79 protein-coding genes and 1 tRNA gene are annotated in these 90,117 nt (G+C 35.6%); 33 read left to right on the plus strand and 47 right to left on the minus strand.

What is annotated here, in order from left to right; all coding sequences use genetic code 11:
• Positions 1-23: 23 nt before the first annotated feature.
• The gene (gene recJ, locus C8N37_RS07610) at positions 24-1,724 is read right to left on the minus strand and encodes a single-stranded-DNA-specific exonuclease RecJ (protein ID WP_108158323.1); all 1,701 of its coding nucleotides are present in this window, start codon (positions 1,722-1,724) and stop codon (positions 24-26) included.
• A 113-nt stretch (positions 1,725-1,837) separates the two neighbouring features.
• Here recJ and C8N37_RS07615 point away from each other — a divergent pair, with 113 nt between their 5' ends.
• From C8N37_RS07615 to C8N37_RS07625, 3 genes are all read left to right on the plus strand, one after another.
• Positions 1,838-2,617 (plus strand): MBL fold metallo-hydrolase, encoded by a 780-nt coding sequence (locus C8N37_RS07615; protein WP_108158324.1) that lies wholly within the window; start codon positions 1,838-1,840, stop codon positions 2,615-2,617.
• A 204-nt stretch (positions 2,618-2,821) separates the two neighbouring features.
• Positions 2,822-3,301 (plus strand): cation:proton antiporter regulatory subunit, encoded by a 480-nt coding sequence (locus C8N37_RS07620; protein WP_108158325.1) that lies wholly within the window; start codon positions 2,822-2,824, stop codon positions 3,299-3,301.
• A 25-nt stretch (positions 3,302-3,326) separates the two neighbouring features.
• Entirely contained in the window at positions 3,327-4,568 is a 1,242-nt protein-coding gene (locus C8N37_RS07625; protein ID WP_108158326.1) for a cation:proton antiporter, read from the plus strand.
• A 31-nt stretch (positions 4,569-4,599) separates the two neighbouring features.
• Here the strand turns inward: C8N37_RS07625 and C8N37_RS07630 are convergent, their stop codons facing one another.
• Together C8N37_RS07630 and C8N37_RS07635 are read right to left on the minus strand one after the other, a co-directional pair.
• Positions 4,600-4,929, minus strand: a complete 330-nt coding sequence (locus C8N37_RS07630) for a metal-sulfur cluster assembly factor (protein ID WP_108158327.1) — start codon at positions 4,927-4,929, stop codon at positions 4,600-4,602.
• A complete protein-coding gene (locus C8N37_RS07635; protein ID WP_108158328.1) occupies positions 4,926-6,101 on the minus strand; it encodes a glycosyltransferase family 4 protein in 1,176 nt (391 codons plus the stop codon). The genes C8N37_RS07630 and C8N37_RS07635 overlap by 4 nt, the downstream gene beginning before the upstream one ends.
• A 270-nt stretch (positions 6,102-6,371) precedes the next feature.
• Between C8N37_RS07635 and C8N37_RS07640 the strand changes: the two genes are divergently transcribed.
• Both C8N37_RS07640 and C8N37_RS07645 read left to right on the plus strand, forming a co-directional pair.
• Positions 6,372-7,340 carry a polyprenyl synthetase family protein gene (locus C8N37_RS07640; protein WP_108158329.1) on the plus strand — a complete coding sequence of 323 codons (969 nt, stop codon included), beginning with the start codon at positions 6,372-6,374 and terminating at the stop codon, positions 7,338-7,340.
• 91 nt (positions 7,341-7,431) lie between these two features.
• Positions 7,432-8,208, plus strand: a complete 777-nt coding sequence (locus C8N37_RS07645) for an amidohydrolase (RefSeq protein WP_108158330.1) — start codon at positions 7,432-7,434, stop codon at positions 8,206-8,208.
• Positions 8,209-8,214: 6 nt separating this feature from the next.
• Here C8N37_RS07645 and C8N37_RS07650 read toward each other — a convergent pair whose 3' ends face one another.
• Positions 8,215-8,598, minus strand: a complete 384-nt coding sequence (locus tag C8N37_RS07650) for a hypothetical protein (RefSeq protein WP_108158331.1) — start codon at positions 8,596-8,598, stop codon at positions 8,215-8,217.
• Between the two features lie 172 nt (positions 8,599-8,770).
• Between C8N37_RS07650 and C8N37_RS07655 the strand changes: the two genes are divergently transcribed.
• Positions 8,771-9,217, plus strand: a complete 447-nt coding sequence (locus C8N37_RS07655; protein ID WP_108158332.1) for a MarR family winged helix-turn-helix transcriptional regulator — start codon at positions 8,771-8,773, stop codon at positions 9,215-9,217.
• A 48-nt stretch (positions 9,218-9,265) separates the two neighbouring features.
• Here C8N37_RS07655 and C8N37_RS07660 read toward each other — a convergent pair whose 3' ends face one another.
• From C8N37_RS07660 to C8N37_RS07675, 4 genes are all read right to left on the minus strand, one after another.
• Entirely contained in the window at positions 9,266-10,816 is a 1,551-nt protein-coding gene (locus C8N37_RS07660; RefSeq protein WP_108158333.1) for an FMN-binding glutamate synthase family protein, read from the minus strand.
• A 215-nt stretch (positions 10,817-11,031) separates the two neighbouring features.
• The gene (locus tag C8N37_RS07665; RefSeq protein ID WP_108158334.1) at positions 11,032-11,796 is read right to left on the minus strand and encodes a Rossmann-like and DUF2520 domain-containing protein; all 765 of its coding nucleotides are present in this window, start codon (positions 11,794-11,796) and stop codon (positions 11,032-11,034) included.
• The gene (locus C8N37_RS07670) at positions 11,796-14,261 is read right to left on the minus strand and encodes a heme lyase CcmF/NrfE family subunit (RefSeq protein WP_108158335.1); all 2,466 of its coding nucleotides are present in this window, start codon (positions 14,259-14,261) and stop codon (positions 11,796-11,798) included. Before C8N37_RS07670 ends, C8N37_RS07665 begins: the two co-directional genes overlap by 1 nt.
• Positions 14,262-14,281: 20 nt before the next feature.
• On the minus strand, positions 14,282-14,692 hold the full coding sequence (locus tag C8N37_RS07675; RefSeq protein ID WP_045753311.1) for a cytochrome c maturation protein CcmE domain-containing protein: 411 nt from the start codon (positions 14,690-14,692) through the stop codon (positions 14,282-14,284).
• 323 nt (positions 14,693-15,015) lie between these two features.
• Between C8N37_RS07675 and C8N37_RS07680 the strand changes: the two genes are divergently transcribed.
• Positions 15,016-15,939, plus strand: coding sequence for a lipid A deacylase LpxR family protein (locus C8N37_RS07680; protein ID WP_108158336.1), 924 nt, complete (start codon positions 15,016-15,018; stop codon positions 15,937-15,939).
• Here the strand turns inward: C8N37_RS07680 and C8N37_RS07685 are convergent.
• Positions 15,928-17,178 carry a dicarboxylate/amino acid:cation symporter gene (locus tag C8N37_RS07685; RefSeq protein ID WP_108158337.1) on the minus strand — a complete coding sequence of 417 codons (1,251 nt, stop codon included), beginning with the start codon at positions 17,176-17,178 and terminating at the stop codon, positions 15,928-15,930. The two genes, C8N37_RS07680 and C8N37_RS07685, sit on opposite strands and share 12 nt — an antisense overlap.
• Positions 17,179-17,448: 270 nt before the next feature.
• On the opposite strand from C8N37_RS07685, the gene C8N37_RS07690 reads away from it, so the two are divergent.
• Positions 17,449-18,600, plus strand: a complete 1,152-nt coding sequence (locus C8N37_RS07690; protein WP_108158338.1) for a metallophosphoesterase — start codon at positions 17,449-17,451, stop codon at positions 18,598-18,600.
• 60 nt (positions 18,601-18,660) lie between these two features.
• On the opposite strand, the gene C8N37_RS07695 is transcribed toward C8N37_RS07690, so the two are convergent.
• Positions 18,661-19,878 (minus strand): FG-GAP repeat domain-containing protein, encoded by a 1,218-nt coding sequence (locus C8N37_RS07695; protein WP_108158339.1) that lies wholly within the window; start codon positions 19,876-19,878, stop codon positions 18,661-18,663.
• A 302-nt stretch (positions 19,879-20,180) separates the two neighbouring features.
• Here C8N37_RS07695 and mnmD point away from each other — a divergent pair, with 302 nt between their 5' ends.
• The 8 genes from mnmD (at position 20,181) to C8N37_RS07730 (ending at position 27,537) form a co-directional block, all read left to right on the plus strand.
• Entirely contained in the window at positions 20,181-20,846 is a 666-nt protein-coding gene (gene mnmD / locus C8N37_RS07700) for a tRNA (5-methylaminomethyl-2-thiouridine)(34)-methyltransferase MnmD (RefSeq protein WP_108158443.1), read from the plus strand.
• 196 nt (positions 20,847-21,042) lie between these two features.
• Positions 21,043-21,279, plus strand: coding sequence for a hypothetical protein (locus C8N37_RS22650; protein ID WP_146171033.1), 237 nt, complete (start codon positions 21,043-21,045; stop codon positions 21,277-21,279).
• Positions 21,280-21,766: 487 nt separating this feature from the next.
• Positions 21,767-23,092: a hypothetical protein gene (locus C8N37_RS07705; RefSeq protein ID WP_108158340.1), complete on the plus strand. Its 1,326-nt coding sequence runs from the start codon at positions 21,767-21,769 to the stop codon at positions 23,090-23,092.
• A gap of 7 nt (positions 23,093-23,099) precedes the next feature.
• Positions 23,100-23,510 (plus strand): Dabb family protein, encoded by a 411-nt coding sequence (locus C8N37_RS07710; protein ID WP_108158341.1) that lies wholly within the window; start codon positions 23,100-23,102, stop codon positions 23,508-23,510.
• Positions 23,511-23,541: 31 nt separating this feature from the next.
• Complete coding sequence (locus C8N37_RS07715; protein WP_244914361.1) at positions 23,542-24,030, plus strand: cupin domain-containing protein; 489 nt, start codon at positions 23,542-23,544, stop codon at positions 24,028-24,030.
• A gap of 145 nt (positions 24,031-24,175) precedes the next feature.
• Positions 24,176-24,862 carry a response regulator transcription factor gene (locus tag C8N37_RS07720; RefSeq protein ID WP_108158342.1) on the plus strand — a complete coding sequence of 229 codons (687 nt, stop codon included), beginning with the start codon at positions 24,176-24,178 and terminating at the stop codon, positions 24,860-24,862.
• Positions 24,859-26,232 (plus strand): sensor histidine kinase, encoded by a 1,374-nt coding sequence (locus C8N37_RS07725; RefSeq protein WP_108158343.1) that lies wholly within the window; start codon positions 24,859-24,861, stop codon positions 26,230-26,232. Before C8N37_RS07720 ends, C8N37_RS07725 begins: the two co-directional genes overlap by 4 nt.
• A 249-nt stretch (positions 26,233-26,481) precedes the next feature.
• Positions 26,482-27,537: a sugar phosphate isomerase/epimerase family protein gene (locus C8N37_RS07730; protein ID WP_108158344.1), complete on the plus strand. Its 1,056-nt coding sequence runs from the start codon at positions 26,482-26,484 to the stop codon at positions 27,535-27,537.
• A 114-nt stretch (positions 27,538-27,651) separates the two neighbouring features.
• Here the strand turns inward: C8N37_RS07730 and C8N37_RS07735 are convergent, their stop codons facing one another.
• The 7 genes from C8N37_RS07735 to C8N37_RS07775 all read right to left on the minus strand — a co-directional run bounded on the left by C8N37_RS07735 (position 27,652) and on the right by C8N37_RS07775 (position 34,283).
• Positions 27,652-28,149 carry an FKBP-type peptidyl-prolyl cis-trans isomerase gene (locus C8N37_RS07735; protein ID WP_021190473.1) on the minus strand — a complete coding sequence of 166 codons (498 nt, stop codon included), beginning with the start codon at positions 28,147-28,149 and terminating at the stop codon, positions 27,652-27,654.
• Positions 28,150-28,179: 30 nt separating this feature from the next.
• Entirely contained in the window at positions 28,180-30,183 is a 2,004-nt protein-coding gene (locus C8N37_RS07740; RefSeq protein WP_108158345.1) for a thioredoxin domain-containing protein, read from the minus strand.
• Between the two features lie 22 nt (positions 30,184-30,205).
• The gene (locus C8N37_RS07745) at positions 30,206-30,691 is read right to left on the minus strand and encodes a SixA phosphatase family protein (protein ID WP_108158346.1); all 486 of its coding nucleotides are present in this window, start codon (positions 30,689-30,691) and stop codon (positions 30,206-30,208) included.
• A 473-nt stretch (positions 30,692-31,164) separates the two neighbouring features.
• Positions 31,165-31,653 (minus strand): hypothetical protein, encoded by a 489-nt coding sequence (locus tag C8N37_RS07750; RefSeq protein ID WP_108158347.1) that lies wholly within the window; start codon positions 31,651-31,653, stop codon positions 31,165-31,167.
• Between the two features lie 806 nt (positions 31,654-32,459).
• Positions 32,460-33,077, minus strand: coding sequence for an IS4 family transposase (locus C8N37_RS07765; protein ID WP_108158350.1), 618 nt, complete (start codon positions 33,075-33,077; stop codon positions 32,460-32,462).
• Positions 33,020-33,379, minus strand: coding sequence for a DUF4372 domain-containing protein (locus C8N37_RS07770; RefSeq protein WP_108158351.1), 360 nt, complete (start codon positions 33,377-33,379; stop codon positions 33,020-33,022). The genes C8N37_RS07765 and C8N37_RS07770 overlap by 58 nt, the downstream gene beginning before the upstream one ends.
• A 130-nt stretch (positions 33,380-33,509) precedes the next feature.
• Entirely contained in the window at positions 33,510-34,283 is a 774-nt protein-coding gene (locus C8N37_RS07775) for a glycosyltransferase family 2 protein (RefSeq protein ID WP_170114496.1), read from the minus strand.
• 108 nt (positions 34,284-34,391) lie between these two features.
• On the opposite strand from C8N37_RS07775, the gene C8N37_RS07780 reads away from it, so the two are divergent.
• Entirely contained in the window at positions 34,392-35,246 is an 855-nt protein-coding gene (locus tag C8N37_RS07780) for a glycosyltransferase family 2 protein (RefSeq protein WP_108158353.1), read from the plus strand.
• Between the two features lie 53 nt (positions 35,247-35,299).
• Here C8N37_RS07780 and C8N37_RS07785 read toward each other — a convergent pair whose 3' ends face one another.
• From C8N37_RS07785 to C8N37_RS07875, 19 genes are all read right to left on the minus strand, one after another.
• Positions 35,300-36,421, minus strand: a complete 1,122-nt coding sequence (locus tag C8N37_RS07785; protein ID WP_108158354.1) for a glycosyltransferase WbsX family protein — start codon at positions 36,419-36,421, stop codon at positions 35,300-35,302.
• Positions 36,422-36,453: 32 nt separating this feature from the next.
• Positions 36,454-38,508 carry a glycosyltransferase gene (locus C8N37_RS07790; RefSeq protein ID WP_108158355.1) on the minus strand — a complete coding sequence of 685 codons (2,055 nt, stop codon included), beginning with the start codon at positions 38,506-38,508 and terminating at the stop codon, positions 36,454-36,456.
• A gap of 136 nt (positions 38,509-38,644) precedes the next feature.
• Complete coding sequence (locus C8N37_RS07795; RefSeq protein WP_108158356.1) at positions 38,645-39,637, minus strand: glycosyltransferase family protein; 993 nt, start codon at positions 39,635-39,637, stop codon at positions 38,645-38,647.
• Entirely contained in the window at positions 39,634-40,389 is a 756-nt protein-coding gene (locus C8N37_RS07800; RefSeq protein WP_211322213.1) for a glycosyltransferase family 2 protein, read from the minus strand. The genes C8N37_RS07795 and C8N37_RS07800 overlap by 4 nt, the downstream gene beginning before the upstream one ends.
• A 517-nt stretch (positions 40,390-40,906) precedes the next feature.
• Positions 40,907-42,037, minus strand: coding sequence for a glycosyltransferase family 4 protein (locus C8N37_RS07805; RefSeq protein ID WP_108158358.1), 1,131 nt, complete (start codon positions 42,035-42,037; stop codon positions 40,907-40,909).
• Between the two features lie 44 nt (positions 42,038-42,081).
• Positions 42,082-43,107, minus strand: a complete 1,026-nt coding sequence (locus tag C8N37_RS07810) for a glycosyltransferase family 9 protein (protein ID WP_244914362.1) — start codon at positions 43,105-43,107, stop codon at positions 42,082-42,084.
• The gene (locus C8N37_RS07815) at positions 43,107-43,712 is read right to left on the minus strand and encodes a DUF4254 domain-containing protein (RefSeq protein WP_108158360.1); all 606 of its coding nucleotides are present in this window, start codon (positions 43,710-43,712) and stop codon (positions 43,107-43,109) included. The genes C8N37_RS07810 and C8N37_RS07815 overlap by 1 nt, the downstream gene beginning before the upstream one ends.
• A gap of 167 nt (positions 43,713-43,879) precedes the next feature.
• Positions 43,880-45,370 carry an NADH-quinone oxidoreductase subunit N gene (locus C8N37_RS07820; protein WP_108158361.1) on the minus strand — a complete coding sequence of 497 codons (1,491 nt, stop codon included), beginning with the start codon at positions 45,368-45,370 and terminating at the stop codon, positions 43,880-43,882.
• 4 nt (positions 45,371-45,374) lie between these two features.
• The gene (locus C8N37_RS07825) at positions 45,375-46,976 is read right to left on the minus strand and encodes a complex I subunit 4 family protein (protein WP_108158362.1); all 1,602 of its coding nucleotides are present in this window, start codon (positions 46,974-46,976) and stop codon (positions 45,375-45,377) included.
• A 3-nt stretch (positions 46,977-46,979) separates the two neighbouring features.
• Positions 46,980-49,022, minus strand: a complete 2,043-nt coding sequence (locus C8N37_RS07830) for an NADH-quinone oxidoreductase subunit 5 family protein (protein ID WP_108158363.1) — start codon at positions 49,020-49,022, stop codon at positions 46,980-46,982.
• Positions 49,023-49,024: 2 nt separating this feature from the next.
• A complete protein-coding gene (gene nuoK, locus C8N37_RS07835; RefSeq protein ID WP_108158364.1) occupies positions 49,025-49,330 on the minus strand; it encodes an NADH-quinone oxidoreductase subunit NuoK in 306 nt (101 codons plus the stop codon).
• The gene (locus C8N37_RS07840) at positions 49,327-49,875 is read right to left on the minus strand and encodes an NADH-quinone oxidoreductase subunit J family protein (protein WP_108158365.1); all 549 of its coding nucleotides are present in this window, start codon (positions 49,873-49,875) and stop codon (positions 49,327-49,329) included. The genes nuoK and C8N37_RS07840 overlap by 4 nt, the downstream gene beginning before the upstream one ends.
• A complete protein-coding gene (locus C8N37_RS07845; protein ID WP_108158366.1) occupies positions 49,875-50,438 on the minus strand; it encodes a NuoI/complex I 23 kDa subunit family protein in 564 nt (187 codons plus the stop codon). Before C8N37_RS07845 ends, C8N37_RS07840 begins: the two co-directional genes overlap by 1 nt.
• 15 nt (positions 50,439-50,453) lie before the next feature.
• Positions 50,454-51,527, minus strand: a complete 1,074-nt coding sequence (locus C8N37_RS07850) for a complex I subunit 1/NuoH family protein (RefSeq protein WP_108158367.1) — start codon at positions 51,525-51,527, stop codon at positions 50,454-50,456.
• Between the two features lie 169 nt (positions 51,528-51,696).
• A complete protein-coding gene (locus C8N37_RS07855) occupies positions 51,697-52,983 on the minus strand; it encodes a citrate synthase (protein WP_108158368.1) in 1,287 nt (428 codons plus the stop codon).
• A 318-nt stretch (positions 52,984-53,301) separates the two neighbouring features.
• The gene (locus C8N37_RS07860; RefSeq protein ID WP_108158369.1) at positions 53,302-54,213 is read right to left on the minus strand and encodes a molybdate ABC transporter substrate-binding protein; all 912 of its coding nucleotides are present in this window, start codon (positions 54,211-54,213) and stop codon (positions 53,302-53,304) included.
• A 13-nt stretch (positions 54,214-54,226) separates the two neighbouring features.
• Complete coding sequence (locus tag C8N37_RS07865) at positions 54,227-54,694, minus strand: DsrE family protein (RefSeq protein ID WP_108158370.1); 468 nt, start codon at positions 54,692-54,694, stop codon at positions 54,227-54,229.
• A 3-nt stretch (positions 54,695-54,697) separates the two neighbouring features.
• Positions 54,698-55,678 (minus strand): c-type cytochrome, encoded by a 981-nt coding sequence (locus C8N37_RS07870; RefSeq protein WP_108158371.1) that lies wholly within the window; start codon positions 55,676-55,678, stop codon positions 54,698-54,700.
• An 80-nt stretch (positions 55,679-55,758) separates the two neighbouring features.
• A complete protein-coding gene (locus C8N37_RS07875; RefSeq protein WP_108158372.1) occupies positions 55,759-56,664 on the minus strand; it encodes a LysR substrate-binding domain-containing protein in 906 nt (301 codons plus the stop codon).
• 391 nt (positions 56,665-57,055) lie between these two features.
• Between C8N37_RS07875 and C8N37_RS07880 the strand changes: the two genes are divergently transcribed.
• Positions 57,056-57,421, plus strand: coding sequence for a BlaI/MecI/CopY family transcriptional regulator (locus tag C8N37_RS07880; protein WP_108158373.1), 366 nt, complete (start codon positions 57,056-57,058; stop codon positions 57,419-57,421).
• 2 nt (positions 57,422-57,423) lie between these two features.
• A complete protein-coding gene (locus C8N37_RS07885) occupies positions 57,424-59,169 on the plus strand; it encodes a M56 family metallopeptidase (protein ID WP_108158374.1) in 1,746 nt (581 codons plus the stop codon).
• Positions 59,170-59,252: 83 nt separating this feature from the next.
• Here the strand turns inward: C8N37_RS07885 and C8N37_RS07890 are convergent, their stop codons facing one another.
• The 9 genes from C8N37_RS07890 to C8N37_RS07935 all read right to left on the minus strand — a co-directional run bounded on the left by C8N37_RS07890 (position 59,253) and on the right by C8N37_RS07935 (position 68,223).
• Complete coding sequence (locus tag C8N37_RS07890) at positions 59,253-61,289, minus strand: beta-N-acetylhexosaminidase (protein ID WP_108158375.1); 2,037 nt, start codon at positions 61,287-61,289, stop codon at positions 59,253-59,255.
• Positions 61,290-61,442: 153 nt separating this feature from the next.
• On the minus strand, positions 61,443-62,006 hold the full coding sequence (pth, locus tag C8N37_RS07895; protein ID WP_045753797.1) for an aminoacyl-tRNA hydrolase: 564 nt from the start codon (positions 62,004-62,006) through the stop codon (positions 61,443-61,445).
• A 96-nt stretch (positions 62,007-62,102) separates the two neighbouring features.
• On the minus strand, positions 62,103-62,849 hold the full coding sequence (pstB, locus tag C8N37_RS07900) for a phosphate ABC transporter ATP-binding protein PstB (RefSeq protein ID WP_108158376.1): 747 nt from the start codon (positions 62,847-62,849) through the stop codon (positions 62,103-62,105).
• Positions 62,839-63,696: a phosphate ABC transporter permease PstA gene (gene pstA, locus C8N37_RS07905; RefSeq protein ID WP_108158445.1), complete on the minus strand. Its 858-nt coding sequence runs from the start codon at positions 63,694-63,696 to the stop codon at positions 62,839-62,841. Before pstA ends, pstB begins: the two co-directional genes overlap by 11 nt.
• The gene (gene pstC, locus C8N37_RS07910; protein WP_108158377.1) at positions 63,686-64,576 is read right to left on the minus strand and encodes a phosphate ABC transporter permease subunit PstC; all 891 of its coding nucleotides are present in this window, start codon (positions 64,574-64,576) and stop codon (positions 63,686-63,688) included. Before pstC ends, pstA begins: the two co-directional genes overlap by 11 nt.
• Positions 64,577-64,584: 8 nt before the next feature.
• A complete protein-coding gene (locus C8N37_RS07915) occupies positions 64,585-65,439 on the minus strand; it encodes a substrate-binding domain-containing protein (protein ID WP_108158378.1) in 855 nt (284 codons plus the stop codon).
• 178 nt (positions 65,440-65,617) lie between these two features.
• Complete coding sequence (locus C8N37_RS07920; protein ID WP_108158379.1) at positions 65,618-66,214, minus strand: 50S ribosomal protein L25/general stress protein Ctc; 597 nt, start codon at positions 66,212-66,214, stop codon at positions 65,618-65,620.
• A 141-nt stretch (positions 66,215-66,355) separates the two neighbouring features.
• Positions 66,356-67,312, minus strand: a complete 957-nt coding sequence (locus tag C8N37_RS07925) for a ribose-phosphate pyrophosphokinase (RefSeq protein ID WP_045753802.1) — start codon at positions 67,310-67,312, stop codon at positions 66,356-66,358.
• An 840-nt stretch (positions 67,313-68,152) separates the two neighbouring features.
• Positions 68,153-68,223, minus strand: a tRNA-Gln gene (locus C8N37_RS07935).
• Between the two features lie 290 nt (positions 68,224-68,513).
• Here C8N37_RS07935 and C8N37_RS07940 point away from each other — a divergent pair.
• From C8N37_RS07940 to C8N37_RS08000, 13 genes are all read left to right on the plus strand, one after another.
• Complete coding sequence (locus C8N37_RS07940; RefSeq protein WP_108158380.1) at positions 68,514-71,525, plus strand: glycosyltransferase family 117 protein; 3,012 nt, start codon at positions 68,514-68,516, stop codon at positions 71,523-71,525.
• A 285-nt stretch (positions 71,526-71,810) separates the two neighbouring features.
• Complete coding sequence (locus C8N37_RS07945) at positions 71,811-73,547, plus strand: GMC oxidoreductase (protein ID WP_108158381.1); 1,737 nt, start codon at positions 71,811-71,813, stop codon at positions 73,545-73,547.
• A 5-nt stretch (positions 73,548-73,552) separates the two neighbouring features.
• Positions 73,553-74,185 (plus strand): gluconate 2-dehydrogenase subunit 3 family protein, encoded by a 633-nt coding sequence (locus tag C8N37_RS07950; RefSeq protein WP_108158382.1) that lies wholly within the window; start codon positions 73,553-73,555, stop codon positions 74,183-74,185.
• A gap of 144 nt (positions 74,186-74,329) precedes the next feature.
• Positions 74,330-75,727, plus strand: coding sequence for an APC family permease (locus tag C8N37_RS07955; protein WP_108158383.1), 1,398 nt, complete (start codon positions 74,330-74,332; stop codon positions 75,725-75,727).
• 222 nt (positions 75,728-75,949) lie between these two features.
• Positions 75,950-76,498, plus strand: a complete 549-nt coding sequence (pyrR, locus tag C8N37_RS07960; protein WP_045754571.1) for a bifunctional pyr operon transcriptional regulator/uracil phosphoribosyltransferase PyrR — start codon at positions 75,950-75,952, stop codon at positions 76,496-76,498.
• A 28-nt stretch (positions 76,499-76,526) separates the two neighbouring features.
• Complete coding sequence (locus C8N37_RS07965) at positions 76,527-77,465, plus strand: aspartate carbamoyltransferase catalytic subunit (protein ID WP_108158384.1); 939 nt, start codon at positions 76,527-76,529, stop codon at positions 77,463-77,465.
• Between the two features lie 234 nt (positions 77,466-77,699).
• The gene (locus C8N37_RS07970) at positions 77,700-80,735 is read left to right on the plus strand and encodes a tetratricopeptide repeat protein (protein WP_108158385.1); all 3,036 of its coding nucleotides are present in this window, start codon (positions 77,700-77,702) and stop codon (positions 80,733-80,735) included.
• A 6-nt stretch (positions 80,736-80,741) separates the two neighbouring features.
• On the plus strand, positions 80,742-82,484 hold the full coding sequence (locus C8N37_RS07975) for a porin family protein (protein ID WP_108158386.1): 1,743 nt from the start codon (positions 80,742-80,744) through the stop codon (positions 82,482-82,484).
• A gap of 43 nt (positions 82,485-82,527) precedes the next feature.
• On the plus strand, positions 82,528-83,709 hold the full coding sequence (locus C8N37_RS07980) for an HU domain-containing protein (protein WP_108158387.1): 1,182 nt from the start codon (positions 82,528-82,530) through the stop codon (positions 83,707-83,709).
• A gap of 34 nt (positions 83,710-83,743) precedes the next feature.
• The gene (locus tag C8N37_RS07985; RefSeq protein WP_108158388.1) at positions 83,744-84,445 is read left to right on the plus strand and encodes a MotA/TolQ/ExbB proton channel family protein; all 702 of its coding nucleotides are present in this window, start codon (positions 83,744-83,746) and stop codon (positions 84,443-84,445) included.
• Between the two features lie 43 nt (positions 84,446-84,488).
• Positions 84,489-84,896: an ExbD/TolR family protein gene (locus C8N37_RS07990; protein ID WP_108158389.1), complete on the plus strand. Its 408-nt coding sequence runs from the start codon at positions 84,489-84,491 to the stop codon at positions 84,894-84,896.
• Positions 84,897-84,957: 61 nt separating this feature from the next.
• On the plus strand, positions 84,958-85,785 hold the full coding sequence (locus tag C8N37_RS07995; RefSeq protein ID WP_108158390.1) for an energy transducer TonB: 828 nt from the start codon (positions 84,958-84,960) through the stop codon (positions 85,783-85,785).
• A gap of 12 nt (positions 85,786-85,797) precedes the next feature.
• A complete protein-coding gene (locus tag C8N37_RS08000; protein WP_108158391.1) occupies positions 85,798-87,096 on the plus strand; it encodes a bifunctional folylpolyglutamate synthase/dihydrofolate synthase in 1,299 nt (432 codons plus the stop codon).
• Positions 87,097-87,285: 189 nt separating this feature from the next.
• Here C8N37_RS08000 and C8N37_RS08005 read toward each other — a convergent pair whose 3' ends face one another.
• Positions 87,286-88,305, minus strand: a complete 1,020-nt coding sequence (locus tag C8N37_RS08005) for an asparaginase (protein WP_108158392.1) — start codon at positions 88,303-88,305, stop codon at positions 87,286-87,288.
• 8 nt (positions 88,306-88,313) lie between these two features.
• Positions 88,314-89,081, minus strand: coding sequence for a TatD family hydrolase (locus C8N37_RS08010; RefSeq protein WP_108158393.1), 768 nt, complete (start codon positions 89,079-89,081; stop codon positions 88,314-88,316).
• Positions 89,082-89,545: 464 nt separating this feature from the next.
• Between C8N37_RS08010 and C8N37_RS08015 the strand changes: the two genes are divergently transcribed.
• Positions 89,546-90,117, plus strand: a 572-nt coding sequence (locus C8N37_RS08015; RefSeq protein WP_244914363.1) for a cysteine peptidase family C39 domain-containing protein, incomplete at its 3' end; no start/stop codon positions are given.

Genomic DNA, 90,117 nt, shown 5'->3' on the forward strand with positions numbered 1-90,117 from the left:
AATCTGATTATTAAAAATATATTTTAATATCGAATTCCTTTTAAATTTAATTGCAAATTCTTTTTACCCCGCCATACATTTTCTTCTATGCTGTAACACATATCAAATGGTTTGCCACTATTGATGGTCTCAATATGTTCAGAAAGTCCAAAACCAATACAATCAAAAGAAGGTGAATGCTCTTGTTTAACAGTCATTTTTAAATGATTAGAACCCACAAGATAGGCCGATCCAATCAGAGTGACTTTTTGACTTAAAAAAATGGGACTTTCATTTTGTGGTCCGAAAGGTTCGAATTGGCTTAATATACGGTGAAATTTGGCATCGATATCCTGAAGATGAAGTTTTGTATCTATCAAGATTTCTTGTGTTAACATTTCAGGTTTGATAAGTCGAGTCACCACTTGCTCAAAACGATCTTGAAATAATTTAATATTTTCGATTTGCATGGTCAGTCCAGCGGCATATTTATGGCCGCCAAATTGATCCAATAAGTCACTACATTCACTCAGGGCCTCATACAAGTCAAAGCCGATCACCGATCGACATGAACCCGCAATATGCCCATTAGTCTCTGTTAGAATAATGGTCGGTCTATAATACTTTTCTGTAAGTCTGGATGCAACAATGCCAATTACACCTTTATGCCAATCCGATTTGTACAGGACAGTTGATTTTCGGGTCTTAAGCGAGTCATTATCATCTATAATGGACAATGCTTCTTCAGTAATTCTAAGATCAAAATCCTTACGGACATTATTTTGATCATCAATATTGATATTAAAATCCTTTGCTTCTTGCAATGATTTTGAGATCAATAATTTCACAGCGTCTTTTGCATGATCAATTCTTCCTGAAGCATTGATTCTAGGGCCAATTTGGAAGACAATATCATTAACGGTAAATGTCTTCGTTTTATTGGTAGAAAGGTCAACAAGTGCCTGTAGTCCACAGCACGGATTCGTATTGAGTTTGATCAATCCAAAATGAGTCAGAATGCGATTTTCACCCGTGATCGGTACAATATCGGAAGCGATACTTACCGCTACTAAATCCAGATATTGATAACAGATATCCAAGGACATATCATTTTTCATAATGAACGCTTGGATCAGTTTAAAACCGATTCCACAGCCTGATAATTCCTTGTAAGGATAGTTGCAGTCTTCTCTTTTGGGATCCAGTACCGCAAATGCAGGAGGCAATTCATCACCAGGTAGATGATGATCCCCTATAATGAAATCAATGTTTTTTGAATTAGCATATTCGACCTTATCATTTGCTTTTATACCACAATCCAATGCAATTATCAGCGTAAAACCATTTTCGGCAGCGTAATCAATACCTTGTGTGGAGATACCATATCCTTCCGCATAACGGTCGGGAATATAGAATTCGATACGCGAATGAAATTCCCTGAAAAAACTGTAAACTACAGCTACAGCTGTGGTACCGTCCACATCATAATCGCCATAAATTAAAATCTTTTCATTTTGGCCAATTGCAGTAGTAATTCGGGCAATAGCTTTTTCCATATCTTGCATTAAGAATGGGTTGTGGAGTTGGTCTAAAGAAGGTCGAAAAAATTGTTTAGAAGCATCAAAAGTCTCAATATTTCTAGTAACTAATAATTCTGCTAATACTGGATTAATACCAAGTTCATTGCTTAATTGATTAACTTTTTTGACTTCACTTTTAGATTTTAGTACCCACCTTTTTTGCATATCTTTGCATCGTAATTATGTGTAAATATACGTTTTGTCTATTGACTAACCTAATAATACAATAGGCTAATCATGGTGAGGTATATAACACGCAAGTTTCCAATAAATTAAAGATGGCACTAGCACATTCCTTATTCGAAGGCTCATTTTCAGTCGATGCTTCGAAAAAATTTATTCCTTTTGATCCGACTATTCATCGTGCCATAGATCGTCCTTCCTCGATGTTTATCCATGTCCATCCTTTTCTGATTGAAACTAGTGACGGACTTGTTTTATGTGATACCGGATTGGGACTAACAGATCTTGACGGTGAACTCTTACTTCATAAAAACATTAAAAAGCTTGGATATGAAACGAAGGATGTGAAATATGTGCTGATGTCACATTTGCATAAAGATCATGCTGGTGGAATGGTGAGTTTTGAAGAAGGAGCAGGCCGTATCGCATTTCCAGACGCAGAATATATGGTACAGCGTGGTGAATGGGAAGATGCCTATTCGGGGATAAATAAATCTTATCGGACTGAGATTTTTGATGTGGTGCAGCGAAGTGGTAATTTGCACTTGATAGAAGGTGATGGTATCATTAATAAAGAAATACGATATAATTTGAGTGGAGGGCATACGCAGTACCATCAAACATTTCATATTGAGACCGGCGAGAAGAATTATTTTTTTGGAGGTGATGTTTTACCGAAACCGGAAGAGATTTTTCAAAATTATAGTGCAAAATATGATTTTGATGGACGTCGGTCAAGGGAGTTAAGGAAAGATTATTGGAATGAAGGTGCTCCAAATGATTGGATCTATCTATTTTATCATTCCAAAACGATAGCCATAGGTATACCTGAATTACAAAATGATGGTCGCTATACCATTATAAATATAAAATAATACAAAAACATGTATTAAAAATTCAAAACGGAATTTTTGTTTATTCAACCTTATTATCGTTTGATTTGGCCGATTATTGGTCGCAAAACACATGATAAGATGCTGATATGATTGAATTTTTAGCTAAGTTTGTATAAAGCTGTTAGATCATATCTTTTTTCTTCAGCTAATAAAAAATAAGTTTTATAATAAAGCAAAAAAAATATGTCTGTTGTAAGAGAGTCGGATCTTATTGGTATTGGGAAGAAATATCAAATTGAAACTGAAGCTGGAGACAATATGGTCGTGGTTATACATGACGATGGTCGAAGAGAATTATATCGTTATGATGAAGAAGAAAGTGAGTCTCGATGTGTGATGACCTTAAGCGACGAGGAATCTAGACAGGTCGCAGGTATTATTGGTGGGTTGTCTTATAAACCAAAAGCTTTAGAAACCATTGAAGTCGCATTAGATGACTTGAGAATAGAATGGTATAAAGTGGAAGGTAAATTTGAGGGTGCTAATAAAACAATTGGCCAACTAGAAGTTCGTCAACGTACAGGAGCATCCATTATTGCTGGTATATTAGGTGAAAATACCGTTATTAATCCAGGTCCTGATTATGTAATTAGTCCAGGTACGACCTTGGTTATCGCAGGGAAAAAGAATAATATTAAGCTATTAAAGGAAATATTATTGTAACATACTCAAAACAAAATTTATTTATATGCCATCACACACACTTATTTTAGAAATCGGAATTGCCGTTGGTCTTGTTGCTTCTGTAGGCTTAATAGCCAACAAGCTAAAGTTTTCTGTTATTCCATTTTTTATTTTGATAGGTATGGTGTTGGGGCAGCATGCTCCTCAGATTGGTACTATCGATCTTACTTTTACGGAAAGCAAGCCCTTCATTGATTTTATGGGACGCTTAGGCGTTCTCTTTCTTTTATTTTATTTGGGACTTGAGTTTTCTGTCGGACGTTTAATTAAATCTGGAAAATCAATCGTCACAGGAGGTACCGTTTATGTACTGCTCAATTTTATCTCGGGTTTACTGATCGGCTGGATGATGGATCTTCCCTTCAAAGAGATGATGGTCTTGTGTGGAATTATGACAAGTTCTTCAACAGCTATTGTTGCCAAGGTATTAACCGATTTGAAGCGAACTGCTAATCCTGAAACAGAAGTAATTATGGGGATGATTATGTTTGATGATTTGTTTATCGCCATGCATATCTCATTCCTTTCAGGATTGATTCTAACAGGGAGTAGCTCCTTTTGGACTGTCGCCGGAACATCATTGTTGGCATTAGGATTTATCTTGACATTTCTTATATTAGGAAGGAAGCTGGTTCCTGCTATCGACAAATTATTGCAGGTTAAGTCTTCCGAACTATTTGTCCTTGTTATCTTTGCATTGCTATTTATTACAGCTGGTTTTTCCGAAACCATTCATGTTGCAGAAGCAATCGGTGCTTTGATGGCTGGATTAGTCTTAGCGGACTCTCAGTATATCAAGAAGATTGAAGCCATGGTTTTGCCTTATAAAGATTTCTTCGGGGCGATGTTTTTCTTTAGCTTTGGGTTATCAATAGATATGCTGTCTCTTGGAGGTGCTGTTTTATGGGCTTCTATAGCAGCTGCAGTTACGATCTGCGGCAATCTTGCATCAGGTTATTTTGCGGCCAAATTTTCAGGAATGAAAAATAAAACTTCGTTTGATATTGGATTTACATTATCTGCAAGGGGAGAGTTTTCGATCATTATGGCTAATATTGGAAAGGCGGGTGGTTTATTGCCTGTTATACAGTCATTTGTTGTTGTTTACGTATTGATATTATCCATCGTATCGCCATTATTGACAAAAGAATCTCGGAATATCTGGACAAAACTATTTGGCAAAGATGAAATTAAGCCGAAGACAGTTAAAAGATTAAGTGATTTGGAATCTGGTCAAACACCATAAAAAAAGCGAATCCATTGGATTCGCTTTTTTCTTATAAGAAGCCCAGTTCTAATTTTGCTTCTTCACTCATCATATCTTTTGTCCAAGGTGGATCGAATGTCAATTCTACAAGAGCTTCAGTTACTCCTGGTACAGCAGCAACTTTATGCTGTACTTCGTCCATTATTTGACCAGCAACTGGACAGCCAGGCGCGGTTAAAGTCATCACTATCTTTGCAATACCATTTTCTTTCGTTATGATTTCATAAACCAAACCTAGGTCAACAATATTTGCTGGCTTCAACTCGGGATCATATACTGTTTCTAACGCTTCTTGAATAGCAGGTGCAATATTTAGCTTATCTAAAATTATAATACTCATTTTGACGATCGTTTAGTGTTAGCTTGAATTGCCTCATTGTAAATATGAAGTAATTTCTTTTTATTCTCTTCTGGCGTAAAATTACTAAAATAGAATGCTTTTGTTGTTTGTCTAATGTTAAATTTTTCTTGTGGACTATAATTTTTCCATTGCTGCAAAGTTATCAACATATTATCCACATCTTGTGGATTAAATAATAAACCCGTCTTATTGGGGATTATCAATTCACTCAATGCTCCGATATCACTACCTATAACTGGAGTTCCAACTGAGAATGCCTCGAGTATAGTCATAGGCATACCTTCAAACCACAAAGATGGAACGATTAATGCTTCCGCTTTTTCAACTAAGGGGATGATTTCATCACGTGATTTAAAACCTAAATAATTGATATTGGAATTATTTTGAGCTGCATCTATTACTTTTTGTTTCAACGTGCCGTCTCCTATGATCAGTATTCTGATATCAGTTTTTGAAAAGACTTCCAATAAGTTTAAAATTCCCTTTTCCTCAGTCAGTCTACCCATGTATATAAAATAATCTTCTGCAGGTGATATCAAACCTTCAATAGGAAAAGTGAAATTGGGTTTAATAACAAATTTCTGTGCATCAACAGGTAATGTAGAGTGTATAAATATATTTTTTGCAAAACCTGATAAAGTAATATAGCGATCTACCATATTCCATGTTCCGATTTTTCTATGAAACCAATAGTTTACTGCTAAAATAAATGTTTTGATGGCTGAGTTGTCCATGACTTTATTTTTGATAGCTGTCCATGGAAAATTTTCCTTTAAACTCGAAAGGAAGAGTTTGTTGTCATGATAAAGAATAGCAGAGGGGCAAAGTATTCGGAAATTGTGTAAGGTCATCACCAGTGGGAAACCCAATTTATAAATTGTTCTTATAATAAGGGGACCACTTGCATAATGTGTGTTGTGGATATGCACTAATTCAGGATTGAATTTTTTTATCGTTCTTTTTACCTGATATGAAGCAGCAATATTCCAAAAAGAAAACAGTGTTTGTAAAGCACCTTTCCATCCCTTTTTATTTTGAAAAGTAAGTGATAATACCTCGTTATCGACAGCGAGCAGTTCTTGCTCTTGTTGAAAAACGGTGTCTTCACCACCAGGGCCTTGATAGAAAGTATGGATGATTAAAATGCGCATGGATCCTTGCTTTTTTACAAACTTAGATAAATTTGTTTTATGTGCAATTTTAATTGTATCGTAAATAGCATAAATTTATGGGATCGCACTTTATTTTTTGTTCTCCTCATTTCAATGCTTTATTGATCTCTCCTTTGTCCTCAAGGCTGCTTTCATAGTGAAATTTGTATTAATTTGCTTGAATTAAATTCTTTTCAACCCACTGAAATCAAAACTTTGTTTTTATAATTCTTATCTTCGCTTATCATTAGGAGACGATGACCAGATAATATGCAGCATTTACAAAAATTAATCTTTGACTCGATTGAAAACAGTCAATTTCCGAATCAGCCCGCTAATCTTTACGATCCAATTCGTTATTTTTTGAGTTTAGGTGGCAAACGTATTAGGCCTACATTAACCTTATTGGCAGCTGATATGTTTGATATTGGAGAAATTACAGATGCTTTACCTGCGGCAAAATCGATCGAATACTTCCATAATTTTTCACTTGTACATGATGATGTAATGGATCAAGCGCCACTACGCAGGGGAAAACAGACTGTTCATGAAAAATGGAATTTAAGTGTAGCCATACTTTCAGGTGATGGGCTATTAGTCAAAGCATATGATGAATTGGCAAATTGTAATCCTGGTTATATTGCCGATCTATTAAAAACCTTCAATCGTGTCGCTATGCAAGTGTGCGAAGGACAACAAATGGATATGGATTATGAACATGCTGATTCCATCAGTATGGAGGATTATATTGAAATGATCCGATTAAAAACTTCCGTATTATTAGGTGGCGCATTGCAAATGGGAGCAATTTTAGCTGATGCAAGTCTTCATGATCAAAAATTGATCTATGAATTTGGTGAATATATCGGTATTGCTTTTCAACTTCAAGATGATGTTTTAGATGCCTACGGAAATCCTGAAACATTTGGCAAACAAGTAGGTGGTGATATTTTGATCAATAAAAAAACTTATCTGTTGGTCAAGTTGATGGAAATCTTAAAAGAAGAAGATAGAAACTCCTTACAAAACTTATTAGATTCTACTTTATCAGGTAATCCCAACAAATTGAAGGATATGTTAATATTATATCAAAAATATAACATAAAATCACTTGCAGATCAATTGAAAGAATCTTATACACAACTGGCATTTGAAAGATTATCGGCGATTGATATACCAAATGACAAGAAGAAAGCGTTAATTACATTATCAAATCAACTCCTTATTAGAGAACAATAGAAAGCGCTATTATTTGTCTATTTTATCTTTATTTGGTAAAATAATTCTTAATTTGTAGACTTAGTTCATCATAATTTACGAAACAATTAAAATGGAACCGTTAAAAGTAACAATCTTTCAAGCTTATATTTTTTGGGAAAATATAGAAAAAAACTTGAGTAATCTTGCGCTTAAACTTTCAAATTTGAGAGAAAAAACGGATCTCATTATATTACCGGAGATGTTCAACACTGGATTTACCAACAATGTAGAGAAGTGCGCTGAAACATCAGATGGTAAAACGATGCAGTGGTTATTCCATATGTCTCAAACTTTAAACTGTGTGATTGCAGGTTCTTTGATCATTGTGGAGAACGGGAAATATTTCAATCGTTTTGTATGGATGTCTCCTGATGGCACTTATGTAAAATACGATAAACGTCATTTATTTGCAATGGCAAGAGAGGATCAATATTTTACAGCAGGCCGCGAACGTATCGTTGTTAATATCAAAGGATGGAATATTTGCCCTATGATTTGTTATGATATCCGTTTCCCAGTTTGGTCTCGAAATGTTGGAGGGGCATATGATTTATTGGTATATACTGCCAATTGGCCGGATAAACGTTCTGCTCATTGGCGTACATTGATCCCAGCACGTGCGATTGAAAATCAGGCCTTTGTTATTGGTGTGAATCGTGTAGGACATGATGGTAATGATATCTATTACTCTGGAGGCTCCATGTGTATCTCTCCATTGGGAGATGTGGTATATTATAAACCTGAAGATGAGGATTTGTATACATTTACTATTCAACCTCGTGATCTTCAAGAAGCAAGAAAATCATTCCCATTCTTGCAAGATGCAGATAGCTTCACGATAGATTAATACCTGTTATTTGTATGGTCTATCCAATATTACAGACATAATAACTGCTTTTCTAAGATCAAAATCTTCTCCGATTGTATGCTCTTTTTGTGGAGAGTTGGACAGTTTAACTTTCTTGCTCAACGCTGAACGATGCTCTTCTCTTTCTTTTTTAAATCGTTGAATTTCATTCGTTTCCTTTATTTTTTCGGAATAAAATGGTGGAGGTGTAGGTACAGATGTTTTCTGTGGAGTGGATTTATAGGTAGCGGGTTGCTGCTTGACTGGCACAGGATTAGGGCTAGTTACCTTCCTTCTTTTTAGGGCAGCCTCTTGCTCTTTCATGTAGTTTTGATATGATTTAAAACCAAAGATTGCCAATGCAATTAATAAGGGGATTAACTTTTCCATAGCATGAAGATAATAAAAAAAAACAATTAAATTTTTGTTATACCGTGTAAAACTTTATATTTATAAATATAAACCTATTTGATCAACGCGTTCCAGTTCATTATTTTTTTTGAAATAAATGACCGTTGGTTAAAAAGTACGATATAGTATAACCTAAAAGACTTTAATTATTATGCATAATGAAGATTTAATTGGAAAGATAGAATTCTATGATTTTCTAACTGGAAAAGCAACTACTGCCATATCACGTAGAATGCAGCGTAATTTAAAAGATGTGGGAATCAATATTACGGCTGAGCAATGGAGTATTCTGTACAATTTATGGCAAGAGGAAGGACTTACACAACAAGAGTTGGCCACACGAACTTTTCGAGATAAACCGAGCATCACTAGGCTCATTAATAATTTAGAAAAATTAAATTTAGTTATTCGTGTCAATGATAAAGAAGATCGTAGATCCAATCTGATTTATTTGACAAAGTCAGCACGCAAACTAAAAGATGTTGGCATGCAGCAAGCCAATAAGACTATTGCTGAGGCGCTTGAAGGCGTATGTGCGGAAACCATTAATATTGCACAAGTTACTTTACAGCAAGTGATCTGTAATTTGAGGAAATAAAATAACAGCGGCCTTATTTATCAATAAGGCCGCTGTTTGTTATCTTGTTTAAAACATTTTTGCTTCAAAATCAGTATGACTTTCAATCAATCGTCCTTCTCGACCAAAATAAATATCTTGAAAACTTAAGGTATTGACTGCGTCGACTTTTCTGAAAAATTTATCAGCACTGACATCAGATAAAGTTTTGAAACCACATGCTTCCATAATTTCTACGGTCGCCCGTAATGTGTTACGATGAAACTGTGCAACACGTACATATTTATCGTTGACATCTAATCCTTTGTATAAATGCGGCTGTTGAGTTGCAACACCAACAGGGCAAGTATCTTCATTACATTTTAAAGCTTGAATACAACCTAAGGCAAACATCATACCTCTAGCACTATAACAAGCATCAGCTCCCAGTGCAATTACTTTTAATAAATCAAAACCAGTAACGATTCTACTTGATACTAAAAGTTTAATATGTCTCTTTAAACCAAATGCTATTAGGGTTTTTGTTACAAATGCTAATGCATCATATAAAGGCATACCCAGATTATCTGTAAACTCAAGTGGTGCAGCTCCAGTTCCACCTTCAGAACCATCAATAGCTATAAAGTCAGGAAATATCTGTGTGGTTTGCATGGCACGACATATTTCAATGAACTCTTGTTTATCACCGATACACATTTTGAATCCTACAGGTTTGAAATCACTTAATTCCTTCATTTTATAAATGAATTCCATCATTTCAATAGGGTTTGAAAATGCACTATGTGCTGGTGGCGACATCACATCTGTTCCAGGAATGACGTGACGAATCGCAGCAACCTCGGGAGTGTTTTTAGCTGCGGGTAGAATACCGCCATGACCAGGTTTTGCTCCTTGGGAAATTTTTAACTCGATCATTTTGATATTAGGTCGAGCTGTTTTTTCTCTAAAAAGTTCAGGATCAAATTTACCATCATGAGTTCTACAGCCAAAATAACCAGTACCCACTTGCCAGATTAAGTCACCACCACTATTATGATATTCACTAATACCACCTTCACCAGTATTATGTGCGAAATTTTGTAACTGAGCACCTTTATTTAAAGCTGTAATGGCTGTTTTACTCAATGCACCATAACTCATTGCAGATATATTAAAGACGCTTAAGTTATAGGGGTGTTTACATGATTCATTTCCCACTACAGTGCGTAAATCATGGTTTTCAATATGACAAGGAAAGACGGAGTGTGCAGCCCATTCATTTCCTACAGTCTGTGGATCAGTTTGCATACCAAAAGCAACGGTCTCTCTTTGATTTTTTGCGCGTTGGTAGACAATAGAACGTTGACGTCTGTTAAAGGGACGACCATCGGTGTCAGATTCCCAAAAATATTGACGTAATTCTGGACGAATAGACTCAAAGAAATATCGGAAATATCCTACTAAAGGATAATTACGTAAAATGGCATGTTTATGTTGAAAACTATGATATATAGCGACAAATAAAAGAGGCATTGGAATGACTAATAACCAAAACCATTGTGGTGTAAAAATAAGACCAAAGGAGATTATAATCAAATTGATTACAGTCATGGTGCCAAGAATTAATTTTCTAACGGTCATAATTTAAATAATATTTAGACTCTACTTGAATAAAATTTGATCATTGACCCATCAAATGCGATGGACTGACCTGATACATTTTTTTATGTTATTATACTTTCAAATATTGAACCAATGTTCGATTTTGACAAAGCAAAAGTACTAAGTTACTTGTTGTAAACGAAAATTATTGGCAGGTATGAAGAAGATTTAAAATCTTGGTAAAGAAATGATATTTAGCTTTTTCTTTTCACAATCTCTTGTGATAATAGTTGATAGATTTGTTTCCAATCATCCTGTTCTCTGATAAAATTTAAATGCTTTTTTATCGTTATTTTGTCATTTCTAACAGCAGGTCCGGTTTGAACCTCTTTTGGAATCCTAGTTTGAACTTTTTTCGCTGTTTCTAGAATAATTGGTCGTACTAAATCAAAGGGCAAATCATGCTTTTGCAAAAGTTCATAGCTGATTTGAAAAAGTGCATTCGTAAAATTATTGGCAAATACCGATGCCACATGTATGGCTAATCTTTGACTGCTACTACATGCAAAAGATAGAGGCGCTATGGTATGGATGAGTGTTAATAGAGTTGCCTGTACTTTCGGGGTATTTCCCTCGATACAGAATGGAATTTGGCTGAAGTCAGAATCTTCATTTTTAGAAATGGATTGAGGTGGATAAATAACTCCGTAATGTTTAAACTTATTTAATACGTCCATCTCAGTTGCTCCAGAGCAGTGTACAACAATTCCGGATAGATCTGTTGGAAAATCCATGATCAAGGAACTGATCGCTTGATCTGATACCGCTATCACATATAAATCAGCATGTCTTTGCATTTCAGAAATCTCGGTGATGCTGTCTGCATGTACAGCAAAGGCCAATGCTTGTGCATTGGCCTTTTTTTGACTGAATATTTGTTTTATTTTGTGACCTTGATGATGAAAGTTTTGTGCAAAATGAGTAGCAACATTTCCACTTCCTAAGATGACAATATCCATTAGCTTTGTTTTTTTTCTAATCGTTTTGCATCACTATTTCTTCTAAATATAGACATGAAAAATCCAATTGACATCACGATTGTTCCACACCAGAAGAAATTAATATACGGAAATTTAATGGCTTTGAAAACGATCCATTTTTTCTCTGGTAATGGTTTTTGGTACACCATAATTTCCAGCTTATCTTTTTTAGGTAGGATATTTGAAAAACGGAAGCGTAATCCTTGTTCGTTCACATCCTTATTAAAATCGTACGAAGTACCGTCTTTAATTAAAAATATAGGTTCTACGTGATACTCTTTGTTATCAGAAGCTACCACTTTAATTTTCAGCCCGACGATCACATCTTTCTCTCCTTTCGGAATATTTTCTAAGTGTGCATTTCGATTAACGCCTTCAATGACGAAAAATCCATTTCTATACCGGAGCGTATCGCCTACATTAGCTTCATAAGTTGCAGGTTCTTCATAATCTTCAAAACCTGTTTTTTGATCCGCAGGAATATTTGCATTTTTTGCCTGCTGATCCGATGCTGCAGCTGTTATCAGGGTATAAATATCATGAGTAAAGTAATGTTTGGTTGCTGGAGTACCAATCAATCCACCCATTTTTTCATTATTCTGAGCAAATGGCATCAGCACAAACGAACTTTGGACTTTTCCACTTTCTTCATCAATTTTTTCGTATTTTATTTTATAGAATACATTGGGTTGAGCCACACTATCACCGATATAAGTAATACGGTAATCACCCATCTGAACAGGTTCTCCCTCCGTTAAAAATAAGTTGTCTCCAGGTTTTTCCACTTTATCAAATCCTGACACAGCAATATAACCTGTGTTATTGATGGAGATCACTTCATTTGTCGAGGCAGCTACCATAGCTCCAATTAATAGCAGTCCAAAACCAATATGCGCCACAGATGAACCGGCTAATTTCCATTTCCCTTTTACAGCGTCGGCTAATACACGGATATTAGCAAGAATACAAAATAAAGAAGAGAAAGTAATTAATATGAAAATGAGGTTTGTATACGTTTTAGTAATGTAAGAAACGATAGCAGTCAATAGAACCGCAACGATTAATGATGCAATAGTAGATGCGAAAAATTTTCTAGGATCTGTTTTTTTATACTTTAAAAACTGAGTAATTGAAGTTAAAATCATAATAACAACAGCAAAACCTGATTGCCATTTATTATAATGTTGGATAGGATCTAAAGGAGGGGCAACTTTGGTTCCAAAAATTGCATTGAAGACTGGGATTGATGTGGAAGAAATCATTTGAACACAAGCTACAGTCAGTACCAAAGCACCGATGAATAACCAAAATTCTCTGGAATAGATATCTTCCTCCTTTTGTGTAGTTGGCATATGTTTTTTTCGCACAACAAGGGCAATGACCATAATCGCAAAGAATGTGGCATTAAATGCGATCAATTGTCCGTTTAATCCTAAATCTGTAAAAGAGTGAACAGATGTTTCTCCCAAAATACCACTTCTCGTTAGATATGATGCATAGATAACCAATACAAAACTCACCAATGCTAAAAATGTCGCAGTGAAATAAGAATGACCTGAGTTTTTGTATGCGATCATGACATGGACAGCAGCAATTAATGTAAACCAAGGAATAATAGAAGCATTTTCTACAGGATCCCAAGCCCAAAATCCGCCAAAGTTAAGTGCTTCATAAGCCCAAAAAGAACCCATAATAATACCAACTCCCAAAATCATAACGGCAAAAAGCGCCCATGGTAAAGCCGGTGTGATCCATTCTTTATAACGTTTGGTCCAAAGTGCTCCAGCTGCGTATGCAAAAGGAACAACCATAGACGCGAATCCTAAGAATAGCGTAGGGGGGTGGATTACCATCCAATAATTCTGTAATAATGGATTTAAGCCTCTTCCATCGGGTATGAGAGAAAGGTAATCCGCTTGACTGAAAATTGGGCCTTCAATCGCCTCTCTTAATAAGATAAAGGGCGAACTACCGAAGTGAAATCCAAAAATTTGAACACCAACTATCATCGAACCTAAGAATACTTGACACAGCATAATAAAGGTCATCACTGGACCTTCCCAATCCTTTGCTTTAAACAGCAAAACTGATCCTAATACACTTTGCCAAAACATCCAGAGTAAAAAACTACCTTCTTGACCTTCCCAGAAACTGGAAATGATATAATGCGTCGGTAGCGCTTTCGAACTATGTGCCCAAGCATAATGATATTCAAATAAATGATTGTATATGATATAAAATAGTGTCGACCCAATCGCAAGAATTGAAACGGCATTTATCCAAAAGGAAACCCGAGCGATTTTTAACCAAGATTTGTCCTCTTTATTAGTTGTAGCAAAATAATAACTGATGAAAGAAAGAAGCGCTGTTCCAAATGAGAGAATGATAAAAAATTGACCTATTTTTCCAGGCAATAGATTCTCGCCTACGTAGTTTACGTCCATTTATGTGGTGATTATGAATATTATTTATTAAAAGCTACTGCGTTCGTTTCGATAACTTCAACCTGATCTTGGTTGTATTTTGAAGGGCATTTCATTAGAATTTTTGATGCGTGAAAGACATCGCCATCCATTTTTCCTGTTAGCACAATCTGTTCAGAACGTTCGATATCTTGTGGCTTTGAACCATTGAATACCACAACACATTCGGTACTATCGTTGTCATACATGTAAAAAGAAAAGTGATTAGCATTTGTTTTTGGATCATAATGCAACGCTTTTTCTTTATTGAGTACACCTACGACGTAGAGCTCTGTCTTTTTCTCTTTCGCTTCAGTGAAAGTTGAATAAGTACTTGAATCTGTATAAATGACAAGAATCATAGCAATAGCAACAGCAATGATGGCGATTAGAACAATGGAACTTTTTTTCATTAGAGTAATTTTTTTAAAGCTCATGATTACTCATGAACAGTTATTCATTTTTATTCAGGAGCTGATTTAAGCTCATGAAGGTTTCATTTTAAAAAATTTAACAACTTATCGACTACAAAATTACGAATAGATTGGCGAAGTAACTAAATTTGCAACTTGGATAGTTTATTTATAACCTTTCTAAATAATTTCGCGCTATAGAAAACATATCTTTAAATGATTCTGCACGAGATACCTAGAATCTTATTAAATATTTTTAATTTAGTTTACATCTTAATTTTTACAATCAGTTGAATAACATAAAAATAATTATTCTGTCTTTCATGTATGTATGTTTAGCAATATGTAATGTCAAGCATTCATGGTCACAAACAAAAAATATACGGCATGAAATTGTTATTCAAAATGACAATGATGTTTATTTGTTGACATCTCAAGATCGGTATTATACAAATGGAATTAATATCAACTATCGATTGGGGCTAAAATCTGATACTTCGCGAATTAAAAATCGTATACTGGATGTTGAATTTGGACAAAAAATGTACAATGGAATTAATTTGAGTGCGGGGAGGTCCTTACAATGGGATCGACCTTTTGCAGGATATTTATATTTGTCTGGAGAATTGAATCAGTATTATAATGATGAACAAATATTAAGTTTAAAAGTAGAATTAGGACAAGTGGGGCCACTTGCAAAGGGGAGGGAAGTACAGAAAGTAATTCATCAAGTATTTAACATGTATGAAGTATCCGGATGGAATCAGGAAGTGTCAAATGCCTTTGGAGTTGATCTTGGAGTTAAATATCAAAAACTAATTTACAGATCGATTAATCATAGTTTTGAAATCTCTGGTATGAGCTCTGGTACTTTAGGGATGAACCATATCAATGCGCATGTGGGGTTACCTATCCGCTGGGGAAGGTTACGTTCATTCAGCCATTCGGTATTTACGAAGGGGCATGTGCAAAGTAGGAGTAACGATCGTGAACTATTTTTATACTATGTACCTGCTGTTCATTTTGTTGGTTACAATGCCACTATTCAAGGTGGATTGGGGCATCACGACATCAACAAAGAACAATATCAGATTGAAAAGATCATCTATAGTCATAAAATTGGTTTTATGCTCGCAAATGGCAGATCATCTTTAGGACTATCCTATACATTCCAATCACGCGAGGCAAAAGAGATGCTCTATAAAACACATCAATATGGTACTATATTTTATGGATTACGATTCTAAGGAATCTACAGCTGCCACCTGAAATTTGTTGCCCGTAAATTTCGTGACAAGCATGCTCGCTACCGTATCTCCGGTTGCATTTAAGATGGTGGCTAATGGATCAACCAATGTTCCGATAATCATAACCGCAGGAACAGCTTCAATAGGTAGGCCAAGGACAGAAATCATGAGCATTTCCCCAATATATCCGCCATTAGGAATTCCTCCAGCCACAACGCTTACAAGTACAGTAATGCCTAGCGCTGTAATAAGGGTAGTAGGATCAAAGAAATCTTTCCCTATTAATAGAAAAGCAACGTATATTTTAAAAATTGATGATATACTCGAACCTTGCTTATGCAGGGTTGTTCCTAATGGAATGACAACATTGGCTATCGCGTCAGGAATTCCTATTTTTTTTGCGGCAATTAAGTTGGCAGGCATAGTGGCCAAGCTGCTGCATGAACCTAGCGCAGTCAATGTGGGTACAATATTGTTTTTCCAGAATGAGGTGAGACCGTATTTACCATTAGAGATAAAGGCAAATATGCTAAAACCCAAAATGAAATAGATCGTTCCAAAAAGGTAATAAAGACCTAAAGGTTTGGCATAAAAGCCAAATAGTTGTGGACCGAGACTACTCACTTGATAGGCAAAATAAGCACCCAAACCTAAAGGCGAAATTTTCATGATTAAAATCAGTAGATTTTTCATTACTTCGTTTCCACCATTTAAGAAGGCGAGAAAAGGTTGTGCTGCCATACTGGATTTTCGGGTTGCAATACCTACCAAAAAGGAAAAAATAACGAGTGCGAGCATATTTTCCCTAGACAGTAATTTTCCAAATTCTGAAACGGTAATAAAGCGAACCATTTTATCACTCCAAGTATCATCAGGATTGTTCTCAAGCAGATGAGCACCATCGGCTACATGCGGAGCTTCCAAAGGGAAAAAATAAAGTACCGCAATAGTTGCACAAGCAGAAATTAGAACCCCCATTAAAAATACCATACTCATCGTGCCGATTATCTTTCCTAACTGGTTTGTACCTTCAATATTGGCTACAGAGGAAGAAATAGCGAAAAATACCAAAGGGATAACAGCAACAAATAATAAATTAAGAAAAATATCACCTATAGGTTTGATATAAACCACCACTTGGGGTAGATATATCCCTAAAATACTACCAATAAGTATACCTACGATCAGTAGGATAATGTTTCCATAATTTTGGAGAAATAAATTGATTGAATATGTCATTGCGAAGACTAATTTAGTTTTTTTTCTAATATGTTTTATTAAAAATGTTGTAATAGAGATTTGTAATTAATATTTTCGACCAAAGGCATAATAAATATTTAGATTTCATGATTATTTAAAGAAATTTGTATTAAAGTATAAGCATTTCTTTTTTAGATATACTAAGCAGTGTATGTTTACAGATCGTAACAGAATACAAGAAGAAATAGTAATATTGGAATGTTTCCTTTTTTCAATTATTATTCATAACAACTGATATTAACAAGCAGAATGAGCTATATTAGAATTAAAAAATATCTTAAAATCAAATATGAAGGTCTTTTGAGCACCCGTATACTTTGTCCTTTAGCAGGTCTGTTTTTTTTCATTTCTACTGGGTATGCACAAGGTCAGACTGGATTAGGAAAATACGATGGTCCTTATTTCTTTTATGAGGATGGGGATACAACGCTAGTACGTGTGGAGAATGGGGAAATCCAGATCCAAACACCATCCGAAGCCTCTTTCTCGGTAACGACTGAGGATAGTCATCATCGTTTTAATGTATCCATGCATCCGATTGAGACTCCAGATTGGCATTATTCCAGTAGCGATACCCTATTAGTACTATCTGATCCCCACGGAGACTTTGAATCTTTTTTTTCGATTTTAAAAGCTCAGAAAGTCATCGGAAATAACTATGAATGGGTTTATGGCAAAAATAATCTAGTCATTATAGGAGACGTCTTTGATCGCGGTAAAGATGTGTTACCCATTTTTTGGTTGATCTATAAGTTAGAATATGAAGCAGACCAAGCAGGTGGTAAAGTTCACTTTTTACTGGGAAATCATGAAGAAATGATCTTGCGAGGTAATTACAAATATGCACAAGATAAATATAAAATACTGGCAGATTCACTCGGAAAAGATTATCGTGAGTTTTGGGCGATAAACACAGAGTTAGGAAGATGGTTGCAAAGTAAAAATACAATGGAAAAGATAGGCGATCATCTTTTTGTACATGCAGGACTAAGTCGTACGATGCTTGATCCAGCATGGACTATCCCAGCAGTGAATGACTCGGTGCGCAATGTTCTGTTTAGAACTAAAGAAGAACGTCAAAAATCGGTCGCTGGAACTTTTCTTTTTGGTAGCGAGGGACCTTTGTGGTATCGTGGTATGGTGCGCCAAGAAGAAAAATATCATCCTTTGAGTGAAGAAGAATTCAGTCAGATCCTTCAAAATTACAACGCAACAAAAATATATGTGGGCCATACGATTTTTCCTGATATCACCGCTTTTTATAAAGGAAGAGTTATCGCTGTTAATGTCAATAATGAAAGCAACAGAACAAAGGGTACGGGGCGTGGTATACTCATTAATGGAGATAAAACATTTGTGATTTATGATGATATCAAGAAAAATAAAGTATTGCAGCAATAAAAATTAAATATGCTAAATTATAATTTTGGGCTGGGGTCATATTCCAGCCCTTTTTTGATTTTAGTTTTGTTTTTTACCCAATAATAAGCGTACTTGAGACCCCCAGCCACCAATCACGATATCATCGACACCGTCAGCATTCACGTCACCAACTGCAATACCCCAACTTCTCCCTCGAGTGATTTCAGGTATAACATCATCTGTCACAAATGAAAAATGCCCAGATCCGTTATTTCGTAGTGCTTGGACTTGCATTTCCTCAAAAGGAGGTATCTTAATGGCGCTTAAGATAATGTCGAGATGCCCATCTTGATCAAAATCGACTGTTGTAGCGGCATAGGTCGAAAATTCCTGTTCGGGCATTCTTGATTCTGTTTCATCAACGAAGAGACGATTACCTTGGTTTATAAATAATCGTGCCCGTGGATCTTTTTCTTTGGCTCCGCCATTGCTTGTCAGATTTGCGAAAAGTAAATCGGGTTTTCCATCACCATTGGCATCAAAAACTATAACTTCTCTTGTATGCAAGGGGATATTTAAAGGAAGACCCATAGCATGTTCGATGAAATTACCTTGACCATCATTAAATAATAAACGATTTGGCGTTTCTTCATTGCCAATAATCAGGTCGACATGACCATCATCATCCAAATCTGCCAATTTTATTGACTGTGTTTGATCGGCAACCTGTGGTAGTGAGACGGTAGAATGATCGAGGAAATAACCTGGTCTTTTAGGATCATTTAACCATAAAAAATTTTGTGGTGATTGACCAGAATTGCCAATAACAATATCCATTAATCCATCTCCGTTGACATCTGCGACATCTAAACCATTTGCCTCACTTTTCCCCAATAAACGATCAGAAACGTCAGTAAATGTACCATCACCATTTCCTAAATAATATTCATGATGTTGATCATCTTCAGCAACGAAAATAAGATCTAATAGACCGTCTTGATTAAAATCAGCAGCTCTTACATGTTCGGTATCATGAGATTTAGGAACAAAAGTATCTTTTTTCCAAGAGAAAATCCCTTTTCCATCATTGAGGTATAATCGATTAGGTTGTGATTCTAATGCTAAAACGAGATCTAAATCTCCGTCACCATCTACATCTATTAGAATCACATCTAGAGCATGTGCTTTTGCATCTTGTGGGAGATGCGTTATTGTAACGTCGTCAAAATATTTAGTTTGTGCTAAACTACAAGAAGAAGTGCCTATAATTAGACAAAGACCCATATAGCGAAGAGATCGTTTTAAAAAACCATTCATACTTTTATATTTTTGTAATCTGTTAATATACAAATAATTATCGGGATGATGGGTTGTTGTATATGATTATTTAGCTATGTTAAACTTTTCTTATACTTGCTGTTTGGCTTTTTCTACTATAATAAATTGTTACTTAATTAAGTTCCATGTGGATTGTACTGATGTTTTTTTTTCTAGCCTGTAGGGATGCTAACACTAATCATTTTTGGTCTTTTATACTTATGATCGTTGAAGATTATAATAATGATTGCATACATACCGATTAAGATCTATTTATTTTACTTTTGTTCCATATGCAAGAAATGGAATTTGTAACAACAGGAGACGGTTCAAAGACATTGTTCAATGAACAAATAGGGGAGTGTTATCACTCCAAACATGGTGCAGTTCAGGAAAGTAAACATGTTTTTATTCATACAGGGCTTGATTATTATATACAACAGCATCAGCTACATAAAGTTGCAATTTTAGAAGTCGGGTTTGGAACAGGTTTAAATTTCACACAAACGCTAGCTTACATTGCTGATAAACAGGTTGAGATAGATTATGTTGGAATAGAGGGATTTCCATTACCCCTAGATGTGATTCAAGAAATTGGTTATGATGCTTTTGTGTCAGAGGAAGATTGGAAAAATTATATCTCGCATTACAAGGACGCATTAACTGGAACCATGCAGGTCAACAAACAAGCGCAGTTACATATCAATCATACTTTATTGATGAATTTTAACTCCAATAAGATTTTTGATATCGTATACTTTGATGCATTTGCTGCGGTTCATCAACCCGAAATGTGGACAGATGAAGCATTAGCGCATGTTGCTAAATTTATAAAACCAGGAGGTGTATTTGTTACCTATGCGATCACTGGAAATCTTAAAAGAAGTATGAAGGCTTTAGGATTTACGATTGAAAAAGCTCCAGGTGCACCTGGGAAAAGAGAAATGCTGCGGGCAACAAAAATTTAATAGAGAACTAGCGTATGTTGGTTGTTTCTGATCAAAATTAGGCTATCGTATTTTCTATCCAATACCAATAAATTATATGGAGGTCATCATCTTATGATGATGACGTTTTTTATAAGAAGAGTAGGGAATTAGAAGTGATTAAAATAGTTCGCGTGCTAATTTATGTATTCAAAATGCTGCAAGAACTTAAAAAAGTATGCAAAAGTTGGATCACTTCTTGGCTGGGAGCGATCCCTTCTTGAGAAGAAGGGATTACATCTTCTTAAGAAGTAAGGCAATCTTTACAAGAAGTAACTCGTTCTTGAAAAGATTGTCCTCATTATTTGGCTTTATCGTCGATTCTTTAAAGGAAGGACCTCTATGTTTAAAAGAACTGACCCCTTCTTTTACACATAGAGGTACTTCTTCTCTATATGCAATCCCTTCTTATTAATAAGCAGTCCCTTGTTTTTAAGTTATAATCGCTTGTTTTTAAGTTCTGATCGTTTGTTTTTGCTTATGATCGCTTTTTTTAGAATAATTGACCAAAACTTCTAAAGTTGATCCATGTTTTCTTCATAATCAGATTATCATTAAAGAAATATAGAGCGGTTTTGGTCGTATGCATGATTATTTTTAGAAAGAAGGTGTCACTTCTTTTAAAGATGTGATCCAATCTTTAAAAGAAGGAACTACTTATTTGAAAGAAGGTGTCACAGAAAGCGAGTATTTAGAAAGGAATGTCTCGTATTGTCGTTTAAAGGCATATTTTCTTTTAATAACCCACTTAAAAATTAAATATTCATAAATTTATAATATAATTGTTTCGCTAACTTTTTCAAATCATTACAGCTGTATTTCTAATAGTTTTCTAATGATTTGCCTCTATATTCCAACCTAAATTTGTCTTAACAAACGAATCATATTAAAGACAAATTATCATGAATAAAAAGCCGCTGTTTGCGTCATTATTATTGACCATTGGTCTTACTGGAATCCATATAAGTAAGGCACAAACAAATGATTTTGGAAATCCCAAACTCACCCATTATTTAAATAAGGAGCATACTCGTTATGTGAGCTTCAGTGGGTATGCAGAACTGTGGGCGCGTTACACTCAATTAAATCCAGGAAGCCTTGTTAATAATGAACCAGTAGGAAGTGTATCCGATTTATCACTGCGCCGTATTCGTGCGAAGATGACGTATAAACCAACTGAAAACTTGTATTTCGTACTGCAAATGGGGCCTACAAATGTGAATGTGAACAGTAAAAATAATACCTATATGGATCTACTTGATGCATATGCAGAGTATAGCTTTAGCCCTAAGCTTGCAGTAGGTGCTGGACGTTCTACTTGGAGAGGACTATCTCGTTTCACAACAGGACCTCAGGCAACTTTACTCTATGATCTTCCCCTATATGCGACATCAAACACAGGTATTACAGATATGACGGTGCGGGAGATGAGTGCCTATATTAAAGGTCAGCTGGGACGTCTTGATTACCGACTGGTAGTTGCTGATCCTTATACGGCAACAAATGCAGATCCGGAATTAAATGTCGCTAAATTTAGTAAAAATGAAGCCCGTAAAGATGTTTCAGGTTACTTTAGATATGCATTTTTTGACAAGGAGAATAATGAAACGCCATTTAATGCGGGTACCTATCTAGGGAAGAAAAGAGTATTAAGTGTAGGTGGGGGATTTGAATATATGCACGATGCATTATGGCATTTAGATGCTGATAAAGCAGTACAAAACGATGATATGAAAAGCGTAGCACTAGATATTTTCTATGACGCACCCCTCAATAAGGGTAAAGGAACTTCTATCAGTGCGTACGCTATGGCCATGCATAATGACTATGGACCTAATTATGTCCGATTTTCGGGAACAAATAATCCAGCTACGGGAGTAGTGGCTGCCAGTGCAAGTTTAAATGGGGCTGGAAATGCTTTACCTACCGCAGGAACGGGTAATACATTTTATGCTCAAATAGGAGGTACATTGCCCTATTTTAGCCGCAATAATCATAACCTGCAACTGCAGCCCGCAGTATCCATACAACTTGCCAACTACAATGCTTTAAAAGATAATAGTGCGATATACGATGCTGGAATATCGATGTTATTTCATGGAAATAGTAGCCGCTTGACCTTCGATGCTCAAAATAGACCAATTTATAGCATGAATGCAGCAAAAGAAAGTTTGGTGACAGATCATAAATGGGCCTTTATCCTTAAATATAGAATAGATTTTAATTAATAATAACATGAAAAGGAAAAATTTCATACAAACATTAGGAACTGTAGGAGTCTTGGGCGTAACAAGTTCTACCCTACTAGCAGCAAATCATAAAAAAGTAAAGCCTGTGTTTTTTCATTATCTACTTTTTTGGCTCAAACCTGAGCTTTCAGTAATGCAAGTTGAAGAATTTAAACAATTTTTTGAAGGGCTCAAAAAATTACCCTATGTCAAAAATGTACGTTATGGTAAACCTGCCGCTTCAAGTCCACGTACTGTTTTAGATAATAGTTTTACATACAATGTCTCGATGGAATTCGATAGCCTCGAGGAGCTAGAAGCTTATGGGAAATTGCCACAACATCTTGCTTTGGTAGCGCAGTATAAACCTTACTTTGATCGTATGATGGTGCACGACAGTGTATATGAAAATTTGTAAAAATAATAATAGATCTTAAAATTAATAAAAAATGAAAATCATCTCAAAAGCAATCATGCTTGTCAGTTTAGCATTTATTGGTCAATCACTAAAAGCTCAAGAAAATCATGGAAACATTACATCGGTAAAAGTAGAAGAAAGTGAAGGTAAAATGCCCGCGATTCGATTGATCAATAATCCTGATGGAACTTGTTCTTTTGAAAAAGGATATATTCCAACATTGAAACATGCGAGCACAACTACTTTTTGGTCTAGCAACAAAACAGAGGATTGGGAAAAAAATGCGCATCCTGCTCCAAGACGTCAATATGTAGTGACATTAAAAGGCAAAATCCGGTTTAAGGTCAGTGATGGTTCCACATTTTTGATTAAACCGGGGGTGATCTTACTCGCTGAAGATTTGAAAGGAAAAGGCCACAGTTGGCAAATGGTTCATACGAAAAGCTGGGAACGTTTATATATACCGCTACAAGAAGGGGCCGATGATTTATTTGTCGCCAGTTATGACTCGAAAAAATAGAGATGCCAATAGGAGAAATACTATTTTTTCAATAGTATAATGATCAAAGTAAAGGTAGGTTTTGCTGTGCATGCTGTATATAACAGTATGCACAGCAATTTCTTGTTGATTTTATTTTATTTAAAAAGTATCTACATTTGTTTATATGAGGGTATTGGTCGTAGAAGACAATGAACGTGTAAGTTCGGTATTACAAAAAGGATTAAAGAGCCAAGACTATCAAGTTAGTGTTGCCCCTGATGCTGAATCTGCTTTAAAGCAGGTGAAGTTACTTGATTATGATATGCTCATTATCGATATTATGCTTCCTCGCATGAGCGGCATCGAATTGAGCAAGCGCATGAAATCGATCTATCCTAAAATACCGATTATTATGCTCACAGCTCTTGGTCAAATCGATGAAAAGATCGCAGGTTTTGATGCCGGGGCAGACGACTATATGGTAAAACCCTTTGATCTTCGCGAATTATATGTCCGCATTGCAGCTGTTCTAAAAAGAAATAAAGAGTTTGGCGGTTGGGAAAATAATGAAACTTTAGATTATGATTCGCTATCGGTCAATTTGAGAAGTAAAAGTGTGACACGCAATCATATGGACATTAAATTGACCCCAAAAGAATTTGATCTACTTGTATTCTTTATGCGCCATCATGAAACGTTATTGAGCCGTGATGAGATCGCCAGAAATGTATGGGGAAAAAATTTTGATACTGGGACTAATTATATTGATGTATACATCAATTATCTTAGAAAAAAAGTAGATAAAGATTTTGAAACTAAACTCATCCACACCAAATCAGGACATGGTTTTATCTTATCAAGTAAAGAATGAAAATAGCTTCTCGAACCTCGTTGGTATTTACGTTATTTTCTGCGGCAATACTATTTCTTTTTGCCTATAGTATCTATTTCTTTTCCGAGAAAAATAGGGAGGAAGAATTTATAGACCGGTTGAGGTATAAAATTACTTGGCGTGCAGAATTTATTTTTGATGCCAAAGTGAGTGAAGCGCAATTGCGTCAGATTCATGAACAAAATAAAAAAATGATCAATGAGGCTCAGATAACAGTTTTTGACAATCAATTTCAAAAGCTCTTTGTAGATTTTGGCGAACAAAATTATGATCGAGCTCTTTTAGAGAAGATTCGAAATAAAAATTTTATGACTTGGAATCAGGGTGATGAGCTGTTTATGGGGATGCATTATCCTTTTCAAGGCAAACAATACTATCTCATTGGACATGCGTATGACCAGACCGGTTATGCCCATATGCATCGTTTACAGCAGCTTCTGATCAGTATTTATGTTGTTGCCATTATTTTTATATTTATAGCTTCTTTTTTCTTTGCTCAATATATTCTAAAACCAATTAAACATATTATTAATGAAATTAGGGATGTCTCTGAACATAATCTAAGTAAAAGGGTATATTATCGAGAAGCAAAGGATGAACTCTCTGAATTGATCGATACATTTAATGGGACTTTCAATCGATTGGAAAAATCGTTTAACAACCAAAGACATTTTGTTTCTATTATATCCCACGAATTTCGTACTCCTTTGTCTGCTATGATCGCTGAACTCGAACTTGCCAAAGAGTTGAATACCACCTTAGAAGATTATAAACATTCGATCGATACCGCTTTACTAGATGCTAAAGAAGCAACTGTTTTGTCTAATTCCTTATTGGATTTTGCCCGTGCGAACTACGATAGTTCACAAGTTAGTTTTAGTTCCCTTAGACTCGACGAAATTCTTGTTGAATCAAAATTTATGGTGCAGGATAAAGATAAGGATTACCGTGTCAGCATATCTTTTGATTATGAATTGCTCCATGCTGGTGAAGATCAAGAAGAAATTCTGGTGATGGGAAATGCTTATTTACTTAAGGTGGCTTTCGCTAATTTGATCGAGAATGCGTGCAAATATAGTGCTGATAAGCATTGCTTAGTAGAGATCATGTACAATAAGGGGATCGCAACAATACATATTTCTGACAAGGGGAGAGGAATTTCATCTGAGGATTTACCGCATATATTTGAACTTTTTTACCGATCAGCATCTTCTCCAGACCAAAATGGACATGGTATCGGACTTTCTATAGTGCAGCGGATCATTGATATGCACGATGGTCAATTATTTGTTCAATCTGCAATTGGTGAAGGTTCAACCTTTACAGTGCAATTTAATCGAATTGTTTAATAGATCTGATTATTTGAATGAAGATGGAGATCACTGATTGATAATGATCCTTAAGAAGTAAAACGGAAACGATTCCATCGTTATTTATGAGCTAGAATACATAACATATAATAAATGAAGTCAGATTATACCACAACATGGGATCTTTACAATACTATTACGCTAGATTATAAACAGTATAATGGTTTTTAAAGCAATTTATGTTCATTTACTTTTTTAATTTTATTATATTTAGCAAACGATTTATTTATGAAGACACTAAAAGGACCAGGAATTTTCTTAGCCCAATTTGTTGCTAACGAGGAACCTTATAATACACTTGAAAATATTGGTAAATGGGTTAAATCTCTCGGATTTAAAGGCGTACAGCTACCGACCAATGATCCGCAATACTTTGATTTACAAAAAGCTGCTGAAAGTAAAACTTATGCGGATGAAATAAAAGGAAAATTAGGAGAGATTGGTTTAGAAATTACGGAACTTTCTACACATTTGCAGGGCCAGTTAATTGCAGTTCATCCAGCATATGATCAGCTATTTGACGGATTTGCTCCGGCAGAAGTTCGTAATAATCCAAAAGCTAGAACTGAATGGGCTACACAGCAATTAATATACGCCGCACAGGCATCTGCAAATCTAGGATTAAATGCGCATGCGACTTTCAGCGGTGCTTTGTTATGGCACATGGTTTATCCTTGGCCACAACGCCCTTCAGGTGTTGTTGAACTTGGTTTTAAAGAGTTGGCAAATCGTTGGGTTCCCATATTAAATGAATTTGACAAGCATGGAGTAGATCTTTGTTATGAGATTCATCCAGGTGAGGATCTGCACGATGGCGTGAGTTATGAGCGCTTCTTGGAAGCAGCAGATAACCATCCACGAGCTTGTTTACTTTATGATCCATCACACTTATTATTACAAGGTATGGATTACTTAAGTTACATTGATCATTACCATGAACGCATTAAAATGTTCCATGTGAAAGATGCAGAATTTAATCCAACTGGTAAGCAGGGGATGTATGGAGGCTACAGTAGCTGGTTGGATCGTGCAGGACGGTTCCGTTCGTTAGGAGATGGACAAGTAGACTTCAAAGGGATATTTAGTAAACTTGCCGCTTATGATTTTGATGGCTGGGCAGTGATGGAATGGGAGTGTGCATTAAAGAATAGCGTAGATGGCGCAACTGAAGGGGCAGAATTTATAAAGAAACACATTATTAAAGTAACTGACCGTGCGTTCGATGATTTTGCAGCATCAGGAGCAGATGATAATTTTAATAAAGAAATCTTAGGTATCAAGTAGGAATGAAAATGTAAACTGGAAAAAAGAGTCTTCCAGTTTGTATTGTTATTTTAATAAAAAAGCGGATGCTAGTTTAAAACCAGCATCCGCTTTTTTTATTTATCTCGATCAGAATTAGTGACCTTGAGTACCATCTACACCATGAGAGTGACCATGAGATAACTCTTCTTCAGTTGCAGGACGTACATTTAAAATTTCAATTTCGAAATGTAATGATTTACCAGCCATTGGGTGATTTAAGTCAGCAACAACAACTTCTGGAGTTACTTCTACAACTACAGCACGGAATTGGTTACCTTGGTTATCTTGTAATGGGATAACTTCTCCAACTGGAGGTAAACCAGTTTCTTTAAACATATCTGCTGGTAATTGGGCAACAGCACGTTCGTCTTTTTCACCATATGCATCTTCTGCAGATAATTCAAATGCAGTAGTGTCACCAACATTTAAGCCAGCGATGTTTTCTTCAAATTTAGGAAGCATCATGCCAACACCGTATAAGAAGTCTAAAGGATTTTCTGTTGTTGTTTCTTCTACGAAAACTTTTTCGCCGTTTTCGATTGTGTGAAGTTTGTAAGTTAACGCTACTACGTCATTAGTTACTATTGCCATTTGTTTTGATTTTTGGGATTTTCCCCGTTATTATTCTATTATTTTTATAAGTTCTGCAATCGTATTCTGTGGCAGACTGCATGTTTTATTTCTACAAAGGTAGGCTTTTGATTTTAAACCCGCTCTATTTAATAACAATGGTAGACTGCCTTTTGTTCCACCTAATACGATTTTATTCGGAATGTAATAATGATCTAGCTCTTTACGAAATGCCTGTGCATCCTCTCCAGTCAGCGCAATCTCATTGCAACCATACAATTCTTCTAACAATAATATTGCCCAATTTGAATAAGCAGAGCCGTATGTCTTGATTTGTGGAAATACATTCGCAAATAATTGATCTGATATCGCTATATATCCCTCATTATCAAATAGTAGTCCTATTTTTTTTAATTGATGACAGATTGTAGATGTAGATGACGGAATGACATTATCCATGACTTCACTTTTTCGAGCAATTAATTTTTCTGCATTAGAAGCGCTATAATAGAAGGTTTTTTCATGACTGTCGTAAAATAGTTCAATCGTTTTATCTAATAATCCTTTCGCTGTATAAAGCCATTTTTCTTCGAATGTAGCTTCATACAATGCTGTAAATGCAGCAATAGTGAAAGCATAATCATCTAAAAATCCGGAAATACTCCGATTAGAATCTTTCGGTTGATGGAGCATTGTAAAATCTTCTGCTATCAATTCATGCATCAAGAATTCCGCATTTTCCAAAGCCAGTTCTAAATAGTCTTGCTTGTCAAATACACGATACGCATCGATTAGACCTTTTAGAAGAAGTGCATTCCAAGTGGCCAACTGTTTATGGTCAAGTCCAGGATGAATACGTTTTTTACGATAATCAAATAATTTCTTCTTAATTGAACGCAGATAAGCTTCCCATTCTTCGGAGGTATATCCTGCCTCTTGAGCCATTAGATCTGCATCAATATCACAATTCAGGATATTGATTTTTTCTTCTTCCCAATTTCCCTCATCTGTAATATTAAAGTAAGCGATAAATAAATCAGCATCATCGCCCAAGATGGTTTTAATTTCCGATAAATCAAAAGTATAAAACTTTCCTTCTACTCCTTCACTATCTGCATCCAAGGCTGAGTAAAAACCCTTATTTGGGTCTAACATCTCTCGCTTGGCCCATATAATTGTTTCTTCAACAATACGTTTGTACAAAGGTAAAGGTTGTTGTTGATATGCTTCTGCATATAAGGAAATCAGTTGACCATTATCATAAAGCATTTTTTCAAAATGAGGGACATGCCATTCACTATCAACCGAGTAGCGAGCAAACCCACCACCAATATGGTCATAAATACCTCCTGAGGCTATTTTTTGAAGGGTAAAATGCACATGATTTAATGTTTCATGATCATGTGCTAAGACGGAATAGCGTAATAAGAATAACCAGTTGTTTGGAAGAGGAAACTTAGGACTACGGTGATAGCCGCCATCTTTTGGATCGAATAGTTCTTTCCAGGGCTTGATGATATCTTGCAAATCATCAAATTTATATTGTTCAGGAATTGGATTTATGGGAAAACGTTCACTTTGTTGAATGCCTCTTGTCAATTTGTCAGCATATTCCAGTGTCACCTCAGGTTGTTCTTCCCACATTCGGGCAATTTGAATTAATATATTTTGCCAATCATGTGCTTTGAAGTACGTGCCACCATAAATCGGTCTACCATCAGGTAAACAAATACAGTTTAATGGCCATCCGCCAGCATTAGTCATGAGTTGGACCGCAGTCATGTATATTTGATCAATATCCGGACGTTCTTCCCGATCAATTTTGATCGGTACATAGAACTTGTTCATGGTTTGCGCAATGACATCATTCTCAAAGCTTTCCCTTTCCATGACATGACACCAGTGACAAGCAGAATAGCCAATACTGATGATGATCAATTTATTTTCTTCTTGAGCTTTTTTTAAAGCTTCCTCTCCCCAAGGCATCCAGTGAACTGGATTGTGAGCATGTTGCTTCAGGTAGGGAGAATTTTCAAATTGCAATTGATTTGCCATAACCCGAAGGTACAAAAAGGAATTATACTATGGTATTTAAAAGCGTTGCACAGCTGGAAGTCAAAGTATTAAAATCAAATCCATCATCAATTACTAGGTGTACAACCTGTGAAGTTGACAACGGAACCGATTCATTGCTGACGTATTCAATAAAGTCCGATAAGCCAGGGTTGTGACCAAAGATAAAAAGTGTGTTGATATGTGCAGGTACTTGATTGATTAATTTTAATATATCCAAGTACGTTGCTTCATAAAGTTGATCTTCTTTAATCAAAGCAATTTGTGGATATTTAATCGCTTTAATAAATATTTCTGCTGTTTGATATGCCCTATCTGCAGAAGAAGAAATACAAAGCGTAGTTGCATCAGCTTGCATGTGTAAGGACAATTGATAGGAAATGCGTTGTGCTCTTTCAATGCCTTTGTCTATTAATATACGGTCGAAATCCCTTTTGGAAAATGACTGTTCAGCCTTTGCATGACGGACGATATAAAGATTTTTAGACATAATATGATGTTATCTATATAAATATAGCTAAAATCGATTTATTTATTCAAAGAGATCGAAAAGTTTAACATTAAATTAATGGTGATTCTATATATAATCTTTGACATTAATTGTAGTTAAGGATGAAATATTAGTAAATTATTCTTTGGCAAATCATTAATACGTTCCGTGCAAATCATTACTAAAACATGAAAAACAGTAGAAAAATAAGTTTATTTCACCACTAATATATTGCCATAATGAATGATAGCATATTTACTTGAAAATACGAAGGTTTAGTGCTTTACTGGAAAGGTACTATATTTTCCTTAAACTTTTTATATACTAAACCTCGCTTTTTGACAACTTAAGACAGCATAAATGAGACTTTATAAAAATATTTAACGACAGTTATTCTTGCGGTTGCTATCTCTTAGGTAATTCTAATTAAAAACTCATTACAAGCTTTCTAAAATAATATTTTGTGAAGTCACTTACTTAATTTGTTCCCAATGAGTAGATTTCCTTCCATTCCATGTTCGTGTCTCTGCAATTGGTTGGATCCTGACAATGGTGTCTATGTTTGCATTTCCTCCATCAAGATTAAAATATAAAACTAAATTCCCGTCATCCTGTAAAATGTACATCGAAGAATTGACGCTGGATAAGAAAAAATCACCGTTTGGTACAAAAAGATTACCGGTTGCCCATACTGAATCATCATAAAGCCCATTTCTATTTGCGTATATTACTAAATTTCCATCCTTTTGGAAAGTCATTCTATAGAGATATCTAGAACCATATTTCTTATATGAGCCAGCATCCCATAGCACTTTATCATTGCTATGATCGACAAGATAAAGATTTCCGTCCGATTGACCAACTAAAGAAAATCGCCCATTTGGGCTTTTAAGATCGAAAGGAAAAGATTTTATAGAATTAACTCGTATAATGGATTCCTTATAATATTCGAGATCAATCATAACCGCAGATCGACTCTGTTTATTACAAAATCGTTATACCATTTTATCGGATAACCACAATATCCAGGCGTAAATGGAGAATTGAGAGCACTACAGCCATTATTTGAAACTATAGATTTCCTATAAGCAAAAGCCAATTGATCTTTACTCTCTACTATATTTTGTCCCTTAATCTGAAAGACATCCTCTCTTAACGTATAAAGCACATTTTCGGCTCCTACATTAGACAATTTTCCATAAAATTTCTTTAGTGCTCGGAAGATTCTTGTAATTTTTCATTTTCTTTTTTACAAGAAATTAAGACAAGGGAATAAAATAATAATATTCCTATTTTTTTTTGCAAAATGTATTCATAATTACATATATAAATTATCAAGAATGTAACTTAAATAAAAAATCAAAAACATACAATTAAATTATTTAAAAAAATAAAATAATTTAATACAATTTAAACACAGTAGTGTCCTAAACAAATTTTAGTCTGTACAAAACTTCCCTTTATCTTCATTTTGACAAGGTTTTATCTTATTTATCAGAATAGATCCTTCCAATTTAGTTTAGAAGAGTTTAAATTGAGCAATTTTGTTTGGCGGTTTTCCTGAAATAAATGTATCATCGGCCCATTTCCATAGGTCTATTTTTACAAAAATATTTAATCGTATAAAGTTGACCAGATTCGATAGATTCCAATCGTATTTAGCTTTCTTTTGGATATACTTGAACAGTAATATTCCGATCAATGCGGTCCATATTTGTATATACACCGCATTTTGGGATGTGCCTACAAAACTGGTGACCTTTAGTCTTTATTTTAGATGTTTGAAGAATGTTTCAATCTCCCACCGTTCTTTGTAAAGAGATGCTACTGTCTTGGGTTTCCAACTAAAATTGTTTGTTAAGAACTCATACACTACGTTTTTAGTGCTGTCCAAAACACGAACTTGGCGTATCTTCTTTCCTGCATTCCCTATATTTGGTGATCCAATAAGCTCAATGGTCTGATCTTCAATTATTCCACCTTCCATTAGTGCCTCACTCTTAGTTGTTTTGATCACAGTGTACTTCATGTTGGATTTGCTTCTGGTAACAAAGAAACAGCCGGTGCTGTCCAAAATGTTCATCCAGGCATAATCTACATAGCCCCGATCTACCACAAGAACACACCCTGGAGGAAAAGAGATGGTTTTGGCTACTTTGGATTCATGTTGTTTACCATCTGTAATATGCACAAAACTCGGCATACAGCCATCATAATCCAATACCGTATGAAGTTTAACCGCTCCTTTTGTACTTCGGAACTTCGCCCAATCAAATACACTCAGACATAAAGGGATGATTGTGGCATCCATCAGCAGAATCTTACTCTTTAATCTTCGCAGCTCAGTTCGTTTGTGAGGATGTTTGCTCCATAGCAGATCCAACAACCATAATAAAGATCCCTGAAAAGAGCATGGTCGCGATGGGAATTCATATAGGAAAGATTGGACTTACTCGGTGTTCTGGAAATACCCATATGATTCATATTGCCCGTAGTACTGCGAAGCCCATTGGAAATATCCAGAACACAATCGGCTGAGGATAAATGGCAAAATAGCATGCTAACAAAGTGGGGCCAGCTGTTTATACCCTTGTGATGTTTGTCGGACTGGTATTTCTGAACCAATCTATTGAAAATGTCACGTTCAACTAGACCTAGAATCTGAGAAAATACGTTTATATTTACCATGGCGGTGGATGATTTTTAGCGAAATAAATATAGCAATCTCTGCTATACAAATTCACCGCCTTTTTTTACTTATTTGGGACGCAACTGATTTAAACATAGTATAACAGAAAAAGTAAATCAAGTTGCTAAGTTATTGAAACTTTTTTACACCAAGAGCTTTAAGAATTTTATAACCCTTCGAAGATTGGATTCGTTGCAAGGTTTTTTCTGTTTCAATTAATTTTAAATGGTCATAATAGAAAAAAGAAAAATTCTCTCTAAGAAATTCTGCTTTTTCCTCAAAGATTTGAGATAGATTTTCGGCTTTTGAACTCATACCTTCTGTATCGAAATTACTTATGACTTGATCAATGTGCCTATAGGATACATTTTCTTTAATAATAACCGTTATAAAAAATACCCAATCAGCTATGATCTTGTATTGTTGATCATACATGCCATATCTTGAAAATAAATCTTTTTTTATAAAACTGGCTGGATGGGGTAGGGAAGCTTTAAATAAGAAATTTCCTGTGAGTTTACTTGGGTAGTTAAAAGTGTAGGGATTTTTCCTGCTATTAAATAAAAGATCACCATAAATAATATCTTCATTATCTAAATTTAAGATAACTTTTTCTAAAGTATTGTTGTCAAACAGAGTATCACCACTGTTTAGAAATAAGATATATTCTCCTGTTGCAGCTTTTATACCCTTATTCATAGCATCATATACACCATTGTCTTTTTCAGATTTACAATAATTGACTCGATTATTATTAGTTATCAATTCTTCACTTCCGTCATTTGATAAACCATCAATAACTATGTGTTCAAATTTTTGAAAAGTTTGATTATTGATAGATTCAAAAGTCTTTTCTAATCCGGTTTTGTTGTTAAGATTAACAGTAATTATTGATAGTTTCATAGACATATTGTGTTTTAACAAAAGTAAATCTATATATTTTAACAAGCAATAATAAACTTAGTATTTATAATAAGAGTTAGTTTTAAAATTATTTTATCATTTTTGTGGATGATAAATCTTAATCCCTTAGTAACTATTGTTATTCCTTGTTATAATTGTGAGTCAACAGTTTTAGAAGCGATTCAATCTGCTTTGAATCAAATATATAAAAATATTGAAGTTATTGTAATAAATGATGGTTCAATTGATAATTCGAAAGATATTATAATTAAAGAGTTAAGTAAAGATGCAAGACTGACTTATAAAGAACAAGAGAATAAAGGACTTTCTGCTGCTCGAAACCTAGGTCTGCACTTTGCTCAAGGAGAATATATAGTTTTTTTAGATGCAGATGATATGTTGAAAGATAGTTATGTACAAATCTCTCTTGGTCACTACGATGATAACCCCAACTTGATTATTGTCTATAGCAACATGGAACTATTCGAAAGAGAAACAGGTGTTCTATATTTACCTAAATTTGAAATTAATTTGTTTTTAAAAAGTAACTGTATTCCAGCTTTTGCAATGGTTAGAACCTCTCAAATCAAAGAAATAGGAGGTTTTGATGAAGATGTAAAATTATGTGAGGATTGGGAATGTTGGATGCACTTATTAAAATGTTTTAGTGGAGATGTTTTAAGAATTGAAGAGCCTCTATATAATTATAGAAAAAGGTTTAGCGCCGATTCTATTATGGATCAAAATGTAGATAATTCTATTGATGAAGTTTTATTGTATATCTACAAAAAGCATTATGAACTTTATAGGAAGCATGGATTTATTATTTCTAATTTATTAAGAGACAGACATCAATTAAAGCAAATAAGATTAAAGTATTATAATGTTTGGTATAGAAAACTTATTTATAAAGTGTTTAAAGCGAATAAATTTCGTCAAATTATGAATGAATTACGATCCTAGAACTCACCTTTAAGAACTATAAACACTGAACTGCATAATGGTTTAATAAATCTTTATTTATTATTAAGCTTATGATAATCGAAATTTTTTTTGAATGCTTCTAGATAAGCAGTTCCAAATTTCAAGTCTGGTTCCATATGATTACCTTCAGCCCATTCATTCCAAGCATTTATAAAAAAAATACGTTCATCTCCGTCAAAATTCTCATCCGTAAAATTAGTAATGTATTTTACCCATTCTCCAAATTTTTCAGGAGTTGATTCATGGAAAATAGTTGCATTTTTTTGACGTCTAGCGGAATTATCCCATGCAGGGGTTACACATCGAAATTGTTTATAATGCATGGGTGGTTTTGCTAAAGTATCATCTACTAATTGAGAATAACTAAAGACCTTATTTAAAAAATATCCGCTTTTTTTAATACCAGTTTTATGTAAGGTTTTTTTTAAAATATATTTAAATGGAGTATTCTTTTTCAGTATTTTATCCTTAGCTAAGGAAAAATCAGGTGAGAACTCCATACCTGCATCGAAACCATGATCTTTTGGATTTAGGTTTTTGATGAAATTTTCCATTCTAATTAGATATAAGCCGTTAAATCCTTGATTTATAGCTTCTTTTTGCCAAAGTGATATAGCATTTTTAATTTGAGGATGTAGTTCGCTTCTATATATAATCAATATAGGCTTATTATCGATTTTAATATATCGTTCATCCCTAAAGAATTTCATTAAATAATGTATATGCTCTAGATCGTCCTTATGGTTATAATGTTGTTCCATTAAAACTAAGTGCTCAGAACCGTCCCATCTTCTACTCCAATTTTCATTTGCCCAACATAAACAAAATGGCATGTCAATTTTTTTAGAAGCTAACATCATTTCTAAAGGCTGTTCCATCAATAGTTTCCCATTAAACCAATAATGATAGTAACAAAATCCATGAATGCTATATTCTTTTGCTAGCTCAGTTTGAGCAATCATGGTCTCCTCTAAGCGAAGATCGTAAAACCCAAGATCACTTGGTAGCTGCGGCTGATAATGGCCTTTGAACTTAGGTTGAGATTTTGTTACGTTGGTCCATTCAGTAAACCCCTTGCCCCACCATTTATCATTTTCAGTAAATGGATGAAATTGAGGTAAATAGATAGCAATTGGTTTAATATCTTTTTTCATTAGATTCTATGTAATTAATACTCTTTTTTAACTTATATAATTGTTGAAGAAAATTTTTCTTTAGCTCTTATCTCAATTTCCTTTATTTTTATACTAAGAGCATCTGTGGAAAAAGGTATTAAGCTATTTTCAGAATTATTTTGTAATTTTTGCCATAACATTTTGTTTGTATAAAGTTGAAGAATCTTCTCTGCAAAATCTATTTCAGATTCTGCTAATAAAACATTCTCATTGTCAATAAGATTCATTCCTTCTGCGCCTATTTTACTTGTTACTACAGGCAGATGATATTCAAAGGCTTGTCCAATTTTTCCTTTAACGCCGGCACCATATCTAAGTGGAGCAATCATCAGTTTGTTAGTTAAGAAGAAAGAGGTTATATCCTTTACATGGCCGTGGAAGATTATTTTAGGATGTGATCTATTTATTTTAAGATTAACATCCCCAATAATATTAAGTTCAATTTCAGGATGCGACTCCCAAATAATGGGCATAATATCGTCTGCCATAAACTGTACTGCATCAACGTTTGGTTGATGCATAGATCCAATGAATAATATATTTAGCCTTTGTTCGAAGCTAGTTGTGTTTTCTAATTTGATTTTAGAATAATGAACATTAGAAATAACAATTATTTTTTCTTTTTCACAAAAATTTTCCATGTATGTAGCCTCATCTTGAGAAATAGCTATAACAATATCAGCTTTTATGGATGCCGTTGTCTCGTATTTTAGATCTTTGAAGTAATTCTTTTTTAGTTTTCGATTTGTTGGATCACTTTCAAGTGCACGTTTTATTCTAAGATGATGTATATCTACCATATCATATACTAGTAATGTATTCTTAAAGTATCTATTAGCATATTTGTGGTGTTTTATAAAAACTTTTGCTGTATAAAACCAACAAATAGATTTATCGTTTTTGATTTTTTTATAAAACGAACTTAAATCATCTGCATGTAAATACCTATAAAAGGTATTTACACCCAATCTTTGAAAATAATATAAATAATTATTGTCTATTTTATTTTTTTTGGCGATTAAGGTTATATGGTAACCTAAATTTTTAAATGTTGTGATAATTTCGGTTAATCTTAAATCACCTGAGTTATTATCATATTCTGGTATTCGATGGTAGAAAAAAACAATGCTTTTATCATCGTAAATTTCAATTTTTCTATTGTTAATATTTGTGGCCTTAATATTAATAATCTCTTTAGCCCATTTCTTTTTAAAAAGATCTAAGTTTTTTTTGAAAATTATTTTTTTATTTATTTTTTCATTTTTCTTTTTAGAATTGTATGAAATTCCATTGAAATGAATAATTTGAGAAAAGGGTGTATAATAGATGTTCTTTTTTTGTATATATTTAAGTGTGAAACATAGATCTGTTTCCTCAAAGTAAGCCGGTGAAAACTGCTCATCAAATAAATTTAATTGATTATCATCTGTATATTTTCTAAATAATAAGCTGCATCCTGAACAATAATCCACTTTGTATATATAATTGACTTCAGGATAATAATGTTCATCTGACCTTATAGGACTTATGTTGCAATCTTTCATCAACATACAGCCTGCTTCTTGAAGACTTCCATCAGCATTTAGTAATTTAGAACCTACAGCACCCACATTGGCAAATGTTTTAAAGACTTTATATAATTCATCCAAAAATCCTTTTTTAACAACTGTATCGTTGTTAAGAAGATATATGAAGCTTCCTTTTGCGAAATTTATTGCTTTATTAACACTTTTTAAAAAACCTAAGTTTTCTTCATTATTTATTATTTGAATATTTTCAATTAATTCAAAATCGAAATCTTCTTTACTGTTATCATTAACTAAAATAATCTCAAAACTAATTTCTGGGATATGTTCAGCAATTGATTTTAGACATGCCCAAGTATATGATTCCTGATTATAGAAAGGGATTATTATTGAAACTACCGGTTTTTCTACATTTGGAAAATGTAATTTATTACGATTTATTTTTAATGGTAAGTCGGTTTTAATCCTTAATTTCCGGTGTAATTTTTTGATTAAGAGTATGTTTTTAAATAAATGTTTAAAGGTTCTTCGTATTCCCATTTATAATATTATTTATTTTTTAAAAACGATTAGTGAGTTTGCATTTATACCTTATTTAAAGTACTTAATTTGCAGGTTGATATATTCATAGAAAAATTACTCCGCTAAATTAACATATTGTTTCAATGTAAATTCTTTACTTTCCTTTATAAGATTTTAAATTAAAAACAGTTTCCACCCACCTATCCAACGTATATTTTTCAAATATATCAGTGGGAAGTCTTTTATAAGGGCTTTCAAAAAATGAAGCAGTTAGATTACTTAGATTTTTATCAAGATATAAAATATTCTGTGGATCATAAAAATCATACTCTATGATACTTGGATTATCTGTAATAATCTTTTTTTCCAGTGCTATAGCCTCAAATACTCTAAAGCTTAATCCTTCTTGACCCTCTCGAATCAGGTCTAAGGTGACGTTACTTTTTTCATATTCCTTCAAAACTTCGTCAATGCCAATGGGTTTTTTGAGTAAATGAACATATTTAAAGTTTAGATTGCGTGTTATGAAGCGATTTAATTTCTCTTTCCACACTTGTTTACCAACGATAACAATCTTATACTTGATATGTAGTTGAGCTAGTTTTGACACAATTTTTCGAAGTGTCTTGATTCTTTTTTTATCAAAAGAAGTGATATAAAAAAGATCTTGCTGATTTTTCTGAGATGATTTAGGCTTATCGGAAAGATAATTATAATTTGTTATTTTTTCAAAACCGTGTTCCAAAACGTCTTTATCCTCAAAAGAATAAACCTGATCAAATAAGTCTAATTTATTTTCTACTGGATAACGACCAAGATTATCATATAAATAGGTGATAAGATGCTTGGTATAAGACTTTATTTTTGATATAGTCTTGTAATCTAAAGTATGAGGATTTAAAACAAGTATTTGATCTTGGAGTCCAATTTTACTCAAGTATTCAAGTACATATTGTTGGCGCTTAACATGTTTAATATTTCTATTCAAAAAAATCTTACTTGCCGCGTTGTATATTTTTTCTCCAAAATTTTTGTAACGATAAGTACCCATATTGATATGAGTGGCTTCAACACCTTTTTCTTGCAAATTTTTTGCAATATGACAATCGTAATTCCAATAGTCAAAGCTTATAATGGAGATTTTCATATTTGTTTTTTTCGCTTCAAAGATAGGTAAGTATGGTGCACACTTAAACTTTGCAAGTATGAAATTTCCCATCCTTCTTTCCCGTCTAATATACCCAATTTAATAATGTATGCTTTGAAAAATTTAAAGCTTGTTTTAGCGATATGAGTCACTAAATTATACTTCTTGTGAGATAACTGTAATTCTTGTCCTTTGAGTATGCCATAATGAATCATTTTATTTTTGTATGACTGATAATCAGAAAAAGAATAATGTAAAATCTTATGTTTTAAAATTCCAATAGTACCATTCACATCTAAAGTTTCATGTACTTTTTTTAATTCACGATATTTTGCTTTAGATTTTCTAAATAGCCTAAAGTTTTTGTCATTCTGTGTACCAGAAAATCTTATTTTTTTGTTGCAAAAGAAAAAGGTTCTATAAACATAATATGCATCATGGGCGGTAGAATCATTGATGATATTTTGAATTTCCTTTTGAAGTGGTACGGTTAATCTTTCATCAGCATCTAAAAAGAGTATCCAATCATTAGTGGCATAAGAAATAGCTAAATTCCTTTGCTTTGTAAAATCTTCAAACTTGTGTTGGTAAACACGAACTTTTGGATTTTTCTTGGCAAGAGTAACCGTTTGATCATCACTGAATGAATCTACTATAATGATTTCATTCGCAAAGTCAAGGCATTTTATGACATCTAAGATGTTTTTCTCCTCATTATATGTAATCACTAATGCACTTAATTTCTGATTCACTTTAACTGATTTCAAATTATAAAATATGATAAATTTACTTTCAAACCCTTAGTATAAATATTAATTAACTTATGAATATCAAAAGTATTGCCACAATATGTTGGAGATGCACCGATTTTAAAAATAGGGTAATCATTTTATTCATAGATTATTAACTCATATTTATCTTGAGTCTGTTGTACAACCTCTTTTATATAACGAGAATTGTCTTGTTTATGTTACAATAATAATGTTAATTAATGTAAATATTACTCTTGACTGGATGTTTTTATTCTGTCATCTACATTATATATTCATATAAAATCATTAAAAAATGAGATACTTAGGTTTTTAGGCAAGGAAAAATATTAATAACCAAAATTTTAAAATGAATAATAACCGAACTAAACAAAATTGTAGGACAGCGCTCTAATAAGAACTTTAGAAATATACAAGAATATCTATGAGAGATTACTGGAAGAGGAGATTTATTTATCGCCTCTAAACAAAAGTTTGTTTGTCAGAAAAGTTAATGTGATCAATTCGATGACTCACCATGCATTTCAAGATAAAGATTCATCCATTGATTTGCTAAGGTATCATCATTGAATTGTTGAGCATATTCCAATCCTTTTTTACTCATTTCTTTTTGTAGAACAGACGAATTTAAGATCGTATCAATAGCATCACTCAGTTGATCAATATCCTGAGGGTTGACATAATAAGAGGATGGGCCTCCAGCTTCTGGGAATACACCTGAATCTGTTGTAATCACGGGAGTTCCACTATACAATGCTTCGATAATTGGAATCCCAAAACCTTCAAATATGGAAGGGTAAACAAATATTTTTGCAATACTATAGAGTACTGATAATTCCTGCATAGATAAACCATGTAAAAAGATGACACGATTTTGCATGCCGTTGAGGGCTACAAATTCATGTATTTCTTTTGTATATGCCGTAGGTTTACCGACAATTACTAAAGGTATATCTTTATCTACAATTGCTTTAACAATGGATAGTGCATTTTTTCGAGATTCAATCGTTCCCACATTCAAGATAAAATCTCTTGGCAGGCCAAGCTTACTTATTAAGTTATTTTTTTCTTCGTCTGTTTTAATGGACTTAAATGATTCATGACAACCTTGATAGATGACCTTAACCTTGTTTTCAGAAATGTGAAAAAATTCACAGATATCTCGCTTGGTCTGTTCGCTGATTGCAACGATTTGATCTGCATGGTCACATGCATATTTGAACTTTTTGTAATAAACCGTACGGTCTATCTTTTTATACAACTCGGGATAACGGATGAAAATTAAGTCATGTATGGTCACCACGGATTTAATTGAAGTTTCTTGTAATCCAACAGGAATTTCTCCAGATAAACCATGAAATATATCAATCTTGTCCCTTTTAAGATCTTCAACAATACGATTCCCTCGCCAATAACTTTTGAAAGTTCTGTTAAGAAAACCAGAAGCTTGTCTTACCATCTGATTTGGAACAAGTTTATCATATTCTTGTTTTCCAAGCTGTGGGGTATATAATAAATAGGTCTCTTGAGGAAAATATGTACGTAAAATGCGAATCAAATCACGACTATAGTTTCCTAAGCCCGTTTGATTATTAAAAAAACGTTTTGCATCAAATCCTACTTTAAACATTTCACTAAATTGTTTATTATGATATAACCTTTGACTCCCTTTATCTAGATAATTTGATTGATACTAGTAATAACCATTTCGGATGAGACCAAGTCGATCGCTTCAGTTCCATCACATGAGCAGGATTTATTTCCATAAACAGAATTGGGCCTATTTGGATGTTCAACTTGTATGCAATCTGATAGCGTTTGCCCATATCCTAGAAATCCAGCAAAAGGATGAGTTGCCCCCCATATTGATAAGCAACGTACGCCCATTAAAGAGGCCATATGCATTCCGGACGAATCCATGCTGATCATTAAATCTAAATTAGAGATAATGGATAATTCTTCCTTGAGTTTGAAGCGACCGATCGTACTATGCACATTGGGATATAATACCTGCCATTTTTCTGCTTGTGTCTGCTCAGTTTTACCTCCTCCAAATACATACACATCCACATTATTGTGCGATAAGTAACGAATTACCTCTTGCATTTTTGCTAAAGGGAAAACTTTATAGGGGTGTTGTGCAAATGGAGCGATCCCAATTTTTTTACTCTGATCGTTAGCAAACAGAGCATGTGCTAGATTGGGTAATGGCAATTGATTTGGTATTAATTTATTTTGAAGTACAAATTGAAAACCCAATTGCCGAAATACATCCGCATAGCGTTCAACAGTGGGCTTCAAAGGTTTCAGAATCTTGTTCGGAAAGCGAGTCAATTCCTTTTTCTCTTTACGCCCTTTATCCAATTGCTTTACCTGTAAGCCAGAGAACTTTAAAAGCGTGGACAAAATTCTGGACCTTAAATTAAAATGTAGATCTGCAACAGCATCAGCATCTTCCAATGCTAATTCTTTCTTCAGGGCTATAATCCCTTTTAATCCCTTATGTTTTTCCTTGGGATAAAAACTATGAAATTTGATATTGGGTATTCCTTCAAAAAAGGCTTGAAAAAGCGGACGACTGACCATAATGATGGAGACTGTTGGATATTGCTTTGCAAATTCTTTCAACACAGAAGCAACCATGGCAACATCTCCCATGGCAGAAAAGCGTGTAACAATTATTTTTGAAGGTAAAGCCATTATTTAGCTGCCTGATATAATATCGGATTTAAACTCGGGTCATTATACATTTTCATCTGTTTGTAGACCTTCATATATTTTTTTCCTGCTTGAATATCCGAAAGCAATTCATCAATACTTTGTGACAAATCAATGCGTTGTTCCAATAATACATTCAGTTTAATTTGACATGCATCGATATGACTTTGTTCAACATCTTGACGTAATGTTTCTTGCTCCATATGGTAGATTTTCAATGCAAGTATCGACAAGCGGTCTATGGCCCAAGCTGGACTTTCCGTGTTGATTTTAGCATCTTCGTTTGGAGTAATATGTTGAAACTTTAAGAGATAATAACTATCTATATATTCTACTGTATCTGTGCGGTGTTGATTCGACTCATCAATTCTTCTTTTCCAGTATAAACCCTCTTTAGGATCTATTTCTGGATTTCTGACTACATCTTCCATATGCCATTGCACCGTATCAATCCAACATTTCATGAAGAGTAAATGTTCTAATGACGACGATTCAAACGGATTCTGAATGATTTGATCAATTTCGTTTTCAACGTGATAATCTGCGATTGCACGTTGAAAAATAGTGTTAGCTAATGCACTTATCATACTACAAACTTAGATAAATTTGTTTTATTTACAATCTTAATTGCGTCATATATAAAAACAAATTTATTCATTAGAATCTCTGTTCATAACTACTGATGATTGTTTTGCTCTCCCCTGTCATCTAGAATTATAGTGTCAAGGATATCATGATAAATGAAAGAGCGAACTTATTTTAAGAAATTCAGTAGTAAACTTGGATAAATACCGAGTATCACAACTATAATACTAATGGAAACAGCTATAGAGATTAGAAATATATTGAATTTTGGTAAGTCTACAACTGTTTGATTTTCTCTTAAAAATGCTTGTAATGGAATTTTAAAATAATAGAATAATGATATCACCGATGTTAGTGCACCTACTATAAGTAAGACGAGTAAGGACACTTCATTTACAACTTGGTATTGTTCGAAAACCTTGGAGAATACCAGAAGTTTTCCGATAAAACCAGCAGTTGGAGGTAATCCGATCAAAGAAATCAAGAGTATTGAAAAACATACAAATAGGAGCGGGTGTTTTTTACCCAAACCGGCATAGGATTCAATTTTGGTGCTGCCAATGCCCTGTTCCAATTGATCAATGAATAAGAAAACGGCGATATTCATCAAAGCATAAATCGTTAAATAGAATAATAGGACATCGATATCATGCTGGACATAGACGAGGGCTACCATTAACAATATACCGGTATGACCAATAGAAGAATAGGCCATCATTCTTTTCATATCTTTTTGTTTTAAGGCGGCTAAATTTCCGATCAGCATCGTGGCAATAGCAATGATGATGGTGATCGTGGTTAGAAACTCAGAATAATAGAATGGACTATCTGTCCAGCTTGCCAATAAACGTGATAAAAGAACTAGGGCGCCGATTTTAGGAACAGTTGATAAATAAGCAGTGATCGGAGTCGGAGCGCCTTGATATACATCGGGGCTCCATACATGAAAAGGAGCAAAACTCAACTTAAAGCCAATGCCAGTAAGCAAAAATAGAAATGCCATGCTGCACATGATTTTAGGAGCTTCAATAAGTCCTTGTATATGTTGCGAAGAGTCGAAATTTAAGTTTCCCGTGAAACCGTATATCAGGGATAATCCATATAACATCACTGCAGCACAGATGGAACCGAAAAGGACATATTTCATTGCTGCTTCAGCCTCAAACTTCGTTTTGGAAAAGTATCCTACCATGACGTAAGAACTAATTGATACGGTTTCTATAGCGATAAAGATCAACAACCAATTGCTGCTTAGAGTCAATAGATGCAATCCTAAGGTCGCTGTGATCAAGACTGCATATAGATCTCCAATTGGACGAATTTGGTTTGAAAAACGCTGTTGTATGAAAAACGTTATGCATAATGTTGATATCGATATGATGATTCGAGATAGAATCGATAATTGATCAATTTTGATCATTTCAAAAAATCCAGATTGACCAATGAATAACTGATGCTGACCCAAGAGGAAATATAGACTAATGAGTAAGCCGGTTATCGTAATGATAAAGGAACTGAATTTCCATATTTTGTCTACAAACAAACTGCAAATGATACTGCATACAAAAGCAATCATTAAAGTAAGCTCCGGCTTGAAAAGGGGAATACTTGAAATGATATGATCTAAGATTGACGAAATGGATGAAGCAAATGCTGACATGTTCTTAGTTATACTGTTGAATAAATGCAACCAAATTGATAACCGAGGCGTTCATTTGATCAAATACAATAAATGGGCATATCCCCAAAATCAATGCGAGTGCTAATGTGGGAAATAGGATGAGTTGCTCTCGTCCTGTTAAGTCTACCAGAGCCGTATTCCAAGAGTCACCACCTTTCAGCCTTGTTTGTCCAAAAAACATACGTTGCAGGGTCCATAATAGATAAGCAGCACTCATCAGTATACCAACAGAACCCGCTATAGCCATCCATCTTGGAAGACCAGTACCTAGACTAGCAGAATTAAATGTACCAATAATAACAAATGCTTCTGCTATAAATGCCGAAAATCCAGGTAGACCTAATGAAGCAAAAAATGCGATCGCAACATAAGCGGTATACTTAGGCATAATAGTAGCCAATCCTCTAAAATGTGGAATGTATCGATCATGCACACGGTCATAAATCACACCGACTAAAAAGAATAAAGCAGCAGATAGAAAACCATGGCTGATCATTTGGAACATCGCTCCAGAAATACCCTCTGCAGTAAAAGATGCCAAGCCCAGTAATACAAAACCCATATGCGACACGGAAGAATAAGCGATCAATCGCTTTAAATCTTTTTGCGCTAAAGCATTAAAAGCTCCATATAAAATAGAAATGACACCGATGAGACCAAGCCACCAGTTACTTTGAGCAGCAGCATCAGGGAAAATGCTGAAGCAAACGCGTATGATACCGTATCCACCAATTTTTAATAAAATACCTGCTAATATGATCGATACCGGTGTTGGAGCTTCCACATGGGCATCAGGCAACCAAGTATGTAGCGGGACAATGGGGACTTTGATGGCAAAAGCAAAGAAAAGTACGATAAAACCAATTAAGCGGGCAGATATACCAAATATTTCTTGATAACCGTCAAGTGCGAATATAGAACCAGCGACGTAGTTATCTGGATTCATCATATGAATCATACTAAATGTATGAGCACCTGTTAGTGGATTAATGACAGAAAAATAAAGACCAACAATAACCAAAAGCATAAATACAGAACCAAATAAGGTATAGATGAAGAATTTCATCGCAGCATATTCTCGTCGTTCTCCACCCCATATACCAATTAAGAAATACAGAGGCAGTAGCATCACTTCATAGAAGAGGTAAAATAAGAAGAAATCCAAAGCACAAAAGATCCCGATCACCGCCATATTCAATAACATCAATAAGGCAAAGTACCCCTTCAGGCTTTTCTTCATATTCCAAGAGGCACCAATAGCCATTAACATGACAAATGTACTTAATACCAATAAGGGCATTGATATACCATCGACACCCAATAAGTAATCAATTTCTAATTTTCCAATAGTGCCCAAATCCAATCGGATCCAGGGTAGCTGTTCGACCAATTGATACCCTGCTAATGTATTGATACCAGTGGAAGTAGGGTTAAAGGAGAAATAAGCCATTCCTGCCAGAACAAGCTGTACAGCAGTTATAGCAAGGGCAATGTATTTATAAACATCTTTGAATCGACTAGGAAGCGCCAATATGATCGCTGTGGCTAGAAGAGGTAAAAAGATTAATAAGGATAGTGTAGGCATTTTCTAACGTAATAAAAGATAAACTAAACCAACTATAACAAGTAAAAACACAGAATATAAATAGGTCTGTAGTTTTCCATTCTGCGTTGACCGTGCAAAATTTCCTAAGAGAAGTGCGATTTTCCCAAAAGTATTAACAAGGCCATCAACGATATTTTTATCCAACCAATGACTCAAAAGAGCTATTTGCTGAATAAAATTTATAAATATATGGATGAAACCATCAACAATATGGCGATCTATCCAATAAGATAACTTACTTAAATTCAATACACTGTTGACAATAATTTTCTCATTAAAAATATTGAGATATCCCTGATTTAAAGATATTCGATTAGCAAGACTGTTTGCATGCAATGGATATTGTCCTTGAGCATACCATCTCCAAGCCAATACCCATACCGATAATGCACCAACAGTCAATATCATTGGGATAACGAGATGTGCTGTATGATTGGTTTCATAGGGATACTGTACAAGTAATCCATCCATAACCCATGCATCGTGGTAGGAAATAGGGTTGAATGAAAAGAGTGGGAACACACAGCAAATTCCTAAGAAATACATGGGCCAAAGCATCAATTTTGGAGATTCGTTCAAATCAACAGATGAGCCCAATAAACTTTTAATACGTAACTCCGAAAAGAAGGCTTTAAAGAGGAGACGTCCAATATAAAATGCTGTCATGATACTGACGATAATCAAAGTGATCGGTACGATCTGAAACATGGGACCTTTTGCTGATGCCCATTCGAAAGCAGAAATAATAATACTGTCTTTGGATAAATAACCTGAAGTAAGTGGGAATCCTGCGAGTGCTAATGAAGCAATGGTCATTAAAATAAATGTTTGAGGCATATAATGACGTAGTCCTCCCATATTACGTAGATCTTGCGGATCAAAATCTTGTTTACTATGTGCTTTTAGATGTGCCATCTCATGGATGACAGCTCCTGCACATAAAAACAATAAACACTTGAAGAAAGCATGAGTCAATAAGTGAAACATGGCCGCATCCCAAGTGCCGATACCAATACCCACCATCATATAGCCCAATTGTGAAATTGTAGAAAAGGCTAATATTTTTTTGATGTCATATTGTGCCAAAGCAAAGTATGCTGCAATAGTAGCGGTTGTCGTACCAATGATAGCTATGATCAAAAGTACAGTATCATTAAACAAAGGAAATAAGGTACTCATTAAAAATACTCCAGCAGCAACCATAGTAGCTGCGTGTATTAATGAAGAAACAGAGGTGGGGCCCTCCATGGCATCGGGCAACCAAACATGAAGAGGGAACTGCGCTGATTTTGCCATAGCCCCTAAGAAAAATGAAATTCCAGTTACCGTTAACCAGATCGCATCCATACTATTGTGTGGTGATATCCATAACCCATTTTCTACACTTGTGTTCGCAATCAAACCATCATTTCCAAATAATGTGACGAGATTTAAAGTGCCAAATTGTGAGTAGACAATGGCTATACCAATTAAGAATCCCAAATCCCCGATTCTGTTGACTAAAAAAGCTTTTTTATTGGCTTGTACGGCGGCATCTTTCGTATACCAGAATCCAATCAATAAATAGGATGCAAAGCCAACAAGTTCCCAAAATACGTACATGAGCAGTAAGTTGTTCATGATGACAAGTCCAAGCATTGCGAAACAGAATAAACTGAGATACATCCAATAACGGTGTATACCTGCATCGCCGTGCATGTAGGATTTCGAATAAATATGAACAGGAACTGCTATGGTGGAAACCAGAAGCAGCATCAGCGAACTGAGGTTATTCAGCAATATACCAACCGTAAATGTCGTGTTGCCTATTTTAAACCAGGTGATTTCAGAGGATAAGGGCATGGCATTCCATACATCAAGAAATGTCAGTAAGCTCAAGACAAAACTGAATATAATCGCTAACGTCCCAACGAGACCTGATTGGTCTTTTTTACCAACAATAGCTTGATATAAAAAAGCCAATAAAGGGATGACCACAGTTAAAAATGCAGTACAAATAGGCGATATGTTTAATAAAAAGTCCAATGCTAATCTTTTAATTCCCGAATTTGATCCGGATTAACGGTTTTGTAATAGCGGTATACGTTGAGAATAATAGCTAACCCAACCGCAACCGCAGCTGCAGCCAATACAATTGCAAATAAGGCAAAGATCTGCCCACCATAATTGATTTTATCATACTTACCAAAAGCAACAAAATTGAGAATGGCAGCATTGATCATCAACTCAATGCCCACTAAAATCATAATAGCATTCTTTTTTGCTAATACAGCATACAGGCCGATACAAAAGATAAAAGCTGAAACAACTAAAAAGTGTGTTAAGGTGATCATTTTTGTAAATCCTTTCGTGATAAATGTGATGCACCTATTAAAGCCATCATCAAAAAGATGGATATCACTTCAAAAGGCAGTACATATTGAGTCATAAATTTAATACCCAATTGATGGATATTATTATCTGTGCTTTTGATAACGGTATTATTTTGGATAGCTGTCGTCATCCATGCCGGAGTGGACTGTTGCCATTCTATGATGCCGTAAATCATAATTCCTAAAAAAAACAAGATCAAAGGAAGTACTTTCCAGGTAGGCAGGGAAAACAAAGATCCGGTAGTCTGTTGTAAATCGTTGAGCAATTCTTTATTAGAAAGCATAAAGGCGAATAGCAATAAGATGAGTACGCCTCCAACATATACCATGATTTGTGTAATAGCGACAAAATCGGCTAAGGCAAATAAGTAAAGACCTGCCATAGCGAATAATACTACAAAAAATAAAAATAGGGCTCTTGCTATATTTTTTAAACTCACCACCAATAAAGCTGAACCGATAGCTAGAGTTGCAAAAGCATAAAATAAAAAAAGGTCTACATTCATTATTTTGATTTTGCCGCCTCCTTTTCAGCTTGAAATTTAGTCCATTCCGATTTTCTTTGTGCTACCTGATCATCTGTCATATCCGAAAATCCATAAATTAAATCCGTCAGCTTTGTCGAACTGCGATCATATTGATTGGTCATAACAATACATTCTGTTGGACATACCACGGTACACAATCCACAGTACATGCATTTAGCCATGTCAATATCAAACTTAGCCGGATATAATCGTTTGATACTACCATCAGAAGTTTTCCCTATCGCTTCCGGCGATTTGATTGCTTCAATTGCAATACAGTCGACCGGACATGCTTTAGCACATAAATCACAGACGATACAATCGTCAATTTCAACTTCAAGTTGATAGCGAGCAACTTCAGGAATCGGCATTTTGACTTTGGGATATTGAACTGTCGCAATACCATCCTGCTTGTCAAAATAATTATCTTTTGTAATATCCAGTTCTTGACGCGCCTTACGAGCACCAAATAGATGCTTTACTGTCAGAGATAATCCTTTGAAAGCAGTCGTTAATGCATGAAAAGCCGTTTTGAATATCATATCAATTTAACCAAATTAAACAATTACTAAAATTCTCCAGATTGCAGAGATTGCCATACATAGAAATGCTAGTGGTGTTAATACTTTCCAGCATAAATTCATCAATTGGTCCGCACGTAAACGCGGTAATGTCCAGCGGATCCACATCTGCACACCAACTAAAAAAAGCGATTTTGAAAATGTCCAAAATATTCCCCAAGCAAAGCCTGTTGTCCAATTGGCAAGCTTCAATGCGCCCATATTAGGTAAAGGAGTGTTCCAAGCCCCTAAGAAGATGACCACCCCTAACATAGATACCAAAAACATCATCGCATATTCAGCTAAGAATAAGAATGCAAATTGTATCCCTCCATATTCGGTGTGAAAACCACCTACTAATTCTGATTCTGCTTCGGGTATATCAAATGGAGCACGATTACATTCTGCCAATGTAGCGATAAAAAAGATGATGTATGTGACGATCATATGTGGAGCCTGAAAGATATTCCAAGCGAATATTCCACCAACGTTTTTAATTGACCAGACACCTAAAAATTTGATTTCTTCTGTTGCCAATACTCCTTGATTGGTTGCGATATCATTTAAGTTTAACGTTTGTGTCAGCATGACCGCAGCGATCAATGATAAGCCAACAGGGATTTCATAGGAGACCATTTGTGCAATGGCACGCATCGAACCCAGTAATGAGAATTTATTATTGGAACCCCAACCTGCCATTAAAATCCCGATAGCATCAATGGATACAATGGCCATAATAAGGAATAAACCCGTATGTGTATTGACGGGAATAAAATCTTGTGACCAAGGCATAACAGAAAACCCCGTGAAAACGGCCACGAAAATAATGATCGGGGCCAGACGGAATAAAATTTTATCGGCTAAGAGTGGAGTGATTAATTCCTTTTGTAGCAGTTTTAAGATATCAGCAATGGTTTGGAGAGAACCATATTTTCCAGTTTCCATAGGACCAAGTCTGTCTTGAACAAACCCAGCTATTTTACGTTCAGCATATACTGCAAACAACGTGAAGATCGCTATAAACGTGAATATAGCGACAGGAACAAGGATATGGATAAATAAATCTAACAAGTCTTATTTGTAATGATTATGAATAAGTGAAATTCTAGTAGGCAAATTTAAGTAAAAGGTATGAATTAAGAGCAGGAAAAACAAATTATATACTGGTTTAATAGACATTTGTTTTTAGAAACAAAAAAAGCATCTTAAAAGATGCTTTTTTATAGAAATATTTTAATGATTAACGTTGTGTAATTTCAACATAATTACGTTCTGTTTGTCCTGTGTAAACTTGTCTTGGACGACCGATCGGCTCTTTGTTTTCACGCATTTCTTTCCATTGTGCGATCCATCCTGGGAGACGACCTAATGCAAATAATACGGTAAACATTTCCGAATTAAATCCTAATGCGCGATAAATAATTCCTGAATAGAAATCGACGTTTGGATATAATTTTCTGTCAATAAAGTATTGATCGTTTAATGCAGCTTCTTCCAATTTTTTCGCGATATCTAAAACAGGATCATTCACACCTAATTTTTCTAGAATATCATCACATGCTTTTTTAATAATTTTAGCACGAGGATCGAAATTTTTGTAAACGCGGTGACCAAATCCCATTAAACGGAAAGGATCATTTTTATCTTTTGCTTTTGCTAAATATTTTTCTGCATCGCCACCATCATTTTTGATTGCTTCCAGCATTTCGATGACCGCTTGATTAGCACCACCGTGTAATGGGCCCCAAAGCGCATTGATACCAGCAGAAACCGAAGCGTATAAATTTGCATTTGAAGAACCTACGATACGTACCGTAGAAGTCGAACAGTTTTGTTCGTGGTCAGCATGTAAAATCAACAATTTATGCATTGCATCAATGACAACAGGATCAAAAGTCTTATCTTGATTGACTTCTCCAAAGATCATATTTAAGAAATTGTCGATATAGCCTAAATTAGTTTTAGGATAGACAACGGGATGACCTAAAGATTTCTTCTGAATCCAAGAAACAATAGTCGGCATTTTTGCCAATAAATTGATGATTGTTTTATCTTCTTCTTCTGGTGTAGGGTTAGGATCTAAAGATTCTGGATAGAATGCCGATAAAGCACCAACAAGACATGATAATTGTCCCATTGGATGAGATTTTGATGGAAAACCTGCAAAGAAGTTTTTCATGTCTTCATGGATCATCATTTGTGATTTGATATCCGTGCGGAATTGTTCTAAAACTGCTTTTGTTGGAAGATCTCCATATATCAATAGATAAGCAACTTCTAAGAAAGTTGATTTTTCAGCTAATTGTTCGATAGGATATCCGCGGTATCTCAAAATACCGGTTTCACCGTCTAGGAAAGTAATTGCACTTTTCGCTGCTCCTGTGTTTTTAAAACCTGGATCTAAAGTAATATATCCAGATTGATCTCTCAATTTCGAGATGTCAACTGCTTTTTCGTTTTCTGTACCAGTAACAACTGGAAATTCGTATGACGAACCATTTAAAATAATAGATGCTGTTTCAGACATAAGCTTCTTATGTTATCATGTGTTTATGCAAATGTAATAAAATTGATAGCTAATATACTAGATTTTCGTAATAATAATGCCATAATCTGTACGTTTTTGACTTTAATTTTAATTAAAAATGGCAGTTATTACTCATAACTGCCATTTGTTTATCCAAAAGTTTTTGATTGATAAAGAGGTTAAAAATCTAATTTTTCAAGCATAATATATGCTAACCATAAGGCCTTAAAATAACGCATTTAAAAATTATTTTTAAACGCTGTAGAGAATATTTATTATTCCTTTACAATAAAATTTGAGTTCAAAAATCTTGAAACTTTAATCCACTTGAAAACCATATTTTTTATAGATATTTTTAGCCGATGATGACTGTAGATAAGTCATAAAATCAGTTGCGGCCTGCTTATTTTTTGATTTTTTTAATTTACCAGCCATGTATTTTGCTGTTATATTTTCATGATCTGGAATAGCAATACTTTCTACTGGATGATTTTTTATCTTTTGAAAGTAGGCTTCAGAGTACCATACTGGAGCCACGTCAGCTTGTCCCTCTAGTATTCTCAAAGGACTTTCCCGATGATGTATTTTAGTGAGGTAAGTTGATTTATCGGCTACTTTTTCTTCCATGACAGCATGAATGAGTTCTTCTCCGCCTGCTTTCCGATAAGCCGTTTTGATTTGTTCTCCAACCCCTTCCCATGCTGGATTTGGCATACTGATGCGAACATCTTTGCGTTTCAGATCTGTTAAAGACTTGATGTTTTTTGGATTTCCTTTAGGAACCATAAGGGTCAGTTTATTTGTCGCATATGTAATGGTGTGATCGAAGTAGTTTGGCATTTCTGTGATCCGTCTTTGACCAGCCGTATAGATATCAGCAGTGTGTGTGATCTTCAAATTACCAATTGTTAAGGATCCACCCTGTATTTGTTTAGCTAAAATTCCAGGAGGAAGTGTTTCTACAAAAATCCGTTCATACTGTGGGTATTCCTTTTTAAACGTTTTGATGAGATCGTCAATAACCATAAACTGATTTCCTGCAAAGAAAATAACCAATTGTGGATTTTCGATTTCACCGTATAGATCAGGAATATTATCAACTCCTGGAATCGTAAAATTTACTGCAGATTCAGGAGGTGTATTCCATGGTGGATGAAATGGATGATCTTGGGCATACGTAAATGCTATTCCTAGCAGAAAAGCAAGAAGTGTTTCAATGCATATTTTCATGTGTTGTCCTTAATTATGGTTTAACAATATTCCATCCTTGATGAGCTCTGATGATCAATTCACCGTTGCCACTCGGGACATAACCGATAAAGTCAAAAAGCTGTTCTTTCGTCAGGTTTCTTTCCTTTAGCGAATTGGTACATTGTGCTACAATAACGCCTCGGGCAATTAGTTTTTTGAATTGCTCCTCATATTTAGACGCGCTTTTTAGAAAAGCCTCAGTTCCTCCTGAGAAAGTAATGAGTTCTACGGTTAATTTACCTTTTAATCTCGGGTCATCTAAGGCATTATTGATATTTCGGATCGCTTTTTCGATCGTTTTAGGATCGTTACTATCCAATTGATAGATCGTATGATAAGCTTTCTTTTCGGCAATAGCTCCCTGAAATGAAGCATTTTTAGTCAATTCCTCTGGGGTCTGAGCGGATAATTTCCCTACACTTAGTAGCGAAATGATCATGATCATCATCGTTTTATTCATTCTTTAAAAATTAAAAGGTCCAAATTTATGTTGTATTGCACTAATTTTGTCGTTGTAGGGTGGGTAAGGAGAGTCCTTTGGTTTCTTAGCTAAATTGGGATAGTCTTTTTCTTTATTTGCTTTGATAGGTCTCGAAAAAGAATTGATATATGCTGCTACATCATATGCCTCCTCATCTGTTAAGATGGGATTGTCATGTGTAGTACCTAAAGGCATATTCCCCTTTATAAATTTCATTGCCGTCAACACACGTGCCATTCCCGCACCATCGTTATAGGAATCATCACCCCATAAGGGTGGATATTGATAACCCTTACTATCTGTATGTTTTTGACCTTCTCCATTTGCGCCATGACAACTCTGACATTGTTGTTGAAAGACGGCTGCACCAATTTTTTGATTGGCGGCCCGTTCTGGAATGATGACTTTCACAAATCCCTGACCAGCAATTCTTTTTCCAATAGGTGTGTTTTTACTGATATGTTTGATATAGGTAATGATGGATCTCATTTCAGTACTGTTGACATCAATAGCATGGCCATTCATACTGCGTTCAAAACAACCATTGATACGTTCTTCTAACGATTCTATTTTATCTTCTCTTCCGATGTAAATAGGGAAAACACCCGTTAGACCAACGTAAGGTGCAGCAAATGATTTTGTGCCACCATTAAGATGACAATTGGTACAAGCTAAATGATTACCGATTTTTGTTCCATTTTTCTCATAAAAATAATTGTAAGTCTCCCGAATCAACTTTTCCCCATAACTTGCCATCTTATCTTCGTTAGTTTGCTCATAGGGACTTCGTTTTAATTGATCCACATGTGTGATCATTTCTTCACTTTTATGCTCTTTGGGAGAAGACTTATCAGGCAGAGCATTTGTCATGTAAGCAAATAAAATGATAAAGCATACTAATATACTCGTGATCACCATAATGGTACTACTACTTCTCCTAATTTTTTTTATTTCCTCTTCCATTCATACTTGGGTTTAAAACAAAAGTAGCTGAATCGAAAGCAACACTATAATTCAAAATTATTATTACTCATAACATATGGTTATGAGTAGATTTTACCTTTATGCTGCTGTATAAAGTTCATAAATTTAATAGGTAGACCGGTTAAGCCGCCGACAAGATGTGTGATATAGAAATAGCGTTCTATACAAAAATTATCAAATTCTATAATTTTGAGTTCACCATTTTTAAGTTCTTCCTGAATCGCATGAATGGATAAAAATGCTGCAGCATGGCTATATTTGAGATAACGCTTTATACTTTCAGAAGAAGATAACGTAATTTCTGTATGAAGGTGTTGTATAGAAACTCCTGCTTCTTTCAATTTCCGATCAATAATATCGCGCGTACCAGAACCAGCCTCTCTAAAGACGAGAGCTAGTTTGTAGATATCGTTAAGCACATATTTATCGTCATTGCATATCATATTATTGCATCTGGTGACCAAAACAATTTCATCTTTGATATAAGGAATAAATTTTAACGATCTATTATCGGGCAATCCTTCTGTAATACCTAGATGAATCTCATTTTTTATAAGCAACTGTTCAACACGTTTTGAATTTGCCTGGATCACCTTAATTTCATTTTGTGGAAAATGCTGATTAAATGCTACTAGCATTTTAGGTATGACATACTGGGATATAGTCGTACTTATGCCGAGTAAAAGATTTCCATTTTCCTTTCCAATGATTTCGTTGATTTGATATGTCGCCAGATTATATTGTTCCAAAATAATTTGTGCATGATGATAGAGGATTTTTCCAGCAGGAGTAAGTGCTAGTCGATTTCCTAACCTTTCAAATAGGGCAGTACCTATTGAATTTTCAATTTCTTGAATATTTTTACTCACTGCAGGCTGAGAAATGAACAGTTCCGATGCCGCTTTGGTGAAGTTGAGTGTATGAGCTGCAACATAAAATACTTTTAGTCTAAAATCGAAATCCATATAGCCTTATTGTGATGTCATGTATTGCTCCAAATCTATAAAAAAATAGATGCGAATTCATGGATTAACAATATTGTCACAATAGCGAAGAGCTTTATAAGAGGTTTATTACTAACAAATGTATCTTTTATGCACATTAAATCTGGCAAAAGTTTATGTCACATCCTTCTTTTGTTGTCGGATGATTACGCTGGAGTACGCCTAAATCTTGCTTGCACAAATAGGGTATATGACAGCCCTGTAAGCTGAAAGCCTGCAAGTATTTTTTGTTTTACTTTTATAGGGGACAAGTGGCTGAATGTGACTATCGAAAGAAAAAAATAAAATATTTCTTTTGTTTGTTACGATTTATTCGTAGACTTGTGTATAATTAGTAGTTTAATAATCAGATATGGAAAAGTTAACAGCACAAGAAGAACAAGCGATGCAAGCAATTTGGAATCTTAAGGCATGTTTCGTGAAGGAGATTTTAGATAATATCAAAGGAGAGAAAATGCCTTACACCACATTGGCTTCTACAGTTAAAAATTTAGAAAAAAAGGGATTCGTCAAATCTGTTAAATATGCAAATGCCAATCGATATGAGCCCATTATTTCTGAAGAAGATTACAAGGAAAAATTTATGCACTCCTTTGTTGGAGATTATTTCAAGAATTCATACAAAGAGATGGTGTCATTCTTTGTAAAAGAAGAAAAACTTTCTGCATCTGAATTGGAAGAAATCATGCAGATGATTAAAGATAACAAAAGCGAATAAGTATGGAAAATATCCTAAATTATGCTATTCAAATTAATGTATTACTTACTGTTGTCTACTTAGGTTATGCATTTTTATTAAAAAACCTAACATTTTACATGCTCAATCGGGTTTACTTGTTGACAGGTATTGTCTTTTCATTTGTATATCCGTTTCTTGACATACAATCTTGGTTTAGTAAACCCATTCCATCCGTTGGGGAGATCGCGATGGATTGGTCCATGTTTTTGGATCAAGATGTTGAGCAATCATTTTTCACTTTAAATAACATATTGATTATCATATTGGGTATAGGTCTTGCTGTTTTATTCATACGGTTTTTGATCCAGATGATCAGTTTGTTGCGCATTCATATCTATTCGGAACCTGCACAATGGCAATCTTATCTTTTTAGAAATGTTTTTATACCTATTGTTCCTTTTTCATTTCTGAATAAAATCTATGTCAATCGAGACCATCATGACGAACCTGAATTATTGGATATTTTTAAACACGAAGATATCCATGTTAAAGGTCTGCACTCTATTGATATTTTGATCAGCGAATTTACTTTAATCAGTAGCTGGTTCAATCCTTTAGTCTGGTTGATGCGGAAAGGGATACGTGAAAATTTAGAATTTTTGACAGACCAACAAGTACTTAACCATGGAGTCGATAAACAAGCATATCAATATAGCCTGTTGCGTGTCAACAGTAGTGGGGGTGCTGCTACATTAGGGAATCAATTTAGTTTTAAAGCCTTAAAAAGAAGGATTATGATGATGAATAAAAAACGATCAGCAAAAATACAAATGAGCAAATATGCTTTTATGCTTCCTGTATTTGTATTAACTGCCGCAGCATTTACTTTAAATAAAGCTGAAGCGAAGATTACAGAAGCGGTAGATGCGGCTAAGGAAATGACTTTGGCACCTGTCGTATCAGAGGTTCAAAAACCTGTTGAAACGATAGAGAAAGAAATCGATACCAAGCCAGATACATTAAAAGGAAAAGTAATCGGTTTTAAGGTAAACACCGATACTGTTACCAGAGGAAGTGAAATAGTAGATGCTTCTTTTAAAATAACTGAAGGAACGGGTGCCAAAACCATACGGCTATTCGGTAATAAAACCTTACCGAAGGGAATGTTATTTTTTGTAGATGGAAAAGAAACTCAGCTTGATGATCTTAATGGTTTAGATCCATATGAGATTAAGCAAATGACTGTACTCCAAGGGAGTGGTGCGACATCTAAATATGGGGAAAGAGGAAAGGATGGTGTGATTGAATTGGAGACCCACTCTTCTGCGGATAAATCTTTAGCACCAACAGCCTCAGAATCTACTAGTAGCTTGAAGAATAAAAATGACGGAATTGAAATTAAGGAAAGAGCTTCTGCAACTGTCGTAAGCACCACCTCACCAAGGATTACTATTCATAAAAGAGATAGATTGGCTAATGACCCCTTATATCTAGTTGATGGAAAAATCTATGAGGGTGAAATAAGTTCAATTCAACCTGATCATATCGAAAGTATAGAAGTTTTAAAAGATGCTTCTGCAACTGCGCTTTATGGAGCCAAAGCAGAAAATGGCGTCATTATCGTAACAACAAAAAAGGAAACCTCCGGAAATTCGACTACATTAAAAAGTGATAACGGAAAAACAATTAAGGGAGTCAGCATTAAAGTGAAAAATAACCACGATTCGGTAAAAACTATACCTGAATCTCAAATGGATGAGATCACTATTATTGGTATTAAAAAATAGAATGGCCTTCATCATAAGATTAAAAAAACTAAAAAAGCTCTAAAATTTTTAATTTTAGAGCTTTTTTAGTTTTTTTCAGACTTTTATCTTGGTTCAGATACGGTAAAAGGTTGATAGGGACTCAGATTGAATGTAAAATTTCCATTTGAATCCGTACCGCCAACACTTCTGACTAGAGCCCTAATTATATATGTTGCATTTGGATGGTATTGTTTAACTTCAAAATTGTAGAAAAAAGGCTTGATTTTATTGGTACCTCTAAATTTATCAGCTAATGCATGGTGATCATCTACGGCGATGACTTTTCCATTCTCCAATAGTTCGACACCATCGATCTCTAAAAAGTTTTTTCCACCTGTAAAAAAGAAACCAGCTTGCACGCGGCCTGTAGTATACACCTTTTTAGTAACATCAATTGTCATTTCTTTAAACTGCTCAGTAACTGTAGCGGGACTCCATTTTGCTACAGTATATCCCCCGCTTTTATAATAATCAACTTTCAGTTCATCCAATCGATCATAATGTTGATCCAAACGAAGAGAAAAATCACTAAAGTCTTTTTTACTTTGAGCTGTCCATCCTGTTTCAGCAACAGCAAGTAACCGAGGGAAATTTTGTACATTCATATCCTTCACCTCTTGTGGAAGAGCTGTCCATTGATTTGCTTGCACACCTAAAACCAGCTTTTCCTCTTCTGGACTGAGACCCTGACTGGGGTCATATTGATAAACACGTGCTATGGTATTGATATTGCCATAAGCTAGATCGCTCATTGTCCCATCATCCCGGTCAGCTTGTGTGATATCAAAATACATAGGCGCCGTAGGAGTTGCCACGCTTTCAAATCCATTTTTCACAGCTTGCTTAATAGCATCTGCACCTAACCAACTCATGATAGCAGTTTCTTTCGGTAGATTTTTAGCATCCACCAGAATATCATTCCATCCCATTGGTTTTCGGCCTTTGCTGCTGATGATATGAGATACACGCTTGACAAAATAACTCTGTAATTCGGTAACTGTTTTAAGATTATTTTTTTTCATGAAATCCGTGACATGAGGTTCCTTTTCCCACAGATCGTGGCGAACTTCATCACCACCAAAGTGAATGTATTGTCCAGGAAATAGTCCTACAACCTCAGTAAACACATCGTCAAGAAATTGGTAAACAATTTCTTTAGTGGGATCTAATGTGTTGGGAGTAAATTGATTGCCCCAATATCCCCATGAAGAAACAAATGGAAACACATGATTAGGGTAACTGTTCTGATTAACTCCCAATTCCGGATATACCAAAATAGTAGGCCAAGAGTGTCCGGGTACATCAATTTCAGGGACAATCGTGATGTGGCGTGCTTTGGCATAAGCAACTACCTCTTTAATTTGTTCCTGCGTGTAGAATCCGCTGCGTTCGGCAGGTTGATGGGTGGTGTGGTGGAAAACAGTCGCTTTCTCGGATGTTAATTTGGGATACTTTTTGATTTCAATGCGCCAGCCTTGATCATCAGTCAAGTGCCAGTGGAAAGTATTCATCTTGTAGAGCGCCATGACATCCAAGTATTTTTTGATCACATCTACACTATAAAATGTACGGCTTGCATCCTGCATATATCCGCGCCAATGGTATCTCGGAGCGTCTGTTATCGATGCATTTGGAACAGTCCATCTGCTATTTTGAACGATAGTTTGCTTTTCAATTGTACTAGGTAACAGTTGCCTCAACGTTTGTGTCGCATAGTACAGACCAGTCGCAGAGCTAGCTTTAACAATGATGTTATCCGATTTAATATCCAATGTGTACCCTTCTTGCGGTACGTTTTTTAATTGCTGATCAAGAACAAAGTGAATTCCTTTTTTACGGGCATTTTCCTGTTCGATTTTAAGATCAAATCCTGTTGCGGTTTTAATCAATTTTACAAATTCCTGTATTTCAGAACGATTTTCCTTATTTATGTAGATCAGCGTCTGGGGATTTAAAGAAAACTCGCCATTTTGTGCAATCATCTCGCTAGGTTTGGGTATGATCGCAAAGCGTGATTCCTGTGCTTCTAGTTGATACGAAAGCAATAAAATGGCTATAATGGAAAGACATTTTTGCTTTGTTTTTTTGATATAAAACATGCTTTATTCGGTTTTTGATTGATATTAGTTCCTTTAAAGGTAGAAAATCATTTTAACTTAAAATGACGCTTTTCGATATCAAACGTTTGCGCTTTTTTGGGATGGCGGCCTCATAAAGAAGGAAGCCGTTAATCTGTTTAACGGCTTCCTTCTTTATTTTGTATTTAAATTTGTCATCGTCAGCTCAATCCCGATATGGACAAAACTATGGATCATTTTTACTGCGTGGTCGATCAGGCGTGGAAGTTCTTTTTGTTCCTCAGGATCAAATGGACCTAAGACATAATCAATTTGCCTGCCTTTTGGATAATTATCACCAATTCCAAAACGGAGACGAGGATAAGCTTGTCCGCCGCATAAAGCTTCAATTGATTTTAATCCATTATGCCCCGCAGCCGAACCTTTAGGTTTAATTCGTAATGAACCAAATGGAATAGCCAGATCGTCGACAATCACTAATGTATTTTCGATAGGTACCTTCAGCAATTGCATGTAATAATTCATGGCCTTACCACTTAAATTCATATAAGTCGTGGGTTTGATCACATACACGTTATGTCCACGCTGCTTGAACTCGGAGTAGGCAGCCAGTTTTAACGTTGAAAAAGAAGCATTGGCCTCTTTCACCAGTTGATCAGCAACCATGAAACCAATATTATGACGCGTGTCGGCATATTCTCTTCCGATATTGCCTAATCCTACGATAAGATAATTCATTGTTTAATACTTAGCCTGCAAAAGTAAGGAAACCTTTTCAAATACAATAGACATGCTATGCTTTAACTGGTAAAATAACAACGATTACCTGACTCCTTATCCAAAGTGACCGTTAATGTAGTTTTTCGTGATCTCGTGCTGCGGATTGTTAAAGATATCGATCGTAGCACCCTCTTCTTTGACTTCACCCAGGTACATAAAGATCGTTTTATCAGCGACACGCTGTGCCTGTTGCATATTATGAGTAACGATGACAATGGTATATTGATCCTTTAACTGATGGATCAGTTCTTCAATTTTCAACGTACTAATCGGATCTAAAGCCGAGCAGGGTTCATCCATTAAAATAACATCAGGTCGAAGTGCAACTGCACGGGCGATACATAAACGTTGTTGTTGTCCGCCGGATAATCGGGTTGCTGGTTTCTTAAGATCATCTTTCACTTCATCCCAAAGATATACCTCCTCCAAAGCCTTTTGAATCACAGCAGGGCTTGCATCTAAATTATTCAACTTTAATCCGTAGGCGATATTTTCCTGTATACTTTTTGGGAATGGATTTGCCTTTTGGAAAACCATACCGATTCTTTTGCGGATATCCGTCACAGATATCCCTTTTTGGTAGATATTCTGACCGTCAATACTTACCATTCCTTCAATTCTGGCATCTGGCACCAGGTCGTGCATACGATTAAACGATCGCAGCAAAGTACTTTTGCCGCATCCAGAAGGGCCAATTAAAGCAGTGACTTTTTTTTCAGGAAATTCAATATCAATTCCCTTTAAAACATGTTTAGAACCAAACCAGATATTCAGGTCTTTGGTATATAAATTATTGGTCATTTTTTCTGTATTTATAACGAATGTAGAAAGCGGTTAAATTCATTAAGAAAACCACCATGATCAGAACAAGTGCTGTTCCATAAGCTAATGGACGAACTTCTTCAATAGATTGATGTTGCGTCGATAGCATGTAAAGATGGTACGGTAAAGCCATAAACTCTTGACTGGTATTGACAGAAACATCTGTGATATAAAATGCAACACCTGTAAATAAAATAGGAGCTGTTTCTCCTGCAGCCCGAGATAATGTCAGTACAACACCCGTTAATATACCAGGTAATGATGCCGGTAAAACAACATCTTTAATGGATTCAAATTTTGTCGCTCCTACAGCAAGAGCAGCCTCTCTCATACTCGCAGGAATACGGAGTAATGCTTCTTCTGTTGTGGTGATGATATAAGGTAGTGATAAAAGACCCAATGTCAATCCTGCAGATAGGAGTGAAGTTCCCAAATGTAAACCTTGCACAAATAATGCTAATCCGAATAAACCATAAATAATAGAGGGAACACCCGATAGATTACGGATCGAAGCTCTGATAGTACGTGTCAACCAGGTGTTCTTAGCGTACTCATTTAAATAAATAGCACAGCAAACACCAAATGGAATAGAAAATAGAGCTGTGATCAACGTTAAAATAACAGTTCCAATAATAGGGGAGAGTACGCCCCCCTTTGTCATGCCATCTGTAGGTAATTCACTGATGAAAGACCAGGAGAGGGAAGACCATCCCTTTGAAAAAATTTCGTAGAGGATGACAACTAAGAAAAAGCATACCAATCCTGTCGAGAGGAGTAGGGAGCCCCATTCAATAACAGGAGTTATTTTTTTAAAATTAAGCCGCATGATATTTTCTAAAACGATTAATAAAATATTCACCAACCAAATTGGCAATTAAAGTCATAAAGAATAAGACGATCGCAATAGCAAATAAAGCAAAGTAATGTGTCGTCTGATAAGGTACTTCGCCCATTTCAATGGCAATAGTTGCTGTGATGGTTTTGACCGAGTCAAAAAAGTCTTGTGGAAAAAGTGCTGCGTTTCCTGTTGCCATCAGTACCGTCATCGTTTCGCCGATAGCACGCCCTAGTCCCAACATAACAGCCGCTATGATGCCTGGAGCAGCGGCAGGAATTGTGATTTTAATTAATGTTTCCCATTTATTTGCACCTAAAGCATAACTTCCTTCTCGATAGGTTTTGGGAATAGCATGTATGGCATCCTCAGATATGGTAATAATAGTAGGCAATGCCATGATAGCAAGTAATAAAGAGCCATTTAAAGCATTCAATCCATTAGGTAAATCCGTAAGTTCTGCGATCTTAGGTCCGACCAATACGATGCCTAGGAAGCCGATGACAACAGATGGTATTGCAGCCAACATCTCAATTAAAGGTTTTAATATGTTTTTGACCTTTGGACTTGCATATTCTGAAATGTAAGCTGCTGTTCCAATGCCCAGAGGAATAGCGATTACCATAGCTCCAAATGCAACGATTGTCGTACTAACGATCAGGGGTAAGATACCGTAGGTTGGAGTAGCAGCTGTAGGATTCCATTCGCGACCGGTTAGGAAATCCAAGGGTTTAACTTCCAAAAAGAAAGAGATGGCATTATATAATAGCATGCCAAAGATTCCACCAAGAAGTGCCAATACCAGGTATCCTGTAAGCTTAAAGGTATGTTGTGCAACACGGTCAATTAAAATTCTATTTTTATACTTCATAACCTATATTAGTGAATAACATAATACCCTGATGCTTCGATTAGATTCTTGCCCTTAGCATTTTTTTCAAATGAAATAAAGGGCTCTACCTTCTTCCAAGACTTTTCGGGAATAAATTGGAATAATGGACGCTGGAAATAATAGCGATTTTGACGAATCGCCTCTTGATCCAATGGAGAAACTGCCGTATTCGTTTTATCAATAATTTTTAAAACCTTGATACCTTGTTGGACATTGGTGTTTTGCGAGATATAACCTGCACCGACATATCCGATACCGGATTTATCCAATTTTACACTTTCCAAAATTTGGGAATTACCTGTCATTTCTTTAGCAGACTGACTGAAAGTAATCTTTAATTTTTTTTTGACAAAAGAATATGTTCCAGAGCTACTTTGTCTGCCATAGATGGTAATCGGTAATTTATTGTTTACTAATTTTGACCATGAATCTTGAGTTCCGTCTAAAATTTCTGCTAGATCTATTAACTTGATGGAATCAAGCGGATTATCTTTATTGACGACAAATGCGGTTGCATCCTCGGCAAAGACAACAGTTCGTAAAGGAATGTTCTTCTGTTTAAATAGGTTTATTTCGTCTTCAGTTAACGGACGCGAGGAATTAGCAATGTCAGCTTGCCCATTGAGTAGAGCCGTGATCCCCAGACCAGAACCTCCTCCGGAGATGGCAATACTAAAATCAGCGTTCTCTTTTGAAAATTCTTCTGCAAGATTTACGGCTAAATTGACCTCAGTGTCTGAACCTTTCATTTTGATGGCATGATCAGCATCAGCGCAACTTTGAGTCAAAACAAGGATGGAGTACAAGAATATCTGAGGATATCCAAAAATGTGCTTTTTCATTACTTTTATAAAACAAGTCGAGACTTAAAGATGTTCTCAAAAGTAATGATACACTGTTAATTCGTCATGAAGCTAATATTAAGAAGGTGTTAATAATTAATTCCCTAAACTTTTCTTAACAAAAAAAGGCATCGATAATTCGATGCCTTTTATAAGCTGTTTAATTAATCTCGAAAGATTATTTTTTACCACCTTTAGTTGCTTTCGCAGCTTCTTGTTCTGCTTGACGTAAAGCACGTGACATAATAACAGATACGATAGTATCGTCAGAATTGTTTAATACTTTAGCGTTTTCTAAAACTACTTGAGCAACGCGGAAAGATTTACCAACTTCCAAAGATTCCATAGGAACTTCAATTTCTTGAGGTAAGTCACCAGGTAAAGCTTTAACACGTAATTTACGTAGTTTTTGAACTAATTTACCCCCTAATTTAACACCTGGAGAAGTTCCAGTTAATTTTACAGGGATATTTATTGTAACTTCTTTCTCGTCATTTAACTCTAAAAAGTCAATGTGAGTAACTAAGTCAGTTAATGGGTGGAATTGAGCGTCTTGAACGATAGCCTTTACAGTTTTTCCATCAAGGTTTAATTCTACGAATACAACCTCTGGAGTGTAAAGAACTGCTTTCAAATCAGCTGCGGATACAGAAAGGTGAGTTTGTGTAGTACCACCATAAAGAACTGCAGGAACATTACCTTGGTAACGCAATTCTTTTGCATCTCTTTTCCCTACGCTCTGTCTTACAGAACCGCTAATAGCAATTGATTTCATCTTTAATTTAATTAAATTTTGAGGTGCAAAGATATGTATTTTTTTGAATAATAATAGATTGGGAACTATTATTTTAAATAAAAAAAACCTTTCTCCACAAAGAGAAAGGTTCTATTATATGATTAATGATCAGATGACTGACTATTCTACTTCGAATAAATCAGAAATTGAACCATGTTGATTCACATTTTTAATTGCTTTTCCAAATAATTCAGCAGTAGATAACACTCTGATTTTGGTGGAAAGTTTCATTTTTTCTGGATCTAATTGAATCGTATCTGTAACAATCATTTCTGATAATACCGAATTTTCAATAGTTTCGTATGCTTTACCTGATAATACAGCATGTGTACAAACCGCTCTAACAGATTTGGCTCCACTTTCCATAATCAATGCCGCCGCTTTTGATAATGTGCCAGCTGTATCGCAAATGTCATCGATCAAAACTACGTCCTGACCAGTTACATCGCCAATGATAGACATCGACTCAATTTCATTAGCACGTTTACGACGTTTGTCACAGATGATCACTTCTGCATTAAAGAATTTTGCAAATGTACGAGCGCGGTAAGAACCACCCATGTCTGGAGATGCAATCGTCAAGTTAGGAAGATTCAGTGATTTGATGTAAGGGACAAAGATAATTGAACCATCTAAGTGATCAACAGGGATATCGAAGAAGCCTTGGATTTGAGCAGCGTGTAGATCCATGGTCATGATGCGGTGTGCACCTGCAGCAGTAATTAAATTTGCAATCATTTTCGCACCGATAGCCACACGAGGTTTGTCTTTACGATCTTGACGTGCAAAACCAAAATAAGGAACCACTGCAGTAATGTAATGTGCTGAAGCACGCTTTGCAGCATCAATCATCAACAATAATTCAAATAAATTATCTGTTGGCTGATTGGTCGATTGAACGATAAATACGTCGCTACCACGAACAGACTCATTGTAAAAAGGCTGGATTTCTCCATCGCTAAAACGAGCTAACGTTTTATCTCCAAGAGGTTTCCCATAGGAAGAAGCGATTTTTTCTGCTAATTCTGTAGTGCCAGAACCGGCGAATAACTTAACCGTGTTGAATTGCAAAGGCATGGTTTTTTATTTTTGATATAGTGGATTAGAATAGAATTTTCTGTTTGTATGTTGCCAATTACTTTCTAATGACTTAAAAAAAAAGGATTGTTTTTGATAACAATCCATTTCTTTCTTTTTTAAAGTTGCTCGACCTGGATTCGAACCAAGACAAACAGTACCAAAAACTGTCGTACTACCCTTATACTATCGAGCAATCTATCTTAAAGATTTGTTTGATGTTGCAACCGCCCTTATCCTTTCGATGGTGCAAAGTTAGATAAATGTTTTTAATTTCAAAATCTCAATCGAAAAAAAATATCAAAAATTTAAATACTGCCTCATTATGAGCATAAAAAAGTATATGACCCACTTCCGTACTGATTGAGTTGTGCCGAAACATAGTTTCAATCGACAAAATCATACCTATATAAATTTTCACTCCCTGTACATTATATATCGGATAGAATCCACATGAGGTTATCCTATTGTTATAATTATTTGGAAGTATTTTTTAATAAAAAAGATAAGTCATGTTCCGTCTGTGAAGCGTAAGTTATGTATGGATTCGATCGCATGCTATATGATGGATAGTTATGCTCTCAGGCAATATATTGCAGCACTTTAAATATACTTCTTTCGACAAGTTTGAGCCTGTATTTATTAACGAAGTATAAATCAACTAAGAATAGCAATGTGAATACAAATTGCTCCTATAAATTTTAAGGAGGGTGATAAGTAATGAAAGCGGTTACTTATTAGGAATATATGGAGAATTGTTTTGTGAATAAGTTGGGGGGCTATCAATTTTCAAAAATGTTAAAACGAAAAAAGGCTTACCGAAGTAAGCCTTTTTAAATGTTGCCCGACCTGGATTCGAACCAAGACAAACAGTACCAAAAACTGTCGTACTACCCTTATACTATCGGGCAAACATGCTCAAAAGAGTAACACTATGGAAGCGTGTTGGTCACTTTTGATGATGCAAATATACGGTGCTTTTTCATTTCTGCAAATAAAAAAGTATCATTAAATCCATTTTGATTGATTTTCAGGCTGATAATTTTAAAATTTATTTTCAAGAAGGATTTGAAACCCAATTTTGACACGGATGTCACGGTAACAAATTTGACTTTTACTGGATAAAAAAATATAATTTATTCGTTTCTTATTAAATATCCTTATTTTCGGAACGTATTATAATCTTTATACAGTATAATTTATGAACTATACTAAAATTAACAATGTTTTAGGGTGGACGTGTGCAATTATTGCTACGGTCACTTATATGTTAACCGCTGAAAGGTCAACGAGTTGGTGGGACTGTGGTGAGTTTATTGCCTCCGCATATAAAATGCAGGTCGTTCACCAACCAGGTGCTCCTTTATTTTTGATGATTCAAAATATATTCTCAAACCTTGCGGGTGGAGATGTAACACGTATCGCTTTTTGGATGAATGTGGGATCTGGTGTATGTAGCGGTATCACTATTCTGTTTTTATTTTGGACCATTACAGCATTAGCGCGTAAAGTGGTCACAAAATCTATAGACGGAGAATATACAAGTGTAGATCTGATCAAAATATTTGGATCGGGTTTGGTAGGAGCATTAGCTTATGCCTTTTCAGATACATTTTGGTTCTCGGCAGTTGAATCCGAAGTATATGCGATGTCATCTTTATGTACAGCAGTCGTTTTTTGGGGCATTTTGAAATGGGAAAATCATGCAGATGAGCCAGGAGCTGATCGTTGGTTGATTCTGATCGCTTATGTGATGGGTCTGTCAATTGGTGTTCACTTATTGAACTTACTGGTCATACCGGCAATTGCATTGGTGATTTACTTTAAAAGAGCCAAAACAATTACGAGTAAAGGAGCAATTCAATCCTTCTTATTAGGTGTTGTCGTACTGGCAGTTATTTTATGGGGTATCATTCAATATTCGGTTAAGTTTGCGGCTTATTTCGATTTATTCTTTGTGAATACCTTAGGACTGGGATTTGGAACAGGATTTACATTTTTTGTTGTTCTATTAGTGGCATTATTAGCTTATGGTATTTGGTATTCAATCAAAAAAGTGAAGCCTATTTTAAATATCGTATTGATCAGTGCTTCATTTATTATTTTTGGTTATAGTTCTTTTGCCATGATTATGATTCGTGCAAAAGCAAATCCAACGTTAAATAATAGTGATCCTGAAAATGCTTTTACATTTTTAAGTTACCTAGGTCGTGAACAATATGCCAGTGAACCTTTATTTAAAGGGCCTAACTTCGATTCTAAAATAACCGGTGTAGAGCCAACTTATTCTTATCGAAAAGATAAAGATAAGTATACGAAGATCCAGACGGGATCTACTTATCAATATGATAAAGAAGTATTATTTCCGCGTGTATATAGTAATAGAGATGGTCACCCAGGGTATTATCAAGATTATTTGAGATTAGGAGAGGGACAATCCCCAACTTTTGGTGATAACTTAAAATTCTTCTTAAATTATCAGATTGGACATATGTACGGACGTTATTTCCTATGGAATTTTGCTGGTCGACAAAATGATCAACAAGGTCATGGTACTTATACGGAAGGAAATTGGATTTCGGGTATTAAGCCTATAGATCAGATGTTGGTCGGTGGACAGGATGCACTGCCTGATTCATTGAATACAGACCCATCAAACAATAAATATTTCTTTTTACCATTAATCATTGGATTGATTGGAGCCTTCTGGCATTTTGGTAAAAGACAAAAAGATGCAGGTGTTGTTGGTTTGCTCTTTTTCTTTACAGGATTGGCGATTGTATTATACCTAAATCAAAGTCCATTACAGCCGCGTGAACGTGATTATGCTTATGCAGGATCTTTCTATGCATTTGCGATATGGATTGGACTAGGTGTATTTGCGATAGCAGATTTCTTAGGTAAGAAAATGAATCCAAAGACAGCTGCAAGTTTGACAACAGGAGTTTGTTTATTAGCAGCTCCGGTTTTATTAGCTAAGGAAAACTGGAATGACCACGATCGCTCCCATAAGTTAACAGCGCGTGATCTTGCTAAGGATTATTTAGAGTCATGTGCTCCAAATGCGATTTTGTTTACCTACGGTGATAACGATACCTATCCATTGTGGTATGTGCAAGAGGTAGAAGGTGTGCGTACAGATGTACGTGTCGTCAACTTAAGCTTACTAAGTGCGGATTGGTATATGGCTCAAATGCAGCAAAAGGTAAATGATGCAGATGCTCTACCGATTAATATTGAGAAAGAGAAATTCAAAAAAGGTATACGCGATGTCATGTATTACCAAGATGTTCAAGTACCAGGACACGTTGATCTGAATTTAGTATTACAGATCATGCTATCGGATGATCCTAAAAATAAGGCTCAGTTGACTTCCGGTGAGTTTGAAAACTTTTTGCCAACGAAAAATCTAGCTTTAGCGGTAGATAGAAATGCTGTCATTCAAAATAAAACAGTACCAAAAGAATGGGAAAGTTCAATTCCTGACACTTTAGCGTGGACCTATAACAAAAACTATGTGACTCGTGCAGAATTGTCGATCTTATCCATTTTGGCAAATAACAATTGGAAAAGACCTATTTATTTTGCAGCTACTGTGCCAAATGATAATTATTTAGGTTTAGATAAGTATTTAGTACAAGAAGGTTTTGCTTACCGTTTGATGCCTGTACAGGTAGCAAAAGAGAATGAAGGATCTTTAGTAAATGCAGATGCTGCTTACACCGCTATTACCAAGAAATACAGTTGGGGAAATATGGCGACTTCACCATATCTAGATCCAGAATCTTATCGTATGATTGGTTTAATTACCAATTCAATATTGGGAAGTACAGCTACCCAATTGTTGGAGCAAGGTAAAGAAAAAGAAGCAAAAGAAATCGCTTTACTGGCTTATGAAAAAATGCCAAAACGAGTTTTCTTAATGCGTGATGCTTTAAATTACACACCGATCATTAATATCTTATATAGTGTAGGAGAAACGCAAAAGGCGGCTGATATAGTCAATCGTAATCTGTTATTCTTGAAGCAAAATATGGCATACTATCATGCTATTGCAGAAACAAAAACAGAATTAGAATATGCAAATATTCAAACAGCTTTAAGAACCTTAGGTGTATATAAAAGTATCTTGTCTCAGACAAAAGATACAAAATTGCAACAAGAAGTCGAGCAGCTCGAAAATAATTATAAAAAGCAATTTGGCTTAGAATAAATAATTTGACACAAAAAAATAGGCTTACAATTTTGTAAGCCTATTTTTTTGTGTATTATTTTTTAATCGGACAGAACAAGCCTGAGAGCTTAAAACATAGAATGAATTGTAAAGGCTTGTTTACAAAGTGCTAAATCGATAAAATTGTTTTGAACTTTCAAGAATTTTAGATAATTTGTCGCTTCATCTAACAATTAATTATAACCAAACAGTTTTGAGGTCTCATCTTATTTTATTGTATATCATAGTAAAATGAATGGCTTCTGAGAAAATTAAAAATTAATTATGGTAAATTATCAAATAAAGGAAAGTACAGAAGTCTATGATGCTATTGTCGTCGGATCAGGCGCCGGTGGTGGAATGGCGGGCTATATCCTTGCCAATGCCGGGCTTAAAGTACTGATGTTGGAGGCAGGTCCTTTTTACGATCCAGCAAAAGATTCATTACAGTTGCGTTGGCCTTGGGAGTCTCCGCGCCGTGGGGCTTCTACCACACGACCATTTGGAGACTTTGATGCCGCATTTGGAGGCTGGCAGATCGAAGGAGAGCCTTACAGCAAAGTAGCAGGTACTGAATTTGAATGGTTCCGTGCTCGTATGTTAGGCGGACGTACCAACCACTGGGGTAGGATATCGTTACGCATGGGACCTGATGATTTCAAACCCAAAGATGGTGTCACCGATGAATGGCCAATTACTTATGATGAAGTGAAACCATTTTATGATCGTGTAGACCGTATGATCGGTGTGTATGGTACAAAGGAGGGCATACATAATGAGCCAGATGGTATTTTTATGAAACCACCAAAACCAAGATTAAATGAGTTGTACATCGCAAAAGGAGCAAAGAAAGCGGGAGTTCCCGTTATTCCAGGTCGTGGAGCCGTGTTGACCGAAGTATCGAAAGAAATCAAAGGCAGAGGGACATGTTTTTACTGCGGTCAGTGTGGTCGTGCTTGTAAAGTGTATGGCGATTTTTCATCGTCATCTTGTTTAGTCATACCAGCAATAAATACAGGCAATCTTAAAGTAATAGATAACGCTATGGTAAGGGAGGTTCTGACCAATGATGAAGGGTTAGCTATTGGTGTTTCTTATGTGAATACCAAAGATATGCAAGAATATGCCGTAAAAGGAAAAACAGTTATTTTAGGAGCTAGTGCCTGTGAGAGTGCGCGTATTATGCTTAATTCCAAATCCAAAGCTCATCCTGGTGGAGTGGGTAACAGCAGCGGTGTAGTGGGTAAATATTTGCATGATTCTACTGGTGCTAGTCTGTCTGGTTTTTTACCACAATTGTTGGATCGAAAACGTTATAATGAAGATGGGGTAGGAAGTGTGCATATTTACTCTCCATGGTGGGAAGATAATAAAAAGCTTAATTTCCCTCGCGGATATCATATCGAATATGGAGGTGGACTTCATATGCCTTCGTATGGATTTTTGAATTGGGTCCCTAATGTGAATAATAATGCGAAAGGTGCCGATGGAAAGCAAAAGCCATTAGGTGGATATGGAGAGTCATTGAAGCAAGATTATAATAGTTTCTACGGAGCGAATGTGGGAATGGCTGGTAGAGGGACCGCTTTAGCACGGATTGATAACTATTGCGAGATTGACCCTAATAAAGTGGATAAATTTGGTATCCCTGTGCTGCGTTTCCATTATAAATGGGCTAACGAAGAAATAGCACAGGCCAAGCATATGCAAGAAACGTTTCAATCCATCATGCATGAAATGGGGGCTGTGATCACCTCTAAGATTCCAGGAGCAGATACACTCTATGGTTTGGAGGCACCGGGTAAGATTATACACGAAGGAGGAACCACTCGTATGGGTAATGATCCTAAAACTTCAGCATTAAATAAATGGGGGCAGGCACATGATTGTAAAAATCTGTATGTCGTAGATGCAGGACCATTTGTTCAACAAGGGGATAAAAATCTGACTTGGACGATATTAGCCCTGTCGATGCGCACTGCAGAATATATTTTACAAGAAAAGAAAAACTTAAATAGCTAGGACTCATGAATAGAAGAGAATCACTAAAAGCATTAGGTCTCATTGCAGCAGGAACTGGCCTATTGGCGGGATCCTGTAATACCGATAAGAGTAAAACAGCAGCGGTAGATACTTCAGATCGACTTCCTGGAATACAGGATTTTGAATATGAACGCACAAAAGCACTATTGGAAGAGAAATTTTTTAACGAACATGAGTTTGCAACAATTACTATTTTAGCCGATATCATTATTCCTAAAGATGCATCTTCGGGAAGTGCCTCAGATGCAGGAGTGCCCGATTTTATTGAGTTTATCGTGAAGGATTTACCAGATAATAAAATTCCAATGCGTGGTGGCTTAAAATGGTTGGATGTACAATGTCAAAAAAGATTTGGACAAGCATTTGTTAATTGTAAGCAGCAGGAACAATTGGCTATCGTCGATGATATTGCTTATCCCGAATTAGCGAGACCTGAAATGCAGCAAGGGGTTGCTTTCTTTTCTTTGATGCGTAATCTGACTTCTTCGGGTTTCTATACCAGCGAAATCGGAGTGAAAGCAATCGGTTTTCAAGGAAATACGCCTGGAGTATGGAACGGTGTTCCAGATGATGTATTGAAGGAGCATGGATTTGATCCAACCCAATTTTTTGGATAACAAATAATCAAGACTGAGAAAGCCCTTTTCATTAAAAATGGAAAGGGCTTTTTTTATCAGGTAGAGTTTGATTATTATTTTTTGATAATCTCTTGTTTTTCAAGAATATTTGTAAGTTTGTCAAAGGTAACCAGCCTATAAAATATGAATCGACAACTCAAACTTTGGGATGCCATTATGATTGTAATGGGATCAATGATTGGAAGTGGAATTTTTATTGTTTCATCAGATATGATGCGGCAATTAGGTTCAGGATGGTGGGTGATAATCGTATGGCTCATTACGGCTGTGATGACCGTTTCTGCAGCCATTTGTTATGGGGAGTTATCTGCTTTATTTCCCAAAGCTGGTGGTCAATATACCTACTTAACTGAAGTATTTGGGAAAATGACGGGTTTTTTATATGGTTGGAGTCTGTTTACCGTGATTCAGACCGGAACTATTGCTGCAGTAGCCGTTGCATTTGGAAAATTTACTGCCTACCTGATTCCGGAATTAAATAACGCTGCACCCCTATATGAAAATGGCTCCTTTAAGATCACCTGGATTCAAATACTGGCCATGTTCGTTATTTTGATACTCACCTTTATCAACACCAGAGGAGTACGAAGCGGAAAAATGATACAATCATTTTTTACATCATCAAAGATCATCGCCTTAATCCTATTGATTATAGGCGGTATATTTATGATCAAAGAAAATCATTTTTCTGAAAACTTGAGTTATGGTTTAAATTCCTATCAAAATTTGAAAGGTCTCGGCTGGTCAGATATTAGTGGTGGTATTTTGTTAGGTGGCATTGCTGCAGCAATGGTCGGTTCTGTATTTAGTAGTGTTGCTTGGGAGAACGTAACTTTTATTGCAGGGGAAATTGAAAATCCAAAACGCAACGTTGTTCGGGCGATGGTGATCGGAACTTCTTTAGTGATGGTGCTGTATTTACTCTGTAATTACGTGTATTTATCTGCATTAAGTAGGGAGGAAATTGCGTTTGCGGTGAATGATCGTGTAGCGGTAGCAACAGCACATAAAATATTGGGCGAGACAGGAACGATTATTATGGCTGTTCTAGTCATGATATCCACATTTGGTTGTGTCAACGGTATTGTGCTCTCTGGGGCAAGGGTATTTCAACGGATGGCAAAAGATGGTTTATTCTTGAAGCAAGCTATTCCGAATAATAAATACGAAGTACCTGAAAAATCATTATGGTTACAAGGGATATGGGCTTCATTACTATGTTTGAGTGGTCAGTATGGAGACTTACTTGATATGATATCTTTTGTGATTGTTTTATTTTATATGATCACGGTGTTTGCTGTGATTTGGCTTCGATTTAAACAACCCAATTTAGAGAGGCCCTACAAAACGGTAGGATACCCTATAGTCCCTTTAATCTACTTACTTATTGGATCTGCATTTTGCATTTTATTGATTTTATATAAACCACAATACACATGGCCAGGTTTTATTCTTATTATTCTGGGACTACCTGTTTACTGGTTTATAAATAAGAAAAAAACAGCTAAGATCGATTCTTAAAACAAGCTTATAAGAGCTTGATCGCTTATTTTATAGGGTGTCGGATAAATTCTGCTCAAGATGGCAATGAATAATTAGAAATGCTATACGATGATTTTATAGGATGGGTATAACGCATTTCTAGTTTTTAATCGTGCTTTTATGTCGTTCATCCGACAATAAATTCATCTTTTATTCGGATTTTTTCGAAAAAAGTGGTACGTTTGCTTAAACATTCCCTTAATGAAACAGTCGATTTTATTAGATGGACCAAAATTTCAGATTACCATTCAAAGACTTTGTCGTCAATTGATTGAGAATCATGGAGATTTTTCAAATACAGTTATAATTGGTATACAACCTCGTGGAACTTTCTTAGCCAGATGCATTGTCAAAGAATTGGAGAAAATGTTGGGTACATCAATTTTAAGTGGTGATTTGGATATTACATTTTACCGTGACGATTTTCGTAGAAAAGGTAATGATGGTCCCATTTTAGCTAACAGCACAAACATCAATTTTATTGTAGAAGGTAAAAAGGTCATTTTGATGGATGACGTCCTTTGGACTGGTCGAACCATTCGTTCTGCGATGGATGCCATTCAAGCATTTGGTCGCGCCGAACGTATCGAACTACTCGTGCTCGTTGATCGTCGTTTTTCAAGACAGATCCCAATTCAACCCGATTATATTGGAATTCAAGTGGATTCTATTGATTCACAAAAAGTGATTGTGAACTGGCAGGAGTCGGATAATCAGGATAGTATTATCTTGGTAACAGAGAAAAAATAGAGTAACGAAAATCTGAATACATTATAAAATGTCATCAACAGCTGAACAATTAAGTACACGTCATTTGTTAGGAATAAAAGATTTGAATGAATCTGATATTCAATTGATTTTAAATACAGCGAGCAACTTTAAAGAAGTTTTAAATAGACCCATCAAAAAAGTTCCTTCACTGCGTGATATTACAATCGCAAATGTCTTTTTTGAAAACTCTACACGTACACGTCTATCATTCGAGCTAGCTGAAAAGAGACTTTCAGCAGATATTGTCAATTTCGCAGCCTCATCTTCTTCGGTAAGTAAAGGAGAGACTTTAATCGATACGGTCAATAATATATTAGCGATGAAAGTGGATATGATCGTGATGCGTCACCCATATGCTGGAGCAGGCGTGTTTTTAAGTAAGCATGTAAACGCACAAATTGTGAATGCGGGTGATGGGGCACATGAACATCCTACACAAGCATTATTGGATTCTTTCTCGATTCGTGAACGATTTGGTGATGTAGCAGGACGTAAAGTGGCAATCATCGGTGATATCACCCATTCTCGTGTTGCGCTCTCTAATATCCTATGTTTACAAAAACAAGGTGCAGAAGTTATGGTATGTGGACCAACTACACTAATTCCTAAATATATCACTTCATTAGGAGTAAAAGTAGAACACGATTTGATGAAAGCGTTGAATTGGTGCGATGTCGCGAATATGTTGCGTATTCAATTGGAAAGACAAGATATTGCCTATTTTCCATCTTTACGTGAATATTCCATGCTTTATGGTTTAAATAAGACCTTGTTAGATTCACTGGATAAAGAAATTACAATTATGCACCCAGGACCGATCAATAGAGGAGTAGAGATCACATCGGACGTTGCGGATAGTGCACATTCCATTATATTAGATCAAGTGGAAAATGGTGTCGCAGTTCGTATGGCCGTGCTGTATCTGTTAGCAGGACAGCGTGGTTAGCAACAGGTTGTATAAATAGATCAATATGCCTGGTTTTATTTTAAATCAGGCATATTTTTTTTGTATTAAATACGTTATACTTTTGATAATGTTAACAATTGTGAATAACTTTTGAGGAAAACTCCTTATTTTAGGCTTAATTTAGTACTTTGAAGATTACTATGAAGTATACTTCGCTTTTGGAAGCTAAGTACTTGTAACATAAAATAAAACATATAAAATATTTTACATATTATGTATAAAAAGATTTACCAGGTGGGGTTTGCGCTGAGTTTGATGGCGACACCAGCTTTAGCACAGCAAACAGAGTGGCAACAAATCAACAAAGCATACAAGTCCGGAATGGAGTTGTTTGAAAGAGGTAAGTTTACTTCTGCTTCCGAACAATTTAATCGTGTGGAAGCTTTACGTACCAAATCATCATTACAGTTAGATGAAACAGAGGAGCTGACACTCCTAAAAGAAAATGTTCGCTATTTTCAAGCAGTATGTGCTCTTGAACTTGGCGAAACAGATGCGGAAGCACAATTTCTGAAATATATCAAAGACTATCCTTCGAGTGCTAATGCTAAAGCAGCATATTTTCAAATTGGAAAATCTTATTATGCAAAGAAAGACTATGTAAAAGCAATTGAATGGTTTACCAAGATTGATAGTAAAAATTTAGCGGGTAATGAAAGCTTAGAGTATCGTTTTAAATTGGGATATTCTTATTTTACAACTAAAAATTATACCGCTGCAAAACCACTTTTTGAAGCTTTAAAAGATCAGAAATCGGAATATCAAGAAGCATCAATTTATTATTATGCTTACTTATGTTATTTAGATGCCGAGTATAAGACTGCTTTGAATGAGTTTGAACGTCTTAATGGATCAAAAACATTTGAAACCAGTTATCCGTACTATATTACAGCCTTATATTTCTTAGATAAGCGCTATGATGATGTTTTGGATTATGCTTTGCCCATTATGCAACGCACCAAACAAGAAAATGAAACGGAATTGTTCCGTATTATCGCAGCGACATATTTCATTAAAGGAGATCTGAAATCATCTAAAAACTACTACGATAAGTTTCAAGCCCAAGATCAGGGAAAGACACAAAACAATCAAGATAGTTACCAAATCGGTTATATCGCCTATAAGTTGAAAGATTATGATAAGGCGATTACAGAATTGGAGAAAATGACCGAACCTGATGCTTATTATCAAAGTGCGATGATTACATTAGGAGATTCATTCTTAAAAAAAGGAAATAAACAAGCCGCTCGTAATGCATTCTTCAAAGCTTCGAAATTAGATTTTGATAAAGATCTGCAAGAGGAGGGATTATTTAACTACGCTAAACTTTCATATGAATTGGAATTCCACCAAGTGGCGTTAGCTTCTACTCAGGAATATCTAAAAACATATCCAAATTCAAAACGTCAGGAAGAGGCTAAAACATTATTAGCTGAAGTATTGCTGAGCACTAAAAATTACCGCGAAGCAGTTGATATCTTAGAAACCATTCAGAAAAGAGGAAAAGAAGCAAATGTAGCTTATCAAAAAGTAACGTACTATAGAGGTTTGGAATACTATAATGAGCGTGCATTTGAAAATGCCATCTCCTTATTCATGCGTTCGGAAGCGAATCGTTATGATGAAGAAATCTATGCATTAGCGACTTACTGGAAAGCTGAAGCGATGTATGAGGTGCGTAAATATGGTGAAGCGGTAACGAACTTTAATAAATTTTTACGTTTACCAGCAGCTAGCAAAACGGATGTTTACAACTACGCCAACTATGCATTAGCATATGCCGCATTTAGAAATGGTAATTACAATACCTCTGCGAATTATTTTGAACGCTTTTTAGCGACAGGTGGTTCTAAAGGAATTGAATTGAATACCCGTAACGATGCTATCGCGCGTTTAGGAGATTCGTATTTCTCCGCGAAAAATTATGGTAAAGCTATGGAGCAGTATGATCGATTGATCAATGCAAAAGCAGCAAGTCAAGATTATGCTTTATTCCAACGCGGTATTATCCAAGGGCTACAAGGTAATAATGAAGGCAAAATTGCAACGCTTAAATCTGTAATCGCGAAATACCCATCTTCAAACTATGCCGATGATGTTTCCTTCGAGATTCCTTATACCTATTTCTTGATGGGACAGTCAGATCAAGCGATAGCTGGATTGCAAACGATGGTGGAGAAATATCCACGAAGCAGTTATGTGCCACGTGCTTTGGTAACCATCGGTTTAGTGCAGTATAATCAAGATAATAACGAAGCAGCGTTAAAGACTTTCCAACGTGTAGTCGATCAATATGCGACTACGGATGAGGCTAAACAAGCGATGCGATCTATTGAAAATATTTATTTGGATAATAGCGATGCTACTGGTTATATCAAGTATGCGACTGGTACCAATATTGGAAACCTGACGACATCAGAGCAAGATAGCCGTACCTTCTCTACTGCTACTACATTATTCTCAAGATCAAATTATCAAGGTGCAATCGAAGCTGTCAATGCTTATTTTGACAAATTCCCTAAACCTATTCAAGAAAAATATGCTCGTTTTATTCGTGCAGAAAGTAATGCCGCATTAGGTCATATCGATGAGGCTCTACATGATTATAACATTATCTTGAATGATTGGACAAGTGCTTATACAGAACGTACTTTGGTTAGTGTGTCACGCTTGTATTTGAAACAGAAGAAATATAACGAAGCAACACAATTGCTCAAAAAATTAGAGTTGACTTCTGAATACAAATCGAACTACAGCTATGCGATCAACAATTTAATGGTCAGCTATTTTGAGATCGGTGACTATAAAGAAGCATTAAATTATACGAATGCTGTCAAGAATTACGAGAAATCATCGGAGGAAGAAATTGCTAACGCTTCTTTATATGCCGGTAAAGCATATTTGAAACAAAACAAGCGTGCTGAAGCATTAAAAGAATTTAATTTAGCGGCACTAAAAAGCCGTACCGTTATCGGAGCTGAGGCGCGTTATAATGTTGCTTTGATGCAGTATGAAAATAAAGAATATGAAGCAGCTATTAAGTCCGCTTTTGATGTTTCAGATTCATTCTCTTCTTATGATTATTGGGTAGCAAAAAGCTTTATTTTAATGGCTGATGCTTATGTCGGAAAAGGAGATAATTTCCAAGCAAAATCTACTTTGGAGAGTGTGATTGAGAATTATGATGGTAAGGATGATATTTTGCCTACAGCAAAAGCTCGTCTAGAAAAATTGAACAAAAAGAAATAGGAAATAATGAAGAAGTTGCACAATACAACAGTGAAGAAATATACATTAGCAACCTTGTTATTGGGTGCTGGAATGCACTCCTTTGCACAAGAAACACCAAAAAAAGTTGATCCTGCTACACCAGTGACAATCGATTCTTTTGATGTCGTACGTGATTATAAACCTATTCTTGCAGATGCGGTAAAAATCCGTCGTAGTCCTGATATGACCAATAAAAGAGAATATCAGCCTAAGTTGAACTATAACAATATAACAGATAAAAAACTGGATATCAATACCGGATTGCGCGAGTTGAACGTGAAAGAATTGCCTTTCTCGCAACTAGCGGATCAAACCAGTAACTATGTGAAATTTGGCGTAGGTAATTATAACACGATTCTAGGTGAAGCATATTTAGCGGTTGATAAGTTTGAAAATACACGTTTTGGATTATTTGCCAAGCATTTGAACCAAAAAGGAAGTATTGAAGGTCAAAAGTTTGCAACACAAGATATCGGTATTTTCGGACGCCGTGTTTATGAGCCTTTTACAGTAAATGGTACTTTAGGCTACAACCGTTATTCAACGAACTTCTATGGACAGGTCTTCGATCAAAGTTCAAATCTAATCAATACAACTCCAGAAGCACAAGCTTTTAATGATATCTATTTTAATGGTGAGCTGACCAGTAATACTGATGTGGATAAAGAAGGAGCAGTAAGTTACTCGGCAAAAGCAGATGCTTACCTATTTAAAGATAAGTACAATGCAAAAGAGAATTCATTTGCACTGTCGGGTTATCTGAATAAAAAGATCAACACCTTTAATGTTGGAGCAAATTTAAGCGCAAGCTTTAATTCTGTTGAGGACGTTGAGGTATCGACAAAAAACCATGTGGCATCCATTAATCCGTATATTAAATTCAAAGGCGATAATTATAATGTGACTCTAGGAGCTAATCTCGTGTCGGAGTTTGGTGATAGTAGCGGGTTTAATGTATTCCCAACAGTAGAAGCTGATTTTGCTGTAGTACCAGAATATGTGTACTTATTTGCAGGAGCAAACGGTGGAGTTAAACAAGGATCATTACGTGGTTTTGCAAAAGAAAATCCTTACCTGAATAGCAATATTGAAGTGCGTAATACCTTAGAAAAATTAAATATTTATGCAGGTCTAAAAGGTAATGCAGGTGCAAATTTTGGCTATAAAGTAAAAGCATTTTACAAACAGATCGAAGGACTTCCTTTATTTATCAATAGTAGAGAGGAATTGGGAGAAGGATTTGTTCCATATAAATTTGATGTTATTTACGATGGCTATTCCAGTAAGGCAACTCACTTTGGTATAGAGGGGGAGATGAATGTTCGTGTTTCACAATTGGTTAACTTAGGAGGTAAGATCAATATTGATGATTACAAAGTAAAAGATGATCCATATGGTGAGGCTTGGTCATTGCCGAAATTTCGTTTCTTAGCCAATGCAAGATTTAATATTTCGGATAAATTCTTTGTAGATGCCGAGTTATCAACGCAAGGACAAACATCTGCTTTAGCGTACACGTATACAAGTGCTACGGTACGTTCTGAAAATCCATCTAAAGTGACGATACCTTCTTTTGCAGATTTTAATGCTGGTGCCGAATACCGGATTAAGAAACAATTAGGCGTATTTGTAAAAGCAAATAATATCTTTGGAACCGAGTACGAGCGTTATCAATACTACCCACGTCTAGGTTTTAATATAATTGGTGGTATAAACTTTTCTTTTTAATACAAGAAGATTATAACTTTGCGTTAGCAAATAAGGAACAAGAATGAATTTAGGTAAAAACATCAATAATCTATTAAAGCGTTACTCAGAAGTTTACGTTAAGGGCTTGGGGGTGTTCAAAAGAAAACATTCTGCAGCTCAGTTAGATAAACAACGCGATCTGTTTTTACCACCTATTTCTTATGTGGAATTTGATTCTACAGCAGAAAATGGGTTTAACTTTATTCATTATATTCAGCAACAGCAAAATTTAAACCTGGATGCGGCCACGCAAGTATTGCAAGATGCTGTGGCGGATTTAAAAGATCAGCTCATCCAAAATGGACAAGCGAAACTGGAAGACTTAGGTCATATCGTGAGTTATGGTTCCAGTTTAGTTTTTAAACCATTGGACTTATCGGGGTTTAATTTTGAACCGATAAAACATGTTGTTGTTCCAGAAATAGAAACTGTAATTCCAGACCGTGAATTGGAGGAAATTATTCCTTTGATTCCTGTCGAAGAGCAGGAAAGTGTTGAAGATGAGCTTGAAGAGGATAAAGAGGTAGATACCGTAGAAGTAGAAGAAGAGATTGTTACTGAAGAAGTAGAGCCAATTCAACCGGATCCAGTTGTCGAACCGGTGGAAATAGAACCTGTTGTCTTTACTCACGAACAAACCGTGGAGCAAGAGCCCGTAGTGTTGTATGAAGAAAGAACGACACAGTCCAATACGATGTGGTATTATATTTCTGCCGCAATCATTATTGTCGTATCTGTCATCGTAGCTTTCATGCTCAATCCAATTTTAAAAGATCAACTGTTTGGAAAGAAGCCGGCAACAGCACCGGTCGTCGTTCCCGCACCAGTGGATACACTACCTAAAATCGATAGTACACAATTGAAGCAAGATTCAACTGCAATAGTTGATTCTTTAAAAGTGGATACAGCAGCACTTCAAACAACACTAAAGGAAACGGTAGTTGTAAAAGAATCAGTACCTGTAGCACAGCCCAATTATCAACTGGTTATTGCCACGCCACCAACAATGAAATTGGCAGAAGAGGAAGTGCATAGGTTGCGTAAAAAAGGATATCAAACTGTGCGGGCAGTTGATAGCAAATTTAAAAGAAATAAAAAACGTGTGATTTGGGATACCTACATGACAAAAGAAGAAGCCGATCGGGACCAGGCAACTGTCGCGAAGACTTTTTCAGGAGCATGGGTTGAAAAAATATCGAAATAGTCTAATATAAACAATTTTAAAATTATACATTATTATGTCATTGATTCAGAGCGACAGCAATCTTTTGGACACCATTAATCACGCTGCACAACAGGCAGTACCTGTAGTAAGAGACGAGAATTTGAGCTTAATTCAAATGATGATGAAGGGGGGATGGATTATGGTTCCCATTTTATTATTGTTGTTTATTGGTTTAATTATCTTTTTTGAACGTTTCCTGACTATTCGTAAAGCGGCAAAATATGATGTTTCATTAATGTCACAAGTAAAAGCAAGTGTGTTATCAGGAAAATTGGATGCAGCTTTAGCCGTTTGCCGTTCTAGCCATTCTGCATTAGGGCGTATGTTACAAAAAGGATTACTACGTGTAGGACGTCCCATCAAAGATATTGAAGGCGCTATTGAAAACGTAGGTAAGCTTGAAGTGGCCAAATTGGAAAAGAACATTAATATTCTAGGAATCATCGCTGGTATTGCACCGATGCTTGGTTTCGTCGGAACTATTTTTGGGGTTATTACGATTTTCCATGAAGTGGAGATGGCTGGTGGTATTGATATCGGTTCGGTATCTGGTGGTCTTTATGTGAAAATGGTTGCTTCGGCTTCAGGTTTGACGGTTGGTATCTTAGCTTACATTGGTTATCATATCTTAAATATGATGGTGGAACGTTTGATCTTACGTATGGAAACGGATGCAGTAGAATTTATTGATTTATTAGATGAACCTGGCGTATAATCGCAGGATCGTATGACTAATTCATCAATTAAAATTTATTAAAATGAATCTAAGAAGTAGAAAAAATAAACCAGCAGCAGAAGTACATACATCTGCATTGAATGACATCATGTTCTTTCTGATGTTGTTCTTTTTGTTGGCATCTGCTGTCTCCAATCCGCAAGTAGTGAAGTTATTACTTCCAAAATCTAGCGCAGGAGAGCAGTCGGTATCGAAAAAAACATTGACGGTTTCCATTACATCGGATCTAGCTTATCATGTTGAAAAGGCGGTTGTGCCCTATGAAGCATTAGAAGCTGCAATCCAATCACAGATGAAAACGGGAGAAGAGCTGACTATTATGATGTATGTTGACAATAGTGTACCTATTCAGAATGTCATTTCTGTAATGGATATTGCCAACCGCTTAAAGATAAAAGTTGTTTTGGCGACAGAACAAAAGAAAGATTAAAGAACATTAAACCTTTGAACAGGTTGAAGTCTAATTTTTAAAGAAATAGGAGATATAATACATGGCTTACCATCTTCAACATGAGGAAAATAACTTCCCAAAAGCATTAGGGATTTCTACTGCTATTATGGGAATTTTGGTATTGATAGGTTTCTTTGTCATTTTTGGCACTAAGACACCTGATGAATACGGTATGGGTGGCATGATTGTCAATTATGGTACAGCAGAAGAAGGCATGGGCGATGATTACATGAGTGTGGAAGAACCATCGGTAGATCCCAATGCTAATAATGTAAAACCTGATCGCGTCGTTCCAGAAGAGATTCCGACACCGACTCCCTCACAGCAAGTTGCAGATAAAGCTGTAGTGACGCAAGATGTAGAAGATGCACCTGCAGTGACCAAATCTTCAAAACCAGTCAAAACAGTAGCTCCTGAAACTACCAAAGAAGTCAAGGATAGTAAACCTACTGTTAACTCAAATGCGCTTTATAAAGGTAAAAAGAATAATGGTACAGGTTCTGGTGACGGGACAGGTTCGGTACCTGGCAATCAAGGGAGTAAATTGGGAGATCCTTTAGCGAGTAATTATGGTGAAGGTGGCTCTGGCAACGGTAATATGATGCTTTCGATTGAAAACCGAAGCTTTACACAGCGACCTCAGATTGATGACAATGGACAGCAGGCAGGAAAGGTAGCAGTAGAGTTCCGTGTTAACCAATCTGGAGTGATCATCTATGCACGTGCTGGTGTAAAGGGGACAACGATTACGGATCCAAGTTTATTGGAAAAATGTGAAAGAGCTGTTCGTGGAGCTCGATTGAATCAATTGGCAAATGCACCTGACTCTCAAACAGGTAGAATTGTATTCAATTTTAAGTTAAGATAAAATTTATTGTCAATGCAAAATTATAATGAGGTAATCGAGTATTTATATGCTCGATTACCTATGTTTACCCGTGATGGGGCTTCGGCATATAAAAAGGATTTAGATAATACTTTAGCACTGCTTGATGCTTTGGGCAATCCACAGCATAAATTCAAGTCTATCCATATTGCAGGAACTAACGGAAAGGGATCCTCATCCCATATGCTAGCTTCAATTTTTGCAGAAGCAGGGTATAAAACAGCCCTGTATACCTCCCCACATTTATTGGATTTTAGGGAACGTATCCGTATTAACGGGCAAATGGTTGACGAACAATTTGTGATCGATTTTGTCCATAACCAGCAGGCATTAATCGAAGAGATCCAACCGTCGTTTTTTGAAGTAACGGTGGCTATGGCATTTGATTATTTTGCGAAAATGCAAGTGGATATCGCAATTATCGAAGTGGGTTTGGGTGGACGATTAGATTCCACCAATGTGATCCAGCCCTTAATCTCCCTGATTACCAATATCGGATTTGACCATATGAATATGCTTGGAAACACCCTTTCAGAAATTGCATTTGAAAAAGCAGGTATAATCAAATATGACACTCCGGTTGTGGTTTCTGAATACAATGAAGCGACGGCTCCGGTATTTGTAAAAAAAGCTGAACAGGAACACGCATCGCTTGAGTTTGCTTCTGAAAAACTGCAATCAAGCATAAAAGCTTTCAATGAAGACTATTTGCAGATTGATGTGGTCAACCTAGAAGGTCATACAGAACAGTACGAATTGGATTTAAAAGGAAGTTATCAATCGAAAAATATCTTAGGTGTTTTGCAGATCGTTGATCACATGCGTAAGTTAGGGTATGATCTGCCACTTGCATCCGTTAAAAATGGTTTGAGAAAAGTACAATCCTTTACTGGACTTCAAGGACGCTGGCAAACACTTTCAAAAGATCCATTTGTCATCTGTGATACGGGACATAATGAAGATGGAATCAGGGAAGTTTTAAAGAATCTGGCCAATACAAGCTTTAGACAGTTGCATTTTGTGATAGGAGCAATGAAGGATAAGGATTTGGGGCATATGTTGCCACTTTTACCAAAAGATGCGATTTATTATTTTAGTAACCCCAATATGCCAAGAGCAATGCCCTCCGTGGAACTGGCAGCGGAAGCACATCAATTGGGATTAAAAGGTAATGCTTATGGTCCGGTAGTGAAGGCTTTTGAAGCTGCTAAGGAGCACTATCAACATGGAGATTTAATCTTTGTTGGCGGAAGTAATTTTGTAGTGTCCGAAGTACTCTTACAGCTCAAATAGTGATCTAAAAGTTTCTATACAAAGGGATTTAATGTTTCCTATATTCAAATATTAAAAAATACAAAAGGCTATCCATCATCAGATTCGATAGCCTTTTGTATATCATATCTTACTTCCTCACAGTACATTTTCGACATTCTACGAATGACATGCTGGAATAGAAGCTAGGATCAATTTTACAGGCAATGACTAGTCATTGATCGTCAATTCGCCTCTGATATTTTTTTCAACCCAATAAGCAACTTCTTTTTGGTCTTCAAGCTCTCCTTGAAGATACATCAGCTTCGTTACAGCAGCTTCAAATGTCATATCGTATCCATTGAGCACGCCAATAGCTTTTAATCCTGTGCTGGTCTCATATCTACCCAATTCGACCGAACCTACTTTACATTGCGATATATTCAGAATGTTTTTACCATTATCTATCGCTTCTTTTAATAGATCCAAGAACCATTGATCTGTCGTGGTATTGCCCGAACCGAAAGTTTCCATCACAATGGAGCGAACATCGGAATTGAGAACAGCTTTAATTGTACTTGGGCTTATTCCTGGGAAAAGTTTTAATACCGCTACCCGATCATCTAATTTTGTGTGCAAAATAAACTCTTTACCACTGTTGTTTAAGAGTGCATCTTGGTTATATTGTAAATGTATCCCAGCCTCTACAAGAACAGGATAGTTGGGCGATCGGAATGCCTCAAATTTGGCTGAATTATATTTAAAAGATCGGTTTCCTCTAAATAATTTATTATCAAATAAAATGCAGACTTCCTGGATCATGGATATACCAAAATGTTTAGTAGAGGCGATTTCCAAGGCTGTCATCATATTCTCCCGTGCATCGGTACGAATCTCTCCAATAGGCAATTGGGATCCCGATAAAATAACAGGCTTTTGTAATCCTTCTAACATAAAACTAAGCACCGATGCTGAAAATGACATCGTATCTGATCCATGTAAAATTACAAAACCATCATATTCATCGTAATTATCTTTAATGATTTGCGCCATTTCAATCCATATTTCAGGCTTCATATTAGAAGAATCGATAATCGGATTAAATGAATGTACCGTCAATTTATAGTCTAAACGACTCAAATCCGGAAGATTACGTTTGATCAATTCAAAGTCGAAAGGGACGAAGGTTCCGGTTTCGTCTTTGACCATTCCAATGGTTCCACCTGTGTATATGATAAATATGTTATGCATGATATGATTTAGATTCCAAATATTCTTTTTGAGTTTTCAGTTGTTATTGCTGCCACATCTGCTATTGATACCTCTTTTAGGTCTGCAATTTTCTGTGCGATGTAGTACAAGTAGCTGCTTTCATTTTGCTTTCCTCTAAAGGGAACAGGTGCCAGATATGGTGCATCTGTTTCTAAAACGATATGTTTCAGATCAATTTGTTTAACCACTTCATCCAGCCCTGCTTTTTTGAAGGTAACCACTCCACCTATTCCCAATGCAAATCCGAGATCAATAGCCTGTTGTGCTTGAGCAAAGTTACCTGTGAAACAATGTAAGACACCGAAAAGCTTCTGATCTTTCAACTCCTCCAACAATTCAAATAGTTCGTCAAAAGCTTCACGGCAATGAATATCTATAGGTAAATGGAGGTCTTTAGCCCATTGCACCTGTTGGCGGAAGGCATCCTTTTGAATTTCTAAGGTCGATTTGTCCCAGTAGAGATCAAGACCAATTTCCCCAATGGCGTAGACTTGATGCTGTTGCAATGCGGTATAGATCTGCGCTAATTCCTCCTGATAGTTTTCTTTTACATCGCATGGATGTAGACCGAGCATTGGAAAACAATTTGCAGGATAAGCATCTACAGTCTTCATCACGGCAGAAATAGATGCGCTATTCACATTAGGAAGAAATAAGCGCTGTATGTCTTTATCAAAACAACGTTGCATCTGTTCTGCTAATGTATGGCTATCGACGTGGTAGTATATATGGGTATGGGTATCTGTTAATAACATGGATTATAGTTATAGCGACGGTAAAAATAAAAGATTAGGTTGATATGACCTAATCTGATAAAAGTTAGCCATTATCATCATGATGTAAATATGTTCAATGCATTGAAAATTAATAAGTAATAGGGATGTTTTGTTGCGAATATATATTAATTGCTCGCTGATTTTTCATTTTTTGCGAAAAATAAATAATACATCAATATTCTTTAATTAAGAATAGGAGTAAAGCCAAAAAATTCCATATGAATGAATATGTTTTGAATTTTTGTCATTTTATCAATAATTTTATGCTGGATAACAATAAAATCAATTTTTAGCTGATGTGTTTTACCGATTTTTATATATCAGGTTAACGTGATATCGTTATTTAACTTTACGTTTTTATTAACAATTATTTATTTTCTTAAAGTAATGATTGTATATTTACGGTTAATTAGCATAATTTCAATTAAACCCAATACCCAGTTTTGATTAAGAGATTCCCTCACTATAAACAGATGGACGAGATGGACTGTGGTGCCACCTGTCTGCGTATCATATTTAAATATTATGGTAAGTTGGTCTCGATTCATAAAATAAGGAAACTGTGCCAAACAAATAAAACGGGCGTAAATCTGTTGGGAATCAGTGAGGCTGCGGAGAAACTGGGGTTTCGTACTTACGGCGTTCGATTGTCGTTGGAGCAGCTCAAAGAAGTCGAACTGCCCTGTATACTACACTGGAATCAGAATCATTTTGTTGTGCTCTATAAAATTTGTCGTGGTAAATACTTTATATCAGATCCAGCTTCGGGACTGCTCAGTTATGACGAAAAAGAATTTGCCAAGAACTGGTTCTCGACGAAAGAGCTTCATGCCGGACTGTCACTCATACTGAGTCCCGGACCAGATTTTTATCAGATCGATGAAGAAGAACCCGAACTGAAATTAGAGTGGAGCAAGATTTTCACCTATTTCTATAAATATAAAAAGCTGTTTGTCCAACTGATCTTAGGTATGGTACTAGGGACCATTCTGTCGCTGATCGCACCCTTTTTGAC

The organism is Sphingobacterium faecium (assembly GCF_003054045.1).
In the GTDB taxonomy this organism is placed as follows: Bacteria; Bacteroidota; Bacteroidia; order Sphingobacteriales; family Sphingobacteriaceae; genus Sphingobacterium; species Sphingobacterium faecium.

What these genes read in the sequence shown, in the direction of transcription:
- C8N37_RS07785 (WP_108158354.1), bottom strand. Translation starts at nt 36,421, where the DNA reads ATGAAAAAAGATATTAAACCAATTGCTATCTATTTACCTCAATTTCAT.
- C8N37_RS07950 (WP_108158382.1), top strand. Translation starts at nt 73,553, where the DNA reads ATGAATAGAAGAGAATCACTAAAAGCATTAGGTCTCATTGCAGCAGGA.
- C8N37_RS07710 (WP_108158341.1), top strand. Translation starts at nt 23,100, where the DNA reads ATGAAAAGGAAAAATTTCATACAAACATTAGGAACTGTAGGAGTCTTG.
- pyrR (WP_045754571.1), top strand. Translation starts at nt 75,950, where the DNA reads ATGAAACAGTCGATTTTATTAGATGGACCAAAATTTCAGATTACCATT.
- C8N37_RS07640 (WP_108158329.1), top strand. Translation starts at nt 6,372, where the DNA reads ATGCAGCATTTACAAAAATTAATCTTTGACTCGATTGAAAACAGTCAA.
- pstB (WP_108158376.1), bottom strand. Translation starts at nt 62,849, where the DNA reads ATGACCAATAATTTATATACCAAAGACCTGAATATCTGGTTTGGTTCT.
- C8N37_RS07705 (WP_108158340.1), top strand. Translation starts at nt 21,767, where the DNA reads ATGAATAAAAAGCCGCTGTTTGCGTCATTATTATTGACCATTGGTCTT.
- C8N37_RS07880 (WP_108158373.1), top strand. Translation starts at nt 57,056, where the DNA reads ATGGAAAAGTTAACAGCACAAGAAGAACAAGCGATGCAAGCAATTTGG.
- C8N37_RS07690 (WP_108158338.1), top strand. Translation starts at nt 17,449, where the DNA reads ATGAGCTATATTAGAATTAAAAAATATCTTAAAATCAAATATGAAGGT.
- C8N37_RS07825 (WP_108158362.1), bottom strand. Translation starts at nt 46,976, where the DNA reads ATGCCTACACTATCCTTATTAATCTTTTTACCTCTTCTAGCCACAGCG.
- C8N37_RS07860 (WP_108158369.1), bottom strand. Translation starts at nt 54,213, where the DNA reads ATGAAAATATGCATTGAAACACTTCTTGCTTTTCTGCTAGGAATAGCA.
- C8N37_RS07635 (WP_108158328.1), bottom strand. Translation starts at nt 6,101, where the DNA reads ATGCGCATTTTAATCATCCATACTTTCTATCAAGGCCCTGGTGGTGAA.
- C8N37_RS07970 (WP_108158385.1), top strand. Translation starts at nt 77,700, where the DNA reads ATGTATAAAAAGATTTACCAGGTGGGGTTTGCGCTGAGTTTGATGGCG.
- C8N37_RS08010 (WP_108158393.1), bottom strand. Translation starts at nt 89,081, where the DNA reads ATGTTATTAACAGATACCCATACCCATATATACTACCACGTCGATAGC.
- C8N37_RS07945 (WP_108158381.1), top strand. Translation starts at nt 71,811, where the DNA reads ATGGTAAATTATCAAATAAAGGAAAGTACAGAAGTCTATGATGCTATT.
- C8N37_RS07615 (WP_108158324.1), top strand. Translation starts at nt 1,838, where the DNA reads ATGGCACTAGCACATTCCTTATTCGAAGGCTCATTTTCAGTCGATGCT.
- C8N37_RS07645 (WP_108158330.1), top strand. Translation starts at nt 7,432, where the DNA reads ATGGAACCGTTAAAAGTAACAATCTTTCAAGCTTATATTTTTTGGGAA.
- C8N37_RS07820 (WP_108158361.1), bottom strand. Translation starts at nt 45,370, where the DNA reads ATGTCAGCATTTGCTTCATCCATTTCGTCAATCTTAGATCATATCATT.
- C8N37_RS07775 (WP_170114496.1), bottom strand. Translation starts at nt 34,283, where the DNA reads ATGAAACTATCAATAATTACTGTTAATCTTAACAACAAAACCGGATTA.
- C8N37_RS07920 (WP_108158379.1), bottom strand. Translation starts at nt 66,214, where the DNA reads ATGAAATCAATTGCTATTAGCGGTTCTGTAAGACAGAGCGTAGGGAAA.
- C8N37_RS07845 (WP_108158366.1), bottom strand. Translation starts at nt 50,438, where the DNA reads ATGATATTCAAAACGGCTTTTCATGCATTAACGACTGCTTTCAAAGGA.
- C8N37_RS07685 (WP_108158337.1), bottom strand. Translation starts at nt 17,178, where the DNA reads ATGACATATTCAATCAATTTATTTCTCCAAAATTATGGAAACATTATC.
- nuoK (WP_108158364.1), bottom strand. Translation starts at nt 49,330, where the DNA reads ATGATCACCTTAACACACTTTTTAGTTGTTTCAGCTTTTATCTTTTGT.
- C8N37_RS07975 (WP_108158386.1), top strand. Translation starts at nt 80,742, where the DNA reads ATGAAGAAGTTGCACAATACAACAGTGAAGAAATATACATTAGCAACC.
- C8N37_RS07925 (WP_045753802.1), bottom strand. Translation starts at nt 67,312, where the DNA reads ATGCCTTTGCAATTCAACACGGTTAAGTTATTCGCCGGTTCTGGCACT.
- C8N37_RS07805 (WP_108158358.1), bottom strand. Translation starts at nt 42,037, where the DNA reads ATGTTTAAAGTAGGATTTGATGCAAAACGTTTTTTTAATAATCAAACG.
- C8N37_RS07995 (WP_108158390.1), top strand. Translation starts at nt 84,958, where the DNA reads ATGGCTTACCATCTTCAACATGAGGAAAATAACTTCCCAAAAGCATTA.
- C8N37_RS08000 (WP_108158391.1), top strand. Translation starts at nt 85,798, where the DNA reads ATGCAAAATTATAATGAGGTAATCGAGTATTTATATGCTCGATTACCT.
- C8N37_RS07740 (WP_108158345.1), bottom strand. Translation starts at nt 30,183, where the DNA reads ATGGCAAATCAATTGCAATTTGAAAATTCTCCCTACCTGAAGCAACAT.
- C8N37_RS07720 (WP_108158342.1), top strand. Translation starts at nt 24,176, where the DNA reads ATGAGGGTATTGGTCGTAGAAGACAATGAACGTGTAAGTTCGGTATTA.
- C8N37_RS07725 (WP_108158343.1), top strand. Translation starts at nt 24,859, where the DNA reads ATGAAAATAGCTTCTCGAACCTCGTTGGTATTTACGTTATTTTCTGCG.
- C8N37_RS07660 (WP_108158333.1), bottom strand. Translation starts at nt 10,816, where the DNA reads ATGACCGTTAGAAAATTAATTCTTGGCACCATGACTGTAATCAATTTG.
- pstA (WP_108158445.1), bottom strand. Translation starts at nt 63,696, where the DNA reads ATGCGGCTTAATTTTAAAAAAATAACTCCTGTTATTGAATGGGGCTCC.
- C8N37_RS07770 (WP_108158351.1), bottom strand. Translation starts at nt 33,379, where the DNA reads ATGGTAAATATAAACGTATTTTCTCAGATTCTAGGTCTAGTTGAACGT.
- C8N37_RS07665 (WP_108158334.1), bottom strand. Translation starts at nt 11,796, where the DNA reads ATGGATATTGTCATCTTAGGAAGTGGAAATGTTGCTACTCATTTTGCA.
- pth (WP_045753797.1), bottom strand. Translation starts at nt 62,006, where the DNA reads ATGAATTATCTTATCGTAGGATTAGGCAATATCGGAAGAGAATATGCC.
- C8N37_RS07990 (WP_108158389.1), top strand. Translation starts at nt 84,489, where the DNA reads ATGAATCTAAGAAGTAGAAAAAATAAACCAGCAGCAGAAGTACATACA.
- C8N37_RS07790 (WP_108158355.1), bottom strand. Translation starts at nt 38,508, where the DNA reads ATGGGAATACGAAGAACCTTTAAACATTTATTTAAAAACATACTCTTA.
- C8N37_RS07735 (WP_021190473.1), bottom strand. Translation starts at nt 28,149, where the DNA reads ATGGCAATAGTAACTAATGACGTAGTAGCGTTAACTTACAAACTTCAC.
- C8N37_RS07855 (WP_108158368.1), bottom strand. Translation starts at nt 52,983, where the DNA reads ATGTCTGAAACAGCATCTATTATTTTAAATGGTTCGTCATACGAATTT.
- C8N37_RS07955 (WP_108158383.1), top strand. Translation starts at nt 74,330, where the DNA reads ATGAATCGACAACTCAAACTTTGGGATGCCATTATGATTGTAATGGGA.
- C8N37_RS07670 (WP_108158335.1), bottom strand. Translation starts at nt 14,261, where the DNA reads ATGGACGTAAACTACGTAGGCGAGAATCTATTGCCTGGAAAAATAGGT.
- C8N37_RS07810 (WP_244914362.1), bottom strand. Translation starts at nt 43,107, where the DNA reads ATGGCTTTACCTTCAAAAATAATTGTTACACGCTTTTCTGCCATGGGA.
- C8N37_RS07745 (WP_108158346.1), bottom strand. Translation starts at nt 30,691, where the DNA reads ATGTCTAAAAATCTTTATATCGTCCGTCATGCAAAGGCTGAACAGTCA.
- C8N37_RS07675 (WP_045753311.1), bottom strand. Translation starts at nt 14,692, where the DNA reads ATGAAAAAAAGTTCCATTGTTCTAATCGCCATCATTGCTGTTGCTATT.
- C8N37_RS07795 (WP_108158356.1), bottom strand. Translation starts at nt 39,637, where the DNA reads ATGAAAATCTCCATTATAAGCTTTGACTATTGGAATTACGATTGTCAT.
- C8N37_RS07655 (WP_108158332.1), top strand. Translation starts at nt 8,771, where the DNA reads ATGCATAATGAAGATTTAATTGGAAAGATAGAATTCTATGATTTTCTA.
- C8N37_RS07915 (WP_108158378.1), bottom strand. Translation starts at nt 65,439, where the DNA reads ATGAAAAAGCACATTTTTGGATATCCTCAGATATTCTTGTACTCCATC.
- C8N37_RS07650 (WP_108158331.1), bottom strand. Translation starts at nt 8,598, where the DNA reads ATGGAAAAGTTAATCCCCTTATTAATTGCATTGGCAATCTTTGGTTTT.
- C8N37_RS08005 (WP_108158392.1), bottom strand. Translation starts at nt 88,305, where the DNA reads ATGCATAACATATTTATCATATACACAGGTGGAACCATTGGAATGGTC.
- mnmD (WP_108158443.1), top strand. Translation starts at nt 20,181, where the DNA reads ATGGAATTTGTAACAACAGGAGACGGTTCAAAGACATTGTTCAATGAA.
- C8N37_RS07715 (WP_244914361.1), top strand. Translation starts at nt 23,542, where the DNA reads ATGAAAATCATCTCAAAAGCAATCATGCTTGTCAGTTTAGCATTTATT.
- C8N37_RS07980 (WP_108158387.1), top strand. Translation starts at nt 82,528, where the DNA reads ATGAATTTAGGTAAAAACATCAATAATCTATTAAAGCGTTACTCAGAA.
- C8N37_RS07940 (WP_108158380.1), top strand. Translation starts at nt 68,514, where the DNA reads ATGAACTATACTAAAATTAACAATGTTTTAGGGTGGACGTGTGCAATT.
- C8N37_RS07815 (WP_108158360.1), bottom strand. Translation starts at nt 43,712, where the DNA reads ATGATAAGTGCATTAGCTAACACTATTTTTCAACGTGCAATCGCAGAT.
- C8N37_RS07875 (WP_108158372.1), bottom strand. Translation starts at nt 56,664, where the DNA reads ATGGATTTCGATTTTAGACTAAAAGTATTTTATGTTGCAGCTCATACA.
- C8N37_RS07620 (WP_108158325.1), top strand. Translation starts at nt 2,822, where the DNA reads ATGTCTGTTGTAAGAGAGTCGGATCTTATTGGTATTGGGAAGAAATAT.
- C8N37_RS07840 (WP_108158365.1), bottom strand. Translation starts at nt 49,875, where the DNA reads ATGAATGTAGACCTTTTTTTATTTTATGCTTTTGCAACTCTAGCTATC.
- C8N37_RS07630 (WP_108158327.1), bottom strand. Translation starts at nt 4,929, where the DNA reads ATGAGTATTATAATTTTAGATAAGCTAAATATTGCACCTGCTATTCAA.
- C8N37_RS07965 (WP_108158384.1), top strand. Translation starts at nt 76,527, where the DNA reads ATGTCATCAACAGCTGAACAATTAAGTACACGTCATTTGTTAGGAATA.
- C8N37_RS22650 (WP_146171033.1), top strand. Translation starts at nt 21,043, where the DNA reads ATGCAAAAGTTGGATCACTTCTTGGCTGGGAGCGATCCCTTCTTGAGA.
- C8N37_RS07890 (WP_108158375.1), bottom strand. Translation starts at nt 61,289, where the DNA reads ATGTTTTATATCAAAAAAACAAAGCAAAAATGTCTTTCCATTATAGCC.
- C8N37_RS07780 (WP_108158353.1), top strand. Translation starts at nt 34,392, where the DNA reads ATGATAAATCTTAATCCCTTAGTAACTATTGTTATTCCTTGTTATAAT.
- C8N37_RS07625 (WP_108158326.1), top strand. Translation starts at nt 3,327, where the DNA reads ATGCCATCACACACACTTATTTTAGAAATCGGAATTGCCGTTGGTCTT.
- C8N37_RS07750 (WP_108158347.1), bottom strand. Translation starts at nt 31,653, where the DNA reads ATGATTGATCTCGAATATTATAAGGAATCCATTATACGAGTTAATTCT.
- C8N37_RS07865 (WP_108158370.1), bottom strand. Translation starts at nt 54,694, where the DNA reads ATGAATAAAACGATGATGATCATGATCATTTCGCTACTAAGTGTAGGG.
- C8N37_RS07870 (WP_108158371.1), bottom strand. Translation starts at nt 55,678, where the DNA reads ATGGAAGAGGAAATAAAAAAAATTAGGAGAAGTAGTAGTACCATTATG.
- C8N37_RS07680 (WP_108158336.1), top strand. Translation starts at nt 15,016, where the DNA reads ATGTATGTATGTTTAGCAATATGTAATGTCAAGCATTCATGGTCACAA.
- C8N37_RS07885 (WP_108158374.1), top strand. Translation starts at nt 57,424, where the DNA reads ATGGAAAATATCCTAAATTATGCTATTCAAATTAATGTATTACTTACT.
- C8N37_RS07985 (WP_108158388.1), top strand. Translation starts at nt 83,744, where the DNA reads ATGTCATTGATTCAGAGCGACAGCAATCTTTTGGACACCATTAATCAC.
- C8N37_RS07730 (WP_108158344.1), top strand. Translation starts at nt 26,482, where the DNA reads ATGAAGACACTAAAAGGACCAGGAATTTTCTTAGCCCAATTTGTTGCT.
- pstC (WP_108158377.1), bottom strand. Translation starts at nt 64,576, where the DNA reads ATGAAGTATAAAAATAGAATTTTAATTGACCGTGTTGCACAACATACC.
- recJ (WP_108158323.1), bottom strand. Translation starts at nt 1,724, where the DNA reads ATGCAAAAAAGGTGGGTACTAAAATCTAAAAGTGAAGTCAAAAAAGTT.
- C8N37_RS07695 (WP_108158339.1), bottom strand. Translation starts at nt 19,878, where the DNA reads ATGAATGGTTTTTTAAAACGATCTCTTCGCTATATGGGTCTTTGTCTA.